Source organism: Pseudonocardia terrae, assembly GCF_021343995.1.
Lineage (GTDB): Bacteria > Actinomycetota > Actinomycetes > Mycobacteriales > Pseudonocardiaceae > Pseudonocardia > Pseudonocardia terrae.
In genome coordinates this window covers 1-81,748 of record NZ_JAJTTE010000035.1, presented here as the reverse complement: position 1 = coordinate 81,748, position 81,748 = coordinate 1, and the positions used below count along the sequence as shown (strand labels likewise).

Annotated in this window: 88 protein-coding genes and 1 pseudogene; 54 read left to right on the top strand and 35 right to left on the bottom strand. The window is 73.8% G+C overall.

The window, feature by feature from the left end:
• The 3 genes from LWC33_RS22610 to LWC33_RS22600 form a co-directional block, all read left to right on the top strand.
• Positions 1–404 (top strand): acyl-CoA dehydrogenase family protein (locus tag LWC33_RS22610; RefSeq protein WP_233306431.1); only part of this gene is annotated, 404 nt, incomplete at its 5' end.
• On the top strand, positions 404–946 hold the full coding sequence (locus tag LWC33_RS22605) for a phosphate/phosphite/phosphonate ABC transporter substrate-binding protein (protein ID WP_233306430.1): 543 nt from the start codon (positions 404–406) through the stop codon (positions 944–946). The genes LWC33_RS22610 and LWC33_RS22605, both read left to right, overlap by 1 nt.
• Complete coding sequence (locus LWC33_RS22600; protein ID WP_233306429.1) at positions 943–1,266, top strand: hypothetical protein; 324 nt, start codon at positions 943–945, stop codon at positions 1,264–1,266. Before LWC33_RS22605 ends, LWC33_RS22600 begins: the two co-directional genes overlap by 4 nt.
• Positions 1,267–2,066: 800 nt before the next feature.
• Here LWC33_RS22600 and LWC33_RS22595 read toward each other — a convergent pair.
• Positions 2,067–2,255 (bottom strand): hypothetical protein, encoded by a 189-nt coding sequence (locus tag LWC33_RS22595; RefSeq protein WP_233306428.1) that lies wholly within the window; start codon positions 2,253–2,255, stop codon positions 2,067–2,069.
• Between LWC33_RS22595 and LWC33_RS22590 the strand changes: the two genes are divergently transcribed.
• The 4 genes from LWC33_RS22590 to LWC33_RS22575 all read left to right on the top strand — a co-directional run bounded on the left by LWC33_RS22590 (position 2,245) and on the right by LWC33_RS22575 (position 5,407).
• Positions 2,245–2,463 carry a hypothetical protein gene (locus tag LWC33_RS22590; protein ID WP_233306427.1) on the top strand — a complete coding sequence of 73 codons (219 nt, stop codon included), beginning with the start codon at positions 2,245–2,247 and terminating at the stop codon, positions 2,461–2,463. The genes LWC33_RS22595 and LWC33_RS22590 overlap by 11 nt on opposite strands.
• 332 nt (positions 2,464–2,795) lie before the next feature.
• Positions 2,796–3,203 carry a hypothetical protein gene (locus LWC33_RS22585; RefSeq protein ID WP_233306426.1) on the top strand — a complete coding sequence of 136 codons (408 nt, stop codon included), beginning with the start codon at positions 2,796–2,798 and terminating at the stop codon, positions 3,201–3,203.
• A 158-nt stretch (positions 3,204–3,361) separates the two neighbouring features.
• Positions 3,362–4,615, top strand: a complete 1,254-nt coding sequence (gene fmdA / locus LWC33_RS22580) for a formamidase (RefSeq protein ID WP_233306425.1) — start codon at positions 3,362–3,364, stop codon at positions 4,613–4,615.
• A gap of 129 nt (positions 4,616–4,744) precedes the next feature.
• A complete protein-coding gene (locus tag LWC33_RS22575) occupies positions 4,745–5,407 on the top strand; it encodes an AmiS/UreI family transporter (protein WP_233306424.1) in 663 nt (220 codons plus the stop codon).
• Between the two features lie 267 nt (positions 5,408–5,674).
• Here LWC33_RS22575 and LWC33_RS22570 read toward each other — a convergent pair whose 3' ends face one another.
• On the bottom strand, positions 5,675–5,959 hold the full coding sequence (locus LWC33_RS22570) for an ABC transporter substrate-binding protein (protein ID WP_233306423.1): 285 nt from the start codon (positions 5,957–5,959) through the stop codon (positions 5,675–5,677).
• Positions 5,960–6,025: 66 nt separating this feature from the next.
• Here LWC33_RS22570 and LWC33_RS22565 point away from each other — a divergent pair, with 66 nt between their 5' ends.
• Together LWC33_RS22565 and LWC33_RS22560 are read left to right on the top strand one after the other, a co-directional pair.
• A complete protein-coding gene (locus LWC33_RS22565) occupies positions 6,026–6,496 on the top strand; it encodes a MarR family winged helix-turn-helix transcriptional regulator (protein ID WP_233306422.1) in 471 nt (156 codons plus the stop codon).
• 143 nt (positions 6,497–6,639) lie between these two features.
• On the top strand, positions 6,640–7,125 hold the full coding sequence (locus LWC33_RS22560) for a Rieske (2Fe-2S) protein (protein WP_233306421.1): 486 nt from the start codon (positions 6,640–6,642) through the stop codon (positions 7,123–7,125).
• Between the two features lie 69 nt (positions 7,126–7,194).
• Here the strand turns inward: LWC33_RS22560 and LWC33_RS22555 are convergent, their stop codons facing one another.
• Positions 7,195–7,983 carry a maleylpyruvate isomerase family mycothiol-dependent enzyme gene (locus LWC33_RS22555; protein ID WP_233306420.1) on the bottom strand — a complete coding sequence of 263 codons (789 nt, stop codon included), beginning with the start codon at positions 7,981–7,983 and terminating at the stop codon, positions 7,195–7,197.
• 345 nt (positions 7,984–8,328) lie between these two features.
• Here LWC33_RS22555 and LWC33_RS22550 point away from each other — a divergent pair, with 345 nt between their 5' ends.
• Positions 8,329–8,970 carry a cysteine hydrolase family protein gene (locus tag LWC33_RS22550; protein WP_233306419.1) on the top strand — a complete coding sequence of 214 codons (642 nt, stop codon included), beginning with the start codon at positions 8,329–8,331 and terminating at the stop codon, positions 8,968–8,970.
• A 133-nt stretch (positions 8,971–9,103) separates the two neighbouring features.
• Here LWC33_RS22550 and LWC33_RS22545 read toward each other — a convergent pair whose 3' ends face one another.
• The 3 genes from LWC33_RS22545 to LWC33_RS22535 form a co-directional block, all read right to left on the bottom strand.
• Positions 9,104–9,688 carry a GNAT family N-acetyltransferase gene (locus LWC33_RS22545; RefSeq protein WP_233306418.1) on the bottom strand — a complete coding sequence of 195 codons (585 nt, stop codon included), beginning with the start codon at positions 9,686–9,688 and terminating at the stop codon, positions 9,104–9,106.
• 227 nt (positions 9,689–9,915) lie between these two features.
• Positions 9,916–11,295, bottom strand: a complete 1,380-nt coding sequence (locus tag LWC33_RS22540; RefSeq protein WP_233306417.1) for an MFS transporter — start codon at positions 11,293–11,295, stop codon at positions 9,916–9,918.
• A gap of 68 nt (positions 11,296–11,363) precedes the next feature.
• On the bottom strand, positions 11,364–12,698 hold the full coding sequence (locus LWC33_RS22535) for a nicotinate phosphoribosyltransferase (protein ID WP_233306441.1): 1,335 nt from the start codon (positions 12,696–12,698) through the stop codon (positions 11,364–11,366).
• A gap of 713 nt (positions 12,699–13,411) precedes the next feature.
• Here LWC33_RS22535 and LWC33_RS22530 point away from each other — a divergent pair.
• Together LWC33_RS22530 and LWC33_RS22525 are read left to right on the top strand one after the other, a co-directional pair.
• Positions 13,412–13,621 (top strand): hypervirulence associated TUDOR domain-containing protein, encoded by a 210-nt coding sequence (locus LWC33_RS22530; protein ID WP_233306416.1) that lies wholly within the window; start codon positions 13,412–13,414, stop codon positions 13,619–13,621.
• A 3-nt stretch (positions 13,622–13,624) separates the two neighbouring features.
• A complete protein-coding gene (locus LWC33_RS22525; protein ID WP_233306415.1) occupies positions 13,625–14,152 on the top strand; it encodes a DUF488 domain-containing protein in 528 nt (175 codons plus the stop codon).
• 13 nt (positions 14,153–14,165) lie between these two features.
• Here LWC33_RS22525 and LWC33_RS22520 read toward each other — a convergent pair whose 3' ends face one another.
• A complete protein-coding gene (locus tag LWC33_RS22520; protein ID WP_233306414.1) occupies positions 14,166–14,714 on the bottom strand; it encodes a DUF1707 SHOCT-like domain-containing protein in 549 nt (182 codons plus the stop codon).
• A 45-nt stretch (positions 14,715–14,759) separates the two neighbouring features.
• Entirely contained in the window at positions 14,760–15,515 is a 756-nt protein-coding gene (locus LWC33_RS22515) for a COG4705 family protein (protein ID WP_233306413.1), read from the bottom strand.
• 322 nt (positions 15,516–15,837) lie between these two features.
• On the opposite strand from LWC33_RS22515, the gene LWC33_RS22510 reads away from it, so the two are divergent.
• Positions 15,838–17,427: a hypothetical protein gene (locus tag LWC33_RS22510; protein ID WP_233306412.1), complete on the top strand. Its 1,590-nt coding sequence runs from the start codon at positions 15,838–15,840 to the stop codon at positions 17,425–17,427.
• Positions 17,428–17,483: 56 nt separating this feature from the next.
• On the opposite strand, the gene LWC33_RS22505 is transcribed toward LWC33_RS22510, so the two are convergent.
• The 4 genes from LWC33_RS22505 to LWC33_RS22490 all read right to left on the bottom strand — a co-directional run bounded on the left by LWC33_RS22505 (position 17,484) and on the right by LWC33_RS22490 (position 20,853).
• The gene (locus tag LWC33_RS22505) at positions 17,484–18,065 is read right to left on the bottom strand and encodes a hypothetical protein (protein ID WP_233306411.1); all 582 of its coding nucleotides are present in this window, start codon (positions 18,063–18,065) and stop codon (positions 17,484–17,486) included.
• 182 nt (positions 18,066–18,247) lie between these two features.
• Positions 18,248–18,802, bottom strand: a complete 555-nt coding sequence (locus LWC33_RS22500; RefSeq protein WP_308190988.1) for a DUF2231 domain-containing protein — start codon at positions 18,800–18,802, stop codon at positions 18,248–18,250.
• 66 nt (positions 18,803–18,868) lie between these two features.
• Positions 18,869–20,206 carry a sensor histidine kinase gene (locus LWC33_RS22495; protein WP_233306409.1) on the bottom strand — a complete coding sequence of 446 codons (1,338 nt, stop codon included), beginning with the start codon at positions 20,204–20,206 and terminating at the stop codon, positions 18,869–18,871.
• Positions 20,203–20,853: a response regulator transcription factor gene (locus tag LWC33_RS22490; RefSeq protein ID WP_233306440.1), complete on the bottom strand. Its 651-nt coding sequence runs from the start codon at positions 20,851–20,853 to the stop codon at positions 20,203–20,205. The genes LWC33_RS22495 and LWC33_RS22490 overlap by 4 nt, the downstream gene beginning before the upstream one ends.
• A 165-nt stretch (positions 20,854–21,018) precedes the next feature.
• Between LWC33_RS22490 and LWC33_RS22485 the strand changes: the two genes are divergently transcribed.
• From LWC33_RS22485 to LWC33_RS22465, 5 genes are read left to right on the top strand one after another with little or no spacing between them, the layout of a single operon-like run.
• Positions 21,019–21,429 carry a hypothetical protein gene (locus LWC33_RS22485; RefSeq protein ID WP_233306408.1) on the top strand — a complete coding sequence of 137 codons (411 nt, stop codon included), beginning with the start codon at positions 21,019–21,021 and terminating at the stop codon, positions 21,427–21,429.
• Between the two features lies 1 nt (position 21,430).
• Complete coding sequence (locus LWC33_RS22480) at positions 21,431–22,360, top strand: FAD:protein FMN transferase (protein WP_308190987.1); 930 nt, start codon at positions 21,431–21,433, stop codon at positions 22,358–22,360.
• Positions 22,360–22,929 (top strand): ferric reductase-like transmembrane domain-containing protein, encoded by a 570-nt coding sequence (locus tag LWC33_RS22475; RefSeq protein ID WP_233306407.1) that lies wholly within the window; start codon positions 22,360–22,362, stop codon positions 22,927–22,929. The genes LWC33_RS22480 and LWC33_RS22475 overlap by 1 nt, the downstream gene beginning before the upstream one ends.
• Complete coding sequence (locus LWC33_RS22470) at positions 22,926–24,278, top strand: NADH-ubiquinone oxidoreductase-F iron-sulfur binding region domain-containing protein (protein ID WP_233306406.1); 1,353 nt, start codon at positions 22,926–22,928, stop codon at positions 24,276–24,278. Before LWC33_RS22475 ends, LWC33_RS22470 begins: the two co-directional genes overlap by 4 nt.
• Entirely contained in the window at positions 24,275–24,511 is a 237-nt protein-coding gene (locus LWC33_RS22465; protein ID WP_233306405.1) for a ferredoxin, read from the top strand. Before LWC33_RS22470 ends, LWC33_RS22465 begins: the two co-directional genes overlap by 4 nt.
• A 320-nt stretch (positions 24,512–24,831) precedes the next feature.
• On the opposite strand, the pseudogene LWC33_RS22460 reads toward LWC33_RS22465, so the two are convergent.
• A pseudogene (locus tag LWC33_RS22460) lies at positions 24,832–24,978 on the bottom strand (helix-turn-helix domain-containing protein); the annotation flags it as partial.
• A 318-nt stretch (positions 24,979–25,296) separates the two neighbouring features.
• Here LWC33_RS22460 and LWC33_RS22455 point away from each other — a divergent pair.
• Entirely contained in the window at positions 25,297–25,608 is a 312-nt protein-coding gene (locus LWC33_RS22455; protein WP_233306404.1) for an ABC transporter ATP-binding protein, read from the top strand.
• Here the strand turns inward: LWC33_RS22455 and LWC33_RS22450 are convergent.
• Positions 25,574–27,052, bottom strand: a complete 1,479-nt coding sequence (locus LWC33_RS22450) for a peptidoglycan D,D-transpeptidase FtsI family protein (protein WP_233306403.1) — start codon at positions 27,050–27,052, stop codon at positions 25,574–25,576. The genes LWC33_RS22455 and LWC33_RS22450 overlap by 35 nt on opposite strands.
• A gap of 101 nt (positions 27,053–27,153) precedes the next feature.
• On the opposite strand from LWC33_RS22450, the gene LWC33_RS22445 reads away from it, so the two are divergent.
• Entirely contained in the window at positions 27,154–27,477 is a 324-nt protein-coding gene (locus LWC33_RS22445; RefSeq protein WP_233306402.1) for a hypothetical protein, read from the top strand.
• Positions 27,478–28,058: 581 nt separating this feature from the next.
• Here LWC33_RS22445 and LWC33_RS22440 read toward each other — a convergent pair.
• Positions 28,059–29,096: a YhjD/YihY/BrkB family envelope integrity protein gene (locus LWC33_RS22440; RefSeq protein WP_233306401.1), complete on the bottom strand. Its 1,038-nt coding sequence runs from the start codon at positions 29,094–29,096 to the stop codon at positions 28,059–28,061.
• A gap of 197 nt (positions 29,097–29,293) precedes the next feature.
• Between LWC33_RS22440 and LWC33_RS22435 the strand changes: the two genes are divergently transcribed.
• Positions 29,294–31,417 carry an alkaline phosphatase family protein gene (locus tag LWC33_RS22435; RefSeq protein WP_233306400.1) on the top strand — a complete coding sequence of 708 codons (2,124 nt, stop codon included), beginning with the start codon at positions 29,294–29,296 and terminating at the stop codon, positions 31,415–31,417.
• A gap of 67 nt (positions 31,418–31,484) precedes the next feature.
• On the opposite strand, the gene LWC33_RS22430 is transcribed toward LWC33_RS22435, so the two are convergent.
• From LWC33_RS22430 to LWC33_RS22420, 3 genes are all read right to left on the bottom strand, one after another.
• A complete protein-coding gene (locus tag LWC33_RS22430) occupies positions 31,485–33,710 on the bottom strand; it encodes an ATP-binding domain-containing protein (RefSeq protein WP_233306399.1) in 2,226 nt (741 codons plus the stop codon).
• Between the two features lie 283 nt (positions 33,711–33,993).
• The gene (locus tag LWC33_RS22425) at positions 33,994–34,314 is read right to left on the bottom strand and encodes an SHOCT domain-containing protein (RefSeq protein ID WP_233306398.1); all 321 of its coding nucleotides are present in this window, start codon (positions 34,312–34,314) and stop codon (positions 33,994–33,996) included.
• Positions 34,315–34,324: 10 nt separating this feature from the next.
• Entirely contained in the window at positions 34,325–34,774 is a 450-nt protein-coding gene (locus LWC33_RS22420) for a DUF6325 family protein (protein WP_233306397.1), read from the bottom strand.
• Between the two features lie 270 nt (positions 34,775–35,044).
• Between LWC33_RS22420 and LWC33_RS22415 the strand changes: the two genes are divergently transcribed.
• Entirely contained in the window at positions 35,045–36,700 is a 1,656-nt protein-coding gene (locus LWC33_RS22415; protein WP_233306396.1) for an HlyD family efflux transporter periplasmic adaptor subunit, read from the top strand.
• Positions 36,701–36,716: 16 nt separating this feature from the next.
• A complete protein-coding gene (locus LWC33_RS22410; RefSeq protein WP_233306395.1) occupies positions 36,717–37,490 on the top strand; it encodes an HlyD family secretion protein in 774 nt (257 codons plus the stop codon).
• 8 nt (positions 37,491–37,498) lie between these two features.
• On the opposite strand, the gene LWC33_RS22405 is transcribed toward LWC33_RS22410, so the two are convergent.
• Positions 37,499–39,169 (bottom strand): MDR family MFS transporter, encoded by a 1,671-nt coding sequence (locus LWC33_RS22405; protein WP_233306394.1) that lies wholly within the window; start codon positions 39,167–39,169, stop codon positions 37,499–37,501.
• A 129-nt stretch (positions 39,170–39,298) separates the two neighbouring features.
• On the opposite strand from LWC33_RS22405, the gene LWC33_RS22400 reads away from it, so the two are divergent.
• Positions 39,299–39,751 (top strand): pyridoxamine 5'-phosphate oxidase family protein, encoded by a 453-nt coding sequence (locus LWC33_RS22400; protein ID WP_233306393.1) that lies wholly within the window; start codon positions 39,299–39,301, stop codon positions 39,749–39,751.
• Positions 39,752–39,796: 45 nt separating this feature from the next.
• Here LWC33_RS22400 and LWC33_RS22395 read toward each other — a convergent pair whose 3' ends face one another.
• The 3 genes from LWC33_RS22395 to LWC33_RS22385 form a co-directional block, all read right to left on the bottom strand.
• Positions 39,797–40,225: an SRPBCC family protein gene (locus tag LWC33_RS22395; protein ID WP_233306392.1), complete on the bottom strand. Its 429-nt coding sequence runs from the start codon at positions 40,223–40,225 to the stop codon at positions 39,797–39,799.
• Positions 40,226–40,264: 39 nt separating this feature from the next.
• A complete protein-coding gene (locus LWC33_RS22390) occupies positions 40,265–41,344 on the bottom strand; it encodes a 3-deoxy-7-phosphoheptulonate synthase (RefSeq protein WP_233306391.1) in 1,080 nt (359 codons plus the stop codon).
• A 170-nt stretch (positions 41,345–41,514) separates the two neighbouring features.
• Positions 41,515–42,000, bottom strand: coding sequence for a TspO/MBR family protein (locus LWC33_RS22385; protein WP_233306390.1), 486 nt, complete (start codon positions 41,998–42,000; stop codon positions 41,515–41,517).
• A gap of 149 nt (positions 42,001–42,149) precedes the next feature.
• Between LWC33_RS22385 and LWC33_RS22380 the strand changes: the two genes are divergently transcribed.
• Positions 42,150–42,764 carry a hypothetical protein gene (locus LWC33_RS22380; protein WP_233306389.1) on the top strand — a complete coding sequence of 205 codons (615 nt, stop codon included), beginning with the start codon at positions 42,150–42,152 and terminating at the stop codon, positions 42,762–42,764.
• An 84-nt stretch (positions 42,765–42,848) separates the two neighbouring features.
• On the opposite strand, the gene LWC33_RS22375 is transcribed toward LWC33_RS22380, so the two are convergent.
• Genes LWC33_RS22375 through LWC33_RS22360 form a run of 4 tightly spaced genes read right to left on the bottom strand, consistent with a single transcriptional unit; the run spans position 42,849 to position 45,994 of the window.
• Positions 42,849–43,145, bottom strand: coding sequence for a 4a-hydroxytetrahydrobiopterin dehydratase (locus tag LWC33_RS22375; RefSeq protein ID WP_233306388.1), 297 nt, complete (start codon positions 43,143–43,145; stop codon positions 42,849–42,851).
• A 28-nt stretch (positions 43,146–43,173) separates the two neighbouring features.
• The gene (locus tag LWC33_RS22370) at positions 43,174–44,028 is read right to left on the bottom strand and encodes an ABC transporter permease (protein ID WP_233306387.1); all 855 of its coding nucleotides are present in this window, start codon (positions 44,026–44,028) and stop codon (positions 43,174–43,176) included.
• Complete coding sequence (locus LWC33_RS22365; RefSeq protein WP_233306386.1) at positions 44,025–44,945, bottom strand: ABC transporter ATP-binding protein; 921 nt, start codon at positions 44,943–44,945, stop codon at positions 44,025–44,027. The genes LWC33_RS22370 and LWC33_RS22365 overlap by 4 nt, the downstream gene beginning before the upstream one ends.
• 29 nt (positions 44,946–44,974) lie before the next feature.
• Entirely contained in the window at positions 44,975–45,994 is a 1,020-nt protein-coding gene (locus LWC33_RS22360) for a LolA family protein (protein ID WP_233306385.1), read from the bottom strand.
• A 135-nt stretch (positions 45,995–46,129) separates the two neighbouring features.
• Here LWC33_RS22360 and LWC33_RS22355 point away from each other — a divergent pair, with 135 nt between their 5' ends.
• From LWC33_RS22355 to LWC33_RS36205, 3 genes are read left to right on the top strand one after another with little or no spacing between them, the layout of a single operon-like run.
• On the top strand, positions 46,130–46,813 hold the full coding sequence (locus tag LWC33_RS22355; RefSeq protein WP_233306384.1) for a response regulator transcription factor: 684 nt from the start codon (positions 46,130–46,132) through the stop codon (positions 46,811–46,813).
• A 3-nt stretch (positions 46,814–46,816) separates the two neighbouring features.
• A complete protein-coding gene (locus tag LWC33_RS22350) occupies positions 46,817–48,175 on the top strand; it encodes a sensor histidine kinase (protein ID WP_233306383.1) in 1,359 nt (452 codons plus the stop codon).
• A gap of 59 nt (positions 48,176–48,234) precedes the next feature.
• Positions 48,235–49,083 carry an NUDIX domain-containing protein gene (locus LWC33_RS36205; protein ID WP_308190986.1) on the top strand — a complete coding sequence of 283 codons (849 nt, stop codon included), beginning with the start codon at positions 48,235–48,237 and terminating at the stop codon, positions 49,081–49,083.
• A 297-nt stretch (positions 49,084–49,380) separates the two neighbouring features.
• On the opposite strand, the gene LWC33_RS22340 is transcribed toward LWC33_RS36205, so the two are convergent.
• Genes LWC33_RS22340 through LWC33_RS22330 form a run of 3 tightly spaced genes read right to left on the bottom strand, consistent with a single transcriptional unit; the run spans position 49,381 to position 51,052 of the window.
• Entirely contained in the window at positions 49,381–50,220 is an 840-nt protein-coding gene (locus LWC33_RS22340) for an aminoglycoside phosphotransferase family protein (protein ID WP_233306382.1), read from the bottom strand.
• The gene (locus LWC33_RS22335; protein WP_233306381.1) at positions 50,217–50,471 is read right to left on the bottom strand and encodes a maleylpyruvate isomerase N-terminal domain-containing protein; all 255 of its coding nucleotides are present in this window, start codon (positions 50,469–50,471) and stop codon (positions 50,217–50,219) included. The genes LWC33_RS22340 and LWC33_RS22335 overlap by 4 nt, the downstream gene beginning before the upstream one ends.
• On the bottom strand, positions 50,468–51,052 hold the full coding sequence (locus LWC33_RS22330) for a TetR/AcrR family transcriptional regulator (protein ID WP_233306380.1): 585 nt from the start codon (positions 51,050–51,052) through the stop codon (positions 50,468–50,470). The genes LWC33_RS22335 and LWC33_RS22330 overlap by 4 nt, the downstream gene beginning before the upstream one ends.
• A gap of 85 nt (positions 51,053–51,137) precedes the next feature.
• Between LWC33_RS22330 and LWC33_RS22325 the strand changes: the two genes are divergently transcribed.
• Positions 51,138–52,118, top strand: coding sequence for a putative endonuclease domain-containing protein (locus LWC33_RS22325; RefSeq protein ID WP_233306379.1), 981 nt, complete (start codon positions 51,138–51,140; stop codon positions 52,116–52,118).
• Positions 52,119–52,331: 213 nt separating this feature from the next.
• Here the strand turns inward: LWC33_RS22325 and LWC33_RS22320 are convergent, their stop codons facing one another.
• Positions 52,332–52,481, bottom strand: coding sequence for a hypothetical protein (locus LWC33_RS22320; RefSeq protein WP_233306378.1), 150 nt, complete (start codon positions 52,479–52,481; stop codon positions 52,332–52,334).
• A gap of 117 nt (positions 52,482–52,598) precedes the next feature.
• Here LWC33_RS22320 and typA point away from each other — a divergent pair, with 117 nt between their 5' ends.
• The 10 genes from typA to LWC33_RS22270 all read left to right on the top strand — a co-directional run bounded on the left by typA (position 52,599) and on the right by LWC33_RS22270 (position 64,721).
• Complete coding sequence (gene typA / locus LWC33_RS22315) at positions 52,599–54,491, top strand: translational GTPase TypA (protein ID WP_233306437.1); 1,893 nt, start codon at positions 52,599–52,601, stop codon at positions 54,489–54,491.
• A gap of 100 nt (positions 54,492–54,591) precedes the next feature.
• The gene (locus tag LWC33_RS22310; protein ID WP_233306377.1) at positions 54,592–56,442 is read left to right on the top strand and encodes an ABC transporter family substrate-binding protein; all 1,851 of its coding nucleotides are present in this window, start codon (positions 54,592–54,594) and stop codon (positions 56,440–56,442) included.
• Positions 56,443–56,679: 237 nt separating this feature from the next.
• Positions 56,680–58,416 (top strand): ABC transporter family substrate-binding protein, encoded by a 1,737-nt coding sequence (locus LWC33_RS22305; protein WP_233306376.1) that lies wholly within the window; start codon positions 56,680–56,682, stop codon positions 58,414–58,416.
• 156 nt (positions 58,417–58,572) lie between these two features.
• Entirely contained in the window at positions 58,573–59,553 is a 981-nt protein-coding gene (locus LWC33_RS22300; protein WP_233306375.1) for an ABC transporter permease, read from the top strand.
• Positions 59,546–60,460, top strand: a complete 915-nt coding sequence (locus LWC33_RS22295) for an ABC transporter permease (protein WP_233306374.1) — start codon at positions 59,546–59,548, stop codon at positions 60,458–60,460. The genes LWC33_RS22300 and LWC33_RS22295 overlap by 8 nt, the downstream gene beginning before the upstream one ends.
• 50 nt (positions 60,461–60,510) lie before the next feature.
• A complete protein-coding gene (locus LWC33_RS22290; protein ID WP_233306436.1) occupies positions 60,511–61,620 on the top strand; it encodes an ABC transporter ATP-binding protein in 1,110 nt (369 codons plus the stop codon).
• The gene (locus LWC33_RS22285) at positions 61,617–62,648 is read left to right on the top strand and encodes an ABC transporter ATP-binding protein (RefSeq protein ID WP_233306373.1); all 1,032 of its coding nucleotides are present in this window, start codon (positions 61,617–61,619) and stop codon (positions 62,646–62,648) included. The genes LWC33_RS22290 and LWC33_RS22285 overlap by 4 nt, the downstream gene beginning before the upstream one ends.
• 17 nt (positions 62,649–62,665) lie before the next feature.
• The gene (gene mshB, locus LWC33_RS22280; RefSeq protein ID WP_233306372.1) at positions 62,666–63,553 is read left to right on the top strand and encodes an N-acetyl-1-D-myo-inositol-2-amino-2-deoxy-alpha-D-glucopyranoside deacetylase; all 888 of its coding nucleotides are present in this window, start codon (positions 62,666–62,668) and stop codon (positions 63,551–63,553) included.
• Positions 63,553–63,960, top strand: a complete 408-nt coding sequence (locus LWC33_RS22275; RefSeq protein WP_233306371.1) for a hypothetical protein — start codon at positions 63,553–63,555, stop codon at positions 63,958–63,960. Before mshB ends, LWC33_RS22275 begins: the two co-directional genes overlap by 1 nt.
• On the top strand, positions 63,957–64,721 hold the full coding sequence (locus LWC33_RS22270) for a hypothetical protein (RefSeq protein WP_233306370.1): 765 nt from the start codon (positions 63,957–63,959) through the stop codon (positions 64,719–64,721). The genes LWC33_RS22275 and LWC33_RS22270 overlap by 4 nt, the downstream gene beginning before the upstream one ends.
• Here the strand turns inward: LWC33_RS22270 and LWC33_RS36200 are convergent.
• Entirely contained in the window at positions 64,718–65,722 is a 1,005-nt protein-coding gene (locus tag LWC33_RS36200; protein ID WP_233306369.1) for a GNAT family N-acetyltransferase, read from the bottom strand. The two genes, LWC33_RS22270 and LWC33_RS36200, sit on opposite strands and share 4 nt — an antisense overlap.
• Positions 65,723–65,824: 102 nt before the next feature.
• Between LWC33_RS36200 and fdxA the strand changes: the two genes are divergently transcribed.
• Together fdxA and dapC are read left to right on the top strand one after the other, a co-directional pair.
• Positions 65,825–66,151 carry a ferredoxin gene (gene fdxA / locus LWC33_RS22260; RefSeq protein WP_233306368.1) on the top strand — a complete coding sequence of 109 codons (327 nt, stop codon included), beginning with the start codon at positions 65,825–65,827 and terminating at the stop codon, positions 66,149–66,151.
• On the top strand, positions 66,148–67,266 hold the full coding sequence (gene dapC, locus LWC33_RS22255; RefSeq protein ID WP_308190985.1) for a succinyldiaminopimelate transaminase: 1,119 nt from the start codon (positions 66,148–66,150) through the stop codon (positions 67,264–67,266). Before fdxA ends, dapC begins: the two co-directional genes overlap by 4 nt.
• A 43-nt stretch (positions 67,267–67,309) precedes the next feature.
• Here dapC and LWC33_RS22250 read toward each other — a convergent pair whose 3' ends face one another.
• Together LWC33_RS22250 and dapD are read right to left on the bottom strand one after the other, a co-directional pair.
• Entirely contained in the window at positions 67,310–68,245 is a 936-nt protein-coding gene (locus tag LWC33_RS22250; RefSeq protein WP_233306367.1) for a CHAD domain-containing protein, read from the bottom strand.
• A 53-nt stretch (positions 68,246–68,298) separates the two neighbouring features.
• Positions 68,299–69,234, bottom strand: coding sequence for a 2,3,4,5-tetrahydropyridine-2,6-dicarboxylate N-succinyltransferase (dapD, locus tag LWC33_RS22245; RefSeq protein ID WP_233306366.1), 936 nt, complete (start codon positions 69,232–69,234; stop codon positions 68,299–68,301).
• Positions 69,235–70,540: 1,306 nt separating this feature from the next.
• On the opposite strand from dapD, the gene LWC33_RS22240 reads away from it, so the two are divergent.
• From LWC33_RS22240 to LWC33_RS22190, 11 genes are all read left to right on the top strand, one after another.
• Complete coding sequence (locus LWC33_RS22240) at positions 70,541–70,969, top strand: ArsR/SmtB family transcription factor (RefSeq protein WP_233306365.1); 429 nt, start codon at positions 70,541–70,543, stop codon at positions 70,967–70,969.
• The gene (locus LWC33_RS22235) at positions 70,966–71,457 is read left to right on the top strand and encodes an SRPBCC family protein (protein ID WP_233306364.1); all 492 of its coding nucleotides are present in this window, start codon (positions 70,966–70,968) and stop codon (positions 71,455–71,457) included. Before LWC33_RS22240 ends, LWC33_RS22235 begins: the two co-directional genes overlap by 4 nt.
• Before the next feature lie 21 nt (positions 71,458–71,478).
• Complete coding sequence (gene dapE, locus LWC33_RS22230; RefSeq protein ID WP_233306363.1) at positions 71,479–72,552, top strand: succinyl-diaminopimelate desuccinylase; 1,074 nt, start codon at positions 71,479–71,481, stop codon at positions 72,550–72,552.
• A 66-nt stretch (positions 72,553–72,618) separates the two neighbouring features.
• Positions 72,619–73,386 carry an LOG family protein gene (locus LWC33_RS22225; protein WP_233306362.1) on the top strand — a complete coding sequence of 256 codons (768 nt, stop codon included), beginning with the start codon at positions 72,619–72,621 and terminating at the stop codon, positions 73,384–73,386.
• Positions 73,386–74,009: an LOG family protein gene (locus LWC33_RS22220; RefSeq protein ID WP_233306361.1), complete on the top strand. Its 624-nt coding sequence runs from the start codon at positions 73,386–73,388 to the stop codon at positions 74,007–74,009. Before LWC33_RS22225 ends, LWC33_RS22220 begins: the two co-directional genes overlap by 1 nt.
• 65 nt (positions 74,010–74,074) lie before the next feature.
• Entirely contained in the window at positions 74,075–74,887 is an 813-nt protein-coding gene (gene folP / locus LWC33_RS22215; protein ID WP_233306434.1) for a dihydropteroate synthase, read from the top strand.
• 244 nt (positions 74,888–75,131) lie between these two features.
• Positions 75,132–76,085 carry a glucosyl-3-phosphoglycerate synthase gene (locus tag LWC33_RS22210; RefSeq protein WP_255692504.1) on the top strand — a complete coding sequence of 318 codons (954 nt, stop codon included), beginning with the start codon at positions 75,132–75,134 and terminating at the stop codon, positions 76,083–76,085.
• Positions 76,086–76,197: 112 nt separating this feature from the next.
• The gene (locus LWC33_RS22205; protein WP_233306360.1) at positions 76,198–76,551 is read left to right on the top strand and encodes a DivIVA domain-containing protein; all 354 of its coding nucleotides are present in this window, start codon (positions 76,198–76,200) and stop codon (positions 76,549–76,551) included.
• Complete coding sequence (locus LWC33_RS22200; RefSeq protein WP_233306359.1) at positions 76,548–77,021, top strand: SRPBCC family protein; 474 nt, start codon at positions 76,548–76,550, stop codon at positions 77,019–77,021. The genes LWC33_RS22205 and LWC33_RS22200 overlap by 4 nt, the downstream gene beginning before the upstream one ends.
• A gap of 10 nt (positions 77,022–77,031) precedes the next feature.
• Positions 77,032–77,625: a DNA-3-methyladenine glycosylase I gene (locus LWC33_RS22195; RefSeq protein ID WP_372476671.1), complete on the top strand. Its 594-nt coding sequence runs from the start codon at positions 77,032–77,034 to the stop codon at positions 77,623–77,625.
• A gap of 171 nt (positions 77,626–77,796) precedes the next feature.
• Complete coding sequence (locus LWC33_RS22190; protein ID WP_081923922.1) at positions 77,797–77,964, top strand: DUF3117 domain-containing protein; 168 nt, start codon at positions 77,797–77,799, stop codon at positions 77,962–77,964.
• Between the two features lie 42 nt (positions 77,965–78,006).
• Here the strand turns inward: LWC33_RS22190 and LWC33_RS22185 are convergent, their stop codons facing one another.
• A complete protein-coding gene (locus LWC33_RS22185) occupies positions 78,007–78,276 on the bottom strand; it encodes a hypothetical protein (protein ID WP_233306358.1) in 270 nt (89 codons plus the stop codon).
• Between the two features lie 76 nt (positions 78,277–78,352).
• On the opposite strand from LWC33_RS22185, the gene LWC33_RS36195 reads away from it, so the two are divergent.
• A complete protein-coding gene (locus LWC33_RS36195) occupies positions 78,353–78,907 on the top strand; it encodes a CGNR zinc finger domain-containing protein (protein ID WP_233306357.1) in 555 nt (184 codons plus the stop codon).
• A gap of 145 nt (positions 78,908–79,052) precedes the next feature.
• Here the strand turns inward: LWC33_RS36195 and glgA are convergent, their stop codons facing one another.
• On the bottom strand, positions 79,053–80,213 hold the full coding sequence (glgA, locus tag LWC33_RS22175) for a glycogen synthase (protein ID WP_233306356.1): 1,161 nt from the start codon (positions 80,211–80,213) through the stop codon (positions 79,053–79,055).
• A 259-nt stretch (positions 80,214–80,472) separates the two neighbouring features.
• Here glgA and glgC point away from each other — a divergent pair, with 259 nt between their 5' ends.
• Positions 80,473–81,684 (top strand): glucose-1-phosphate adenylyltransferase, encoded by a 1,212-nt coding sequence (gene glgC, locus LWC33_RS22170; RefSeq protein WP_233306355.1) that lies wholly within the window; start codon positions 80,473–80,475, stop codon positions 81,682–81,684.
• Positions 81,685–81,748 lie beyond the last annotated feature (64 nt).

Here is an 81,748-nt window from a genome sequence, read left to right as displayed (position 1 = left end):
TCGACGAGGCCGCCGCTCACCTCACGGCCACTCGGTTCGAGCACCTGGGCTCCACCCAGGCCGAGCAGCCCACGACACGGGCCCGGTATGCGGAGCTGCTGACCCGCGCCGCGGAGGCACGGACGTTCGTCGCCGACACCCTCGCCGCGCTGGAGCTGGGCCGGCGGGACGCGATGCTGCGGGTGCCGCAGGTCAAGGCGGTCGCCGGGGAGGCCGCGGCCGAGGTGGCCGACGGGGTGATGCGGCTGTGCGGCGGGTCGGCGTTCCGCCGCGAGCTGGGCGTCGAGCGGCGGTTCCGCGACGCTCTGGCCGCGCGGGTCATGGCACCGACGACCGAGGCGCTGCGGGACTTCGTCGGGCGCGCTGCGCTCGGCCAGCCGCTGTTCGACGAGGTGGGTGCCTGATGGGCGGGACGCTGCTGATGGGGGCGGTCGCCTACGACCCGAAGGTCGTCACCATCTGGGAGGGCTTCCGGCAGTGGTTGCGTGCGGCGGGCATGCCCTTCGACTTCGTCCTCTACTCGCATTACGAGCGTCAGGTCGAGGAGCTCGTGGCCGGCCGGATCGACGCCGCCTGGAACTTGCCGCTGGCCGCGCTGCGCGCCGAGCGGCTGGCGGCCGCACAGGGCCGGTCGGTGGCGGCAGTGCTGATGCGCGACACCGACCGGGACCTGACGTCGGTGGTCGTCACGCGCGCCGACTCCGACCTCGCCTCGCTGCAGGACCTCGAAGGCCGCACCGTCGCCGTCGGCGCCGTGGACTCACCGCAAGCGACCCTGATCCCCCTGGACCACCTCCGGGCCGCCGGTCTGCGACCCCACGGCCCCGACGCGAACATGACGGTGCGGCGCTTCGAGGTCGGCGTCGGCTGCACGGCGATCACATCGGCGGTGAACGTGACGCCGCCCGGGCGCTCGCCGCGGGCGAGGTCGACGCCGCCTGCATGATCGACGCCAACAACCTGCTGTTCACCCAGGAGGGCACGCTGCCGACCGGGACGCGGACCCTCGCCCAGACCGAGCCGTACGACCACTGCACGATGACCGTGTCCGGCTCCGCGCCCGCCGATCTCGTCGACCGGTTCGTCACGCTGCTGCCGGAGATGTCCTACGAGGACCCACGAGTGCGGCCGTTGCTGGACCTGGAGGGGCTGCGGGTGTGGCGCGAGGGCCGCACCACCGGGTACGCACAGCTCGCCGAGGCGGTCGACCGCAGCGGCTTCTACGACGCCGAGGGCCGGGTGACGGCCGCCGGGTACGCCCCGTGAGCAGCGCCGCGTCGGAGGGAGCGCGGCTGGACCTGGAGTCGCTGCCGTTCCCCTCCGGCGCACACCTGCTCGTCGACCGGGCCCTCCGGGGCCTGGTCCCGGGCACGGAGCTGCACCTCGTCGGGACCGACCCCGCACTGGGCGTGCACCTGCGTGCCTGGTGCCGGGCCAAGGGTCACGAGCACCCCGGACCCCGCCGGCGGGCACGTCGTGCGGCGGGGCCGGGCCGACCTGCAGCGCTGGGTCGGGGCGGAGCGGGCAGGGGCTCCGGGTCCGGACGGGCTGGTCCGCAGGCCACCCGCACAGTGGGGTCTGGCGGCCCGCGGTGCGCTTGTCGAGGCGGGCGGCCCGGTCCCGCGGTCGTTCGACCTCGACGACCGCGACGTCGTCTGGGCCGACTCGCGCCGAGGCTCTACGCCCATGCCGCGTCTGCGCAGTGGGACCCGCAGACCGCCGTCGACTGGTCCGCCGCTGCCCCGCTGTCGCCGGAGATCGAGGCGGCGGTGGTCCAGGTGATGACCTACCTGGTGGAGAACGAGCAGGCCGCGTTGGTGATACCGGCGCGGCTGCTCGCCCGGGTGCACCCACACTTCCGCGAGGTGCAGCAGCTGTTGGCGGTGCAGGCCGCGGACGAGGCCCGCCACGTCGAGGTCTTCACCCGTCGCGCGCTGCTGCACGGCGGGGAGATGGGCACCTCCTCGGCGGGCGGGCGGGCCTCGCTGACCACGCTGTTGGACGAACCGGACTTCTCGCTGGCGTCGTTCCTGCTCTCGGTGCTGGGGGAGGGCAGCTTCCTGGCGTTACTGGCCTTCCTCGACGAACACGCCTCCGACCCCGTCACCCGTCAGGTCACCCGGCTGGCGCGGACGGACGAGGCCCGGCACGTCGCCTTCGGCGTCGCTCACCTCGAGCACCAGGCGGAGCGGGATCCGGCGCTGCGGGGCCGGCTGCGCGGCGGTCGAGCGCCGGCACGACGCGTTGATCGACACGGCGGGGCTCAACGCCGACGTGTTCGACTCGCTGGTGCTGCTGGCCGCGGGCGAGTGGAGTCCGGCGGCGATCGCGCGCGGCCACGCCGCGGTGGCCCGGTTCCAGCGCGCCATCGACGAGGGCCGCCGGCACCGCCTGGTCCGGCTCGGGTTCCCGGCGGACGAGGCCGCCGAGCTCTCCGCGCTGCACACCCGCAACTTCATGTGACCGGGCGGGGTGACGAGGCGGCGTCGCCGATGCGACGGCGCAACGCATCGCGCCGCGGGTGGTGCGCGAGCGGGTCTCGGCTCGAACGGCTTGCGCCCCCGGGGTACGGGAGGGCGCGGCCCACGCGTCTCGACTCGACGCCTACGCCCGCGCGGATGGCCCGGGCGGTTGCGCACGAGCTGCCCGTAGACGAGGGCATACGGCTTCCGGGATCTTGGTGACGATCGCGTAGCGCCCTGTCCCTTTTACTGGCCAGCCGGTCCGTTGAGGTGTTTCGTAGAGGGGCAGCCGAGTCGCGTCCAGCGCCGGCACTACGAGACATCGAGGGCCCGATGGATCTCGAAGGAGCGTTGACGCGTCGCCGGGAGGCGATCTTCGATCGGCTCGAGCAGCTGGACCAGCGGGAGACACAGCTTGCGAACCGGCTGACCCGGGCATTGCCGCCGGAATCACTCGCGGATGCCACCGCGCATGCGGCAGCCGCGTCAGACCGTGCGACGGCCGCCCTCGTGCATGCCGCGCAAACGCACGAGGTGGCCGCCGACCTGCATCAACGGTTCGCCACGATGTGCGACGCCTACGGGGCCACCGACCGTGCGTTCGATCACCGGCGGGCCGCCGAGCAGGAGTGGACCGCCGCCAGCAACGACAGACGCACCGCCGCCGACGGGCGATCGCGCTCCACGCCGCCGGTTCCGCAGCCCCCGGACAGCTCTACTGGCCGGCTCCGTCCTGCCTGAGCGCCGAGGATCTCGAGCTCAGCAGGTCGTGTCGACCGGGGAGTTCGCCGCCGGCCGGCGGACGGCCCTCGGCGCCGGGCGCGTCGTTGACAGCTTCTTCCAGCGAGAATAGTTTCTTTCGGAAGTAATGCCAGCACGGAGAGGTGGGAGGGATAGCGGTGCCTGAGGTCGTGTTCAGCGTGGATCAGTCGAAGTCGATGCGGGATCAGGCGGTACCCGGGCACAATCGCTGGCACCCGGACATCCCGGCCGCGGCGTCGGTCCGTCCCGGCGCGGAGTTCCGAGTGGAGTGCCGGGAGTGGACCGATGCACAGCTCGGCAACAACGACTCGTCGAACGACGTGCGGGATGTCGACCTCGCCGTCGCCCACATGCTCAGTGGCCCGGTCGAGATCGAGGGTGCCGAGCCCGGCGACCTGCTCGTCGTGGACATCCTCGACCTGGGTCCGTGCCAGCCGCCGCAGGAGTACGGTGACGCCCCCGGCCAGGGGTGGGGCTACACGGGGATCTTCGCCAAGGCCAACGGGGGCGGGTTCCTGACCGACCACTTCCCCGACGCCTACAAGGCGATCTGGGACTTCCACGGCCAGGACGCCACCTCGCGGCACATCCCCGGGGTGCGCTACACCGGCATCACCCACCCGGGCCTGTTCGGTACGGCACCGTCCGCCGAGCTGCTGGCCGAGTGGAATCGCCGCGAACAGGCGCTGATCGACCAGGACCCGGATCGGGTGCCGCCCCTGGCCCTGCCACCACTCGAGGACGGGGTCCTCGCCGGCACGTTGAGCGGGTCGGAGCTGGAGCGCGTGGGCCGCGAGGGTGCGCGCACGGTCCCGGCCCGGGAGAACGGCGGGAACCACGACATCAAGAACTTCACCCGAGGCAGCCGCGTTTACTACCCCGTACACGTGCCCGGGGCCAAACTCTCCGGCGGCGACCTGCACTTCTCGCAGGGCGACGGCGAGATCACGTTCTGTGGCGCCATCGAGATGGGCGGTTTCATCGACTTCGGGGTGGACCTGATCAAGGGAGGTATGGAGAAGTACGGCATCACCACCAACCCGGTGCTCATCCCTGGTCGCGTCGAGCCGCGCTACAGCGAGTTCCTCACCTTCATCGGCGTCTCGGTCGACGAGACCTCCGGCGACAACCTGTACCTGGACGCCACCGTCGCGTACCGGCGGGCGTGCCTCAACGCCGTCGAGTACCTGAAGAAGTTCGGCTACTCCGGGGAGCAGGCCTACCTGCTGCTCGGCTCGGCCCCGATCGAGGGACGGGTGTCGGGCGTGGTGGACATCCCGAACGCCTGCTGTTCGCTCTACCTGCCGACCGGGATCTTCGACTTCGACATCCGGCCGAACAGTGAAGGCCCGCAGTCGGCGGACCGCGGCGCGTGCGCGACGAGCAGTTGACGCGCTGAAGGGGCGAGCGCGCACGAAACGCGCGTCGTCGGTGAGAAGCGCGATCGCCGACTCCGGTACCCGCCGGAGCCGACGCCGCCGGGTGTCCTGCACTGACCATCGAGAGCGGAAGGTGAAGCGATGTTGCTCGCCGTGGTGTTGTTGTACGTCGGGGCCGTTCTCGGGGTGAACGGGATCTGGCTGATCGGGCAGGCGCGGGCAGTGGAGGAGGTCGAGCGGGTCTCGGCCCACGCCGGCGCGGCCGCGGAGCCACTGGACGTGTCGAGCTCGGTCGGCGGCCGGGGGGCCGAGCCTGCCCCGGCGCGGAGGGAGGGCTCGCCGCTGTTCCTGCAGAACCGGGAAGTCGCGGTGATCAACATCTTCACCGGCTTCATCGGCGTGGTGATCGCGCTGATCTTCCTGGTGCAGGGCGCCGTCGGCAACGACCTCGCCGCGGTCCGGGGCGGGGGTTTCATCCTGCTGTTCGCGTTCACCTACCTCTGGGTGGCGTTCAACCAGTACCTCGACGCGGGGGGCCGGGCCTTCGGCTGGTACTGCCTGTTCGTCGCGATCACGGCCATCCCGGCGGGGATCTACACGCTGCAGAACGCGAACGGGAACGTCGCCCTGATCTGGCTGGGCGTCAACTGGTTCCTGTGGGCCATCCTGTGGGGGTTGTTCTGGGCGCTCCTCGCCCTGGAGCTGCCGATCGCCCGGCCCACCGGATGGGTCACCATCATCGAAGGCATCGGCACGGCGTGGGCCCTGGGCTTCGCCGTGCTGATCGGGGTGTTCTCGTTCTAGCCGGACGTCGACCGGCCGGCACCGAGCACACCCGCCCCGAGGCGGCGGTCGGGTGTTGCTGCCTCGGCTCCGGGGCGGACCGGAGGGGTTGGGCGATGACGTCGAACTCGAGCCCGTCCGCCCGCGCGAGGTAGACGCTCTGCAGCAGGTGGTTCCCGGCCATGCGCACCACCCTGCGGGGGCTCGCGTAGGCCAGTTCGTCCGCCGCCGCGCACAACCGGACCGGCTCGATGCTGCCGGCCCGCTCGGCGAGCCTCGCCATGAAGGTCAGCGCCGCCGGTCGAGGTCGGCGGCGACGCAGGCGCGGTTGGACCTCACCGCGTCCGATCCCAAAGGGAACATCAGCACACCGTTCGGCGCGCTGCGGCCGACCCGCCGGACAGCGGCGGAGAAGTCCTCCGTACCGAGCGGCACGAACACCTCGTCGAGGACCCGGACGAATGGTGAGGACCGCGCGAAGCGTCGCGCCACCCGCGCCGAGGTCCGCGACGAGACGTGGTCGTCGCCGGCGGTGCACCAGGTCCGTACGCCCGGCTCCCGGGCGAGCCTCACCCGACACTTCGAATCGACAGTGTTTACGATGACAGCGATCTCGTCGCCCGTCGGAGAGGACTTCCCGTGGCCTCAACGTCCCTCGTGCCCCGAGAGGCGTCGTTGACAGCCCGGCCGGCGCAGTCGCTGCACACGTTGCTCGCCCGGGTCACGCACCGTGTGGCGCGGCAGGTCGAGGCCACCCTGGCCGGCTGCGGGCTCGCCCTCGACCAGTGGCGCGTCCTGGACCTGCTCGCCGACGAGCAGGGGCACTCCATGTCGGAGATCGCCGAGCACGCCATGGTGCCCGCCCCGACCCTGACGAAGATCGTCGATCGGCTCGTCGACAACGCTCTGGTCCACCGCAGGGTCGACGAACGAGACCGCCGCCGGGTCCTCGTCTTCACCACCGATCACGGCACCGACCTGCACGCACGCATCGCCCCGCAGGTCATCAGGGCGGAGGACGACGCGGTGGCGGAGCTGGAGCGTGACGACGCCGCGCAGCTCGTCCGGCTCCTCGCCCGGCTCGCTACGGAACCGGCCCGCTCCATCTGACACCGCGTCCACGGGGGCGACCGGGCGTGCAGGGCCCAGGACCCTCTCGCGGAGGGGGCCTTGGCCCATCGCGGTCACTGCCGGGTCGTGCCAGCCTGACGTACACCCAGCGCGATGCCGGGCGATCGGCGTGAGGAGTTGAGATGCCCGAGAACCCCGACCTCGCGCCCGCCTCGCCGGCGTCGCCCGTCCCCGCCCTGACCCGGCGTGCCGCCGTCGCCGGTGCCGGTGCCGCGGCCCTCGGGATCGGACTCCTGGCCGCCGGCTGCGTGACCGGCGGCTCCGGGAGCACCGGCGGGGACAGCCGCGGCGGCGGGGTCGGAGGCGGTGCGCCGCCTGCTCACAGCACCACGCTGGGGCCTGCGTCGAGCGTTCCGGTGGGCAGCGCGGTGGTGTTCGCGGACGAGAACGTGATCGTCACGCAGCCGACCGCGGGCACCTACCAGGGCCTCTCCGCGACGTGCCCGCACGAGAGCTGCACCGTGACCGACGTGCAGGGCGCCGTGCTGGTCTGCCCCTGTCACGGCAGTGTCTTCGGCCTCGAGGGGCAACTGCTGAAGGGACCGGCCACCGGGGGCCTGAAGCCGGTGAAGGTCACGGTGTCGGGTGGCCTGATCACCCGGGGCTGATCTCCTCAGCGGGTGATGACCAACCCCGCGGACGGGCCGAATGCGAGCAGAGGTGTCCGCGGAAGCGGGTCAGCGGATGCCCTCGAGGATGATCGCCGTGAAGCGGGCGGCGTCGTCCGGGTCGCCGTCGATGGCGATGCCCGACCCGACCGGGCGGCGCCACAGCCAGGCGTCCAGGTCCACAGCGCCGGCGCTGATGGTGAACGTCGGCTCCGAGGCCGGCACCGTCGCGTCGGCGAGGCGGAACCCGGGCTGCCGGTCCTGGTGCTTGTGGCCGTCGCGGGTCGGGCCGGTGACGTCGCCGAGCTCCACCACCCAGTCGGCGCCGGTGTCCGGGGTGCGCAGCGAGCCGAGGGGGCCGCGGCGGCGGAACTGCGCCCCGGCAGCGCCGCCGAAGAAGTACCTCAGGACCTCGTCGACGCCGTCGGTGGCCAGCTGGGCGTCGACGGGCGTGACCGCCCCCGCGGTCAGTTGGGCGTCCAGCCGATGGATCAGGGTCTCGTGCGCGACGCGCCGGCGCACGAACCCCACCGTCCGGTCGTCCGACCACGTCCACGCCGCGGTGTCCGCGGGTGCGTCCTGCAGCACCCGGACGAGGCGCGCGAGCTGGTGGTCGAAGTGCTCGAGCAACTCGGGCCGGTGCGCCGCTGGGCTCGGTTGCTCCACGGCCGGCGGGGTGATGAGCCGGCCTTCCACGACCGTCGCCCAGAAGCCGAGGACGACAGTCACGTGGCGCAGGAGGTCATCGGCGTGCCATCCCGGGCAGGTCGGGACGGTCGCCGACGGGTCCGCCGACGCCAGGGCGGCGCGCAGGAGCGATGCCTCGCGGCGGATGTGGTCGACGTGGTCCAGCGACACGGTCTGCACCCGAACCCCGATCGATGCTCGGCCTGGGAGGACTATGCCAGAACCGCGGCGTCGGGGCACGGAGGTCCCGGACCCTCCGGACTCGTGTGCCCGGGGTGACGCCGGTCATCCCCGGAGGCTCACCCCGCTTGGGCGAGGCAAGGCGGGATCGCGGGTTCGACGCTGGCAGGCCGAGACGGCCTACGTGAGAGCCGGCGTCGAAGGAAGCGGTGGCTGCCGCACCCGCCGACGCCGCTGCACCCTTGCTCGCAGGGAAGGCCCACGGTGGAGGTGTCCGCTCCCGGTCGCGGCCCTGCGTCCGCCTCACCCGTGGCAGAAGCGCAGAACGGAGCTCTCGTGGAGCAGATCCGCGGCCTGACCATCGCCCGCACCCTCGCCGATGTCGTCGCCGAACCGTTGGCGCTGGTGGTCTACGACATGCAGGTCGGGATCGTCTCGCAGCTGCCGGACGGGGCCGACGTCGTCGCCCGGGTCGCGCAGGTGCTCGATCTCGGTCGGCGGGTCGGGCTGCCGATCTTCCACACCCGGCACATCTCGCTCCCGGTGCAGGTCGCCGGGGTGGCACAGTTGCGCACCGCCATGGACTGGCAGCACCGGGAGCGCCCCGACGAGGTCGTCGCGCCGTTTCCGGCCGAGGCGCCGCAGACCCGGATCGTGCCCGAGCTCGCGCCGCGCAGCGACGAGGTGGTCCTGGACAAGATCACCATGTCCGCCTTCGCCGGCACCTACCTCGACATCGCGCTGCGCGACTGCGGCATCCGGTCCTTCCTCCTCGCGGGCATCGCGCTGGAGGTGGGCATCGAGCCGACCGTCCGCCACGCCATGGACCTCGGCTACCTGCCGGTCGTCGTCACCGACGCCTGCGGCAGCGGGAACGCCGAGGCCGCCCATAGGTCCCTGGACGCACTCGCGTTCGCCGGCGGCTCACTGCAGACCGACATCGCGTCCCTCCGAGCGGCCGCCCTGAAGACGCGTTGACCGGCGCCTCGTCTGACAGATGCCAGCGGATACCGACGATCGACCCTTCGATTCGCGATGCTCGACGAGATCCCCAGAGCCTCGATGCGCCGAGGGCGGGTGCGATCGACGGCGGGCTGAGCGGTGGTGCTTCCTACGCGACGAGTCCCTGCACGGGGCTCGCCGACGCGGGCTCGCCCTCGACGGCGATGGAGAGCATCAGCTCCGAACCATGGCGACGCACCCGCGTGATGCGGAAGACGCGCCGCACGGCCGCGTAGGCGGCCGCGTTCACCACGAGCACCTCGCCCACGAGCTCGCGGTAACCCAGCTCGACGGCCCGGTCCCGGGCAGCGTGCAGCAGCCGGGTGCCGACACCACAGCCCTGCCAGCGGTCCACGACCTCGACGGCGAGCTCCCCGCGGCCGTCATCGAGGTCCATGATCCGCACGATGCCGATCGGGTCGCCCTGGGTGAAGGCGGCGAGCGCAACGTGTGTGCGACCGTCGAGCGCGGTCAGGCTGCGGCGGGTGGCAGCCGAGAGCTCGGTGACCGGGGCCTGGAAGCGCAGGTAGCGACTGTGCGAGGACAAGCCGGCGAAGACCACGTCGACGACGTCGCCGTCGTCGGGGCCGAGCTCGCGGATGCGGACGAGGCGATCGACGGCGGTAGTGGCGGCATCACTCTCGGCGTCGCGGTGTGCGGTGCTGTCGTCAGTGGGGGTGATGGCAGCGTTCATCGGATCTCCCTTCTCGTTCCCGGGGCATTTCCCCGACGGCTGAAGGGTGGGCGTCACCGTGCGGTCGCACCGTCGGTCGACCGGCCCCTCGGCCGGAGGGTCCTGCCGTCCCCCGATCGATTGACGCGCTGCTCCCGCCCGTACGGCGAGGCGCCTCTTTCGTGCGCAGTCGGACGCCACAGCCCGGCCCCACCATCGTGGAGGGGCCGGGCCGGGGCCGGGCGGGTTCAGGTCTGTGGCACCCCCTCGACGGCGTCGGCGTCGTGTGCGCCGATCTTGCGGTCGGATCCCGCGTCGACGGGCTCGTCCTGCATACGCCGGTTCTTCGTCTCGCCGAGCGTGACGACACAGATCAAGCTGAGCAGCCCGAACCCGGCGATCATCAGCCCGACGGCGTAGCTGCCGAAGCTGCTGGCCAGCTGGGCGGCGACCAGCGGGGAGACGGCGCCCCCGAGGACGCCGCCGAGGTTGTAGCCCATGCCGGCGCCGGTGTAGCGGTAGCGGGTCCGGAACATCTCGGGCAGATAGGCGCCGACGGGCCCGTAGGCGATACCGAAGATCGCGAGCGTGCCGATGAGGCCGATCGCGAACCCGGTCCCGGAGCCGGTGCCCATGATCGGGAACAGGGCGAGCGCCCACGGGATGGACAGGACGCAGCAGGCAAGGATGACGGTGCGGCGCCCGAACCGGTCGGACACGATCCCCGAGATCGCGGTGGTCGCGCCGAACACGACGGCGGCGACGATGTTGAGGATGAGCACGGTCTGCCGGTCCAGGCCCGCGCCGGTCTCGCTCGTGCCGTAGCTGGTGAGGAACGCGGTGCCCATGTAGAACAGCGCGAACAGGATGGTCAGCACACCGCCGCCGAGCAGGACCTCACGCGGCTGCCTGCGGAAGACCTCGAGGATCGGCGCCCTGACGGAGGCGGCCGGCCGCCGGTTCTGGGCGTCGCGGAAGGCGGGGGTCTCGTCGATGGTCATCCGCACCCACAGCCCGACGCCGACCAGGACGACGGACAGCAGGAACGGGATCCGCCAGCCCCAGTCGAGGAAGGCGGCGTTGGTGTCGCCGAGCACGACGTTGATGGCGAGGAAGGTGCCGCTGGACAGCGCGAACGCCAGGGCCGGGCCCATCTGCGGGAAGATCGCGTAGAGGCCGCGCTTGGTCGGCGGGGCGTACTCGGCGGCGAGCAGCGTCGCGCCCGCCCACTCACCGCCGACCGCGAGGCCCTGCAGGAACCGTAGGACGACGAGGATGATCGGGGCCGCGATCCCGAGGGTGGCGGCCCCGGGCAGCAGCCCGATCATCACGGTGGAGATACCCATCAGCATCAGCGTGGCGATGAGCGTCTTCTTGCGGCCGAGCCGGTCCCCGTAGTGGCCGAACAGAATCGCCCCGAGCGGTCGGGCGATGAAGGCGACGGCAAAGGTCGCGAACGAGGCCACGATGCCCGCGCCGGTGCCGAGGGCAGGGAAGAACACTTTCGGGAAGACCAGGGCCGCGGCGGTGCCGTAGATGAAGAAGTCGAAGAACTCGATCGTGGTGCCGGCACAGCTGGCAAAGGCCACGCGCCGCATCGGCGCGGCGCGAGTGGTTCGGTGCTCCATTGATTCTCCGTTCGTTGGACAGATCAGAACTGGGGGTGAGGTGGGTCCGGCGATGTGCGCTCGGCGGATCAGGACGGGCAGCCGGCTGGTGCGCCGCTCAGCCGCGGTGTGCCGGGGGTCAGATCCAGGTCGCACGGGAGGAGTTCGGCCTTGGCGCGGCGGTGATGGGCGCGGACCTCCTCCGGTGTCGGGCTGTGTACGACGGCGCCGTGGCGGACGACGGGTACCTGCAGCGGCCGGTCGAGCGTCGTCCGGCCGAACTCGGAGCCGGTCCGGCCCGGGGTGGCGACGACGCGTTCGCGGGCGGCGTGCCCGGTGTCGTCGAGGTCGCGGTGGGCACGCTTGGCCCCACCGATCGTCGCCTTGCCGGCGCTGCGCTTGGCGACCGGGCGCAGCGGAGCGTCCGGGCCGGGGGCGTCGGCGATCGCGACGAGCTTGTAGATCATCTCTGCGGTGGGCGCGCCGGCGCCCGTGACCAGCCGGGTGCCGACCCCGAAGGTGTCCACGGGGGCATCGGTGAGCGCGGCGATGCGGTGCTCGTCGAGGTCACCGGTGACCGTGATCTTCGTGTCGCGAGCGTCGAGGGAGTCCAGCAGCGCTCGGGCCCGAGCGGCCTCGACGGCCGGGTCGCCGGAGTCGATGCGGATCGCGCCGAGGTCGGTGCCGGCCACGTCGATCGCGGTGCGGATCCCCTTGCCGGTGTCGTAGGTGTCGACCACGAGGGTGGTGCCGGTGCCGAGGGCGGCGACCTGGCCGGCGAACCCTGCCCGCTCGTCGGTGTGGGCGAGGACGAACGCGTGCCCGCTGGTGCCGGCGACGGGCACGCCGTGGCGCAGCCCGGCCTGCAGGTTGGAGGTGGCGGTGAACCCGACCAGGTACGCGGCACGGGCGGCGGCGACTGCGGCGTCTTCGTGGGTGCGCCGGGACCCCATCTCGATCAGCGGCCGGTCGGCGGCCGCGGTGACCATCCGGGCGGCAGCGGTGGCGACGGCCGAGTCGGCGTTGAGGATCGACAGGACGAGCGTCTCCAACAGCACGCACTCGCCGAACGTGCCGGAGACGGTGAGCACCGGCGAGTACGGGAAGTACAGCTCGCCCTCGCGGTAGGCGTCGATGTCGCCGGTGAAGGCGAACTCGGCCAGGTAGGCGGCGGTCGCGTCGTCGGCGAAGCCGGCGGCCTGCAGCATCGCGATCTGGCAGGCGGTGAACCGGAACTCCTGCAGTGCCTCGGACAGCCGGCCCAGTCCCGCGACGACACCGTAGCGGCGGCCGGCCGGTAGTCGACGGGCGAAGACCTCGAAGGTGGCCCGGTGCGCGGCGGTGCCGTCGGCGAGTGCCGCGCGCAGCATGGTGATCTCGTACGTGTCGGTGTGCAGCGCCGTCGAGGCGGCGGTGGTCGTCATGGGGGTGATGACCGTGTGCCCCGGGTCGAGGGGACGGCGGTCGAGAGGACGGCGGTCGATGGTTTCGGTCATGGCTTCCTTCCGAGGTGGGCCGGGTGTGCGGGCCGGTGTCGTGATCAGGTGCTGAGGTAGGGCGGCATGCGCGGCTGCTCGGCGGAGGCCGGTGACCGGGCAGGCCGCCCGGCCGATGTGGCGCGGCTGCTGTCGCGGGCCCCGTGTCGTGCCCTCCGGCGGGTTCACCGGGTCCCGCTGACCGCCCGGCGGTGGGCTCGGGCTGTGTCGAGGCGCGGGTCGGTGGAGAGGCTCACGGGATCCGCAGAGGTCATCGCCTCGAAGAACCGGACCGCGTATTCCCTTCAGCCGCGCCCACCCGCCGCACATGAACGATTCGCTGCTGCGTGCCTCAGCGGTCGTGAGAGCAGTCTCGCGGGGGCCGTTCCTGCGCGACCTCCGCCGACCGGTTGACGGCCCGGTCGATCGTCGGGTCCCCCGATCGGCCGGCCCCTACCCAGTCGTCCGGACGTGGTTCGTGACGTCGCCGGTGGTCAGTGCGGCAGGGCGTCGTCGTCGGGCCCGACACCCCGAGCACGTCATGGCATCTCCTGCCGCCCGGGGCGGATGGGTGCACCCTGGTGCGGGGCGGGGCGGGGCGGGGCGATGGCTGAAGGACGAAGATTCCGCGCGATGGGCACGTACAGGCAAGGAGCGCACAGATGGCTGAGCAGTTCTCCGTCGGAGACCACGTCAGGTGGAACTCCGAAGCCGGACATGTCGAGGGAGTCATCACGAAGAAGCACACGGAAGACGTGGAGTACAAGGGTCACATGCGGCGGTGCACCGAGGACGACCCTCAGTACGAGATCAAGAGCGACAAGACGGATCACATTGCCATGCACAAAGGAGGTGCGCTGAAGCGCATCTGAACGATGGCGCACCGGATCTGCACGATAGGACATTCGACCCGCACCTTCGACGAGGTGCTGGCGATGTTGCGGAACAACGCCGTCACGTACGTGGTGGACGTTCGCTCGTTTCCCTCGTCGAGGAAGTTTCCGCAGTGGAACCAGGCGGCGATCGCCGAAGCCTTGCCTGCCGATATCGGGTACCGGTGGATACCGAAGCTGGGCGGCCGTCGGCACACGCCGAAGAACGTGCCCAGTGTGAATGGCGCATGGCGGGTCAAGGCGTTCCGACACTACGCCGATTACATGGCGAGCGATGCGTTCGCCGAAGGACTGCGCGAACTGCTGGACCTGGCCGAGCGAGAGTGGCCGGCAATCATGTGCAGCGAGGCGGTGCCGTGGCGCTGTCACCGCGGCCTGATCACGGACGCGCTGATCGTCCATGGCGTCGAGGTCGTGGACATCCTGTCGAGGACGACCGCGAAGGCCGCGGTGCTGCACGAGCACGCGCGCGTCCAGGACGGGCTGCTGACCTATCCGCCGCAACCCTGACGTCGGCGGTGACTCAGGTTCCGACGGTGCCGGCCGCGCGCCCGGTCACAGCGGCAGCGCCGGCGCGCAGGCCGTCCCGGTCGAACCCGTGTCCGCCGTGCCCGTCCCAGACGCCGTGCAGCAGGAGCATGACTGCGCCGAGTGCCAGCAGGACCGGCCCGAGGAGGACGGGCAGCGCTGCCGCGCGCCGGCGCCATCCGGCAGGCTCCCGCCCGACCAGGATCTCGGCTTCCCGAAACAGCTGAGCCTGCAGGACGGCCCACAGTGCCGACCAGCCGTTCGGGACGGGGGTGTCGAGGGTGGGCAGGTCGGCATTGAGCGCGACGAGCTCGTCGCGGTAGCGCGCCTGATAGGCCCGGCCCAGGCGCTCCTCGGCCTCCTCCATCGTCAGCCGGCCTTCGCCGACCGCCTGGTGGATGACGGCGGCGGCGTGCTCACGCTCGGCGTCGGAGCAGCGCACGCGGCCCGCCCCGGGGGCGGACGGGGGGTGGTGCGCGCCGGTCGGCGTGTCGTGGCGAGGGTGGGCGGACGCGGTGCCGGCGCCGGTCGCGGTCGTGGTCATGGCGGATCCTTTCTGGACTCCTCGTCGGAGGGGCGACGTGGTGTGTCAGGTGGCGGGCGCGTTCGGGTTCTTGGCCCGGGTGAGGGCGTCGTTGCGGGTGATCGCCAGGTAGCCGAGGACGAGGGCGATGGCCAGCGCCCAGAGTCCGGCGACGAGCGCGGTGTCGATGCCCAACCCATTGCGGGAGGTCGGGCCGCCCATCCAGTCGGCGAAGGAGGCGCCGAGCGGGCGGGTCAGGACATAGGCGATCCAGAAGGCCGGGATCGCGCCGAGTCCGAACCGGCGGTGCGCCACGAAGGGGACGGCGATGAGGGCGTAGAACACCAGGCCGGAGACCAGATTGCCCAGCCGCCAGCTCTCGGCGGTGAGGTCCCCGACGGCCGTTCCCAGGGCGAAGGTGGAGATCACCGCGGTCCAGTAGAAGCCTTCCCGCCTGCGGGTGGTGATCGAGCGGAACGACACGGTGCCCTCGCTGCGGTACCAGGCGACGAACACGGCGGCGACGGCCAGCAGGGAGACCAGGGAGGTGGCCCAGACCGGGATGCCGAGGGCGTGGGGGACGTCGGCGGCCATGGTGCCGAAGACGGCGACCAGGCCCACCGTGGACCAGTAGCGCCAGGCGACATAGCGATCGGCTCGCAGCTGCGCGCGGAGCGCCACCACGAAGGCGATCGCGACGAGGGCGACGACGATCGGCCCCACCCGGCGTACCAGGGCGTCGGAGGCCGCCTCGCCGAGCCCGGTCGAGAGGACCTTGACGAGCCAGAAGAACGCGGTGACCTCGGGAACCTTGTTCCCCATCCGGGGTGGTGCAGCGCGACGGGGAGCGAGCTCGGTCATCGAAGGGCGGCCTCTCGTGAACAGGACGGAACGGGCTCCGGGCCGGGGTCGGGGCGTTGCGTGCCGGGAGCCGCTTCGGAACATCGATCACACTGCCGATCAGGCGTGAGGCATCGGCGTGGACTCGGTCGGAACTCGGTAAGAACGACGGTGCCTCTCGCCCCGGCTGCTCTCACTGTGCCCCTGGACGCGTGCGCCTCGGCATGTCCACGTCCTCGCAGTTAACCGTCCGCTTGCCGAGCGTTTACCGGCCCGACAGGTGATCTCTCCTACGTTCCGGCTCATGACGATCCCGGTCGGCACGCAGATTCCCGGCCCCGCCGGGCCGGCCGGCGCCACGCGCCGTGGTCAGCGAATTCGCGCAGCAGCGTGGGCGCTCGTCGGTGTCTCCACGGCCGCGGTGGTGGCCGTTCCCGCCCGGCTCCCGTTCTACGACTACGCCGAGTGGCTGCTCCAGGGCCGGATCGTGCACGAGATCCTCACCGGCGGGACGGTGGACGGGCAGCGGGTCACCGAGATCTACTCGCTGCTCCCGGTTCCGGTCCCGAACCTCGCCGCGCCGGCCGGGATCGCGCTGCTGAACCTCGTCCTGCCGATCGAGGTGGCGGGGCGGGTGTTCCTTCTCCTCGGGTGCCTGGGCTTCGTGGCCGGCTACGCGTTCCTCGTTCGTCGGCTGCAGGGCAGGCCGACGGTGCTGGAGTACACGGGCCCGATATGGGTCCTCGGCTACTTCCTCGACCGCGGCTACGTCAGCTATCTGTTCGGCCTGCCGCTGGCGTTCGTCGGCATCGCCGCCCTGCAGCCGGTTCTCGCGGGCCGTCCGCTGAGCCGACGACGAGCGTGTGGGATCGCAGCGCTGGGCCTGCTCACCTTCCTGGCGCACCTGATCCCGTGGGGCGTGCTGGTGCTCGCGGTGCTGATGCACGCCGTGGTCCTGGCGCGGAGGGCCCGTCGCCGGGAGGCCGCGGCGCTCGTGGCGACCTGCCTGCCCGCCGTGGTCCTGCTCGCCTGGTACGCGGCGGCCGCGCCGGTGGACCACCACCTGTCCTTCTACACGTCGCTGCGGGACAAGGCCCTGGCGCTGGCCGAGCCGTTCCAGGCGTTCCTGCGGCTCGATCCGTTCCCGAGCGTCGTGCCGACCACGGTGATCGAGGTCGTCGTCGTGCTCGGTCTCGTCGGGCTCGCGGTCGACGGGCTCCGCGCCCGGCGCCGGGACCTCGCCCATCCCGTCGTCCTGACCGCGGCGCTCCTGGCGGTCGTCGCGGTGCTCGACCCCGTCGGCAACGTCAACAGTCTGACCAAGCCCGATCAGCGACTGGTGTTCCCCGCCGTCCTGATGCTGCTCGCCGCGCTGCGGTGGAAGCGGGCGACCGCGGGTCGGCGCGGCGTCGTCGTCGCCGCGGTCGTGCTGCTCGCCGGGCTGCACCTCGTCCAGCTGCTGGCGGTGCAGTCGGACCTGCGGGACCTGACCTCCGCCGCGAGGCGTGTCGTGCCACCCACCGCACGCGTGGCGACCGACGCCGTCTCGGTCGACGGCGGGTGCGGGTCCACGGTCGGGCCGACCATCGGCCTGCCGGCGCTCAAGTGGGTGGACGTCGACCGGCTCCTGGCCTCCGGTCAGCTCCGCGCCGACCTGCAGGAGACCTCCGGGATCGCCCTCCGGCCGGGGCTGCCCCCGGCGGGCCTCACGCCGCTGAACTCTGCGCCCGACCGCATCGGCGCGGCGATCGCCGCCGCGGGCTCGCCCCCGTACGTCGAGGTGTTCGCCTGCCCGACCGACCTCCGAGGCGTGCCGGACCAGCTCGGCGACGGATACGGCGTCGCCGCCGCCGGGTCGAACTACCTGATCCTCGAACGGCAAGCGGCTGGGTGACGCGGTCCGGGGCGGCAGCAGAGGCTCGTCGTCCACGGAGTCCTGGTGCTGGTGTCCTAGTACTGGTCCTGCATCTGTGACCCGAGGCTGCAGGCAGCGCCGGCGCTCAACGCCAGATCGGTCGCGTTCGCGGTCGTCGCGACATCGGGCGAGTCCGGCGCGTCGATCCAGAAACGGCGGGCGGCCGCCTCGCCCGCGGCGAGCGCGCGCGGGTCGGCGGGGTCGCCCACCACGGCTGTCGCCGGGCTCGCGAGGAGCGCTGCACGCAGTCGCCGCATCCGGGTGCGGGCGTCGCGCTCCGAGGCCCCGGGCGCCCCGGGTACGAACACCACGACTGCGGGGCGCATCTGCGCGACCGTCTCCGCCACCAGGTCGTCGTCGAGCGTCACAACGACAGTGGCCGCAGCAGGCACGTCGAGCAGCGCGGCCAGCACCCCGCCGCCACCGCGGCCGTCCCTGAGCTGCGCCGCGCAGGCGGCCGCGATGGCTGCGGCCGTGCCCGGACGTGCTGCGCCGGCCACGAGCACGAGCGACCGTTCGCACGCGAGGTAGGCCGCGGTCCGCGGCTCGATCGTCCGTGCAAGACGGGCACCGACGGCGGCTTCCGGGTGCCCGAGACGGCGGGTCAGCGCGGTCACGGCGCGCGCGGCACGGAGGGCGAGCCGTACGCGAACCGGCAGGGGCTCGGACACGACGTCCCCATGGTCAGGGTCGAGAGCCGATGCAACCTGGGAGCGGCGGGCCACGCCACGATGCTGTCCCTCGACGGGTTAGCGGCGAGCAAATCGACCGTCACGAGGCCTCCGAGCCCACGTTCGGCCTAGTCCTGAGGGGCTCCGGGGTGCCGCGGCTGCGGGGCGTAGTGGACGTCGCCCCAGGCGGCGCGGGCGCCGCTGTCGCCGATCCGGACGACCTGGACCGCAGAGACGGCCGCGAGCAGCACGGTCAGTACGGCGAGCACCACGATCGCGACCTTGGCGGGGCCCTGGGCGACGCGGGGTGCGGCCATCGTCCCGGGCCCGTCCGCGCGGGCCGCGGCGAGCTCGCGGTCGGCCGACCGGCGGCGCAGGTGGTCGACCAGGACGAGCGCGAGCACGACGACCAGCAGCGGGCCGACGAACACCAGGAGCTGGTCGCCGAGCTCGGCGTGGGTCGCGATGGCGGGGGTGCGGGGCAGGTTGTGCTCGAGCCCCTCCCCGGTGCTCGTCGCCAGGGGCACCGACACGGCGGCCAGCGCGGTGAGCACGACGACGGGCCAGCCCCAGCGGCGTCGGGCGGCGGGCCACACCGCCACCAGGACCGCGCCGATCACCGCCGCGGGGACGAGAACGACCACGGCGTGAATGACGAGGGGATGCAGCGGGAGTCCGGTCACGAATGTGGGCACGGATCTGCCTTCCGCCGGCGGGACAGGGTCACGTTCGATCGTCGCCGGTGTTCTTCAGAGGTTTCTTGGAGGGCCGGCCGGGTCCGGGGCCGCCTCGGTCCCGGGGGCGCGCAGGTCGTGGACGGCGGCGATGGGCAGCGTGAGGCGGAACGTCGCACCCTCGTCGGCCTCGACGAGCTCGACGAGCTCGACGCGTCCGCGGTGCACCGCGGCGATCTCGGCGACGAGCGCGAGTCCGAGGCCGTAGCGGCGGCGCCCGGACTCGGCGTGCCGGGCGGAAGTGGTGAACCGGTCGAACAGCCGCGGTGCCAGGGCGGGATCGACGCCGTCGCCGTCGTCGTGGACCTCGACGACCGCGTCGTCGTCGGTGGTGACCGCGACCGAGACCAGCCGGTGGGCGTGGTGGGCGGCATTGTCGACCAGCGCGGTCACGGCACGGTGCAGCGCCGCTGCGGAGCCCTCGACCTGCACCGTGCGAGGCGCGGTGAGCCGCAGCTCCACCTGGTGCGTCGCGGCGCCGGCGGCTGCCGCGTCGAGCACGTCCCGGCACAGCGCGACGAGGTCGACGGGTTCGCAGGGGCGGTCGGCGAGCGGGTCCGCGGCGAGCAGCAGGTCCTCGAGGATGGCGGTGAGGCGGGCGGCGTCGGTGACGACGCCCTCGGTCTCGGTCAGGAGCCGGGGGTCGGCGTCGGGGTCGCGGCGCAGGCGCCGGCGCAGCAGTTGCGCCCGGGTGCCGAGGAGGGTGAGCGGGGTGCGCAGCTCGTGACCGGCGTCGGCGACGAACCGGCGCTGCAGCGTGAGCGCGGCCGAGAGCGGGCCGAGTGCGCGGTGGCCGAGCCAGGTGCCGACCGCGCCCGCGGCCACGAGCCCGACGACGCCGGTCATCAACATCGTGCTCAGCAGCCGGTTGCGCTCGGCGTGGTTGGCGGTCAGGTCGAGGATCGCCTGGACGGTCGTGCCGTCGGCGCGGTGCAGGGTGGAGATCTCGTACTGGGTGTGGTCCACGTTCCGCTCCACGGCGGGCGGATGGCCGCCTGCCGTGGCCTCGTCGAGGGCGTTCCGGTCCATGACCCCGGCGGGAAGCCCGGAGGTCTCGGTGACCCGTCCGTCCGGGGTGCGCAGGACGAGGAAGGTGCCTGCCGGTGGGTCGTCGACGTCGTCGGCGCGGGCGATCGCGCCGTCGAGCTGGGCGGTGACCTGGGACTTCTGTGCCTCGATGAGGACGACGACCGCCGCCGTCGTGAGCAGCACGACCAGCGCGGCGGCCAGGGCCGCGGCCTGGACCCCCAGCCGGACGGCGGCGCGGCGGGCCAGCACGACCTCACCGGCGGGCCTTCCGGCCGTCCGCCCCGCGTCCCGGCCTCGCGTCCGGAGGCGCATGCGCGCGGTCATGGCGCAGGCGTGCCGACGCGGTAGCCGCGTCCGCGCACCGTCTCGACCACGGTGCGGCCGAGCTTCCGCCGCAGGTAGTGCACGTACGTGTCGACGACGACCGGGTTCTCCGCCTCGGGGAACGCCAGCACCAGCAGGTCGTCGCGGCTGAACACCTGGCGGGGGCGTGCGGCGAGGGTGGCGAGCAGGTCGCACTCGCGCTGGGACAGGGCCACCCGGCCGCCGGCGGTGCAGACCTCGCGGGCGTCGAGGTCGAGCCGGGCCTGGCCGACCGGCATCTGGCGGGCCCTGTCGAGGTGGCGCCGGCGAAGCGCCCGCAGCCGAGCGAGCAGCTCGTCGATGTCGAAGGGTTTCGCCAGGTAGTCCTCGGCACCGGCGTCGAGTCCGGCGACCCGGTCGGCCGGGTTGCCCAGCGCCGACAGGACCAGGACCGGGGTCGTGATCCCGCTCCGGCGCAACCGGTTCAACAGGTCGAGGCCCTCGACGGCGGGAAGCCCGCGATCGAGGACGACGACGTCGTAGTCGCGGGTCAGGCCGTGGTGCAGGCCGCTGTGCCCGTCGGCGGCGACGTCGACCGCGTACCCCTCCTCTGCCAGCAGCTCCGCCACCATCTGCGCGAGCTCGGCCTCGTCCTCCACCAGGAGCACCCGGGGCCGGGGCGCATGCGGGTCCGTCGCCTCGGCGGGAGCGGTGCGAGGGTCGGTCGTCACGCCACCATCATGGCGCCGTCGGCGGCGGCTCCGCGGTCGGCGTCCGGACCGTCCCGCGCCTGCTCCCAGGAACCTCCAAGAAGCTGGGGGTTGGCTGGGGGCATGGACGATCTCCGGCGCTTCCGTCTCGCCGTCCGTGACCGGGGTCTGCGGCGGGCGTCGCGGGTCACGGGGTGGGCCGCGGCGGGCGGGGTCGCGGCGACGGTGGTCGCGGCGGTGGTGTTCGCCCGCACCCCGGCCTCGGCCGACACCGAGGACCCGGCTCCGGCCGCGCAGCCCGGCGTCACCTCGACGCCGCCGACCGGTACGGCGCCCGATCCCGTACCCGACGCCGCGGCTGCTCCCGTGCCGCGCACCGGCGCGGCGCCGTCGACCGCTCCTCCGGTCCGACACCACGCCCGGAGCACGACCTCCGGTGGCGGCGCGAGCACCGGGAACGTCCTGCAACCTCCCGCGACGGCGCCCCAGCCGGTCTCGGGCAGCCACGCCCACGTCAGCTCGGGAGCGTCGTGACGTGACGGTGATCGTCATGCCGCCCGCCGCGGAGTCGTTCCCGGCGATCGGGACCACCGCCACGGTGGTGGTGACCGACCGTGCGGCGCTGCGCGACGCCGTCGAGCTGCTGCGCGAGGACCTGACGGAGCTCGACCGGGTCTGCTCGCGCTTCCGGGCCGACTCGGAGATCCGGCGGCTCGAGGGCACACCGGGCACCGCCGTGGCGGTGGGGGACACCCTCGCCGTGCACCTCGACGCGGCGCTGCGGGCGGCCGCGACGACGGACGGGCTGGTCGATCCCACCGTCGGTTCCTGTCTCGAGGCCCTGGGCTACGACCGTGACCTCGCCGAGGTCACCGACTCCGGCGAGCCGGTCGTCCCGGTGCCGGCCCCCGGCTGGTGGCGGCTCGGGTGGGACCTCGAGCAGCGCACGGTGATGGTGCCCCGGGGCGTGCGCCTGGACCTCGGTTCCACGGCCAAGGCCCTGGCCGCCGATCTCACCGCGATCCGGATCACCTCTCTCGTCGGCTGCGGCGTCCTGATCAGCCTGGGCGGCGACGTGGCCGTCGCGGGCCCGCCCCCGGAGGAGGGCTGGCGGGTCCGCGTCACCGACGACCACGGCGTCGACGGTCCCGGTCCGATCGTCGCGATCAGGTCGGGCGGGCTCGCGACGTCGGGTACGGCCCGGCGCCGCTGGCGACGAGGGCGGCTGGAGTGCCATCACCTCGTGGACCCGCGCACCGGGCTGCCGGTCGACAGCCCCTGGCGCACGGTCAGCGTGGCCGCGGTCTCCTGCCTGGACGCGAACATCGCGGCGACGGCCGCGCTCGTGCTCGGCCGGGCCGCATCCGACCGGCTGGCCGCCGCGCGCCTCCCGGCACGGCTCGTCGACACCGACGGCGAGGTGTACACGCTGGCCGGCTGGCCCGCCGAGGAAGGCGGCCGCTGATGTGGACCTGGTACGCCAGTCGCGGCGCCGGGATCGTCTCGCTCGTCCTGCTCACCACGACCCTACTGCTGGGGATCTCCGGCGTCGCCCGGGTCGCCACGGCCCGCTGGCCCCGGTTCGCGCTGGCCCGGCTGCACCGCAACCTCGCCCTGCTCGCCGTCGCCTTCGTCGCCGCCCACGTGCTCACCGCGGTGCTCGACGGCTACGTCGACCTCACCTGGCTCGACGCCGTCGTCCCGTTCGGCGCCGGCTACGAGCCCTTCTGGCTCGGGCTCGGAGCCCTCGCGCTGGACCTGCTCGCCGCACTGATCCTGACGAGCCTGCTCCGGGCGCGGCTCGGGCTGCGAGCCTGGCGCGTCGTCCACCTGACCGCATATGCGTGCTGGCCCCTCGCCGTGGTCCACGGCCTCGGCATCGGCGGCGCCGACTCGACCACCGGGTGGGTCCTGGCGGTGACCCTGAGCTGCGTGGCGGCCGTGGTCGCGGGGCTCGTGTGGCGGGCCCGGATCTGGACCTCGACCTCCGGCTCCGCGGCCTCGGGTCCGTTCCCCAGGAGGTGGACACGATGACCCTGGCCCGTCCCACGCACCGGGTCGAGCCGGAAGCGGCCACGGACCCGTTCGGCGTCCCGATCCGGCCGGACGTCCGGCTGCTCGCCTCGTGGTACGTCGACCGCCGTCCCGACGACCTCGCCGCTCACCTGCGGCGGCACGGCCCGCTCCCGCACCTCGCGCCGGAGGAGCTGATCGCCCGGGTCGACGCGGCGGGTCTGCGCGGGCGCGGCGGCGCAGGCTTCCCGACCGCGGCCAAGATCCGCGCCGTCGTCCGCGGGCGAGGGCGGCGGGGCCGGCGCCGTCCGGTCGTGGTCGCCAACGGGTGCGAGGGCGAACCCGCGTCGCACAAGGACGCCGCGCTGCTGCACTGCGCCCCGCACCTGGTCCTCGACGGGATCGCGCTCGCCGCCCGCGCCACCGGGGCCGGTACGGCGTACCTGTGCGTGCACGCCGGGTCCCCGGCGGCACAGGCGCTGCGCGAGCAGGCCGCCGCCCGACGCGATGTGGTGTCGGTCCGCGTCGAGGAAGTGCCCGCCCGCTACGTCGCCAGCGAGGCGTCGGCCCTGGTGCAGTACCTGTCCGGAGGCCCCGCCCTGCCCACCTCGGCGCCGCACCGCGCTTCCGAGCGGGGCGTCGGCGGGGCGCCGACGCTGGTCGACAACGTCGAGACGCTGGCCCATCTCGCTCTGCTCGCCCGCCACGGCGCCGACTGGTTCCGCGTGCTCGGCACGTCCGCACTACCCGGCACCCTCCTCGTGACCACCGGGGGAGCGCTGCGCCGGCCCGGCGTCGTCGAGGTGCCGGCAGGGACCCCGGTACGCGCGGTCCTGGACCTCGCCGGCGGTCCGGTCGAACCGGTCCAGGCGGTGCTGTGCGGCGGCTACGGCGGAACCTGGGCGTCGCTGGACGTCCTCGACGTGCCCCTGGCCCCGGGGCCGCTCGAGGCCGTCGGGGCGACCCTCGGCGTGCCCAGCCTGCTCGCCCTGCCCGTGCGGGCCTGCGGGCTGACGCAGACCGCGCACCTGCTGCGCTACCTCGCCGGCGAGTCCGCCGGCCAGTGCGGGCCCTGCACGTTCGGCCTGCCCGCCCTCGCCGAGGACGTCACCGCCCTCGCCTGCAGCGGCCCGGAGGCACCGGCGGCCCACGCCCGGTTGCTGCGCCGGCTCGAGCTCGTCGCGGGCCGAGGTGCCTGTGCCCATCCCGACGGCGCGGTCCGCCTCCTCCGCAGTGCCCTGCGGGTCTTCGATCGCGACCTCCGCCGGCACCTGGCCGGCCGACCCTGTCCCGCCGCCGCCGAGGCCCCCGTCCTTCCCCTGCCCCGGCCCGGGAGGCCGATCCTTCCGTCCTCGCGGGTGAGCCGATGACACACCGATCCGTCGGGCAACGCGTCCGCCTCGACCCGATCGCCTGCACCGGGCACGGTCTGTGCGCCGACCTCGTGCCCGAACTCGTCACGCTCGACGAATGGGGCTACCCGCGGCTGCAGCACGGCCGGACCAGCGGGCCCGTCGACGCCGACACCCTCCCGCTCGTCCGCGAGGCGGTGACCGCCTGCCCCACCCTGGCCCTCCGCATGGAGCCGGCCCCGCTCGAGTAGGCGGGCCGTCGTCCGCGGCACACCCCCGGCCGGCCGGGCGCGCCGTGCTGGTCGCGGTCGTCGGGCTCCCGCCTGACGCGCCGACGGGTTTGTACGGCTTCGTCGTGGAGCCGCACTGCTCGCGCGTGCGCCTCCCGGGCGCGGGCGAGCGCATCGTCGGCCCGGGTCCGGGCCCCCGCCCCGACGGTCGGGGTCGACCCGCGCTGACCGTGCTCGTGCTCGCGCGGCGACCGCAGCCCTCCAGCAGCGCTGCCGTCGGATCGCAGGGTGTCAGTGGGTGCACGGCCGTACACCTGGCGGTACAGGACGGCGAAGCGACCGGGATGGGCGAAGCCCCAGCGGGCGGCGACGGCCGCGACCGTGTCGCCGTGGGCGGGGTCCACGGCCTGCAGGTCGCGGTGGGCCCGAGCGAGCCGGACCCGGCGCAGGTGGTCCAGGGGGCTGCGGTCCGCGTGCTCGCGGAACAGGTACTGCAGCTCGCGCGGGCCGATCCGGGCGGCGGCGGCGTGTCGGCCAGACCGATCGGATGATGGGCGTTGTCGTCGATGCCCAGTAGCGGGCCCTCGCCGGTGAGATCGGCCCGAGGCCGGTGAACTCGAGGGCCTCCGGTTCGATGCCGCTCACCGCCGCGGCGTGCGCGGCGACCCCGTCGCGGTCCAGGGTCAGCGGGGCGAGGTCGATCTCCTCGCTGGTGGCCCGCCACGGCTCGTGCGGCGGGACCAGGCAGATGTCCCCGGCGACGGTGTGGAGCTCCCTGCCGCGGTGCGGAACGACAGGCGGCCGGCATGGACCTGTTCCACGCACAGCAACCCGCCGAGCGGCCCGTCGTAGTCCACCGTGATGCACTGGAACCGGGTCACCGCGAAGTCGGCAGTGCTGCGCATGTGCTGGGAGAAGGCGAGCTCACCGCCCTCGCTGCTGCCGAGAGCATTCCACCGTCAGCACGCCCCGTCGAGCATGCACTGGTCGGGCAGCCTGGCCGGCTGCTGTCGCGTGGGCAGCGGCAACGGATCGCGCTCGCCCGGGCCGTCGTGGGTGCCCCCGAGCTGCTCGTGCTGGCGATCAGCTGGGCGGATTGGCCAATGCGGCGGCCATGACGTCGCGGCCGATGGGCGAGGCGACCGAACCGCCGGTGGCGGCGTCGCCGAGGTGCCCGCCGTTCTCGACGATGACCGCCACGGCGATCTGCGGGTGCTGTGCGGGGGCGAAGCCCACGTACCAGGTGTGCGGGGGCGTGGTCTTGGAGTCGGTGCCGTGCTCGGCGGTACCGGTCTTGGAGGCGATCGTGACGCCGGGGATCGCCCCGTGCCCGGTGGTGTCCTGTTCCGAGCCGATCATCATCTGCGTGATCGTCGACGCCACGCCGGCCGGGATCGCGCGGTCGAGCTGCTGCGGATCGGTCCGGTCGATCACGGACAGATCGGGCGCGTCGATCTCCTTCACGAGGTGGGGGGCCATCCGCACGCCGCCGTTGGCGATCGTCGCCGCGATCTCGGCGTTCTGCAGCGGGGTCTCGCGCACGTCACGCTGCCCGATGCCGGACTGGGCCAACGCCGCGGCGTCGGCCATCGGGCCGAGCTCGGAGGCGGCCACCGGCTGGGGGATCTGCAGGTCGCTCTGGCCGAACCCGAAGGCCTGGGCCTGGGCGCGCAGCCGGTCGGCGCCGACCTGGTCGGCCAGCGTCGCGAAGGCGGTGTTGCACGAGCGCGCGAGGGCCTCGGAGAGCGTGACGGTGTCGTTGCTGCCGGGCCCGCAGTGCTCGCCGTTGTAGTTCTCCAGCGTGGTGCTGGTTCCGGGGAGGGTGATCCGGGACGCGGCCGTGACCGGGGTGTCCGGCGTGACGCCCTGCTGCAGCGCGGCGGCCAGGTCGACCAGCTTGAAGGTCGATCCCGGCGGGTAGGTGTCGGAGATCGCCCGGTTCTCCAGGCTGCCCGGGTCGTCCGCCGAGTCGGCGGCGAAGGCCTTCTTGGCGGCCGCGGTGTCGTGCGACGCGAGCGGGTTCGGGTCGAACGACGGCGTGGAGACCATGGCCAGGATCGCGCCGGTGGACGGCTGGAGGGCGACGACCGAGCCGGCGTAGCCCTTGCTCGTCAGGTCCTGGTAGGCGACCTGCTGCAGCTGCGGGTCGATCGTGGTCACGATGTTGCCGGGGGCGGGCTGCTGTCCGGTGAGCACCGAGGAGACGTGGTTGAACAGCAGCCGTGGATCGGATCCGTCGAGGACCGGTTCGGCGGCCTTCTCGAGCCCCGTCGCCCCGTACAGCTGTGACAGGTAGCCGGTGACCGGGGCGTACATCGCCCCGTCGGCGTAGCTGCGCTGGTAGGGCTGCGATCCTCCCGCCGCCGCGCTGGAGGCGAGCAGCCTGCCCCCCGCGCTGATCTGACCGCGCGGTTGGGAGAACTCGGCCAGCACCGTGCGCTGGTTGCGCGGGTCGGCGGCGTACCCGGGACCCTTCACGACCTGGACGTACGTCAGGTTGGCGAGCAGGAGCACGATCAGCCCGACGACCACGAGCCCGACCTTGCGGACGGCGGTGTTCACCAAGCCTTCCCTCTGGCTGGACCTCGACCGCTCATGGAATTCACCGTAGCGCGCCGCGCATCGGGCCCCGGGCGGGCGCCGCCACCGGCTACGCGGTCACCGTGCGGGCGCGCGATCGCACCGAGCGGTGGGACCCGGCCCGGCTGGCGTCGCTGCCGGCCGTCACCGTCGACACCCCGGAGTCCGACGGTGCGACCCGGCAGACCGGTCCTACCCTTGACGCCGTGCTCACTGCAGCGGGTGTCGCGGACTACTCCCGCGTGCGGATCGCCGGGTCGAGCGAGTCGGTGGAGCTCGGGTCCTCGGAGGTCGGGAAGGACCTGCTGCTGGCCCAGACGCGCCGCGGCACGGTCACGCTCGCGGGTCCGGGTCTCGACCAGTCCCGGTGGGTCCGGGACGTCACCGACGTCGACGTCACCACCTGATGGGCTCGCCGTCGGGGTCGTCGGGCTCGTCGGTGCGCGAGGCCGACCTGCTGATCGGGATCGACGACACGGACACCCCGGTCACGCGCGGCACGGGCTGGCTCGCGCAGCGGCTGATCACCGAGCTGGCCGACCGGGGACTCGGCCGCTGTGCCGGGGCGACCCGCCACCAACTGCTCCGGGACCCGCGGATCCCGTTCACCTCGCACAACAGCAGCGCCTGCCTCGCGTGGCGGCGCGCCCCGGGCGCGAGCGTCGCACAGATCGTCGAGGTCGCGGGCGACTTCCTCGCCACACGCTCCGCAGCCGGCTCCGATCCCGGGCTCGCGGTGGCCGAGCGGGACCTCGCTCAGGCGGAGGCGCTGATCGGCTTCGGACGGTCGGCGAAGAGCGAGGTGCTCGAGGCCGGCGCCGCCCGGGCCCTGGCCGATGCGGCCGGGGTGCACCTGTCGGGGCACGGCGGGACCGAGGACGGGCCGTCCTGCTGCTGGAGCACACGCCGAGCGGATGGCGCTCGCGCCCCGCTACCGGGTCCACGCGCACTGACGTCGGGGAGTCGTCCGGCGCGGGACCTCCGCCCGTCACCGTCCCTCCTGTCCGCGACGGGTCAGCAGGCTGCCGCAGACGAGGCCGGCCAGCGCCGCGACCCCGGCCAGGCCGGCGCCGGCGGCCGTCCCGAGGCCTCGGCGGACCTGGACCTCCGGCCGGATCACCGCGGGTTCGGGTGGGGGCGGAGGGCGTTCGACCTGGTTCTCGCGGTCCGTCGCCGTCCAGGCGGCGATGAAGATCAGGAAGCGGGACACCGTGTACATGAAGACCATGAGGCCGAGGATCGGGCCGAACGCGGCCCCGGTCGGGCTCCGGGTCACGACCGCCAGGTACACCACCATCCCCTGCTTGATGAGCTCGAGGCCGACGGCCGCGCCGACCGCTGCCCGTCCGGCGATGCGCCAGCTGAACCGCTCGCGGGGCAGCCGCGCGTAGATCCAGAGGAACAGCAGCCAGTCGGCGATCAGGCTCAGGACGATGCCGAGCACGGTGAGGAGCACGCGGGCCCACCCGTGCTCGGCCAGTCCGAGGAACTCCAGGACCCGCCCGGCGAAGAAACCCGCCGCGGTGGTGATGCCGAAGGACACCGCCGCCGCCAGGCCCAGCCCGAGCAACGCGGCGAGGTCGACCACGAGGCGGCGCAGGAACGGCGGCTCCCGTGGCGGTTGCCCCCACTGCTCGGACAGCGCGGCGCGCAGGTTGCTCATCCACCGCATCCCCGTGTAGGTCGCGATGAGGATGCCGATCACGCCGACGGTCGAGGCGGACGCCACGGCCTGGTCGATGATCGAGTTCACCGTCGCGTTCAGTGCCGCCGGGAGAGCCTCGTCGATGTGGGCCCGTAGCCGCGCGAGGGGGTCCGGCTCGGCGACCAGCACCAGCGTCACCACGGCGAACGCCACCATGACGAGGGGGACCAGCGCCAGCAGGCTGAAGTAGGTGATCCCGGCCGCATAGTGGTTGCCGTGCCGTTCGGTGTACCGCACACCGGCGCGCACCAGGTGGTCGAGCCACGGCTGACCCCGGCGCAGCCGGTCGAGACGGGCCAGGACGTTCGGCTGGTCGGTCACCGTGGCCTCCCACCCGGTTCTGCGTTGCGTCGACCACGGTCGCGAACGCTTCGCCGACACCGATCACCCGCGCGGGGTGACGTGCGCGGGCTCGGCGGCGTGCGTGCCCGGCCGACATCCCGCGCAGGGCCAGTGTCCAGGCCTCCGCGCCGCGCTGCTCGTCGACGCGGACGGACGCCTGCGGGCACGATGCCGGGATGGACACGCACGCGGGCCCGAGCCTGCGCGCGAGCGGCCGCGACGTCCGGGACGGCCTGATCGGGCTCGTCGCCACCGGCGTGGCCCTGCTCGTCGCGGCGTGGGTGCTCGACGGGCTGTCCCTCTCGCCGTGGTGGACGGCGTTCGTGGTCGCCGCCGTGATGGCCGTGGTGGACTTGCTGGTGCGGCCGGCGCTGCGGGCCCTGGTCCGGCGGGCGGGTGCCGTGACCGCGCTCCTGCTGGGGGTGGTCGTCCAGGTCGCCGTGGTCGAGCTCGCGCTCCTCGCGGTGCCCTCGGCCGCCGTGGCCTCCCTCGGCGCCACGGTGGCGACGCTGGTGGTCGTCGCCGTGGTCTCGGTCGTGACCCGCTGGCTGCTCGGTGCCACCGACAACACCTATCTCGTCGCGAACCTGATCCGCCGCGGCGAGCGACGACGGCGCCGCACCCCGCGGACCGGCGCGGACCCCGGGGCCTCGCCCGTCGGCGTCGTCGTGGTGCAGGTGGACGGTCTGCCGTTCCCGTTGCTGCAGCACGGGATCGTCTCGGGCGTCCTGCCGACCCTGGCCCGCTGGGTGCGTTCCGGCGGGCACGACGCGGTCCGGTGGTGGGCACAGGTCCCGTCGACGACGCCGGCGAGCCAGGCGGCCCTGCTGCACGGCACCAGCGACGGCATCCCGGCCTTCCGCTGGTACGAGAAGGACACGGGGCGGCTGCTCGTCGCGAACCGCCCCGCGGACGCGGCCGTCGTCGAGGAGCGGCTGTCGGACGGGCGCGGGCTGCTGGCCGACGGCGGCGTGAGCGTGTCGAACATCTTCAGCGGGGACGCCCCGACCGCGTTCATGACGATGAGCCGCATCACCGGCCGCGGCGGCCTCGGCCCGGGCCGCGGCTACGTCGGCTTCTTCGCCAGCCCGTTCGTGTTCCCCCAGGCACTGGTGCGGACGGTCGGCGAGATGGTCAAGGAGCTGCACCAGCGCCGACGGCAGCGCCTGCGGGGGATCGAGCCGCGGGTCCGCAGGCGCGGCGCCTATGTGGCCCTGCGCGGGCTGACCAACGTCCTGTTGCGCGACCTCAACGTCGCCCTGGTGGCCGAGCACATGATCGCCGGGGTCTCGGTGGTCTTCGTCGACCTCGTCGACTACGACGAGATCGCCCACCACGCCGGCGTCGCCCGGCCCGAGGCGCTCGCCGCGCTGGCCGGCGTCGACGGTGTCCTCGGCACCCTCGAGAAGGTGGCGGCGGCCGCGCCGCGCGAGTACCGCTTCGTGGTCCTGTCGGACCACGGTCAGAGCCAGGGGCCGACGTTCCGCCAGCTGACCGGGCGCGGCCTGGAGGAGGCGGTCCGGGAGCACACCGACGCGGCCGGGGCCGCGACGCTGGTCGACACCGGTGACGTCGAGGTGTGGGGGCCGCTCAACGCGATGCTCGCCGAGGTCCTGTCGGCCGTCCGGCCGGGGGCGGGGCGGGCTGACGGGCCGCCGGGTTCCGGCGGCACGGGGGTGGTCGTCGGACCGCAGCGCGGAACGCCGGACACGGCGTCCGGTGAGCGGCCGGAGCTTGTCGTCGTGGGTTCGGGCAACCTCGGGCTCGTCTGGTTCCCCGGACTGCCGGGGCGCGTACCGATCGAGGACCTGGACCGTCGGTTCCCGGCGTTGGTCCCCGGCCTGCTTTCCGAGCCCGGGGTGGCGTTCGTCGTGGTGGACAGCGCGCGCGGCCCGCTGGTCGTCGGTCCGGACGGCGTGCGGGTGCTCCTCGAGGGCGTCGTCGAGGGCCGGGACCCGCTGGCCGGGTTCGGCCCCCGGGCCGCGGCCGACCTGGCGCGCGTCGCCGTCATGGGCTCCTGCCCCGACCTCTACGTCCACTCCACGGTCGACCCGCGCACCGACGAGGTGCACGCCTTCGAGGAGCTCGTCGGGTGCCACGGCGGCCTCGGCGGGTGGCAGAACGACGCCGTGCTCGTCCACCCCGCGGACTGGCCGCTGGACGCCGACCTCCTCGACCGGACGGTCGAGGGCGAGGCGCTGCTGTACGGGGCCGACGCCGTCCACCGGCAGCTCGTGCGGTGGCTCGAGCGGTGCGGTGCGCGGCGGGCGGTGCCGGCGACACCTCTGCACCACCCGTGATGCAGAGGTGTCGGGGCTGGAGCTGCCCGACGTCACGCTCCCGGTGCCGGGACCGGACGCCCGCGTCTCATCGCTCCACGTGCAGCAGCCCGAGCCGCCGGGTGGCACGGGTGATCGACACGTAGAGATCGGCGGGGTGACGGGCCCGGATGCCGTCCGGATCGACGATCACCACGACGTCGAACTCCAGCCCCTTCGCCGACACCGGGGTGTGCACCTCGGCGGGGAGCCCGGCGAGTCCCTCGACGTCGGCCGCGATCACCGCGAGCGTCCCGCGCCCCAGCTCGGCCGCCTCCGCCTCGACCGCCGTGTGCAGCTCGGCCCCGAGCTCGGCCGCGGGCACGGTGCGCTGCCACGGCTCCTCACCCGTCGACCGCACCGACTCGGGCGGCTGTCGGTCGGGGGCGAACTCGGCCAGGACGCCGGCGGCCAGGGCCATGATCTCGCTCGGCGTCCGGTAGTTCACCGTGAGCGTCCGGTAGGTCCACCGGGAGCCGAGGTGCGGGCCGAGCACGTCCGCCCACGCCCGTGCCCCGGCGGGGGCGCTGCGCTGCGCGAGGTCGCCGACCGCGGTGACCGAACGCGACGGGCAGCGCCGCAGCAGGACGTGCCAGTCCATGGCGGACAGCTCCTGTGCCTCGTCGACGACGAGATGGCCGTAGCGCCAGTCCCGGTCGGTGGCCGCCCGCTCGGCGACGCTCGCGAGGTGTCCGGGCACCTGCCGGGCGGCGAGGACGTCGGCGGTGACGAAGTCGGTCGGGCGCAGCTCGTCCGGGTCCTCGCCGGCGATCCGGCGGTCGGCCGACTCCAGGATGCTGAGCACCTCCGCGGCGTAGCGGCTGTCAGGGTCGCCCGGCCCGGGCCGGTCACCGGGCGGCGGCCCGAGCAGCTCGGCGAGCTCGTCGAGCAGCGGCGCGTCGGCCACCGTCCACGCCGCACCCTCGGGGCGGTGCAGCCCCGTGAGGTCGCCGAGCCCGCCGGGTCCGTCGAGTCCCTCGCCCGCCGAGGCCAGCCGCTCCGGGCAGGCGTACAGCTCGCCGAGCGCCTGCTCCGGCGTGAGCACCGGCCAGAGCTCCTCGACGGCGGCGTGGAAGTCGAGGTTCGCGCGCAGGTCGTCCCGCAGCTCGGCGCGCATCTCGGCCGTCACCTCCGCCGCGCCCGCGGGCTCGATCTCCGGGATGTCGAGGTCGCGGAGGAGCTCCGCGAGTTCGGGCGGGTCCTCCAGGTGCCGGTCGAGCTTCTCCAGGCCCTGCTGGACGAGCAGGCCACCGAGCGCGTCCCGGAACGTCGTCCGGGCGGCGTTGTGCGGCAGGCCGGTGCCCCGGGCCCGCCGGCGGGCCTCGGCCGCCGTCGCCCGGTCGATCTCGACGGTCACGTCCTCGAGCTCGATCGCGATCGGCGCCGCGGGCAGCCGTTGCCGGTCGGCGACGGCGTGGCGCAGCACGTCGAGCATCGCCAGGTCGCCCTTGGTGCGGGCCACCTCGTCGGGGTCGACGGCGGTCGCGACCACGCCCTGCGCCAGCCGGCCCGGGGTGGTGAACACGACCGCCGACTCGCCCAGCGCGGGCAGCACGCCCCCGACGTAGCGCACGAACCCGGCGCTGGGCCCGACGACGAGCACGCCGCTGCGGGCGAGCCGCTCGCGGTGGGCGTAGAGCAGGTAGGCGGCACGGTGCAGCGCGACCGCGGTCTTCCCGGTGCCCGGCCCGCCCTCGATCACGACGGCGCCGGAGAGCGGCAGCCGGATGATCGCGTCCTGCTCGGCCTGGATCGTGGAGACGATGTCGCGCATCGTCGAGCCGCGCGGTGCCTTCAGCGCGGCGAGCAGTGCCGGATCCGACGCGGATCCGGAATCGGCGTCACCGTTCAGTACGTCGTCGTGGAATGCCGTGACGCGCTCGTCCGGCGCGATTCCGGCGAGCTGGAAATGGCGTCGCCGGGTCACGCCGAGAGGCGTGGCAAGGGTCGCGCAGTAGAACGGCCGGGCGGCCGGCGCACGCCAGTCCGTGAGCGCGCTCTCGCCGTCCTCGGGATCGGTGAGCCCGATGCGGCCGACGTAGGTCGTCGTCCCGTCGGTGTGGTCGAGCCGGCCGAAACACAGGCCCGAGCGGGCGGCGGTCAGCGCGTGGACCCGCTCCGACCAGCGGTGCACGGACACGTCCCGCTCGTAGCGGGCGCTGAGCTCGCCGCCCGTCTCCGCGGCCAGCGAGCCCCGCGCCCGGTCCGAGGCCGCGGCGAGCTCCGCGCCGAGCAACCCGTGCAGCCGGCGGATCCGGCCGGTCTCCGCGGACACTTCGTCCGCGACAGCGGGACTTTCCACGCCCTCCCCATTCGTGCTAGAATGAATATGTAGAGGTACGGATTCCGTCTCTGAGTGCACCCGTCAGAATAACTCCTCGGCACTTTCCTGTGCAATAATGGAGTCCGGGTGATCCTGCTTTCCCGGAGCACTCTTCACGTGCTGAGGGAACCGGTCGCGCTTCCGCCGTCCTGCGCACGCCCGGTCGCGTCGTCGGTCGGCGCACGACAGAGCCCCCGGGGCGCACCCGGGGGCTCTCGTCGCGTCGCTCGTCCCGTCAGCCGAGGATCTTCGCCTTCTGGGCGGCGAACTCGTCGTCGGTGAGGATGCCCTGGTCCCGAAGCTCGGCGAGCTGCTTGAGCTGCGAGATCATGTCGGCCTGGCCGGTCGCGGCCGGAGCCGGCGGCGGGGGAGCGGGCTCGCCGTAGCCACCCTGCGGCGCCATCTGCTCCTCGTAGGCCCGCTCGCGGTCGGCCGCGGTCTCCGCGTCCCGATCGGCGAACTTGCGCGCCTGGTGGCGCTGGACCCGGCCGGCCACCGACGACGCGGTGCCGGCGATGATCGCGGTGCGGGCGATCCCGCGCAACAGACCTGGCATCTGTCCTCCCTCAGCTCTGTCCGGCCACGGCCTCGAGCCGCTCCACGGCCTGGAGCACGTCCGGCGCCGCGATCCGCTGGCTGGCGACGAGCTCGCCGCCGGCGTCGAGCACGGCCCCGACCAGCGGCGCGGCCCACGTGTTCTCGAACAGGAGGAGCGCCGCCGTCGTGCCCGGCCGCATCAGCTCGGCGACCGCCCGCACGTCGTCGTCGTGGATGAGCCCCGACTGAGCGCCCTCGAACGCGGTGAACCCGCCGATCCCCGCGGAGGTGACGTCGGTGAGGTCGATGCCCGAGTACGACCCGTCGGCGGCCTTGCGGATCACCGTGAGGTCGTAGAGCCGGACGATGCCGCGCCGGACCAGGTCCATGAGCGCGTCGCCGCAGGCCTTCGTGTCGGCGTCGTCGGGGAACTCGAGGAGTACGAAGTCGATCGGTCCCACGGTCGTCTGATCCGGCATCGTTCCACCACTCTCCCGTCGGAAGGGCTCACCGTGCGGGACGCTAGGCAGGGTCGACGCCCGGCGGCTCACCCTCGGCGGACGACTTCCGCGTGTGTGGTGGGGTGTGGGAGCACCTCACCCGTCGGTGCGTGACCCCTGTCTCGGTTTCGGTCCGCAATGGTCTAGCTTGCTCCACACGGTGGACGCATCCCCGATGTCCACCACGGACGGTCTCTGCCGCGCCCGCATCGTTCCCCCGGGTGGAGCAGTCGCGGCGGAAGGAGTCGCATGGTCGCCCGTCACCGCCTTGCCGGACGGTCCTTCCGCGTCCCGGATCTGTCGCCCCGGGTGCTGGCCGGCGCCGTCGGTGCCCTCACCATCGCCGGGGTGGTCGCCGGGTGCACCGCGGCCGCACCTCCGACGCCGAGGACGGCGCGGGTCGAACGCGCCTCGGTGTCCACCGGCGTGTCCGCGCCCGGCTCGCTCAGCGCGATCACCGAGCAGAACCTCGGCTTCCCCAAGGGCGGCCGGCTGACGTCGCTGCTGGTCAAGGTGGGCGACCGCGTCGAGCCGGGGCAGCCGCTCGCGAGCGTCGACGACTTCGAGGCCCGCCGGGCCCTCGCCGCCCAGCAGGCGCAGCTGCAGTCCCAGCAGGCGGTGCTCGACGAGCTGGTGGACTCACCGGCCGTCGGCGGTGCGCAGGACTCGCTGGACCAGGCGCAGCGGATCGCCGACGCCGTCCGGACGCAGGCCGACGCCACGGTGAAGGCCGACGAGGTCGCCATCGACAACGCCCGCCGCCAGCTCGACGTCGACGAGCACGCCCAGGACCAGGCGCGGGACGCGCGGAACCGGGCCTGCTCCTCGCCCGAGAGCGCGCCGGACCAGGCCGCCGCGACGAGCACCGGGTCCGGCACCGGCACGGGCACCGCCGCGGCGACCGAGGGCTCGCCGTCGGGGTCGACGGGGCTCCTGCCCATGTCCCAGGGGCTCGCCCGGACCGCCCGGACCAGCGACCCCACCGCCTGCGGCGCCGCGCAGCAGGCCTACACCGCGGCGAAGCAGAAGGTGGTCGCCGACCAGGGCGCGGTCGACTCCGCCGTGCAGAAGCGGGACGTCGACAAGGCGGCCGGCGACGTCTCGGTCCAGAACGCCGAGCAGGGCGTGGTGACCGCCCGGAACACCCTGGCCACCGCAGGCTCGGACCGCCCGCACGCCATCGACCAGCAGCAGGCGCTCGTCGCGGCCGCGCGCTCGCAGGTCGAGTCGGCCCAGCGGGACCTCGACGACACCACGCTGCGTTCCCCGGTCGGCGGCACGGTCTCGGTGCTCAACGGCACCGTCGGCGAGTTCGTCGCCCCCAGCTCGGGCGTCGGCGCGCTCGCGCCCGGCACCGACGCGACGATCCCCGGCGCCGGCGGCGGGACGACCGCCGGCAGCGCGGCCGCCGCGGGCGCGGCCTCGCCGACGCGGCCCGGCGGCACGCAGTTCCTCGTGCTCACGGACGTGAACCGGTTCCAGGTCGTGGTCCCGTTCAACGAGTCCGACGCGGCCTCGATCGCCCCGAACCAGCGCGTGGACGTCACCTTCGACGCGATCCCGGACCTCACGATGCCCGGCACCGTCGTCGCGGTCGCCCCGACCGGCACCGCGATCGCGGGCGTGATCAGCTACTACGTCACCGTCGCGCTGACCGGGGTCGATCCCAGGCTGCGGGCGGGGCAGACGGCGACCGCGCAGGTCGTCACCAGCGAGACCCCGCCCGTGCTGACCGTGCCGACACAGGCCGTGCGCACCCAGGACGGGCAGAGCGAGGTCACCGTGGTCGACGGTGGCGACCCGCGGACGGTGCCGTTCCAGCCCGGCGTCGTCGGTGCGGACCGCACGGAGGTCGTGTCGGGGCTCCGGGACGGGCAGCAGGTCCTGCTGCCGGTCGGACAGTAGCCGGGGAGGGTCCACGATGGTCGAAGGTCCGATCGAGCCACCCCCGGCAGGCGGGAAGGCCGACACGACAGCCGACGGGAACGGCGACGGGGAGGGCGGCGGGCTCGCCGCCCCACCCGCGCCCAAGCGTCGGATGAGACGGCAGACCCGCGTCTCGCTCCTGGTGATCGCGGTCGTCGCCGTCGTGGTCGCGGCCGTGCTCGTCGTGGTCTACGTGGTCGAGGGCGGCCGGTACGTCACCACCGACAACGCGCAGGTCGACGGGGACAAGATCTCGGTCAACGCGCCGGCCGGCGGGACGCTGGTCGACTGGACGGCGCACCAGGGCTCGCAGCTGCTCAAGAACCACACCGTCGGACGCATCCGGATCCAGGGCGGGTTCGTGCAGCCCCAGCAGGCCATCCGGGCCCCGGGCGACGCGACCGTCGTCGTGGACAACGGCGTGGAGGGGGCCTTCGTCGCCGCCGGGACCGAGCTCGCGATGGCCTACGACTTCTCGCGCATCTACGTCACCGCGCGGGTCGACGAGACCGACATCGACGACGTCCACATCGGTCAGCCCGTCGACATCGCGGTCGACGCCTTCCCCGGCGTCGACCTGCACGGCAGCGTGCAGGAGGTCCAGGGCGGCGCGGCCGGGGTGTTCTCGCCCTTCCCGCAGTCCAACACCTCCGGCAACTTCCAGAAGGTCACCCAGGTCATCCCGGTGCGGATCGGGATCGAGGACACGAAGAACCTGCAGCTCGTGCCGGGCATGAACGTCACGGTGAAGATCCACAAGGATGGCTGAGCGGGCCGTCAGCCCTGCGTGCGGACCGGGTCCCGGCGGGCGTCGTCGGATTCGCCGGGTTCGTCGGCCGTCGCGTGCCCGGTCGTCGCCGCTCCGTTCCCGGAGGGGCCGGACGACGGCGTCGGGGCGTCCCGGGCCGCCTCGCCCGGACCGGCGGGCGCCGGATCCGCCTGTGCCGCAGGCGCCTTGCCGGACCGCAGGAGGAGCGCGAGCGCCGCGCCGACGAGGGTGATCACCGTCGTGAGGACCATGAGGTTGTCCAGCGCCTCGACGAAGGACTGGTTGGCGGTCTGCCGGTAGGTCACGTAGAGGCCGAGCACGTGGCCCTCCCGGCCGGGCCCGAGCGCCGGGACCGGGGTGTCCGGGCCGACGAGGGCGGAGCGGTCGGAGAGCATCTGCGCCTGGGTGGCCGTGACCACCGCCGTGAGGACGGCCAGACCGAGCGCCGCCGCGGTCCGCTGCACGACGTTGTTGAACGCGCTGCCGGAGTTGACCTCGCTGACCGGGACGCTCGCGAGCCCGCCGGTCATCACCGGCATCATCGCCATGCCCATGCCGGCCGCGCGGAGCATCAGCAGCAGCGCGATCTCGACGTGCGAGGTCACCGCGGTGAGCCCGCGCAGCAGGTAGGTCCCGCCCGCGCACACCAGCAGCCCGGCGAACGCCGGCCACCGCGGCCCGATCCGGTCGTACAGCCGCCCGGCGACGGGCATCAGCACCGCCATGATCAGTGCCTGCGGGAGCAGCACGAACCCGGCCTCGAACGCCCCCATGCCCTGGGCCTGCTGCAGGTAGACCGGGACGTAGAAGAGCACCGCGAACAGCCCGACCGACAGCACCGAGATGATCAGCAGGGAGTTCGTGAACGGCCAGTACCGGAACACCCGGACGTTGAGCAGGGGCTCGTCGACCTCGAGCTCGATCACCACGAACAGGGCCAGGCAGAGCACGCCGAGGCAGGCGAGGCCGACGGTCGGCAGCGAGGTCCAGCCCCAGTCCTGCCCCTCGGACAGGGCCAGGAGCAGGGAGAACAGGGCGACGGCGATGCTCAGGAAGCCGAGGACGTCGAACCGGGCGCGGCGGGTCGGGCCGAACCGGGGGAGGACCGCGACCGCCGCCGCGGCACCGAGCACGCCGACCGGCACGTTGATGAAGAAGATCAGTCGCCAGTCCACGTACTCGACCAGGTAGCCGCCCAGCGTCGGGCCGACGGCGGGGGCGACGATGATGCCCAGCCCGTAGAGGCCCATGGCCGCGCCGAGCTGCTCGCGCGGCACGATCCGGTAGAGGATGGACAGCGTGACCACCGGCAGGATCCCGCCCGGGATCGCCTGCACGATGCGGAACGCGACCAGGCTCTCCAGGCTCCACGCCACCCCGCACAGCGCCGAGCCGCCGGCGAACGCGAGCAGGGAGACGATGTAGACGACGGTCGCCCCGTACCGGTCCGACAACCAGGCCGAAAGCGGCACGACCACGCCGAGCGCCAGCGTGTAGGCCGTGGCGACCCACTGCACCTCGTCGGTGGTCGCACCGAAGGAGTTCTGGATCGTCGGCACCGCGACGTTGACGATGCTGGTGTCGAGCACCGACATGAACATCCCGGCGATCAGCACCACGAGGGGCAGCGCCCAGCCGCGGCCGGTGGCGGGCGCCGCGGTCCGGGCGTCGGGGGGCATGCCCGCAGTCTGGCAAAGAATCGTTCCACCGGGGAACGACGTCGTGGAATGCCGCGCCGCCGCCTCCGGCCGGCGCAGCGTCCGGCCCCGTCGCTTGCCGCGCCGGGACGCGGCTGCTGGAGTGACTGCGTGACCGTCCCGCTGCTCGGCCCGCAGGACGCCGCCGTCGCGGCCCGGCGCGCGCGCGAGCCGATCCTGTGGCTGAGCACGGTGGACCGCACCTCCCGGCCGCACACAGCACCGGTCTGGTTCCTGTTCGCGGACCCGCGGATCGTGGTGTTCAGCCGCCCGGGCACGGCGAAGGTCGGGCGGGTGCGGCGCAACCCCGCCGTGGCCTTCTCACTGGACAGTGCCGCCGGCGGGGCGGACATCGTCCTCGGTGAGGGCGAGGCGGCACTCGCCGGCCCCGACGACGTCGCCGACGACCTGGCGCCCTTCGAGGAGAAGTACCATGCCCTGCTCGGCGGGCAGAGCTTCGCCGAGTGGCTGCGCACCTTCTCCCAGCCGGTGGTCGTGACGGTCACGAAGATCGTCTCGTGGCGGCCGGGGCCGGGCGGGCTGGAGCACCGCCGGATCGTCTGACGCCCTACCGCGCCGACCTTTCGCGGCGGTCCTGCTCCGCGGTGGTCAGGACGGGTCGGCGCCGGCCTCCACCGTCCGCTTGATCTCGGCGAGGGTGTGTTCGAGGCCGGCGCGGATCCGGTCGCCGTCGACGTGCTCCGTGTGGAGGGTGACGGTGACTTCCGAGCCCCCGGCGGCCGCGTTCACGGACAGCTCCCCGTGGTAGCCGTTCGGGCCCTCGGAGCCCCAGCGCAGGGAGCGCAGAGCCGGGTCGCTGTCGAGCCAGGCCTCGCCCTCCTTGCGCTCGCCGTCGACGTCGGCGACGACGTGCACCTCCTCGGCGCCGCCGGGCACGTCCCCGGTGGGGGCGCCGCCGGTCGGCTCCGCCTCGCGCATGGAGTCGAAGTAGTCCGGGAGGTGGTGGACGTCGGACAGGTAGCGGAACAGCGCGTCGGGCTCGGCCGCCACGGTGGTGGACTGCACGTAGTCACCCATGCCGGGCGGATACCCACCGGGCGGCCGGCCCATCCCGGATCAGCGCCGGGCGCGCACCGCGGCGGCGAGCTCGTCGAGCATGGCCGCGGTGGTGTCCCACGACAGGCACTTGTCGGTGACCGACCGCCCGTAGACGAGCTCGCCGCCGAGCGACTGGTTCCCCTCGACCAGGAAGCTCTCCATCATCAGCCCGGTCACGCCGGTGTCCCCGCCGGCGATCCGGGCCGCGATCTCCCGCACCACCTCGGCCTGCCGCACGTGGTCCTTGCGCGAGTTGCCGTGGCTGGCGTCGACGACCACGCGCTCGGGCAGGCCGGCCTTCGCGAGCCGCGTACGGGCGTCGGCCACGTCCTCGGCGGAGTAGTTCGGGCCGGACCCGCCGCCGCGCAGGATGACGTGCGCGTCGGGGTTCCCGGTGGTGCGCACCAGGGCGGCGAGGCCGTCGGGGTTGATGCCCATGAACACGTGCGGGGCCGCGGCGGCGCCGATGCCGTCGACGGCGACCTGGACGTCGCCGTCCGTGCCGTTCTTGATGCCGACCGGCATCGACAGGCCGCTGACCAGCTGCCGGTGCACCTGCGAGGCCGCGGTCCGGGCGCCGATGGCCCCCCAGGTCACGGTGTCGGCGATGAACTGCGGGGTGATCGGGTCGAGGAACTCGCAGCCGACCGGCAGGCCGAGCGCGGTGATGTCGAGCAGCAGCCGCCGGGCGGTCCGCAGGCCACGGTTGACGTCGAAGCTGCCGTCGAGTCCCGGATCGTTGATCAGGCCCTTCCACCCGACGGTCGAGCGGGGCTTCTCGAAGTACGCGCGCATCACCACGAGCAGGTCCCCGGAGAGCCGTTCCGCCTGGGCCGCGAGCCGGTGCGCGTAGTCGAGCGCCGCGTCGGGGTCGTGGATCGAGCAGGGCCCGACGACGACCAGCAGCCGGTCGTCGCGGCCGTCGAGGACGTCGACGACGTCGGCCCGGCCGCGGGTGACCACCGCGGCGACCTGGTCGTCGGCCGGCAGCTCGTCGCGCAGCAGCGCGGGGGAGAGCAGCGGGCTGATCCGTGCCGTGCGGTGCCGGTCGAGCGCGGCCGCAGCAATCGGGCCGGCGGCGGTATCGAGGGGGGACATTGGGGTGGGTCCTTTCGCGGACCGGCCCCGGTCGAGATCCGCCGAGCCGGCCCAGGTGGTTACCGGCTCTCATGGGATGGGTCAGCGCAGCAGGCTGCGTGCCGACCCATCCCGGGCCGGCCCGCTAAACCAGTATCGGCGCGCCATGCGCACCACCGTAGCAGCCACGCTCAGGAGAGCGTCCAGATGGCGTAGTTGAGGGCGGCCGCGAAGGTGACCCAGCCCAGGTAGGGCACGAGCAGCCAGGCCGCGGCGCGGCTGTGCCGGGCGAAGAGCGCGATCGTCGCGACGATCGACAGCCACAGCAGCACGATCTCGGCGAAGGCGACTCCGTACAGGCCCGCCGCGAAGAAGAGCGGGGTCCACGCCATGTTCAGCACGAGCTGCACGGCGTAGACGACGTGGGCGGGCACGGTGAGCCCGGCCCGGCGCCAGACGAGCCAGCCGGACACCGCGATCGTCGCGTAGAGCACCGTCCAGACCGGCCCGAACAGCCACGACGGCGGCGCCCAGGAGGGCCGCGCGAACGAGGCGTACTGCTCCGAGGCCGACGCCGAAGCGAGCCCGCCGACGACGGCGACGACCACCACCGCGGCGACGAAACCGAGCAGCGCGAGCAGGGCGGGCGGACGGGTCCATGACGCGTGAACGGTCATAGCGGACAGTCTCGACCATCGAGAGAACTTCCGCGCGGCGAACCGCTCACCGACCAGGCGACCGCTCGCCGCACGCCGCGCACGGCTGCATAACGCCGTGACGGAGCCGCCCGATCTCCACAGTGGAGTCCTCCCCTTCTGGACAGGTGATGATCAGCGAACTGTGCGGACCCGGGACCGCGACGACGCGGACCGGACGCCACCGCGTCCCCGAGGCACCGCTGGAGCGGGCGTCGCGGGTCGTCGTGGCGGCGGTCGACGGTGCCGAACTGCTGGCCGAGGCCGGTGGCCTCCTGCAACACCTCCTCGCCGGTGGCGCGGGGGTCGAGATCCTCGTGGCGGTCGACGCGGACCCGCGCCTGCTCGCCCGCTGCGGCCTGCGGGCGGTGCCGGTGCACCGGCTCGCGCTGCGACGGCCGTCGCCCGCCGCGGCGGAGGACGACCTGCTCGCCGCGCTCAGCGAGGTCGTCGGCTTCGATCCCGGCCCGGGCCTCGGGATCCTCGCGCCCGGGGAGCTCGCGCGCCGGCCCGACCGGGCCGCGGTCGCGCACGCCGCCGAGGTCGCGGCGGCGGTGTACGGGGCGGAGATCGCGCGATCGCTGCCGGAGCGGCCGGTCGGGGCCCCGGCGACGGAGTACCTGCTCACGGGCACCGAGGCGGCGCACAAGCGCTACGCCCTCGGCGCGGGCGCGACCTTCGTCGAGTCGTTCCTCGCCGACCCGCGGGTCACCTTGCCCGGCCGAGTCAGCCGCCGCCCGGGCTGAATCACCCGCCGCCCGGGCTGAATCACCCGCCGCCCGGCTGAGTCGCTCCGGCCCGTCGGGCTCGCCACCGCCCCGCCGGGAGCGCTACCGCCCGGCGGCGTCGATCCGCGCGGAGATCTGCGCGGCCAGCTCGGTGTCCTTCGCGGTGAGCCCGCCGGCGGAGTGCGTCGAGAGCCGGAAGGTGACCTTCCGCCAGCGGATGTCGATGTCCGGGTGGTGGTTCCGCTCCTCGGCGTCCTCGGCCACCCGGTCGACGACCGTGATCGCGTCGGGGAAGCTCGGCAGCTCGGCGGTGCGCACGATCGCGTCCCCGTCGCGCTCCCACCCCGGCAGGTCGGCCAGCGCGGCGGTGACGGCGGCGTCGTCCAGCAGTTCGGCCATGCCGGCCATCATGGGGCAGACGGGCGGCTCAGGCATCCCTGCGCTGCATGCGCCAGACCGCGAACCCGACGCCGATCGCCGCGTAGCAGAGCGCCCGCAGCGTCGAGGACCCCATGGCGTCGAGCGTGATCGGGTCGCGCAGCGCGTCCGCCCCCGCCGACCAGCCCGAGGTGAGCAGCCAGGGCTGCAGCCAGTCGAGCGCCGGGATCGCGCCCAGCACCCCGAACGCGATCAGCCCGCCCAGCACGCTCGCCAGCACGACGAGGGGGTGCTCGGTCAGCGACGACACCGCCAGCGCCACCGCGCCCACCGCCGCCAGCTGCCCGACGACCCACACGGCGACGAGGGCGACCCGGGCCAGCCCGGCCCCGAGGCCGAGCGTGGTGCCGGACAGGGTGACCATCCCGCCGTCGGCGCTGCCGACCACGACCATGCCCGCCAGCACCCCGACGACCGCGATCGTCAGCGTCGTGGCCGCGGCCACGACCAGCACGCCGAAGGCCTTCACCCCGACCAGCCGCAGCCGGCTGACGGGCGCGAGCAGCAGCCCGCGCAGGGTGCCGTTGGCCGCCTCGCCGGCGATCGCGTCGGCGGCGGCCATGGCCACGGCGAGCGGCAGCAGCAGGGCGAGCGCGACCGTCAGGGCCGCGATCGGGAGCACCAGGCCGTTGCCGGCGACCGCCCCGATCAGCCCGCCCCCGCCGCTGCGGTCGGCGACGACCACGCCGATCGCGATGAGGATCGGGATCAGCGCGAACAGGCCCAGCGTGACGAGCGTGCGGGGGCGGCGGAACACCCAGCGCACCTCGGCCGCGAGCATCCGGCCGAGCGGGGCGGCGGCGCGGGTGCCGGTCTCGGCGGTCGTGCCGGCGATCGTCGTCATGGTCCCTCCGTGAGCTGCGCGAACAGCTCCTCCAGCCGCGGCCGCCGCCGGCGCGCCTCGTGCACCGCGACGCCCGCGCGCACCAGCAGCGCGACGATCTCGGGCGGCTCCGGCCCGTCCGTGACGACGACGCCGGGCTCGCCCCCGCTGTCGCGGGTCGCGACGGCACCGACCTCGGCGAGCGTGCGCAGGGCCGGTTCGACGTCCGGCGTCACGATCACGAGGCCGCCGGTCCGGGAGTCGAGCAGCCCCCGCAGCTCCCCGGCCGCGACCAGCGTGCCCGACTGCAGGACGGCGACGTGCGTGCAGGTCGCCTCCACCTCGGCCAGCAGGTGCGAGGAGACGATCACGGTCGCGCCCGCGGCGTGCAGCTCGGCGATGATCGCCCGGACGTCCCGGGTGCCGGCGGGGTCGAGGCCGTTGGTCGGCTCGTCGAGCACCACGAGCCGGCGCGGCACGAGCAGCGCCCCGGCCAGCCCCAGCCGCTGCTTCATGCCGAGCGAGTAGCCGCGGAACCGGCGGTCGGCCGCGTGGGCGAGCCCCACCCGTTCCAGCGCGTCGCCGACGGCCCGGGGCATCGCCGCCGCGTCGAGCAGCGGTTCGGCGGCGGCCAGGCGGCGCAGGTTCTCCCGTCCGGAGAGGAACGGGTGGAACCCGGGTCCCTCGACCAGCGCCCCGACGTGCGGGAGCGCGGCCGCGACCTCCGGCAGCGGGTGGCCCAGCAGCTCGGCGGTCCCGGCGGTGGGGCGGGTCAGCCCGAGCAGCAGCCGGATCAGGGTCGTCTTGCCCGAGCCGTTGGGGCCGAGCATGCCGAGCACGGCGCCGGCGGGGACCTCGAGGTCGAGGCCCGCCACCGCGACCGTACGGCCGTACACCTTCCGCAGGCCGACGGCCCGGGCGGCGGGAGCGGCGGTCACCCGCGCAGCCTCCCGCACGGGCAGGGTCGTCACTTCGACAGGGCCTCGGTGAGCACCTGCTGGGGCACCGCCCCCGCGGCGACCCGCCCGTCGTCGGTGACGATCGCGCTCGCCACCGCCGTCGTGATCAGCCGCCCGCTGCCCCAGGACCCGCTGACCGGGGTGCCGAGGCGCGAGAGGTCCGGGGCCCCCTGGGACGGCTGCTCCTGCGCGGGCCGCTTCGCGATCACGACCGCGTCCCACCCGTCACCGACGACGGTCGGCTTGCCGCCGTTGGTGCCGTGGTCCGGGCCGCCCTGCGGGGCCTCCTTCACCGTGGTGCCGGGCGGCGGGGTGAAGGTGAACAGCGACGGGTCCTGGGGACCGAAGGTGACGTCGGTGAACCCGACCTCGAGGGCCGGGTCGGACGAGCCGGTGGCCAGCACGGTGAGTCGCAGCGGGATCCGCTTCTCGGAGTCGACGGCGATCCGGACCTCGCGCAGCAGCGTGCGCTCGGTGGGCTTGGGCGCCAGAACCAGCTCGTACGCCGGGCGGCCCGCCACCTCGGCGGTGCCGTCGACGCTCACGGTGCTGGTGGTGCGCAGCTTCGCGATCGCGTCGGCGGCCGAGCGGGTCGGGTCCGCGGCCTCGGGCCGGTGCTCGCCCGGCGTGACGGCCTTCTTCGTGGCGGTGCGGTCCGTGGAGTCGTAGGACCAGGCGGTGGTCCCGTCGGACACCAGCGTCTTCTCGCCCTGGGCCGACGGCAGCGCGACCCGGCCCTTGCCCGCCCCGTCCGACCAGACGCGCGCGTCCTTGGTGCCGTTCGCGAGGTCCGGGGCGCCGGGGATCGCCGGCAGCCCGAGCGCGTTGTCCAGCTCGACGGTGCCGTTCAGCGGTCCGGGGTTCGCCTTCTCGACCGAGGCCACGAGGTCCTCCGGCGAGACCGGGGGCAGGTTCGGGGCCGCCCCCGCGCCGGCGGGCACCGCCACCAGTCCCAGCCCGACCGCACCCGCGATCGCCACGCCCGTCCCGATCCGGGCCCAGAGCCGTCCTGCCGTTCCCACTGCCATGCCGGTAAGCCTGACGCATCGGGACTGAGAGAGGTCTCATCCGGACACCCCGTCGCTGAGAAACGACTGAGCGGAGCGTCCGGGGCGAGCATCAATTCCGAGGTCGAGGTTCCGCCCGGCGGTACGTTGTCGACGATGGCCAGGGTGTTGGTGGTGGACGACGAGCCCGGGGTGCGCACGGCGCTGGCCCGCGGGCTCACCGCCGAGGGGATGGAGGTCGTCGCGGTCGGCGACGGCAACTCCGCCCTGCGCGCGGCGCTGACCGGCGGTTTCGACGCCGTCGTGCTCGACATCATCCTGCCCGGGCTCTCCGGCTACCGGGTCCTCGAGCGGATGCGCGCGGCCGGCGTCGACACCCCGGTGCTGATGCTGTCGGCCAAGGACGGCGAGATCGACCAGGCCGACGGGCTGGACCTCGGCGCGGACGGCTACCTCGTCAAACCGTTCTCGTTCGTCGTCCTCGTGGCACAGCTGAAGGCGATGCTGCGCCGGCGCGACGCCGCGCTCGGCCGCTCCGGGCAGCGGGTCCGGCTCGGCGGCCTCGTCGTCGACCCGGCGTCGCGGTCGGTGACCTGGGAGGACGCGCCGGTCGAGCTGTCGCCGCGGGAGTTCGAGCTGCTGCACGCGCTCGCCCGCAGGCCGGACACCGCGGTGGCCAAGGACGAGCTGCTGCGTCTGGTCTGGGGCGACGAGCAGGCCGCGAGCCGCAACGTCGTCGAGGTCTACGTGGGGTACCTGCGCCGCAAGCTCGACGCCGTCGGCGCCGGGCACGTGCTGCGCACCGTCCGCGGGCACGGGTACCTCGTCGGATCGGGCTGAGGCGTGTTGCGGCGCCGGTTCGCCCGCGGTCTGGTGCGTGCCCGCGCCCTGCGGTGCCGCGGCTGGTGGCGGAGCCGCACGCTGCGGTTCCGGATCACCACCGTGGTGGGCGCGGTCGCGCTCGTCGCGCTGCTCGCGCTGAGCCGGCTCGGGGTGAACCTGCTGTACACCACGCTGATCGCGGCGGCGGACAACGAGCTGCACACGCAGGCCGGGGTCGTCGTGACGCGGCTGGAGCAGGGCGGGGCCGTCGCGGACCGGGCCACCCCGCCGTCGATCCGGATCACCGACACCGCGGGCACGCCCGTCGACGGGCGGGGGCCGCTGCCGATGACCGCGCGCGACGTCCGCGACCTCGCGGCCGGGCGCGCCGAGAACGTGTTCCTCGAGGGCACCGCCACCCGCTGGGTCGCCGACCCGGCGATCCTGCCGGACGGGTCGCCCCGGCTGGTGTTCGCCTCGGGCGACCTCGTCGGCGGCGCGACGCTGCTGGCCCGGGCAGCCGTCGGGTTCGTCGTGGCGGGGCTGCTGGCGGCGGCGGTCGTGGCGCTGGCGGCCTGGGTGGCGACGCGGGCGGCGCTGCGGCCGGTCGACCGGATGCGGGCGGCGGCCGCGGCGCTCCCGCCGGGGCGGCGGCTGCCGGTCCCCGCGGCGCACGACGAGCTGCGTGCGCTCGCCGAGGAGCTGAACTCGCTGCTCGCCCGCCGGGACGACGCCGTCACGCGGCTCGAGCGGTTCACGGGCGACGCCGCCCACGAGCTGCGCTCCCCGGTCGCCGCGATCCGCGCCCAGGCCGAGGTGGCGGTCGCACACCCGGACCCGGCGCTGGCGGAGGAGACGCTGCGCGAGGTCGCGGTCGAGGCCCAGCGGCTCTCCGGGCTGCTCTCCGACCTGATGGCGCTGGCCCGCGCCGATGCCGGGCAGCGACCCGAGCCGGAACCCGTCGACCTGGTCGAGGCGTCGCGGGCGGCGATCGACCGGGTCACCGAGGGCCCGGCGCCGGAGCTGCTCGCGCCGGGCGTCGCGCTGGCGGCGGCCGGAGCCGCCGAGGTCGCGCTGGTGCTCGACAACCTGCTCGGCAACGCCGCCCGGTACGCCGCGACCCGGGTCCGGATCGAGGTGCTGCCGGCGGGCCGGGTCACCCGGCTCGCGGTCTCCGACGACGGCCCGGGCATCCCCGAGGCGGACCGGGTGCGCGTGTTCGACCGGTTCACGCGACTGTCCCAGGAGGCGGGCGGCGGGCACGCGGGGCTGGGGCTGGCGTTGGTCGCGGCCCTGGTGCGCGGGCGGGGCGGCGAGGTGTCAGCGGGCGCGTCGGCGTGGGGCGGGGCGCGGCTGGAGGTGCGCTGGCCCGCACCGTGACGACGGGTGCGCAATCGTGCGTCTGCGGCGGTCCGTCGGGGTCTGGGACGATCTCGGTCGTGCCCGTGGAGAGCTGTTCGACCCTGATCGCGGCGCCCCGCCGGTTGGTCGCCGGCGTGGTGCGGGACGGCGAGGCGGCCGAGGAGTCGCTGCGGGAGGCCGGGCACCGGTACTCCGCCGCCGTCCGGCTGCTGGTGCCGGGCGACGAGGTGCTGCTCGACGCCCGGCTCGCCGCCGGCGTCCGGCTGCCCTACCGCTCGCGGATCCGGACCGTCGGGGTCGACGGGATGGTGTCCGAGCTGGTGGGCGGGCTGGCGAAGGGCCTGGTGCACACCACGACCCTCGCCGACCGGCCGGGCGGGACGGTGATGCGGGACGAGATCCGCTGGCGGTCGCCCTTCGGCGTGGCCGGCCGGATCGGCGACGCGATCCTGGTGCGCCGCCTGATGCGGGACATGCTCGCCTCCCGCTCCGCCGTCTACCGGCGGCGGGCCGAGGAGCTGGCGGAGGCGCCCGCCGTCGTCGGGGCGGCGATCGTGCGCGACGGGGCGGTGCTCGCGGCGCAGCGGTCGCGGCCGGCCGAGCTGCGGGGCCGCTGGGAACTGCCGGGCGGGCGCGCCGAGCCGGGCGAGTCGGAGCCGGAGGCGCTCGCCCGCGAGTGCGCCGAGGAGCTCGCCGCGCAGGTCGAGGTGGGGGAGCGGGTGGGCACCGACCTACCCGTGGCGACGCCCGGGGGGACCCTGGTGTTGCGGATGTACGCCGCGGCGCTGCGCCCCGACTCGCCCGAGCCGAAGGCGCTGGAGCACCTCGCGGTGCGGTGGCTGCGGGAGCGGGAGCTGCCCACGGTCGCCTGGGTCGACGCGGACCGCGCCGTGGTCGCCGACCTGGAGGCCCTGCTCCGCCCCTAACGGTCCGAACCGCTGTGCCTCGGCACGACGCGGAAGACCGGGAACCGCGGCGCCACCCGCGCGAACTCGCGGAGCGGCGCGTCCTCGTCGACCGGAATGTGCGTCCTCGCGTCGGAGCCCGTCCGACATAGGCCTTCAGGACGGCCGTGAGCCGATCCACTCCGCGCGCCGGGCGGTTGGGACGTCCGCCGCGGTACAACCACCGCCTCACGTCCACGGTTCGCCTCCCGGCGGGCGCGGACCGGCGCCGGTCAGAACAGCCACGGCAGCGCCTCCAGGCTCTTGGCCGCGTAGCGCTCACGGCCCGGGTGCAGGCCGAAGGCGAGATCTTCGAGCAGGGGTGCACCGGGCGTAGAAGACCGCCCGGACGCGCAGCGAACCCCCGCCGTCGGCCCCGTACGCGGTGAGCGCGCTGTCGAGCGCGGCCGGTCCGAGGTCGCGCAGGATCCGGCCGAGGTCGACCGCCGGGTCGGTGATCGCGGCGTCGCTCCAGTCGATGATCCCCCTGACCCGGCCGTCCTCGACGAGCACGTGCTCCACGCCCAGGTCGTTGTGGGAGAAGACCCGGCGGGGAGGGACGGGCGCCGGGGGCTCGCACAGGAACCGCTCCACACCCGCCCGGAAGCCGCGGGGAACCTCGTTGCGGACGGTCCGGTAGGTCTCGACGGCCTCGTCGCGCCATTCCTCGGGCGCGACGTCGTCGACGTCGACCTCGGCGTCCGGTCCGGCGAGTGGCAGGGCATGCAGGGCGGCGAGGACGGTGCCCAGCACCGCGCCGACCCCGGCCGCGGCCGCGGCGCGTTCCGCTCCGGAGCGGTCGAGCAGCGGGGCGCCGGCCAGCCTCCCGAGGATCAGGCACCCCTGCTCGGGCACGACCAGACGCACCGGCGGGACGGGCACGGGGCAGACCGAGGCGACCCGCTGCAGCAGCGCCGCCTCGCGCAGTACGGCGGCCGCCCTCGCTTCCTGATCCGGGCCGCGGCCGTACCGAACGACCAGGGTGCCGTCGACGTCGTAGGCGTCGTGGTCGAGGCCGGAGCCGAGCGGGGTCACCGCCCCGGCCCGCAGCCCCGGCAGGACGTGGGCGAGCTGTGCGGCCACCTCGCCCGCCCCGTCGGGCACGTCCCCGGTGCTCACGACGGGTCCGTGACGAAAGGGCCGGGGGACCGGCCGAGCGCGCCCAGCACCGCGGGGCCGGCGACCGGGGCGCTCGGGCCCCGACCCGACACCGGCGCGACCACCTGCCGCTGAGCATCGATGACGTGGCCGACCAACTGCCGCGCCGACGAGCGCGGACACGGAGTACGACGGTCCCAGGACCCGGCGGGGCAGGCGTCGACCACCGCGGTGAACCCGGCCAGCACCCGCAGATACCGTTCGCGGCTCATCGCTCGATCCCCGGTAGCAGTGGCCGGATCGCGCGCCACGCCCCTTCGGCCAGCGCGTCGGAGGTCGGGGTCGGCGTGGGCCCGGAGGAGGCGAGCCGGCCGCGGGCGTACTCGTGCACCGGGCCGATCCAGAGCGCGACGACCGCGGCGAGCTCCGGCGTCCCGGGCCATCCGTGGCCGCGCAACCAGTCGCTGATCTCATCGGCGAAGCCGCGGTGGGCGTCCCGTGCCGCCTCGTCCAGGATCGCCTGCAGCACGTCCGGCGGTGAGTGGAGGAACAGCCGGGCCAGCCGCGGGTTGTCGTCGATCCACCGCAGATGTCGCACCACGGTCCGGCGTACCCCGTCCTCGGCACCCTCCGCGACGCGCAGCGCCTGCAGCAGGACCTCCCGGTGATCGGCGAGCCCGGCCGCCACGACCGCCGCTGCGAGATCCGCCCGGGTCGGGAAATGGTGGAACAACGAACCGTTGCTGACGCCCGCGCGCTCGCGCACCGCCTGCATCGACGTCGCCTCCCAGCCGCACTCCTCCACGCCGGCCAGCGCCGCCTCGACGATCACGGACCGGCCGTCGCGCTTCATGGAGTGGAACTCCAGAGTGCCACTCTGTTCGAGGCGATGTCGTTCGCGTGGAACCGGGGCGGCGGCGGATCCGTCGAAACCGGGCATGGAGCCGATCACGCACCTCAGCCTCACCGCCTCTGACACCTCCCGTGACACCGCGCCGTCCGCCGCCCGGCCCGCCCTCGCCGCCCTCCTCGGCCGGCAGGCGGGGGTGATCGGGCGGGCCCAGGCGCGGGCCGTGGGCCTCTCCACCGACGCGATCGACCGGAGGCTCGCAGGCCGGCACTGGGTCCCGCTGCACCCGCGCGTCTACCTCGACCGCGCGCACCGGCTCACCGACGAGGCGCGGGTCCGGGCCGCCGTGCTCTGGGCCGGCGACGACGCGGTGCTCAGCGGGCTGGCCGCGGCCTGGTGGCACGGCGTGGCGCCGGCCCTCGCCGGCGAGGTCGCCGTGACCGTGCCGCGCCGCCGGTCGCCCCGGAACCGCCCCGGCGTGATCGTCCGCCGCCGCGACCTCGCCGACGACGACCGCACGAGCAGGCACGGCGTCCCGGTCACCGCCCTGCCGCTGGCCGTGCTGGAGTCGGCGGTCGAGCTGGGCGCGGCGGGCGGCCCGTTCCTGGATCGCGCGCTGCAGTCGCACGTCGGGTTCGCCGAGGTGGCGCGGGCCCACACGCGGAACCCGGGCGCCGCCGGCGCCACCGCCGCCCGCGCCGCGCTGGCCGCGACCGCCGAGCGCGCGGGGCCCGCGGCCGTCCGGTTGCTGGTCTCGCGGCTCCGGGAGGCGCGGCTGATCGGCTGGCGCACCGAGCATCCGGCGGCCGGCGTGGTGTTGCCGGTGGCCTTCCCGCAGGCGCGGGTGGCCGTGGAGGCCGAGGGCTGGGCGCGCCCGCTCGGGGCGGAGGCGCGGCGGCGCACGCTCTGGCGGCGCGGTGTGCTGGCCCGGGCGGGCTGGACGGTGCTGACCTGCCGGTGGCACGACCTCGCGACCAGGCCGGAGGCCGTGCTGGGAGAGATCGGCCTCGCCGTCGCGCTCGGCCGGAGGGCCGGACGACCCGCGTCGCCGGCCCGGAGCGCCGGGTGATACGCGTCACCGGCACGGAGCGCCGGATGACGCGGGGCGGCGGCGTGGATCACCCTGTGAGCTTCGTCATCGGCGCCGGAGGGTCGCAGCCTGGTCCGGACGCATCCGCGCCGCCCGAGCACGGAACGATTCAGAACCCGCCGCGGACCGTCCACAATGGGCGACGCGCACCGTCCACGAAGGACGATCGTGCACCCGCGGGGGCCCGCGACCTCAGTAGATGCGCGCCGCCTTGACCGCGCGCGTGTACTCCTTGCCGGTCAGCCCCTGCGCGTCGATCTTCTTCAACCGCAGGTGGACGACCGGGCAGCTCTTGCATCGCTTCGGCTTCGACCGGCAGCACTTCTTCTTCACCTTGGCCATCGTGAGGGAAGCCTAGGCTCACCTCTCGGCAAGGTCCAGACCTCGACCGGGATACCGTGAATCGTGACTTCAGCTGGATCCGCTCTCGCCGACGCCCCGCAGACCGCCGACCGCGGCCTGCCCGACGGCGTGCGCGCACTGCGCAACGTGGCGATCGTCGCGCACGTCGACCACGGCAAGACCACCCTGGTCGACGCGATGCTGCGCGCGTCCGGCGCCTTCGGCGAGCGGGCCGAGCCGGTCGACCGGGTCATGGACTCCGGGGACCTGGAGCGCGAGAAGGGCATCACCATTCTCGCCAAGAACACCACCGTGACCTGGCAGGGCGTGACGATCAACGTCATCGACACCCCCGGCCACGCCGACTTCGGCGGCGAGGTCGAGCGCGGCCTCTCGATGGTCGACGGCGTGGTCCTGCTCGTCGACGCCTCCGAGGGCCCGCTCCCGCAGACCCGCTTCGTGCTGCGCAAGACCCTCTCCGCCGGCCTGCCGGTGATGCTCGTCGTCAACAAGACCGACCGCGCCGACGCCCGGATCGAGGAGGTCGTCGACGAGTCCCTCGAGCTGCTGCTGGAGCTCGCCGACGAGCTGGGCCTCGACGAGGACCAGACCGCCCACCTGCTGGACCTCCCGGTCGTCTACGCCTCCGGCCGCGCGGGCCGCGCCTCGCGCAACCGCCCCGCCGACGGCCAGCTGCCGGACTCCGAGGACCTCCAGCCCCTGTTCGACGTGCTGTTCGACGTCGTCCCGGCGCCGAAGGACGACCCCTCCGCCCCGCTGCAGGCGCATGTCACCAACCTCGACGCCACCAGCTTCCTGGGCCGGATCGCGCTCTGCCGCATCCGCGCGGGCGTGCTCCGCCGCGGGCAGCAGGTCGGCTGGTGCCAGGCGGACGGCACCGTCACCCGCGTCAAGATCACCGAGCTGCTGCGCACCGAGGGCCTGCAGCGCGTGCCGGCCGAGGTGGCCGTGGCGGGCGACATCGCGGCCGTCGCGGGCATCGCGGACGTCATGATCGGCGACACACTCGCGGACCCGGAGAACCCGGTGCCGCTGGAGCGCATCCACGTCGACGAGCCGGCGATCTCGATGACCATCGGCATCAACACCTCCCCGCTCGTCGGGCGCGACCCGAAGCCGGGCCAGAAGCTGACCGCCCGCCAGGTCAAGGGCCGGCTGGACTCCGAGCTGGTCGGCAACGTGAGCCTGCGCGTGCTGCCCACCGAGCGCCCGGACACCTGGGAGGTCCAGGGCCGCGGCGAGCTCGCGCTGGCGATCCTGGTCGAGACCATGCGCCGCGAGGGCTTCGAGCTCACCGTGGGCAAGCCCGAGGTCGTCACCAAGACGATCGACGGCAAGCTTCACGAGCCGTTCGAGAACCTCTCGATCGACGTGCCGACCGACTCGCTCGGCGCCGTCACCCAGCTGCTCGCCGCCCGCAAGGGCGAGATGATCCAGATGGTGCACGGCGAGAACCGGGTCCGGCTGGACTTCCGGGTCCCCTCGCGGGGCCTGATCGGCTTCCGCACCGAGTTCCTGACGATCACCCGCGGCGCGGGCATCGCCAGCCACGTGTTCGACGGCTACGGCCCCTGGGTCGGCGAGATCTCCAGCCGGCTGCGCGGCTCGCTGATCGCCGACCGCTCCGGCCCCGTCACCGGCTACGCGGTCGACGCGCTGTCCGACCGCGGCGTGCTGTTCGTGGGCCCGGGCACCCAGGTCTACGAGGGCATGGTGATCGGCGAGTACACCCGCAACGAGGACCTCGAGGTCAACATCGTGCGGGAGAAGAAGCTCACCAACATGCGCAAGTCGACGGGCGACGAGCTGGTCAAGCTCACCCCGCCGACGATCCTCACGCTGGAGCAGAGCCTGGAGTTCTGCGCCAACGACGAGTGCGTCGAGGTCACGCCGGAGAACGTCCGGATCCGCAAGGTCGAGCTGGACTCGCACCTGCGCGGCCGGCAGCGCGCCCGCGCGAAGGCCGCCGCGGCCGGCGTCTCGCGCTGACCCTCCTCGCGCCGGGCCGGGCCCACACCACCGCACCACGTCGCCGGTGCGACGATGGCGGGCAGGCGGGCCGCCCGGCCCGCGCGGCGGGGGAGGGCACGTGACCGGCTGGGGCCGCAGGACGCTGCTCGTCCTCGGCGCGTGCCTGCTCACCCTGCTGGCGGCGTGCACGAACGCCCCGGTGGAGCAGCCCGCCCCGCCCCAGCCCGCGCCCCCGCCGGCGACCGTCCGGGCCACCGAGGTCGTCGTCGGCGTGGACGACCTCGGCGCAGGCTTCAACCCGCACCTGCTGGCGGACCGCTCGCCGGTCACCCAGGCCCTGGCCACGCTGGTGCTGCCGTCGGTCTTCCGGCCCGACGCCTCCGGCGCCCTGCAGCTCGACCGCACGGTCGCGACCAGCGCCGAGGTCACCTCGACCAGCCCGTTCACCGTGAGCTACGAGCTCAACGTGCAGGCCTCGTGGTCGTCGAACTCGCCGATCGCCGCCGAGGACTTCGTGTACCTCTGGCAGCAGATGCGCAGCCAGCCGGGCACGATCGACGCCGAGGGGTACCGGCACGTCACGGACGTCCGGTCGCGGGCCGGCGGCAAGGCCGTGGACGTCGTGTTCGACGAGCCGTACCCGCAGTGGCAGCACCTGTTCAGCGGGTTGCTGCCCGCCCAGATCCTCAAGGACGCGCCCGGCTCGTGGAGCAGCGCGCTGCAGGGCGGGCTGCCCGCCTCGGGCGGGCCGTTCCGGGTCGTGACCGTCGACCGGGCGCGGGGCGAGGTCATTCTCGCCCGCAACGACCTGTACTGGGCCACCCCCACCACGCTCGACCAGATCGTGCTCCGCCGGATGGGTCCGCAGACCCTGGCCGAGGGCCTGCGCGGCGGCGACGTCGACGTCGCGATGCCCACCTCCGGGCCGAAGGTCATGAAGGCCCTCGCGCCGCTGGGCAACGCGATCACGACCGCGTCCGCGCCGCGCGGCACCGTGACCGACCTGGCGCTGCGCTCGGACTACGGGCCGCTGTCCGACGTGCGGGTGCGCCAGGCCGTCGGCGCGCTGCTCGACCGCGAGAAGATCCGGGCCGCTGTGGCGCCCGACGCGCTGCCCGTCGACGCCTTCGGCCTCGCGCCGTCGCAGCAGGGGTACGCCGCGACCGCCCCCGCGGGCGCGCCGGCCCACCCGGACCCCGCCACCGCCGAGCGGCTGCTCACCGAGGCCGGTTACACCCGCGGCGCCGACGGGGCCTGGACCCTCGGCAACACCCCGCTCAGCATCGTCGTGGCCGCCGGCGCCGAGCGCGGCACGGACGTCGACGTGGCCGAGGCCGTGGCGGACCAGCTGCGCGCCGCGGGGATCGAGGTGCAGGTCGTCGCCCCGCCCGCGGCCGACCTCTTCACCCAGCGGACGGTGGTCGCCACCCCGCCCAGCACGACGACCCCGCCGCCGACGACGCCGTCGAGCGGTGCCGCCACCCCCACGCCGAGCGCGGCCCCGACGACCGGGCCGAGCCCCGCAGCGACCCCCGGCACGACCCCGAGCACGACCCCGAGCGCGGCTCCGTCGAGCGGCACCGCCGCGCCGAACGCCACCGTGCGGGCGGACATCCTCGTCGAGCCGCGCGCGGTCGGCGGCCCGATCGGACCGCAGCTGGCCTCGGACTACGGCTGCCCGGACCCGACGCCGTCGCTCCCGGCGCCGCCCACCCTGCCGAACGGCTTCTGCTCGGCCGCGCTGCAGCCGGTGCTGGAGTCGCTCGCGACCGCGGCGGTGCCCGACCCGAACCAGCTCGCGACGGCCGAACGGGTGCTCTGGGCGCAGCTCCCGGCGCTGCCGCTCTTCCAGCAGGTGTCGCTCCTCGTGAGCACCCCGGCGGGCGCCGCCGCGACCGGGTTCGGTGCCGGCCCGCTCGAGACGGGGCCGCTCACCGGGGCACAACGATGGAGCGCCCCGGTCAGCTGAGTCTCCTCCGGCCGGGCGAAAGTTACTCCAGAGTAATCACGATGTGTCGCCCTGTCCACCTCACGTCACCCTTTGGTCACGATCGGCGACATCGTTGGCGGGTGCACCTGTGAGGTTCCTAAGTTGCCCAGGGATCGGGCGGCCGCCCCACACCCCGGGCGGCCACGGCAAGGGTCGAAGGGCCCCGGTCCCAGCGGCCCGACCGGGTCCGGACAGGCGAGCAGATCGAGGAAGTCCATGAAGAGAACGAGGGCGGCCGCGGCCGCAGCGGTCGCCACGGCGGCGACGCTTGTCCTTGCGGCCTGCGGTGGCGGCGGTGGCGCCGGCGGCAGCTCGGGCGGGGTCTACGGAGACTGCAGCACCAACCCCAACACCTGCAACAGCGTTCCGGCGGACCAGCTGCAGCAGGGCGGGACGGTGACCCTGGCGTCCGAGAAGAACATCGACAACTGGAACGTCATCTCGTCCGAGGGCAACGTCGACTGGACCGGTATGTCCACGAAGCCGCTGCTGACGTACGCGTTCTACACGTCGCCCGACCTCAAGCCGACCCTGAACACGGACCTGCTGGACTCGGCCGACCTCACCAACCCGACGACGATCGTCTACAAGATCAAGCCGGCCGCGACGTGGGACGACGGCACCCCCGTCACCGCCGACGACTTCGTCATGAGCTGGAAGTGGCAGAACGGTCGCGACTGCCCGGCCTGCGAGACGGCGGGTAACGGCGGCTACGACCAGATCACCGCGGTGACCGGCTCGGACAACGGGAAGACCGTCACCGTCACCCTGGCGAAGCCGTACACGGACTGGCAGGGCCTCTTCAACTCGGCCGCCCCGCTGTACCCGGCGCACCTCGGCGCCAAGCAGGGCGACCTGAACTCGCCCGACGGCCTCGCCAAGGCGTTCGACTGGTTCGGCAAGACGCCGCCCACCTACTCCGCCGGCCCGTTCAAGGTCGAGAACTGGCAGGACAACGTCGCGCTGACGCTGGTCCCGAACCCGTCGTGGTACGGCGCGACCAAGCCGAAGCTCGACCGGCTGGTGATCCGCGTGATCACCGACGCCACCCAGGAGCCGCTGGCCCTGCAGAACAACGAGGTCCAGGCGCTGTTCCCGCAGCCGCAGGTCGACATCGTCAACCAGCTGACCAACATCCCGAACGTCTCGAACGCGCAGGCGGCCGGGCTGTCGTGGGAGCACTTCGACTTCAACCTGAAGAACCCGTTCCTGGCCGACAAGGCGCTGCGCCAGGCGCTGTTCACCGCGGTGAACACGCAGGACGTCATCGCGAAGACGGTCGGGCAGTTCAACGCGGACATCAAGCCGCTGCAGAACAAGATGTTCGTGCCGCAGCAGGACGGCTACCAGGACAACCTGACCGCCACCGGGCAGGGCTCGGGTGACATCGAGCGGGCCAAGAAGGTCCTCACCGACGCCGGGTACACCGGCGTGGGCACCGCGCTGGTCGCACCGAACGGGCAGGCCGTGCCGCCGCTGCGGATGCGCTACACCGTGGGCAACGCCGTCCGGCAGACCGAGTGCGAGCTGTTCCAGCAGTACGCGAAGCAGCTCGGCGTGAACGTCGAGATCTCGACGACGGACAGTCTCGGCACGACCACCAGCTCGGGTGACTACGACGTCATCGTGTTCGGCTGGATCATGTCGCCGGCGCCGTTCGGCGGTGCGCAGCAGCTGTGGCTGTCGAACTCCGGGTCGAACTACGGCCACTACGTCAACCCGACCACGGACCAGCTGATCAACGAGGCCGCGGCGTCGACCGACATCAACGACGCCCGGGCCAAGCTGAACCAGGCCGACAAGATCATGGCCGAGGACGCCTACGTCCTGCCGCTGTACCAGAAGCCGACCCTGGCCGCGGTGCAGAACACGCTGGGCAACGTGCGCAACAACGCGTCGCTCGACGGGATCACCTACAACACCGCCGAGTGGGGCATCCGCTCCGGCTCGTGACGTGAGAACCGGGGGCGGGCCCGGGGAGCCGGCCGACCACGAGTCGGCCGCGCGGCCCGGGCCCGCCCGCGGCGTTACCCTGCTCAGACGGCGGCCCGCCCCGCCACGCCCGGAGCGGACCGTGCTCCCACCACGAGTCGGAAGAAGCACATCCGCATGCTCGCCTTCGCCGTGCGCAGGATCCTGTACTCGATACCGGTCCTGATCGTCGCGTCGTTCATCATCTTCGCGCTGGGCTCGGCGTCGGCCGACCCGCTCGCGCCCCTGCGGGAGAAGAACCCGCCCGCGCCGCCCACCGTCATCGAGGCCGAGCGGCTCCGGCTGCACCTCGACCAGCCGCTCCTCCAGCGCTACTTCTCGTGGCTCGGGGGCGTGTTCCGCGGCGACTTCGGCCCGTCCGTCGTGTCCACGGCGAACATCGGCCACGACCTCGGCGACCGGTTCCTGGTCACCATCCGGCTGATCGCGCTGGCCATGGTGATCGCGCTGATCCTGGCGGTGGTGATCGGCGTCCTGACGGCCGTCAAGCAGTACTCGAAGTTCGACTACGCGGCCACCTTCCTGGGCTTCCTGTTCCTGGCCATGCCCGCCTTCTGGTTCGCGATCCTGCTCAAGCAGGCCGGGGTCAGCTTCAACCTGGCCGTGGGCAGCCAGGCGATCTCCACGATCGGCCAGGCCTCGGTGCCGCCGCCGAAGGGCACCGGCCCGTACGTCCTCGACATCCTCGGGCACATGGTCCTGCCGACCATCTCGCTCGCGCTGATCTCGTACGCCGCGTGGAGCCGGTTCACCCGCGCCTCGATGCTCGAGGTGATGAACTCCGACTACGTGCGGCTCGCCCGCGCGAAGGGGCTCTCCCGGCGCACCGTGATGGTCAAGCACGCGCTGCGCACCGCGCTCATCCCGCTGACCACGGTCACCGCACTCGACATCGCCTCGATCATCGGCGGCGCCGTCGTCACCGAGAACGTCTTCCAGTGGAAGGGCATGGGCGACTACCTGGTCACCTCGATCCGGACCAACGACGTCTACGCGACGGCGTCGTGGCTGCTGATCGCGGCGACCGTGGTGATCGTCTTCAACCTGATCGCCGACCTGCTCTACGGCGTCCTGGACCCGAGGATCCGCTATGCCTGACACCACCGAGCTGTCCACGGCTCCCGCACCGGCCCGGGACCGCGAGTTCACCGTCGAGGAGCGCAGCCAGGCGCAGCTGGTGTTCCGGCGCTTCCTGCAGCACCGCGCGGCGGTGGTCAGCCTCTGCGTGCTCGTGGCGCTGATCCTGCTCGCCTACGTCGGCGGCTGGCTCTGGAAGTACGACGCCGGCCAGTACACCCCGGACAACTCCGTCCCGCCCTCCTGGGACCACCCGTTCGGCACCGACTCGTCCGGCCGCGACCAGTTCGCCCAGGTGCTGCGCGGGACGCGGATCTCGCTGCAGGTCTCGGTCAGCGTCGCGATCCTGGCCACGCTGGTCGGCACGGTGTGGGGCTCGGTCGCCGGGTACTTCGGCGGCAAGACCGACACGGTCATGATGCGCATCTCCGACCTGGTGCTGACCCTGCCGCTGATCGCCGTCGCCGCGATGCTCGCGCACAACTTCGGCGGCAGCTGGTACCTGATCGCGCTGGTCATCGCGGCGCTGTACTGGGCCTACGTCTCCCGCGTCTCCCGCGGCGTCGTGCTGTCCCTGCGGGAGAAGGAGTTCGTCGAGGCGGCGAAGGCACTCGGGGCGAGCGACACCCGGATCATCCTGCGCCACCTCGTGCCCAACGCGCTGGGCTCGATCCTGGTGAACCTCACCATCCTGGTGGCGCTGGCGATCCTGCTCGAGACCTCGCTGTCCTACCTGGGCTTCGGCGTGACGCCGCCGGACACCTCGCTCGGCCTGCTGGTCAGCGAGGCACAGACGGCGCTCACGACCCGGCCGTGGCTGTTCTACTTCCCCGGCCTGTTCATCATCCTCATCGCGCTCACGATCAACTTCATCGGCGACGGCCTGCGTGACGCGTTCGACCCGCAGCAGACGAAGGTGCGCCAGTGAGCCAGCACGCGAGCGAGCCGTCTCGCGCAGGAACGGCCGACGAGATCGACCTGTCGCCCGCGCCGGGCGCGCGGGGTGTCCGCGGGGACGTCGTGCTGGAGGTCTCCGGCCTCGACGTCACCTTCCCGAGCGCGGACGGGCCCGTCCGTGCCGTGCGCGGCGTGGACTACGCGCTGCACCGCGGCGAGGTGCTGGGCATCGTCGGCGAGTCCGGCTCCGGCAAGTCCGTGACCTCGATGGCGGTCATGCGGCTGCTGCCGAACACCGCCGAGGTCAAGGGCTCGGTGCGCTTCGACGGCCGGGACCTGCTCACGCTGTCCGAGGCGGAGATGACCCGGGTCCGGGGCTCCCGGATCGCGATGATCTTCCAGGACCCGATGACCTCGCTGAACCCCGTCTACACGGTCGGGGCGCAGATCGCCGAGGCCGTCCGCGCGCACCACGACGTCTCGAAGCAGGCGGCCATGGAGCGCGCCGTCGAGCTGCTGGACAAGGTGCGGATCCCGAACGCGAAGGACCGCGCGGGCTCCTACCCGCACGAGCTCTCGGGCGGCATGCGGCAGCGCGTGGTCATCGCGATCGCCATGGCCAACGACCCGGACGTCATCATCGCCGACGAGCCGACCACGGCCCTCGACGTCACCGTCCAGGCCCAGATCCTCGACGCGCTGGCCGCGGCGCAGGACGAGACCGGTGCCGCGATGGTGCTGATCACCCACGACCTGGGCGTGATCGCGGGCCAGGCGGACCGGGTGCTGGTGATGTACGCCGGCAAGCCGGTCGAGATCGGCACCGCGGAGGAGATCTTCTACACCCCGCGGATGCCCTACACCCTCGGCCTGCTCGGCAGCCTGCCCCGGCTCGACCGGCCCAGCGAGCGGCTCACCCCGATCCCCGGGGCACCGCCGTCGGTCGTCAACATGCCGCCGGGCTGCCCGTTCGGCCCACGCTGCCCCAAGCACACCGAGCGGTGCGACGAGAGCGAGCCGGAGCTGCGCGTGACCACCGGTCCCGGCCACCTCGCCGCCTGCCACTACGCCGAGACGCTCGCGGGGCAGGAGGCGGCGGACGTGTTCGACAACGAGGTCGCCGACCACGAGGCGCTCGCCGGGCTCGCGGCCGGCGAGGGCACCGGGACCGACGGGGAGGCCCGCGCATGACCACGGTGGAGCAGGGCACGCGGACGCTGCTGAGCGTCCGCAACGTCGTCAAGCACTTCCCGATCCGCTCCAAGGGCCTGATCCGCCGGCAGATCGGCGCGGTGCAGGCCGTCTCCGACGTCTCGTTCGACATCGCCGAGGGGGAGACCCTCGGCCTGGTCGGCGAGTCCGGCTGCGGCAAGTCCACGACCGCGCGGGTCGTGCTCAACCTGCTGCCGGCGACCTCGGGCGAGGTGCTCTACCGGGGCCAGGACCTGACGAAGATCGGCCGCTCGGAGATGCGGGGGCTGCGCCGCGAGCTGCAGATCGTGTTCCAGGACCCGTACGCCTCGCTCGACCCGCGGCTGCCGGTCAACGAGATCATCGCCGAGCCGCTGCGGATCCACGGCCTGTACTCCGACGGCGGCCGCGACCAGGTCCGCCGGCTGATGCAGACCGTCGGGCTCAAGCCGGAGCACGGCAACCGGTACGCCCACGAGTTCTCCGGCGGCCAGCGGCAGCGCATCGGCATCGCCCGCGCGCTCGCGTTGCGCCCCAAGCTCCTGGTGCTCGACGAGCCGGTCTCGGCCCTCGACGTCTCCATCCAGGCCGGCGTGCTCAACCTGCTCGACGAGCTGCAGTCCGAGCTCGACCTGTCGTACCTGTTCGTGAGCCACGACCTGTCGGTGGTGCGGCACATCGCGGACCGGATCGCGGTCATGTACCTGGGCTCGATCGTCGAGACCGGGACGGCCGAGGAGCTGTTCGCGGGTCCCGCCCACCCGTACACGCAGGCGCTGATCTCCGCGATCCCGCTGCCGGACCCGCGCAAGGAGCGGGCCCGGGAGCGGATCACGGTCGTCGGGGACCTGCCGAGCCCGGCGAACCCGCCGTCGGGCTGCCGGTTCCGGACCCGCTGCCCGAAGTTCGCGAACGAGCTGTCCGACGCGGAGCGCACGCGCTGCGTGGAGGAGCCGCCGGCCCTGGTCGAGCGGGGGCAGGGGCACCCGGTGTCCTGCCACTACGCCGAGCGCAGGGCGCTGTTGTGAGGACGTAGGCTCCCGCGGTGTTCGCTGCGTTCCCCGCGCTCCCGGCCCGCCGGGTGCTGTTCGTCCACGCGCATCCCGACGACGAGACCCTGACCACCGGCGGCGCCATCGCCCGGTACGCCGCCGACCCCGGAACGGCCTGCGTCGTCCTGACGTGCTCGCTGGGCGAGGAGGGCGAGGTCATCCCGCCGGAGCTGCGCGAGCTCGCGCCGGACCGCGGCGACCAGCTCGGCGGCTACCGGGTGCACGAGCTGGCCGGCGCCCTCGCCGCGCTGGGCGGCCCGGAGCACCGGTTCCTGGGCGGACTCGGGCGCTGGCGGGACAGCGGCATGGAGCACGGCGAGGGCACCCGGGCGGTCATCCCGGCGGTGCTGCACCCGCGGGCCCTCGCCGCGCCCGGGGCGTTCGACGAGCAGCTCGCGCAGCTGCTCGCCGTCGTCGACGAGCTGCGGCCCCAGGTCGTGGTCTCCTACGCCGACGACGGCGGCTACGGCCACCCCGACCACGTCCGCGCCCACGCGCTCACCATGGCGGCCGCGAAGGCCCGCCCGGAGGTCGTCGCGCGGGTGTTCCACGCCGTGCGGTCCCGCACCGAGCTCGACGCGGGGCTGGCGGGGATCAAGGGCCTGCCCGGGATGCCGTTCCGGTTCCCCGAGCCGGACGAGCTGCCCAGCGCGCCCGACGACGTCGTCACGACCCGGCTGGACGTGTCGGCGCACCGCGCCGCGCTCGTCGCGGCGATGCGGGCCCACGCCACGCAGATCGCGGTGTGGGAGCACGATGGTGCCGTGGCCTTCGCGATGAGCAACGACGTCGCACAGCCGCTGATCGATCGCGAGGAGTACGCGCTGGCGTCGGGGGCGGGGCCGGCCCCGGCCGACGACCTGTTCGCGGGGCTCGTCTGATGCGCTGGGTCACGCTCACGGCCCTGCTGGTGGCCGCGGCCCTGCTGGCGGCCCTGGAGCTGCTGTTCCAGCCGCTCCACATCGGGTCGGTGCCGGCCCCGATCGGCACGGTGCTGGTGCTGCTCACCATGCCGTGGCTGATCCACGCGACCACGGACGTCTCGTCGGCCACGGCCGTCGCGGCCTCGCCGCTGGTGGTCTGGGTCGTGGTCGTCGGGGTGCTCGGGTTCGCGGGCCCGGGCGGGGACGTGCTGCTCCCGGCGACCTGGCAGTCCCTCCTGCTGCTGGTCGCGGGCCTGCTCGCCGGTCTGCTGCCGCTGCGCAGGATCATCGAGGCCGCGGACCGGCAGCGGGCGCGCCGCTCGAACCAGCACGACGGCGACCCGCACGGGATGATCCGGTCGTGAGCGACGGACCCATTCCCGACGCGGCGGTCGTCGGGATCCTTCGGCCCTTCGTCCGGGCCACCCGGCCGATCCTCTCGGCACTGCGCGAGTCCGACCCCTTCGGCCTGCGCGGCCGCCACGGGGGCGACGACGGCGAGCGCACCACCCGCGACAAGATCCTCGACGCGCTGGCCGCGGCACCGGTGCCCGGCACCGCGGCCTGGGCCCGGATGGACGTGGCCGCGCGGCAGCGGTGGTGGATCTTCCGGGTCGGCCGGTTCGCCACCGCGGTCGCCGCGATCCCCGGCCTGGGCGGCGCGCTCGCCCGCACGCTGCCGGTCGGCGCGGCCATCGGCGCCGCGGCGCAGGGGATGCTGCTGGTCGCGGTGGCCGGCGAGCACGGCGTCACGGACGAGGACCGCCTCGTGTCGCTGCTGGCGTGGGTGATGTTCCGGCGCCGACCCGAGCTGGGCGGCGGCCCGACGGCGGCCGAGGACGCCGCCGCGGACGCCCGCGCCGCGGAGATCGAGGGCGACCTGGCGAAGGGGAGCCGGCCGACCGCCGCGAAGGTCGGCGCCGCGGTCTGGCGGCTCGGCCGGGCCCTCTACTCGGTCGAGGACGAGCTCGACAAGCGCCCGCACGGCCGCTTCTACCACGAGGCGATCGGGATGCTCCCGGTCGTCGGGGTGCTCGGGAAGTACCTCGGCGAGTGGTCCGGGCTCAAGCGCGCGGCCCGCGAGGCGCAGCGCTGGCTCGCGGGCCGGGGACTCGCGAGGGTCTAAGCCGCCCGGCCCGGGCCGAGGTAGTGGTAGCGGTGGTGCTCGGTGCAGCCCAGTTGCGCCCAGAAGGCGCGGGCGCCCTCGTTCTGCAGGTTGACCTGCAGCACCGCCCAGCGTGCGCCCTGCTCGCGGCCCCACGCGGCCGCGGCCGCCGTCAGCGCGGTGCCGACCCCCCGTCGTCGGGCCTCGGGGCGGGTGGCGAGCCGGGACAGGTGCAGATGGTCCTCGACGACGGCGGCCCGCAGCGCGCCCGTCGGCGTCCCGTCCGCGGCGCGGGCCACGGCGAAGCCCGGCCGCGCGGCCGCGGTGAGGACGTGCCGCTCCGCGTCGCTCGCCGGCGCACCGATGACGGCCCACCAGTCGTCCGTCGGGTGGGGGGTGAGCTCCACCGCGGCCGACGAGAGCGCCGCGAGGTCCGTGAGATCCGTGAGATCCGCCACCAGGACGGCGACCTCGGGCCCGGCCTGATGACCGCCGTCGAGCACCCAGCCCTCCCGCCGCGCGGCCTCGGACCAGGGCGACCCCATCGGCGTCTGCAGCCGCGGGACGAGACCGTGGTCGGCGGCGAACCCCACGACCCGGTCGAGCGCGGCGGCGGTCGGCAGGCCCGGGTCGCCCACGGCGAGCGCCGAGTTGGCCCGCCCCGTGAACCCGCCCGCCGCGCGCAGCCGCCAGCCGCCCAGCGGCTCGTCGACCAGGGCCGGCCAGGCGTCGGCACACAAGTTCTCCAGGCGGGACACCGCGCTCCACGAGGCACGCCGCGCCGGGGCCGGCGGCACCACCCGCACCGCGACGACGGCCGCGCGGTCGACCCGCACCGGCCCCTTCCGGGTGTCGACGACGACGGTGCCCGCCCCGCCGTCGGACAGCGCTCCGACGGCGTCGGTGTGGAGGGGGCGGCCCTCCCGCTCGCCGATCCGGTACCGCAGCGCGACCCGCTCGCCCAGCGCGGCGTCGATCAGTGCGGCGATCCCGGGCCGCCCGGAGTAATCGTCAGGGGTCACCGAGTGAGGCTTGCCTTCCCGTGTGTGAGTGGGTACCCGCGGGTTAACCTGCCACGGAGAACGCCCGCGCCAGAACAGCGCCCCGCTTGTGGAGGACCTTCCGTGACCTACGTGATCGCCGAGCCCTGTGTGGACCTCAAGGACAAGGCGTGCATCGAGGAATGTCCCGTGGACTGCATCTACGAGGGCGCCCGCATGCTGTACATCCACCCCGACGAGTGCGTGGACTGCGGTGCCTGCGAGCCGGTCTGCCCGGTCGAGGCCATCTACTACGAGGACGACGTCCCCGAGCAGTGGAGCCAGTACACCAAGGCCAACGCGGACTTCTTCGAGGAGCTGGGCTCGCCCGGCGGTGCCTCGAAGGTCGGGCTGACCGAGGCCGACCCGGAGCCCATCAAGAGCATGGCGCCGGTCGAGCACGACGAGTGAACGAGCGGCAGCGAGCGAACCCTCGGTGGGGCATCGCGCTCCCCGACTTCCCCTGGGACTCCCTCGCGGAGGTCAAGGCGCTCGCCGCCGGCCACCCCGGCGGCCTCGTCGACCTCTCGGTCGGCACCCCGGTCGACCCGGTCCCGGCGGTGATCCGGGCCGCGCTGACCGGTCCGGCCGCCGACGAGCCGGGCTACCCGACCACGTACGGGCCCGAGTCGCTGCGCGAGGCCCTCGCCGAGTCGCTGACCCGCCGCTTCGGCGTCGCGGGCGCCGACCCGGCCGCCGTGCTGCCCACGATCGGCTCCAAGGAGCTGGTCGCCTGGCTGCCGACGCTGCTCGGCCTCGGCGCCGGTGACGTCGTCGCGGTGCCCGAGCTGGCCTACCCGACCTACGAGGTGGGCGCGCTGCTGGCCGGAGCCTCGGTGGTCCGGCTGGCCGACGGGGAGGCCCCGCCCGCCGGCGCGAAACTGGTCTGGCTGAACTCGCCGTCGAACCCCACGGGCCGGGTGCTCGACGCCGCCGCCCTCCACGCCGCCGTCGACGCCGCGCGGGCCGTCGGCGCGGTCGTGGCGTCCGACGAGTGCTACCTCGGCCTGTCCTTCGGCGCGCCGGTCGCCTCGGTGCTCTCGCCCGAGGTGAGCGAGGGCCGGCACGAGGGCCTGCTGGCCGTGCACTCGATGTCCAAGACGTCGAACCTGGCGGGGTACCGCGCGGCGTTCGTCGCGGGCGACGCGGCGCTGGTGAAGACGCTGCTGGAGATCCGCAAGCACGCCGGCATGATCGTGCCGTTCCCGGTGCAGGCCGCGCTCGCCGCGGCCGCGGCCGACGACGCGCACGTCGCCGAGCAGGTGAAGATCTACGAGAAGCGGCGGTCCCGGCTGCGGGGCGCCCTCGAGCGCGCCGGCTACCGGATCGACCACTCCGAGGCCGGGCTCTACCTGTGGACGACCGAGGACCGCCCCTGCCGGGACACCGTCCGGTCGCTGGCCGAGCGCGGGATCCTGTGCGCGCCCGGCGAGTTCTACGGGCCCGCGGGCGCACAGCACGTCCGGATCGCGCTCACGGCCACGGACGAGCGGATCGACGAGGCGGTGCGGCGGCTCGAGGGCTGAGGCGCCCGAGCCGCCGCCTCGGATCCGGGGTTCGGAGTTCGGCTCAGATCTCGGCGGCGCGGGCCGCGACGTGCTCCCACGCCGCCCACCACTCGGCCCGCTTCTCGGTGGCCCGGGCCCGCTCACGCTCGACGAGCCGGCCCGCCACGAACACGACGTGCGCGTCGGGGTACTCGCCGAGGCCGTCGAGCAGCGCGCGGATGCGCTCCTCGGCCACGCACGCGTCCTGGTGGTCGCCGAGCACCTCCTGGAGCCCCGCGGTGGCCTTGAGCAGCCGCTTCACCGTCGCGCCGAGCATCGGTTCCACCAGCTCGCCGGTGTAGCGCACGCGCTTGCCCAGGATGCGCAGGTCGTGCAGCGTCTGGTCGGGCGGGTCGTCGCCGGAGCGGCGCACCGCCTTGCGCAGCCGGCGCACCTCCGCGCGCACCAGGTCGATCAGCTCGGGCTGCGCCTGGGTGGCGGACGGCGTCGGCAGCGGCAGCCGGATCGCGTCGGCCAGCCGCTCGAGCAGGGCCCGGTAGCGCCCGGACTCGAGCACCGCCAGCATGGCGGCCCGGGCGTCCTCGCGTTCGGCGTCGAGGGCGGCGACGAGCTGCTCGCCGGCCGCCTGCTCCCGCGCGGGCAGGGTCGCGATCTCGCCGCGCAGGCGCAGCAGCAGGACGTCCAGGTCGCGCACCGGCCCGAGGGCCCGGCCGAGCCACCCCAGCTCGGCCCGCAGCCCGTCGGCCCAGGTGCGGTCCAGCAGTGGTCGGGCGGCCTTCAGCGCCGCCCGCATCCGCCGCACCGCGACCCGCATCTGGTGCAGGTCCTCGATGTCGCTGCCCCCCCGGGTGCCCGGGTCGTGCGCGAGCAGGGCCCGCAGCCGCAGGTCGAGGGCGGCGCGGACGTGGTGCACCGGCGAGTCCGACGGCGCGGCCGTCAGCGGGGCCGGGAGGTCGGCGCAGGTGAGGGCGACCGGGGACGTGCTGGGAGCGGACACGAGCGGCCACCGTAGCCGACGGAGGTGAACGCCGGCACCGGCGCCCGGCTGGCTCAGTTCTTGTGCAGCGCCTCGTTGAGCGCGATGCCCTGGCCGGTGCGGGGAAGGGCCTCCACGGCGCCGGAGACGCTGTTGCGGCGCAGCAGCAGCCCGTTCTGGCCGGACAGGCTGCGGGCGGCCACCGAGGTGCCGTCCGGCAGGGCGACCTTCGTGCCCGCGGTGACGTAGAGGCCCGCCTCGACCACGCAGTCGTCGCCCAGCGAGATGCCGATGCCGGCGTTCGCGCCGAGCAGGCAGCGCTCGCCGATCGCGATGACCTCGGTCCCGCCGCCCGAGAGCGTGCCCATGATCGAGGCGCCGCCGCCCACGTCCGAGCCGTTGCCGACGACGACGCCGGCCGACACCCGGCCCTCGATCATCGACGAGCCCAGCGTGCCCGCGTTGAAGTTGACGAAGCCCTCGTGCATCACGGTGGTGCCCTCGGCGTGGTGCGCGCCGAGCCGGACGCGGTCGGCGTCGGCGATCCGGACGCCGGAGGGGAGCACGTAGTCGACCATCCGCGGGAACTTGTCGACGCCGTAGACGGTGACCGGCCCGCGCCTGCGGATCTTGGCGCGGACCAGCTCGAACCCGGCGACGGCGCAGGCGCCGAAGTTCGTCCAGACGACGTTCGCGAGCAGCCCGAACTGGCCCTCGAGACTGACCTCGTGGGGCTTCACGTGGCGGCCGGAGAGCAGGTGCAGGCGCAGGTAGACGTCGGCGGCGTCGACCGGCTTGTCGGCGAGCGAGCCGATCTCGGTGCGCACCACCTTCACGGTGACCCCGCGGTCGGCGTCCTCCCCGGCCAGCGGCTCCAGGTCGGCCGAGGTGTCGGGGGCGTCCGCGCCCAGGGCCGGGGCCGGGTACCAGACGTCGAGGACGGTCCCGTCGGCCGTGACGGTGGCCAGGCCGGTGCCGGAGGCGGGATCGGTGCGGAACTCGGTGCTCACGGACGTCGAATGTAACCGCCCTGACCCGCCCGGCCCTCCTCCGGGTGCGACCCCGGCCCGGTGCGGCGCTCGGGCGGTGCGGCCCTCGGGGCTGCGGTGGACGCGGGCCCGACGGTCGGCCGTCCTCGGCGCGGGCGATCCTGGCGCAGGCCCGATTCATGATCGGTGACCGTGGAGGGGGAAGGGCCGATTTCCGACTGTGCAGGTCCGTGCGAGGTGATCATGAGGAGCGGCCCGGCTGGTGATCGCTGGTCGGGGATGAGGAGGGTCGATTCCGACTGTGCGGGTCCGTGACGGTTGATCACGATGGCCGGCCTGGCCCCGGCCCGGATCGGCCCGGCCTGTGATCGCTGGTCGTGGACCCGCACAGTCGTAATTCGACCGTCGTGGTCCAGGGCTGTTGATCATGGAGTCGGGTCGTCGCGTGAGCGTAATTTCTGGGGGTGTGGGCCTGCCGAGCCGGGTGTGCGGCGAACCGGATCGAGGCCTCGCCCCTTCCGCGATCGCCGAGCGTGGACGGGAAGGGTCGGTTTCTGACTGTGCGGATCCGTGACGGTTGATCACGATGGCCGGCCCAGCCCAGCTCGACCCGGCCCGGATCGTGATCGCTGGTCGTGGACGGCGCAGGTCGGAATTCGACAGTCGTGGTCCATGACTGTTGATCATGGAGCGGGGTCGTCGCGTGGTCGCTGGTGTCGGAAGTGTGGGCCCGCCACGTCGGGGGTGCGACGGTCTGATCGAGGGCCTCGGCCCCAGTCCTGATCGCTGGTCGTGGATGGGTAGGGGCGGTTTCCGACTGTCTTCGTCCATGACGAGTGATCATGAGGGGCGGCCCGGCTGGTGATCGCTGGTCGTGGACCCGCGCAGTCGGAATTCGACCGTCGTGGTCCCTGACTGTTGATCATGAAGTCGGGGTCGTCGCATGAGCGTGATCTCCGGGGGCGTGGGCCCGCCGAGCCGGGTCTGCGGCGAACCGGATCGAGGCCCCGCCCGGTCTGCGGTGAACCGGATCGAGGCCCCGCCCCTTCCGTGATCGCCGATCCTGGACAGGGAGAGTCGATTTCCGACTGTGCGGGTCCGTGACGGTTGATCATGAGGACTGGCCCGGCTCGTGATCGCTGATCGTGGACGTCCGGAGTCGGAATTCGACCGTCGCGGTCCACGAGCACTGATCATGGAGAGCTGTGCCGTTTCTCTGCGACGTGCGGCTGGTCGAAGCGGGTGTGTCGGGGCGGAGGCGCGGGGCGAACCTCTAAAGTGTCGGAAGAAGTTGACATGTCGGAACTCTCCGACGCATCATGGTCCCGTGCCCGACGACGTCTTCCTCGCGTTGGCGAACCCGATCCGCCGACGGCTGCTGGAGCTGCTGGCCGAGGGCCCGCGCACCGCGGGGGCGCTGGCCGGGGAGTTCACGCTGAGCCGACCGGCGGTCGCCGAGCACCTGGGCGTGCTGCGGCGGGCCGGGCTGGTGCGGGACGAACCGAGCGGGCGGCAGCGGCACTACCACCTCGAGCCCGAGCCGCTGGCCGAGATCGGGGCGTGGCTCGCACCCTTCGAGCACTACTGGCGCGGTCGGCTGCGCGACCTCGCCGACCTCGTCGAGAACGACCTCGCCGAGACCCACCCCGCCGAGACCCACCCCGCGGAGGCCGACCTCGGCAAGGCCGGCCCCGGCGCGAACGAGAGGGAGGACGACATGGACAACGACATCGACAGCGAGACGGAGGACCGATGAAGGGCAGCCTCATCGCGGCCGTGACCGTGGACCAGTTCGTGGCCGGGCCGCCCGAGAAGGTGTGGCGCGCCCTCACCGAGCCCGAGCTGCTCGCGCGGTGGTGGGCGCCGGGGGACGTCGCGGCCCAGGTCGGGCACCGCTTCACCCTCGCGATGCCGGGCTGGGGCGACGTGGCCTGCGAGGTCCTCGAGGTCCGCGAGCCGGAGCGGTTCGTCTACACCTTCAACGGCACCTGGACGCTCACCTGGACCCTGGTGCCCGAGGGCCGCGGGACCCGGCTGATCCTGGAGCACTCCGGCTTCGACCTCGACGACCGGCAGGGCCGGTTCGCGTTCGACCGGATGGGACCGGGGTGGCGGGACCACGTCCTGCCGAGGCTCGCCGCCGTCGTCGAGGAGGAGACCGTCGTCGAGGAGGCGACCGTCGTCGAGGAGGCGACCGTCGTCGAGGAGGCGACGGTGCAGGACACGGGCGACATCACGCCGTGACCGCCGTGGAACAGTAGGCCCGTGAGCGCCCCGACCGTCGCCCTGGACCTGACCGACGACCCCGCCGCGCTGACCGCCGCGCTGGTCGACGTGGCCAGCGTGTCCGGCGAGGAGCGGGCGCTGGCCGACGGCGTCGAGGCCGCTCTGCGCGCGCAGGCCCCGCACCTCGAGGTCCTCCGGGACGGCGACGCCGTGCTGGCCCGGACCCACCTCGGCCGCGAGCGGCGGGTCCTGCTCGCCGGCCACCTCGACACGGTGCCGATCGCCGACAACGTGCCGAGCCGGCGGGAGGGCGACCTCCTCTACGGCTGCGGGACGAGCGACATGAAGGCCGGCGACGCGGTGTTCGCGCACCTCGCCGCGACGCTCACCGAGCCGCGGCACGACCTCACCCTCGTGTTCTACGACTGCGAGGAGGTGGAGGCGGTCCGCAACGGGCTCGGCCGGCTGGAGCGCAACCACCGGGACTGGCTCGCCGCCGACCTCGCCATCCTCGGCGAGCCCACGGACGGCGAGGTCGAGGCGGGCTGCCAGGGCACCCTGCGCGTCGAGGTCCGGACCACCGGGCGTCGGGCCCACTCCGCGCGATCCTGGTTGGGGGACAACGCGATCCACCACGCCGGCGAGGTCCTGCGCCGGCTCGCGGAGTACTCGCCCCGCCGCATGGACATCGACGGCTGCGAGTACCGCGAGGGCCTGCAGGCCGTCCGGATCGCGGGCGGGGTCGCGGGCAACGTCGTGCCGGACGAGTGCGTGGTCACCGTCAACTTCCGGTTCGCGCCGGACCGGTCCGTCGCGCAGGCCGAACAGCACGTCCGCGAGGTCCTCGAGGGCTTCGACGTCACCCTCACGGACTCGTCCCCCGGGGCGCTGCCGGGCCTGTCCGAGCCTGCGGCGCAGGAGTTCCTCGCCGCCACCGGCGCCACCGCGCGGGCCAAGTTCGGGTGGACGGACGTCGCGCGCTTCGCCGCGCTCGGGATCCCGGCGGTCAACTACGGCCCCGGCGACCCCAACCTCGCGCACACCCGCGACGAGCACGTCGACGTCACGGCGATCGCCCGCTGCACCGAGGTGCTCCGGACCTTCCTGCGCTGATCGTCCTGCGCTGATCGTCCCCGGCCTGACCACGGCTGTTCACGCCCGCTCCGTACGCTGGCGTTCATGAGCGCCAACGGGTCCGGGTCCCGCCCGGACGAGAGGCTGCGCGGTCCGGTCGTGCTGCGCCGCGAGCAGAAGATCGAACCGACGACGACCGACCAGCGCCTGCTCGACTCGCGCGGCCCCAGCGACTGGGTGCACACGGACCCGTGGCGGGTCATGCGCATCCAGGCGGAGTTCGTCGAGGGCTTCGGCATGCTGGCCGAGCTGCCCCGCGCCGTCACGGTCTTCGGTTCCGCCCGCACCCCGCGCGACCACCCCGAGTACGCCGTGGGCCGGGCGCTGGGCACGGCGCTGGCCGAGGCCGGGTACGCCGTCGTCACCGGGGGCGGGCCGGGCGCGATGGAGGCCGTGAACCGGGGCTGCCAGGAGGCCGGCGGGCTGTCGGTCGGGCTCGGCATCGAGCTGCCCTTCGAGCAGGGCCTCAACGACTGGGTCGACCTGGGCATCAACTTCCGCTACTTCTTCGTCCGCAAGACGATGTTCGTGAAGTACTCCCAGGCGTTCGTCTGCCTCCCCGGCGGGTTCGGCACGCTCGACGAGCTGTTCGAGGCCCTCACCCTCGTGCAGACGAAGAAGGTCACCAAGTTCCCGGTCGTGCTGCTCGGCCGGGACTACTGGCAGGGTCTCTACGACTGGATCGCCGGGCCGGTGCTGCAGTCGGGGAAGATCGGCGAGAAGGACCTGGCCCTCCTGCACGTCACCGACGACGTCGACGACGCCGTGAAGGTCGTGCACGACGCGTACCGGGCCTGGGAGGATGCGCACTGATGACGGTCGACGGGACGGCGATCGGGCGGGGCGGGCGCGACCCGCACGCCGTGTGCGTCTACTGCGGCTCGTCGGACGGGGTACCGCAGCGCTATCTGGACCTCGCCGCCAAGACGGGCACCGCGATCGCCGCCCGCGGCTGGATGCTCGTGTCCGGCGGCGGCCGCCGCTCCATGATGGGCGCGGTCGCGCTCGCGGCGCGGGCGGGCGGGGCGCGGACCGTCGGCGTCATCCCGCGGTCGATGGTGGAGCGCGAGTGGGCCGACCACGACTCCGACGAGCTCCTCGTCACCGAGACGATGCGCGAGCGCAAGGCCCTCATGGAGGCGCACGCCGGCGCCTTCCTCGCCCTCCCCGGCGGGCTCGGGACGTGCGAGGAGCTGTTCGAGGTGTGGACGGCCGGATCGCTCGACCTGCACGGCAAACCGGTCGTCGTGCTCGACCCGGACGGGCACTGGTCGGGCCTGCTCGACTGGGTGTCCGGCCTGGTCGAGAGCGGGTTCGCCGGCCGTGCGCCGGTGGAGCGGCTCGTCGTGGCGCGCACGGTCGACGAGGCGCTCGACGCCTGCGCGCCCGCGCCCGCCGCCCTGCACGGCGTATCCGTGTCACGATCGCAGGCGTGAGCACGCCGACCCTGCCGCCGCTGCGCTTCGGCACCCGCACCCCGGCCGGCGACCGGGCGCTGGTGATGGCGATCGTCAACCGCACCCCGGACTCCTTCTACGACCGGGGGGCCACCTTCGCCGACGAGGCCGCGTTGGCCCGGGTCGACGCCGCCGTCGCCGAGGGCGCCGACGTCATCGACATCGGCGGGGTCAAGGCGGGCCCGGGCGCGGTCGTCGACGTCGACGAGGAGATCCGCCGGGTCGTGCCCTTCGTGGCCGCGGTGCGCGAGCGGCACCCCGACGTCGTGATCAGCGTGGACACCTGGCGCGGTGAGGTCGGCAGGCTGACCGTCGCGGAGGGCGCGGACCTGCTCAACGACACCTGGCAGGGCGCGGACCCCACCCTGGCAGAGGTGGCCGCCGAGACGGGCGTCGGGATCGTCTGCTCGCACACCGGGGGAGCGGTGCCCCGCCGGCGGCCGCACCGGGTGCGGTACGCCGACGTCGTCGCCGACGTGGTCGCCGAGGTGACCGGCCAGGCCGAGCGCCTGGTCGCGATGGGCGTGCCGCGCGAGGGGATCCTCGTGGACCCGACGCACGACTTCGGCAAGAACACCTGGCACGGACTCGCCCTGCTGCGGCACTGCGACACCCTGGTCGCGACGGGGTGGCCGGTGCTGATGGCGCTGTCGAACAAGGACTTCGTGGGGGAGACCCTCGGGACGGACGTCGACGGCCGGCTGGAAGGCACACTCGCGGCCACGGCGCTCGCCGCGGCGGCCGGCGCCCGGGTGTTCCGGGTGCACGAGGTGGCCGAGACCCGACGCGTGCTCGACATGGTCGCGTCGATCGCGGGTACCCGGCCGCCCGCCCGCTCGGTGCGGGCACTGGCATAGGCACAGGCGTAGAAAGGGAGTCGGATCACCCGGAAGAATGGTTTGAGGCTTCACGTGACCGCGTTCTCGGAACGGCATCGCCGCTCTTCACAGCTCCGTAACCTCGTGATACCTCCGCAGTAATCGGAGCCAGAACTAATCGGGTCCAGCCGGCGCTCACCCCTCCGCTGCGCCCCGGCCGCTCCATCGAGTTGTCCGTCCGTCCCTCGCGTAGACCACGCCCGAGACCGACCCGAGGAGAACCATGAAGCCCATCACCGAGGACTGGTTCGCCCGTCGCACCTGGCAGACACCCGACTGGACCGTCGAGGACCTCGTCGCCGCGAAGCGCGGCCGGACGGTCTCCGTCGTGCTCCCCGCGCTGAACGAGGAGGCGACGATCGGGGCGATCGTCGCCGGCATCCGGCCCTTCACCGAGGGCGAGCGGCCCCTGGTCGACGACCTGCTGGTCATGGACTCCGGGTCCACCGACGACACCCTCGCGATCGCCCGTGCGAACGGCGCGCGGGTCGCGCTGCGCACGGACGTCGTGCCCCATCTCGAGCCGGTCCCGGGCAAGGGCGAGGTGCTGTGGCGCTCGCTCGCCGCCACGGACGGCGACGTCGTCTGCTTCATCGACTCGGACCTGGTCGACTTCGATCCCGGGTTCGTGCCCTCGCTGCTCGGCCCGCTGCTGCTGGCCCACGGCGTGCACCTGGTCAAGGGCTTCTACCGGCGCCCGCTGCGGCTGGAGGTGAGCGACTCCGGCGCCCTGGACCACGGCGGCGGCAGGGTGACGGAGCTGGTCGCGCGCCCGCTGCTGTCGGCGCTGCGACCCGAGCTCGCCGGGATCGTGCAGCCGCTGGGCGGCGAGTACGCCGGGACCCGCGAGCTGCTGGAGTCCGTCCCGTTCGCCACGAGCTACGGGGTCGAGATCGGACTGCTCCTCGACACGGTGGAATCCTTCGGGCTCGACGCGATCGCGCAGGTCAACCTGGGTGTGCGCAAGCACCGCAACCGCAACCTGATGGACCTCGGCGTGATGTCGCGGCAGATCACCGCCACGGCGCTGCGCCGCTCCGGGCTGCCGGACACCGGCGCCGCACTCACCCAGTTCGTGCAGGTCGGCGGCGAGTGGGTGCCCAACAGCCGGGAGCTGGACCCCACCGAGCGGCCACCGATGCGCACGCTCGTCGCGGCGCCGGACCAGGTCGCCTGACTGTCGCCTGGCCGGGTCGCCTGGCCGGGTCGCCTGGCCGGGTCGACTGAGCAGGACCGCGCCGCAGCGGGGTCTGCTCGCGCGCCGTCCCCGGCCGTGATGGGATGCCCGGGTGGGGACCGCGCTCATCTACCTGCTCGTCGTCGCGGTGGTGGCGGCGGTGGTGTTCGTGCTCGCCGCGCTCGTGTTCGGTCGCGGCGAGGAGCTGGCCCCCCTCGCCCCGGGGGCCACGCCGACCAGGCTGCCGGCCGACGCCGTCCACGGCGCCGACGTGCGCGACCTGCGCTTCCAGCAGGCGTTGCGCGGCTACCGGATGGGCGAGGTCGACTGGGTGCTCGACCGGCTGGCCGAGGAGCTCGACCGGGTCACCGACGAGCGCGACCGGGTGACGGACGAGCGCGACGCCCTCGCCCTGCGGGTGCGGGAGCTCGAGGCCACCCCACCGCGGGCGGAGGGCGACCGATGAGGGCCCGCCGCGACCTGGTCGTCGCCGTCGACGTGGCCGCCCCGGCCGCGACCGTCTGGGACCTCGTCACGGACTGGGAGCGACAGCGGGAGTGGATCCTCGCCACCCGCGTGCGGGTGGTGTCCGGCGACGGCCGCACGCCGGGTTCGGTGGTCATGGCCGTGACCGGGGTGGGCGACGTCGGCGTCGTCGACACCATGACCGTCACCGCGTTCGAGCCCGCGCCGGAGGGCGGTGGCCGGGTGGACGTCCGGCACACCGGGCTCGTCGTGACGGGGGACAGCTCGTTCGTCGTGACGGCGCAGGGTGCGGATCGCTGCCGGTTCACCTGGACCGAGGGCCTGGAGCTGCCGTTCGGCCGGATCGGGGCCCTCGGCTGGCCTCTCGTCCGACCCGCGACGACCGCGGGGTTCCGGTTCTCCCTGCGCCGGCTCGCCCGGCTGGCCGAAACGGTCGGACCCACCGCGTAGCGTCCCGCCCGTGACCGTGTCCGATGCTGTGAGCCGTTGCGGCTGGGCGACCTCCGCGCCCGACTACGTCGCCTACCACGACGAGGAGTGGGGCCTCCCGCTGCACGGCGAGCGGGCGATGTTCGAGCGGCTGACCCTCGAGGCGTTCCAGTCGGGACTGTCCTGGCTGGTCATCCTGCGCAAGCGGCCGCACTTCCGGAAGGCGTTCGCCGACTTCGACCCGGCCGCCGTCGCGGCGTTCGGCGAGCACGACGTCGAGCGTCTCCTGGGCGACGCGGGGATCGTCCGCAACCGCGCCAAGATCGAGTCGACCCTGGCCAACGCCCGGGCGGTGCTCGCGCTGGACACCCCGCTCGACGAGCTGCTCTGGTCCTTCGCGCCCGCCGAGCACGTCCGGCCGGCCACCCTGGCCGACGTCCCGGCCGTCACGCCGGAGTCGAAGGCCATGGCGAAGGAGCTCAAGCGCCGCGGGTTCCGGTTCGTCGGGCCGACCACGTGCTACGCGCTGATGCAGGCCGCCGGGCTGGTCGACGACCACGTCGCGGACTGCTTCCGGGCGGCCGGACCGGGCACCGTGGAGAGCCCCGCGTCCACCCCGGACTAGCCCTGCGCGATCCGCGACAGGCCGGTTGCGCTGCGTGAACGCCACGCGGTTGATCGCCTCGGTTGCGTGTCGAGATCCGCGATGGGGAAGAATGAGGGCCACCATCCCGCCTGTGCGCGCTCCCCAGCGCATCGGCGCCCTGCACGAGACGACAGACGGAGGGAGCAGGACATGGCGGCGATGAAGCCCCGGACCGGCGACGGACCCCTGGAAGTGACCAAGGAGGGCCGGGGCATCGTGATGAGGGTGCCGCTCGAGGGCGGCGGCCGCCTCGTCGTCGAGATGACGCCCGAGGAGGCCGAGAACCTCGGCGAGGCCCTACGCGGCGCGACCGGCTGAGGCTCGCCCGCGAGGGGCCGGACGGCGGCGGTCCGGGTCTCGTCAGGCCCGGACCGCGTGCAGGTCGCGGGAGCGCAGCCCCGAGGCGCCCGCGACCCCGGTCCCGGCCGTGTCCTCGACAGCGCCCGACGCCGTGCCCGTGACGGTGCCCGGCTCACCGGGGAAGACGCGCTCCGGCGCGGCCGGGATCGTCAGCATCTCGATCGACACCGCTCCGCACGCGCATCGCTTGTAGCGCACCCACCCCTCCGAGGTGTGGTGCGTGGAGAGCGTGGTGGCGCCTGCGGTCTGTCCGCACCGCGCACAGCGCATGAGGGTCCCCTCGATTCGGTAATATGCATCCGTCGTTGACGGCTTACTCTTCGAGGGTAGCAGGTGTAAGAGGCCAGTGGATTTCATCGGTTACCGGAGTGACGCGCTCGGTGCGGCCGTCGCGCTCGTCAACACCGTGACGGCGCCGCCGCGCGGCACCCTGGAGGAGGTCGCGCCGCCGGACCGGCTGCGGCGCGTCCTGGTGGAGCACGGGTACATCGCCGGGCGGGCGCCCGCCTCGATCGAGACCGACCTGCGCGGGTGGGCGGGCCGGCTGCGCACCGTCTTCGACGCCGAGGACCTCGACACCGCGGCCGCCGCCGTGAACGCCCTGCTCGGCGACGTGCGGATCGGGCCGCACCTGACCCGGCACGACGGGGAGGGCTGGCACCTGCACTACTCGCCGCCCGACGCCGGCGTCCTCGACCGGCTCCGTTCCACCACGGCGTTCGCGCTCGCGATGCTGGTGTCGGAGTACGGCCTCGACCGGCACGGCCGCTGCGCGGCCGACGGGTGCGAACGAGTCTTCGCCGACACCTCCCGCAACGCCGCCCGCCGGTACTGCTCGCCGGCCTGCGCCAACCGGTCCGCGGTCGCCGCGCACCGGGCCCGGCAACGCTCAGCCCGCTGACCGGCCTCACGGAAGCTCAGGGCGCGACTCGCGGAAGCTCAGGGCGCGACTCGCGGGAGCTCAGGGCGCGACTCGCGGGAGCTCAGGGCGCGACTCGCGGGAGCTCAGGGCGCGATTCGCGGGAGCTCAGGGCGCGATTCGCGGGTTACAAGCCCTGGTAGATGGCGAGGGTGCGTTCGGCGGCGGTGGACCAGGCGAACTCCCGCACCGCCCGCTCCCGTCCGGCGCTGCCCATCGCCGCGGCCCGCTGCGGGTCCCGCACCAGCTCGTTGATCGCGGCGGCCAGGCCGGCGCGGAAGGCCGGGACCGCGTTCTCGTCGTAGTGCACGAGCAGCCCGGTCTCACCGCCCGCCACGACCTCGGGGATGCCGCCGACGTCCGAGGCCACGACGGCGGTGCCGCACGCCATCGCCTCGAGGTTCACGATGCCGAGCGGCTCGTAGACCGAGGGGCACACGAACACGGTCGCGGCGGAGAGCAGCTGCCGGACCTCCGCGGTGCCCAGCATCCGCCGCACCCAGATCACGCCCGGCCGGGAGGCCGCCAGCTCGCCGACCGCCTTCTCGGTCTCCTCCGCGATCTCCGGGGTGTCCGGCGCGCCGGCGCAGAGCACGATCTGCGCCTCCTCGGCCACGTCGTGCGCCGCGGCGATGAGGTGCGCGAGGCCCTTCTGCCGGGTGATCCGCCCGACGAACACCACGCTCGGCCGATCCGGGTCCACCCCGTTCGCGACGAGGGCCTCCCGGCCGGGGTCGGGGCGGTAGAACTCCGTGTCGATCCCGTTGTGCACCACGTGGACGCGGGCCGGGTCGAGCGCCGGGTAGCACTCCAGGACGTCCGTGCGCATGCCCTCGCTGACCGCGATGACGGCGTCGGCGGCCTCGTAGGCGGTCCGCTCCACCCAGGACGACAGCGCGTACCCGCCGCCGAGCTGCTCGGCCTTCCACGGCCGGCGCGGCTCCAGCGAGTGCGCGGTGACCACGTGCGGGATGCCGTACAGGAGCTTCGCGAGGTGCCCGGCCATGTTGGCGTACCAGGTGTGCGAGTGCGCGATGTCCACGCCCTCCAGGCCCGCCACCATCGTCAGGTCCGTGCCGAGCGTCTGGAGCGCGGCGTTGGCGCCGGCCAGCCCGCCGGGTGTGGGGTAGGCCCGGACGCCGTCGCGCGGGGGCCCGTCGGGAGAGCCGAAGCAGTGCACGTCGACGTCGACCAGCGCGCGCAGCGCCGGCACGAGATGGGCGACGTGCACCCCCGCCCCGCCGTAGACGTCCGGGGGGTACTCGCGGGTGAGCAGACCGATCCGCACGCGGCCACACGCTATCGGTAGATCGGCGCGCGCACAGCACGAACCGGCCGGGCGAGAGGTACGGCACGAACGGCACGCGAGTCACGCTTCGTCTGGCCGGGTACACCTCCGGCGCACTAGGGTTCACGCTCGAGACGCCCCGGCGCCGACAGGGCGGCCGGCAGGACCGTCGACGGTGGTCCCGACCCAGGGACCGCGGTGCGACGAGGGACGGGGGACAGCGGTGACGACCTCCTCGCGGATGCTGGCTCCGGGGGGCATGCCCGCCAACGTCCTGGGCATCGTCCTGGCGGGGGGCGAGGGCAAGCGGCTCTGGCCGTTGACGGCGGACCGGGCCAAGCCCGCGGTGCCGTTCGGCGGCAACTACCGGCTGATCGACTTCGTGCTGTCGAACCTGGTCAACGCCGGGATCCACCAGATCTGCGTGCTCACCCAGTACAAGTCGCACTCGCTCGACCGGCACATCTCCACCACCTGGCGGCTCTCGAGCGTGCTGGGGCAGTACATCACCACCGTGCCGGCGCAGCAGCGCCTCGGCCGGCGCTGGTACACCGGCAGCGCCGACGCGATCTTCCAGAGCCTCAACCTGGTCTACGACGAGCGGCCGGACTACATCGCCGTGTTCGGCGCCGACCACGTGTACCGCATGGACCCGGGCCAGATGATCGCCCAGCACATCGCCACGGGCGCGGGCGTCACGGTCGCGGGCATCCGGGTGCCGCGGGTCGAGGCCAAGGCCTTCGGCTGCATCGACTCGGACGAGAGCGGCAAGATCGTCGGCTTCCTGGAGAAGCCGTCCGACCCGCCGCACGTGCCGGACGACCCCGAGGTCACCTTCGCCTCGATGGGCAACTACGTCTTCACCACGGACGCCCTGATCGACGCCCTGCGCGCCGACGCCGAGGACGGCGACTCCGACCACGACATGGGCGGCGACATCATCCCGCGCATGGTCAAGGACGGCGACGCGCACGTCTACGACTTCGCCGACAACGTCGTCCCGGGCGCGACCGACCGGGACTCGGGCTACTGGCGCGACGTCGGGACGATCGACGCCTACTACGACTCGCACACCGACCTGGTGAGCATCCTGCCGGTCTTCAACCTCTACAACATGCGCTGGCCGATCCGTACGGCCACGCCGCCGTTGCCGCCCGCGAAGTTCGTGGAGGGCGGGATCGCGCAGGACTCGATCGTCGGCGCGGGCTCGATCATCTCCGGCGCGATCGTGCGCCGCTCCACGATCAGTCCGGGCGTGACCGTGCAGACCGGGGCCGAGATCTCGGACTCGGTGATCATGCCGGGCGTGCGCATCGGCCGGGGCGCGGTGGTGCGCCGGGCCATCCTGGACAAGAACGTCGTGGTGCCCGACGGCGCGCTGATCGGCGTCGACCTGGCCCTGGACCGGGCGCGCTACACCGTCAGCCCGGGCGGGGTCGTCGTGCTGGGGAAGGGCGTGACCGCCCTCTAGGGACGTCCCCTAGACGGTATGGGAAGCCTGGGCTGGGGCCTCACCGCATGTGAACGTGGGTTGC

Excerpts from the sequence above, each read along its gene's own strand:
- LWC33_RS22605 (WP_233306430.1), top strand. The coding sequence starts at position 404 with ATGGGCGGGACGCTGCTGATGGGGGCGGTCGCCTACGACCCGAAGGTC.
- LWC33_RS22600 (WP_233306429.1), top strand. The coding sequence starts at position 943 with ATGATCGACGCCAACAACCTGCTGTTCACCCAGGAGGGCACGCTGCCG.
- LWC33_RS22585 (WP_233306426.1), top strand. The coding sequence starts at position 2,796 with ATGGATCTCGAAGGAGCGTTGACGCGTCGCCGGGAGGCGATCTTCGAT.
- LWC33_RS22575 (WP_233306424.1), top strand. The coding sequence starts at position 4,745 with ATGTTGCTCGCCGTGGTGTTGTTGTACGTCGGGGCCGTTCTCGGGGTG.
- LWC33_RS22560 (WP_233306421.1), top strand. The coding sequence starts at position 6,640 with ATGCCCGAGAACCCCGACCTCGCGCCCGCCTCGCCGGCGTCGCCCGTC.
- LWC33_RS22545 (WP_233306418.1), bottom strand. The coding sequence starts at position 9,688 with ATGAACGCTGCCATCACCCCCACTGACGACAGCACCGCACACCGCGAC.
- LWC33_RS22540 (WP_233306417.1), bottom strand. The coding sequence starts at position 11,295 with ATGGAGCACCGAACCACTCGCGCCGCGCCGATGCGGCGCGTGGCCTTT.
- LWC33_RS22535 (WP_233306441.1), bottom strand. The coding sequence starts at position 12,698 with ATGACGACCACCGCCGCCTCGACGGCGCTGCACACCGACACGTACGAG.
- LWC33_RS22530 (WP_233306416.1), top strand. The coding sequence starts at position 13,412 with ATGGCTGAGCAGTTCTCCGTCGGAGACCACGTCAGGTGGAACTCCGAA.
- LWC33_RS22525 (WP_233306415.1), top strand. The coding sequence starts at position 13,625 with ATGGCGCACCGGATCTGCACGATAGGACATTCGACCCGCACCTTCGAC.
- LWC33_RS22520 (WP_233306414.1), bottom strand. The coding sequence starts at position 14,714 with ATGACCACGACCGCGACCGGCGCCGGCACCGCGTCCGCCCACCCTCGC.
- LWC33_RS22515 (WP_233306413.1), bottom strand. The coding sequence starts at position 15,515 with ATGGGGAACAAGGTTCCCGAGGTCACCGCGTTCTTCTGGCTCGTCAAG.
- LWC33_RS22510 (WP_233306412.1), top strand. The coding sequence starts at position 15,838 with ATGACGATCCCGGTCGGCACGCAGATTCCCGGCCCCGCCGGGCCGGCC.
- LWC33_RS22495 (WP_233306409.1), bottom strand. The coding sequence starts at position 20,206 with ATGACCGCGCGCATGCGCCTCCGGACGCGAGGCCGGGACGCGGGGCGG.
- LWC33_RS22485 (WP_233306408.1), top strand. The coding sequence starts at position 21,019 with ATGGACGATCTCCGGCGCTTCCGTCTCGCCGTCCGTGACCGGGGTCTG.
- LWC33_RS22475 (WP_233306407.1), top strand. The coding sequence starts at position 22,360 with ATGTGGACCTGGTACGCCAGTCGCGGCGCCGGGATCGTCTCGCTCGTC.
- LWC33_RS22470 (WP_233306406.1), top strand. The coding sequence starts at position 22,926 with ATGACCCTGGCCCGTCCCACGCACCGGGTCGAGCCGGAAGCGGCCACG.
- LWC33_RS22465 (WP_233306405.1), top strand. The coding sequence starts at position 24,275 with ATGACACACCGATCCGTCGGGCAACGCGTCCGCCTCGACCCGATCGCC.
- LWC33_RS22455 (WP_233306404.1), top strand. The coding sequence starts at position 25,297 with ATGGACCTGTTCCACGCACAGCAACCCGCCGAGCGGCCCGTCGTAGTC.
- LWC33_RS22435 (WP_233306400.1), top strand. The coding sequence starts at position 29,294 with ATGGACACGCACGCGGGCCCGAGCCTGCGCGCGAGCGGCCGCGACGTC.
- LWC33_RS22425 (WP_233306398.1), bottom strand. The coding sequence starts at position 34,314 with ATGCCAGGTCTGTTGCGCGGGATCGCCCGCACCGCGATCATCGCCGGC.
- LWC33_RS22420 (WP_233306397.1), bottom strand. The coding sequence starts at position 34,774 with ATGCCGGATCAGACGACCGTGGGACCGATCGACTTCGTACTCCTCGAG.
- LWC33_RS22415 (WP_233306396.1), top strand. The coding sequence starts at position 35,045 with ATGGTCGCCCGTCACCGCCTTGCCGGACGGTCCTTCCGCGTCCCGGAT.
- LWC33_RS22410 (WP_233306395.1), top strand. The coding sequence starts at position 36,717 with ATGGTCGAAGGTCCGATCGAGCCACCCCCGGCAGGCGGGAAGGCCGAC.
- LWC33_RS22405 (WP_233306394.1), bottom strand. The coding sequence starts at position 39,169 with ATGCCCCCCGACGCCCGGACCGCGGCGCCCGCCACCGGCCGCGGCTGG.
- LWC33_RS22395 (WP_233306392.1), bottom strand. The coding sequence starts at position 40,225 with ATGGGTGACTACGTGCAGTCCACCACCGTGGCGGCCGAGCCCGACGCG.
- LWC33_RS22390 (WP_233306391.1), bottom strand. The coding sequence starts at position 41,344 with ATGTCCCCCCTCGATACCGCCGCCGGCCCGATTGCTGCGGCCGCGCTC.
- LWC33_RS22385 (WP_233306390.1), bottom strand. The coding sequence starts at position 42,000 with ATGACCGTTCACGCGTCATGGACCCGTCCGCCCGCCCTGCTCGCGCTG.
- LWC33_RS22380 (WP_233306389.1), top strand. The coding sequence starts at position 42,150 with ATGATCAGCGAACTGTGCGGACCCGGGACCGCGACGACGCGGACCGGA.
- LWC33_RS22375 (WP_233306388.1), bottom strand. The coding sequence starts at position 43,145 with ATGGCCGAACTGCTGGACGACGCCGCCGTCACCGCCGCGCTGGCCGAC.
- LWC33_RS22370 (WP_233306387.1), bottom strand. The coding sequence starts at position 44,028 with ATGACGACGATCGCCGGCACGACCGCCGAGACCGGCACCCGCGCCGCC.
- LWC33_RS22360 (WP_233306385.1), bottom strand. The coding sequence starts at position 45,994 with ATGGCAGTGGGAACGGCAGGACGGCTCTGGGCCCGGATCGGGACGGGC.
- LWC33_RS22355 (WP_233306384.1), top strand. The coding sequence starts at position 46,130 with ATGGCCAGGGTGTTGGTGGTGGACGACGAGCCCGGGGTGCGCACGGCG.
- LWC33_RS22335 (WP_233306381.1), bottom strand. The coding sequence starts at position 50,471 with ATGAGCCGCGAACGGTATCTGCGGGTGCTGGCCGGGTTCACCGCGGTG.
- LWC33_RS22330 (WP_233306380.1), bottom strand. The coding sequence starts at position 51,052 with ATGAAGCGCGACGGCCGGTCCGTGATCGTCGAGGCGGCGCTGGCCGGC.
- LWC33_RS22325 (WP_233306379.1), top strand. The coding sequence starts at position 51,138 with ATGGAGCCGATCACGCACCTCAGCCTCACCGCCTCTGACACCTCCCGT.
- LWC33_RS22320 (WP_233306378.1), bottom strand. The coding sequence starts at position 52,481 with ATGGCCAAGGTGAAGAAGAAGTGCTGCCGGTCGAAGCCGAAGCGATGC.
- LWC33_RS22305 (WP_233306376.1), top strand. The coding sequence starts at position 56,680 with ATGAAGAGAACGAGGGCGGCCGCGGCCGCAGCGGTCGCCACGGCGGCG.
- LWC33_RS22300 (WP_233306375.1), top strand. The coding sequence starts at position 58,573 with ATGCTCGCCTTCGCCGTGCGCAGGATCCTGTACTCGATACCGGTCCTG.
- LWC33_RS22295 (WP_233306374.1), top strand. The coding sequence starts at position 59,546 with ATGCCTGACACCACCGAGCTGTCCACGGCTCCCGCACCGGCCCGGGAC.
- LWC33_RS22285 (WP_233306373.1), top strand. The coding sequence starts at position 61,617 with ATGACCACGGTGGAGCAGGGCACGCGGACGCTGCTGAGCGTCCGCAAC.
- LWC33_RS22275 (WP_233306371.1), top strand. The coding sequence starts at position 63,553 with ATGCGCTGGGTCACGCTCACGGCCCTGCTGGTGGCCGCGGCCCTGCTG.
- LWC33_RS22235 (WP_233306364.1), top strand. The coding sequence starts at position 70,966 with ATGAAGGGCAGCCTCATCGCGGCCGTGACCGTGGACCAGTTCGTGGCC.
- LWC33_RS22225 (WP_233306362.1), top strand. The coding sequence starts at position 72,619 with ATGAGCGCCAACGGGTCCGGGTCCCGCCCGGACGAGAGGCTGCGCGGT.
- LWC33_RS22220 (WP_233306361.1), top strand. The coding sequence starts at position 73,386 with ATGACGGTCGACGGGACGGCGATCGGGCGGGGCGGGCGCGACCCGCAC.
- folP (WP_233306434.1), top strand. The coding sequence starts at position 74,075 with ATGGCGATCGTCAACCGCACCCCGGACTCCTTCTACGACCGGGGGGCC.
- LWC33_RS22210 (WP_255692504.1), top strand. The coding sequence starts at position 75,132 with ATGAAGCCCATCACCGAGGACTGGTTCGCCCGTCGCACCTGGCAGACA.
- LWC33_RS22200 (WP_233306359.1), top strand. The coding sequence starts at position 76,548 with ATGAGGGCCCGCCGCGACCTGGTCGTCGCCGTCGACGTGGCCGCCCCG.
- LWC33_RS22190 (WP_081923922.1), top strand. The coding sequence starts at position 77,797 with ATGGCGGCGATGAAGCCCCGGACCGGCGACGGACCCCTGGAAGTGACC.
- LWC33_RS22185 (WP_233306358.1), bottom strand. The coding sequence starts at position 78,276 with ATGCGCTGTGCGCGGTGCGGACAGACCGCAGGCGCCACCACGCTCTCC.
- glgC (WP_233306355.1), top strand. The coding sequence starts at position 80,473 with ATGCCCGCCAACGTCCTGGGCATCGTCCTGGCGGGGGGCGAGGGCAAG.